General features: G+C 71.2%; 101 protein-coding genes, 3 tRNA genes and 1 pseudogene (1 of these 105 cut by a window edge). 61 read left to right on the top strand and 44 right to left on the bottom strand.

Translation table 11 applies throughout. From position 1 onward, the window contains the following. Positions 1-404, bottom strand: partial view of a GNAT family N-acetyltransferase gene (locus tag ACPT94_RS30180; RefSeq protein WP_425247278.1) — the 5' portion only. Its footprint begins 124 nt before the window's first position; only the first 404 of its 528 coding nucleotides appear in the window; its start codon is at positions 402-404; its stop codon lies off the left edge, out of view. A 266-nt stretch (positions 405-670) separates the two neighbouring features. Between ACPT94_RS30180 and ACPT94_RS30175 the strand changes: the two genes are divergently transcribed. The 3 genes from ACPT94_RS30175 to ACPT94_RS30165 all read left to right on the top strand — a co-directional run bounded on the left by ACPT94_RS30175 (position 671) and on the right by ACPT94_RS30165 (position 4,241). Continuing rightward, complete coding sequence (locus ACPT94_RS30175; protein ID WP_425247277.1) at positions 671-1,936, top strand: ParA family protein; 1,266 nt, start codon at positions 671-673, stop codon at positions 1,934-1,936. After that, a complete protein-coding gene (locus ACPT94_RS30170) occupies positions 1,933-3,066 on the top strand; it encodes a ParB/RepB/Spo0J family partition protein (RefSeq protein ID WP_425247276.1) in 1,134 nt (377 codons plus the stop codon). The genes ACPT94_RS30175 and ACPT94_RS30170 overlap by 4 nt, the downstream gene beginning before the upstream one ends. A 413-nt stretch (positions 3,067-3,479) precedes the next feature. Further along, complete coding sequence (locus ACPT94_RS30165; protein WP_360335566.1) at positions 3,480-4,241, top strand: DUF6008 family protein; 762 nt, start codon at positions 3,480-3,482, stop codon at positions 4,239-4,241. Here ACPT94_RS30165 and ACPT94_RS30160 read toward each other — a convergent pair. Beyond that, positions 4,175-5,914, bottom strand: coding sequence for a helix-turn-helix domain-containing protein (locus ACPT94_RS30160; protein WP_425247275.1), 1,740 nt, complete (start codon positions 5,912-5,914; stop codon positions 4,175-4,177). The genes ACPT94_RS30165 and ACPT94_RS30160 overlap by 67 nt on opposite strands. A gap of 454 nt (positions 5,915-6,368) precedes the next feature. Then, positions 6,369-7,322, bottom strand: coding sequence for a ScbA/BarX family gamma-butyrolactone biosynthesis protein (locus ACPT94_RS30155; RefSeq protein ID WP_360335398.1), 954 nt, complete (start codon positions 7,320-7,322; stop codon positions 6,369-6,371). 112 nt (positions 7,323-7,434) lie between these two features. Here ACPT94_RS30155 and ACPT94_RS30150 point away from each other — a divergent pair, with 112 nt between their 5' ends. Together ACPT94_RS30150 and ACPT94_RS30145 are read left to right on the top strand one after the other, a co-directional pair. After that, complete coding sequence (locus ACPT94_RS30150) at positions 7,435-8,061, top strand: ScbR family autoregulator-binding transcription factor (RefSeq protein WP_360335396.1); 627 nt, start codon at positions 7,435-7,437, stop codon at positions 8,059-8,061. Positions 8,062-8,072: 11 nt separating this feature from the next. Beyond that, entirely contained in the window at positions 8,073-9,038 is a 966-nt protein-coding gene (locus ACPT94_RS30145; protein WP_425247274.1) for an NAD-dependent epimerase/dehydratase family protein, read from the top strand. 7 nt (positions 9,039-9,045) lie between these two features. Here ACPT94_RS30145 and ACPT94_RS30140 read toward each other — a convergent pair whose 3' ends face one another. After that, the gene (locus ACPT94_RS30140) at positions 9,046-9,708 is read right to left on the bottom strand and encodes a TetR family transcriptional regulator (RefSeq protein ID WP_425247273.1); all 663 of its coding nucleotides are present in this window, start codon (positions 9,706-9,708) and stop codon (positions 9,046-9,048) included. 316 nt (positions 9,709-10,024) lie between these two features. Between ACPT94_RS30140 and ACPT94_RS30135 the strand changes: the two genes are divergently transcribed. From ACPT94_RS30135 to ACPT94_RS30090, 10 genes are all read left to right on the top strand, one after another. Beyond that, a complete protein-coding gene (locus ACPT94_RS30135) occupies positions 10,025-11,236 on the top strand; it encodes an IS701 family transposase (RefSeq protein WP_360335390.1) in 1,212 nt (403 codons plus the stop codon). An 83-nt stretch (positions 11,237-11,319) separates the two neighbouring features. Beyond that, complete coding sequence (locus tag ACPT94_RS30130) at positions 11,320-11,763, top strand: winged helix-turn-helix transcriptional regulator (protein ID WP_360335388.1); 444 nt, start codon at positions 11,320-11,322, stop codon at positions 11,761-11,763. Positions 11,764-11,867: 104 nt separating this feature from the next. Beyond that, positions 11,868-12,857, top strand: coding sequence for a DUF1702 family protein (locus ACPT94_RS30125; RefSeq protein WP_425247272.1), 990 nt, complete (start codon positions 11,868-11,870; stop codon positions 12,855-12,857). Between the two features lie 79 nt (positions 12,858-12,936). Continuing rightward, positions 12,937-13,923: a DUF1702 family protein gene (locus tag ACPT94_RS30120; protein ID WP_425247271.1), complete on the top strand. Its 987-nt coding sequence runs from the start codon at positions 12,937-12,939 to the stop codon at positions 13,921-13,923. 56 nt (positions 13,924-13,979) lie between these two features. Next, positions 13,980-15,830 carry a CRTAC1 family protein gene (locus ACPT94_RS30115; RefSeq protein WP_425247288.1) on the top strand — a complete coding sequence of 617 codons (1,851 nt, stop codon included), beginning with the start codon at positions 13,980-13,982 and terminating at the stop codon, positions 15,828-15,830. Positions 15,831-15,832: 2 nt separating this feature from the next. Continuing rightward, a complete protein-coding gene (locus ACPT94_RS30110; RefSeq protein ID WP_425247270.1) occupies positions 15,833-16,864 on the top strand; it encodes an enediyne biosynthesis protein in 1,032 nt (343 codons plus the stop codon). Further along, on the top strand, positions 16,861-22,776 hold the full coding sequence (locus tag ACPT94_RS30105) for a type I polyketide synthase (RefSeq protein ID WP_425247269.1): 5,916 nt from the start codon (positions 16,861-16,863) through the stop codon (positions 22,774-22,776). The genes ACPT94_RS30110 and ACPT94_RS30105 overlap by 4 nt, the downstream gene beginning before the upstream one ends. Before the next feature lie 2 nt (positions 22,777-22,778). Further along, positions 22,779-23,237 carry an acyl-CoA thioesterase gene (locus ACPT94_RS30100; RefSeq protein ID WP_360335379.1) on the top strand — a complete coding sequence of 153 codons (459 nt, stop codon included), beginning with the start codon at positions 22,779-22,781 and terminating at the stop codon, positions 23,235-23,237. Further along, entirely contained in the window at positions 23,234-23,773 is a 540-nt protein-coding gene (locus ACPT94_RS30095; protein WP_425247268.1) for a flavin reductase family protein, read from the top strand. The genes ACPT94_RS30100 and ACPT94_RS30095 overlap by 4 nt, the downstream gene beginning before the upstream one ends. A 1-nt stretch (position 23,774) precedes the next feature. Beyond that, positions 23,775-25,121 (top strand): cytochrome P450, encoded by a 1,347-nt coding sequence (locus ACPT94_RS30090; RefSeq protein ID WP_425247267.1) that lies wholly within the window; start codon positions 23,775-23,777, stop codon positions 25,119-25,121. A gap of 89 nt (positions 25,122-25,210) precedes the next feature. On the opposite strand, the gene ACPT94_RS30085 is transcribed toward ACPT94_RS30090, so the two are convergent. Both ACPT94_RS30085 and ACPT94_RS30080 read right to left on the bottom strand, forming a co-directional pair. Further along, positions 25,211-25,981, bottom strand: coding sequence for a helix-turn-helix domain-containing protein (locus ACPT94_RS30085; RefSeq protein ID WP_360335373.1), 771 nt, complete (start codon positions 25,979-25,981; stop codon positions 25,211-25,213). Positions 25,982-26,022: 41 nt separating this feature from the next. Then, the gene (locus ACPT94_RS30080) at positions 26,023-27,096 is read right to left on the bottom strand and encodes a ParB/RepB/Spo0J family partition protein (protein WP_425247266.1); all 1,074 of its coding nucleotides are present in this window, start codon (positions 27,094-27,096) and stop codon (positions 26,023-26,025) included. A 283-nt stretch (positions 27,097-27,379) separates the two neighbouring features. Here ACPT94_RS30080 and ACPT94_RS30075 point away from each other — a divergent pair, with 283 nt between their 5' ends. The 9 genes from ACPT94_RS30075 (at position 27,380) to aspS (ending at position 36,100) form a co-directional block, all read left to right on the top strand. Further along, on the top strand, positions 27,380-27,967 hold the full coding sequence (locus ACPT94_RS30075) for a DUF5987 family protein (protein WP_360335369.1): 588 nt from the start codon (positions 27,380-27,382) through the stop codon (positions 27,965-27,967). Beyond that, complete coding sequence (locus tag ACPT94_RS30070) at positions 27,964-29,637, top strand: FAD-dependent oxidoreductase (protein ID WP_360335368.1); 1,674 nt, start codon at positions 27,964-27,966, stop codon at positions 29,635-29,637. The genes ACPT94_RS30075 and ACPT94_RS30070 overlap by 4 nt, the downstream gene beginning before the upstream one ends. A 99-nt stretch (positions 29,638-29,736) precedes the next feature. Next, on the top strand, positions 29,737-30,783 hold the full coding sequence (locus ACPT94_RS30065) for a carboxymuconolactone decarboxylase family protein (RefSeq protein WP_360335366.1): 1,047 nt from the start codon (positions 29,737-29,739) through the stop codon (positions 30,781-30,783). Positions 30,784-30,919: 136 nt separating this feature from the next. Further along, complete coding sequence (locus ACPT94_RS30060) at positions 30,920-31,720, top strand: TIGR03084 family metal-binding protein (protein WP_360335364.1); 801 nt, start codon at positions 30,920-30,922, stop codon at positions 31,718-31,720. A gap of 72 nt (positions 31,721-31,792) precedes the next feature. Beyond that, the gene (locus ACPT94_RS30055; protein WP_360335362.1) at positions 31,793-32,680 is read left to right on the top strand and encodes a prephenate dehydrogenase/arogenate dehydrogenase family protein; all 888 of its coding nucleotides are present in this window, start codon (positions 31,793-31,795) and stop codon (positions 32,678-32,680) included. Positions 32,681-32,720: 40 nt separating this feature from the next. Next, positions 32,721-32,918 carry a DUF6059 family protein gene (locus ACPT94_RS30050; RefSeq protein ID WP_360335360.1) on the top strand — a complete coding sequence of 66 codons (198 nt, stop codon included), beginning with the start codon at positions 32,721-32,723 and terminating at the stop codon, positions 32,916-32,918. 241 nt (positions 32,919-33,159) lie between these two features. Next, positions 33,160-33,642 carry a DUF2267 domain-containing protein gene (locus ACPT94_RS30045; protein ID WP_360351655.1) on the top strand — a complete coding sequence of 161 codons (483 nt, stop codon included), beginning with the start codon at positions 33,160-33,162 and terminating at the stop codon, positions 33,640-33,642. A gap of 220 nt (positions 33,643-33,862) precedes the next feature. Next, positions 33,863-34,456 (top strand): VOC family protein, encoded by a 594-nt coding sequence (locus ACPT94_RS30040; RefSeq protein WP_425247265.1) that lies wholly within the window; start codon positions 33,863-33,865, stop codon positions 34,454-34,456. A 333-nt stretch (positions 34,457-34,789) separates the two neighbouring features. Continuing rightward, positions 34,790-36,100, top strand: a complete 1,311-nt coding sequence (aspS, locus tag ACPT94_RS30035; protein ID WP_425247264.1) for an aspartate--tRNA(Asn) ligase — start codon at positions 34,790-34,792, stop codon at positions 36,098-36,100. Positions 36,101-36,226: 126 nt separating this feature from the next. Here the strand turns inward: aspS and ACPT94_RS30030 are convergent, their stop codons facing one another. The 5 genes from ACPT94_RS30030 to ACPT94_RS30010 all read right to left on the bottom strand — a co-directional run bounded on the left by ACPT94_RS30030 (position 36,227) and on the right by ACPT94_RS30010 (position 38,754). Then, positions 36,227-36,544 (bottom strand): hypothetical protein, encoded by a 318-nt coding sequence (locus ACPT94_RS30030; protein WP_425247263.1) that lies wholly within the window; start codon positions 36,542-36,544, stop codon positions 36,227-36,229. Then, a complete protein-coding gene (locus ACPT94_RS30025; RefSeq protein WP_425247262.1) occupies positions 36,541-37,281 on the bottom strand; it encodes a DUF6879 family protein in 741 nt (246 codons plus the stop codon). The genes ACPT94_RS30030 and ACPT94_RS30025 overlap by 4 nt, the downstream gene beginning before the upstream one ends. Positions 37,282-37,327: 46 nt before the next feature. Then, complete coding sequence (locus ACPT94_RS30020) at positions 37,328-37,624, bottom strand: DUF6247 family protein (protein WP_425247261.1); 297 nt, start codon at positions 37,622-37,624, stop codon at positions 37,328-37,330. Between the two features lie 69 nt (positions 37,625-37,693). After that, positions 37,694-37,909, bottom strand: coding sequence for a DUF397 domain-containing protein (locus ACPT94_RS30015; RefSeq protein WP_425247260.1), 216 nt, complete (start codon positions 37,907-37,909; stop codon positions 37,694-37,696). Further along, entirely contained in the window at positions 37,906-38,754 is an 849-nt protein-coding gene (locus ACPT94_RS30010) for a helix-turn-helix domain-containing protein (RefSeq protein WP_425247259.1), read from the bottom strand. The genes ACPT94_RS30015 and ACPT94_RS30010 overlap by 4 nt, the downstream gene beginning before the upstream one ends. A gap of 215 nt (positions 38,755-38,969) precedes the next feature. Here ACPT94_RS30010 and ACPT94_RS30005 point away from each other — a divergent pair, with 215 nt between their 5' ends. Beyond that, the gene (locus tag ACPT94_RS30005; protein WP_425247258.1) at positions 38,970-39,605 is read left to right on the top strand and encodes an ATP-binding protein; all 636 of its coding nucleotides are present in this window, start codon (positions 38,970-38,972) and stop codon (positions 39,603-39,605) included. A 15-nt stretch (positions 39,606-39,620) separates the two neighbouring features. Here ACPT94_RS30005 and ACPT94_RS30000 read toward each other — a convergent pair whose 3' ends face one another. Beyond that, a complete protein-coding gene (locus tag ACPT94_RS30000) occupies positions 39,621-42,701 on the bottom strand; it encodes a DEAD/DEAH box helicase (protein ID WP_425247287.1) in 3,081 nt (1,026 codons plus the stop codon). 213 nt (positions 42,702-42,914) lie between these two features. Here ACPT94_RS30000 and ACPT94_RS29995 point away from each other — a divergent pair, with 213 nt between their 5' ends. Further along, positions 42,915-43,955 (top strand): YDG/SRA domain-containing protein, encoded by a 1,041-nt coding sequence (locus tag ACPT94_RS29995; RefSeq protein ID WP_425247257.1) that lies wholly within the window; start codon positions 42,915-42,917, stop codon positions 43,953-43,955. 286 nt (positions 43,956-44,241) lie between these two features. Here the strand turns inward: ACPT94_RS29995 and ACPT94_RS29990 are convergent, their stop codons facing one another. From ACPT94_RS29990 to ACPT94_RS29980, 3 genes are all read right to left on the bottom strand, one after another. After that, on the bottom strand, positions 44,242-44,661 hold the full coding sequence (locus ACPT94_RS29990) for a DUF3592 domain-containing protein (protein ID WP_425247256.1): 420 nt from the start codon (positions 44,659-44,661) through the stop codon (positions 44,242-44,244). Positions 44,662-44,709: 48 nt separating this feature from the next. Beyond that, a complete protein-coding gene (locus ACPT94_RS29985) occupies positions 44,710-45,735 on the bottom strand; it encodes a hypothetical protein (RefSeq protein ID WP_425247255.1) in 1,026 nt (341 codons plus the stop codon). Positions 45,736-45,953: 218 nt separating this feature from the next. After that, on the bottom strand, positions 45,954-47,426 hold the full coding sequence (locus ACPT94_RS29980) for a glycoside hydrolase (protein WP_360336959.1): 1,473 nt from the start codon (positions 47,424-47,426) through the stop codon (positions 45,954-45,956). 229 nt (positions 47,427-47,655) lie between these two features. Here ACPT94_RS29980 and ACPT94_RS29975 point away from each other — a divergent pair, with 229 nt between their 5' ends. The 4 genes from ACPT94_RS29975 (at position 47,656) to ACPT94_RS29960 (ending at position 50,964) form a co-directional block, all read left to right on the top strand. Beyond that, entirely contained in the window at positions 47,656-48,489 is an 834-nt protein-coding gene (locus tag ACPT94_RS29975) for a class E sortase (RefSeq protein WP_360336957.1), read from the top strand. 172 nt (positions 48,490-48,661) lie between these two features. Next, positions 48,662-48,973 carry a DUF6412 domain-containing protein gene (locus ACPT94_RS29970; protein ID WP_360336955.1) on the top strand — a complete coding sequence of 104 codons (312 nt, stop codon included), beginning with the start codon at positions 48,662-48,664 and terminating at the stop codon, positions 48,971-48,973. A gap of 150 nt (positions 48,974-49,123) precedes the next feature. Next, complete coding sequence (locus ACPT94_RS29965) at positions 49,124-49,852, top strand: YidC/Oxa1 family membrane protein insertase (protein WP_360336953.1); 729 nt, start codon at positions 49,124-49,126, stop codon at positions 49,850-49,852. Positions 49,853-50,106: 254 nt separating this feature from the next. Beyond that, the gene (locus tag ACPT94_RS29960; RefSeq protein WP_360336951.1) at positions 50,107-50,964 is read left to right on the top strand and encodes a fumarylacetoacetate hydrolase family protein; all 858 of its coding nucleotides are present in this window, start codon (positions 50,107-50,109) and stop codon (positions 50,962-50,964) included. 228 nt (positions 50,965-51,192) lie between these two features. Here ACPT94_RS29960 and ACPT94_RS29955 read toward each other — a convergent pair whose 3' ends face one another. Further along, positions 51,193-51,699, bottom strand: a complete 507-nt coding sequence (locus ACPT94_RS29955; RefSeq protein ID WP_425247254.1) for a heme-degrading domain-containing protein — start codon at positions 51,697-51,699, stop codon at positions 51,193-51,195. Continuing rightward, the gene (locus ACPT94_RS29950; RefSeq protein ID WP_360336947.1) at positions 51,696-52,781 is read right to left on the bottom strand and encodes a Gfo/Idh/MocA family protein; all 1,086 of its coding nucleotides are present in this window, start codon (positions 52,779-52,781) and stop codon (positions 51,696-51,698) included. The genes ACPT94_RS29955 and ACPT94_RS29950 overlap by 4 nt, the downstream gene beginning before the upstream one ends. A 56-nt stretch (positions 52,782-52,837) precedes the next feature. Between ACPT94_RS29950 and ACPT94_RS29945 the strand changes: the two genes are divergently transcribed. The 5 genes from ACPT94_RS29945 (at position 52,838) to ACPT94_RS29925 (ending at position 57,509) form a co-directional block, all read left to right on the top strand. Beyond that, on the top strand, positions 52,838-54,106 hold the full coding sequence (locus tag ACPT94_RS29945) for an ROK family transcriptional regulator (protein WP_425247253.1): 1,269 nt from the start codon (positions 52,838-52,840) through the stop codon (positions 54,104-54,106). Positions 54,107-54,290: 184 nt separating this feature from the next. Beyond that, entirely contained in the window at positions 54,291-55,259 is a 969-nt protein-coding gene (locus ACPT94_RS29940; protein ID WP_425247252.1) for an LAVTG motif-containing sortase-dependent surface protein, read from the top strand. A gap of 105 nt (positions 55,260-55,364) precedes the next feature. Continuing rightward, positions 55,365-56,144: an HAD-IIA family hydrolase gene (locus ACPT94_RS29935; protein ID WP_360336943.1), complete on the top strand. Its 780-nt coding sequence runs from the start codon at positions 55,365-55,367 to the stop codon at positions 56,142-56,144. Positions 56,145-56,280: 136 nt separating this feature from the next. After that, a complete protein-coding gene (locus tag ACPT94_RS29930) occupies positions 56,281-56,835 on the top strand; it encodes a hypothetical protein (RefSeq protein ID WP_360336941.1) in 555 nt (184 codons plus the stop codon). 2 nt (positions 56,836-56,837) lie between these two features. Then, entirely contained in the window at positions 56,838-57,509 is a 672-nt protein-coding gene (locus tag ACPT94_RS29925) for a class F sortase (protein ID WP_425247251.1), read from the top strand. 51 nt (positions 57,510-57,560) lie between these two features. On the opposite strand, the gene ACPT94_RS29920 is transcribed toward ACPT94_RS29925, so the two are convergent. Beyond that, positions 57,561-57,634, bottom strand: a tRNA-Lys gene (locus ACPT94_RS29920). 248 nt (positions 57,635-57,882) lie between these two features. Between ACPT94_RS29920 and ACPT94_RS29915 the strand changes: the two genes are divergently transcribed. The 4 genes from ACPT94_RS29915 (at position 57,883) to ACPT94_RS29900 (ending at position 62,171) form a co-directional block, all read left to right on the top strand. Beyond that, the gene (locus ACPT94_RS29915) at positions 57,883-58,992 is read left to right on the top strand and encodes an SPFH domain-containing protein (RefSeq protein ID WP_425247250.1); all 1,110 of its coding nucleotides are present in this window, start codon (positions 57,883-57,885) and stop codon (positions 58,990-58,992) included. Between the two features lie 208 nt (positions 58,993-59,200). Further along, positions 59,201-59,806 carry a lytic polysaccharide monooxygenase auxiliary activity family 9 protein gene (locus ACPT94_RS29910; RefSeq protein WP_360336935.1) on the top strand — a complete coding sequence of 202 codons (606 nt, stop codon included), beginning with the start codon at positions 59,201-59,203 and terminating at the stop codon, positions 59,804-59,806. Positions 59,807-60,049: 243 nt separating this feature from the next. Then, the gene (locus ACPT94_RS29905; RefSeq protein ID WP_425247249.1) at positions 60,050-60,511 is read left to right on the top strand and encodes a DUF3592 domain-containing protein; all 462 of its coding nucleotides are present in this window, start codon (positions 60,050-60,052) and stop codon (positions 60,509-60,511) included. 40 nt (positions 60,512-60,551) lie between these two features. After that, positions 60,552-62,171: an AMP-binding protein gene (locus ACPT94_RS29900; RefSeq protein ID WP_425247248.1), complete on the top strand. Its 1,620-nt coding sequence runs from the start codon at positions 60,552-60,554 to the stop codon at positions 62,169-62,171. Positions 62,172-62,275: 104 nt separating this feature from the next. Here ACPT94_RS29900 and ACPT94_RS29895 read toward each other — a convergent pair. The 7 genes from ACPT94_RS29895 to ACPT94_RS29865 all read right to left on the bottom strand — a co-directional run bounded on the left by ACPT94_RS29895 (position 62,276) and on the right by ACPT94_RS29865 (position 67,485). Continuing rightward, positions 62,276-62,352 (bottom strand) — tRNA-Lys (locus tag ACPT94_RS29895). Positions 62,353-62,473: 121 nt separating this feature from the next. Further along, on the bottom strand, positions 62,474-63,232 hold the full coding sequence (locus tag ACPT94_RS29890; protein ID WP_360336929.1) for an IclR family transcriptional regulator: 759 nt from the start codon (positions 63,230-63,232) through the stop codon (positions 62,474-62,476). A gap of 195 nt (positions 63,233-63,427) precedes the next feature. Continuing rightward, the gene (gene ehuA / locus ACPT94_RS29885; RefSeq protein ID WP_425247247.1) at positions 63,428-64,210 is read right to left on the bottom strand and encodes an ectoine/hydroxyectoine ABC transporter ATP-binding protein EhuA; all 783 of its coding nucleotides are present in this window, start codon (positions 64,208-64,210) and stop codon (positions 63,428-63,430) included. Beyond that, positions 64,200-64,850: an ectoine/hydroxyectoine ABC transporter permease subunit EhuD gene (gene ehuD / locus ACPT94_RS29880; protein WP_360336925.1), complete on the bottom strand. Its 651-nt coding sequence runs from the start codon at positions 64,848-64,850 to the stop codon at positions 64,200-64,202. The genes ehuA and ehuD overlap by 11 nt, the downstream gene beginning before the upstream one ends. Further along, positions 64,847-65,491 carry an ectoine/hydroxyectoine ABC transporter permease subunit EhuC gene (gene ehuC / locus ACPT94_RS29875; protein ID WP_360336923.1) on the bottom strand — a complete coding sequence of 215 codons (645 nt, stop codon included), beginning with the start codon at positions 65,489-65,491 and terminating at the stop codon, positions 64,847-64,849. The genes ehuD and ehuC overlap by 4 nt, the downstream gene beginning before the upstream one ends. Continuing rightward, the gene (gene ehuB, locus ACPT94_RS29870) at positions 65,488-66,402 is read right to left on the bottom strand and encodes an ectoine/hydroxyectoine ABC transporter substrate-binding protein EhuB (RefSeq protein ID WP_360336921.1); all 915 of its coding nucleotides are present in this window, start codon (positions 66,400-66,402) and stop codon (positions 65,488-65,490) included. The genes ehuC and ehuB overlap by 4 nt, the downstream gene beginning before the upstream one ends. A gap of 132 nt (positions 66,403-66,534) precedes the next feature. Continuing rightward, complete coding sequence (locus ACPT94_RS29865; RefSeq protein ID WP_360336919.1) at positions 66,535-67,485, bottom strand: D-2-hydroxyacid dehydrogenase; 951 nt, start codon at positions 67,483-67,485, stop codon at positions 66,535-66,537. A 200-nt stretch (positions 67,486-67,685) separates the two neighbouring features. Between ACPT94_RS29865 and ACPT94_RS29860 the strand changes: the two are divergent. The 3 genes and pseudogenes from ACPT94_RS29860 to ACPT94_RS29850 all read left to right on the top strand — a co-directional run. After that, positions 67,686-67,846, top strand: a pseudogene (locus ACPT94_RS29860) (maleate cis-trans isomerase family protein); the annotation flags it as partial. Next, positions 67,843-68,574, top strand: coding sequence for a maleate cis-trans isomerase family protein (locus tag ACPT94_RS29855; protein WP_360336917.1), 732 nt, complete (start codon positions 67,843-67,845; stop codon positions 68,572-68,574). The pseudogene ACPT94_RS29860 and the gene ACPT94_RS29855, both read left to right, overlap by 4 nt. Before the next feature lie 386 nt (positions 68,575-68,960). Next, complete coding sequence (locus tag ACPT94_RS29850; protein WP_360336999.1) at positions 68,961-70,034, top strand: LLM class flavin-dependent oxidoreductase; 1,074 nt, start codon at positions 68,961-68,963, stop codon at positions 70,032-70,034. A gap of 19 nt (positions 70,035-70,053) precedes the next feature. Here ACPT94_RS29850 and ACPT94_RS29845 read toward each other — a convergent pair whose 3' ends face one another. Continuing rightward, entirely contained in the window at positions 70,054-71,910 is a 1,857-nt protein-coding gene (locus tag ACPT94_RS29845) for a putative bifunctional diguanylate cyclase/phosphodiesterase (RefSeq protein ID WP_425247246.1), read from the bottom strand. Between the two features lie 286 nt (positions 71,911-72,196). Here ACPT94_RS29845 and ACPT94_RS29840 point away from each other — a divergent pair, with 286 nt between their 5' ends. Further along, positions 72,197-73,612: a M6 family metalloprotease domain-containing protein gene (locus tag ACPT94_RS29840; RefSeq protein ID WP_425247245.1), complete on the top strand. Its 1,416-nt coding sequence runs from the start codon at positions 72,197-72,199 to the stop codon at positions 73,610-73,612. On the opposite strand, the gene ACPT94_RS29835 is transcribed toward ACPT94_RS29840, so the two are convergent. The 7 genes from ACPT94_RS29835 to ACPT94_RS29805 form a co-directional block, all read right to left on the bottom strand. Further along, positions 73,578-73,651: transfer RNA gene (locus tag ACPT94_RS29835), tRNA-Lys, on the bottom strand. The genes ACPT94_RS29840 and ACPT94_RS29835 overlap by 35 nt on opposite strands. Continuing rightward, positions 73,642-74,250: a bifunctional DNA primase/polymerase gene (locus ACPT94_RS29830; protein WP_360336911.1), complete on the bottom strand. Its 609-nt coding sequence runs from the start codon at positions 74,248-74,250 to the stop codon at positions 73,642-73,644. The genes ACPT94_RS29835 and ACPT94_RS29830 overlap by 10 nt, the downstream gene beginning before the upstream one ends. A gap of 199 nt (positions 74,251-74,449) precedes the next feature. Next, entirely contained in the window at positions 74,450-74,818 is a 369-nt protein-coding gene (locus tag ACPT94_RS29825) for a hypothetical protein (protein WP_360336909.1), read from the bottom strand. Positions 74,819-75,192: 374 nt separating this feature from the next. Further along, positions 75,193-76,533 (bottom strand): AAA domain-containing protein, encoded by a 1,341-nt coding sequence (locus tag ACPT94_RS29820; protein WP_360336907.1) that lies wholly within the window; start codon positions 76,531-76,533, stop codon positions 75,193-75,195. Next, entirely contained in the window at positions 76,530-78,119 is a 1,590-nt protein-coding gene (locus ACPT94_RS29815) for a hypothetical protein (protein WP_425247244.1), read from the bottom strand. The genes ACPT94_RS29820 and ACPT94_RS29815 overlap by 4 nt, the downstream gene beginning before the upstream one ends. After that, positions 78,110-79,285, bottom strand: coding sequence for a hypothetical protein (locus ACPT94_RS29810; RefSeq protein ID WP_425247243.1), 1,176 nt, complete (start codon positions 79,283-79,285; stop codon positions 78,110-78,112). The genes ACPT94_RS29815 and ACPT94_RS29810 overlap by 10 nt, the downstream gene beginning before the upstream one ends. Then, complete coding sequence (locus ACPT94_RS29805; RefSeq protein ID WP_360336901.1) at positions 79,236-80,210, bottom strand: phosphatase PAP2 family protein; 975 nt, start codon at positions 80,208-80,210, stop codon at positions 79,236-79,238. Before ACPT94_RS29805 ends, ACPT94_RS29810 begins: the two co-directional genes overlap by 50 nt. Before the next feature lie 210 nt (positions 80,211-80,420). Between ACPT94_RS29805 and ACPT94_RS29800 the strand changes: the two genes are divergently transcribed. Beyond that, positions 80,421-81,017, top strand: a complete 597-nt coding sequence (locus ACPT94_RS29800) for a histidine phosphatase family protein (protein WP_360336899.1) — start codon at positions 80,421-80,423, stop codon at positions 81,015-81,017. 204 nt (positions 81,018-81,221) lie between these two features. Here the strand turns inward: ACPT94_RS29800 and ACPT94_RS29795 are convergent, their stop codons facing one another. Then, on the bottom strand, positions 81,222-82,634 hold the full coding sequence (locus ACPT94_RS29795) for an NsdA family TPR-like regulatory protein (RefSeq protein ID WP_360336897.1): 1,413 nt from the start codon (positions 82,632-82,634) through the stop codon (positions 81,222-81,224). Positions 82,635-82,903: 269 nt separating this feature from the next. Between ACPT94_RS29795 and ACPT94_RS29790 the strand changes: the two genes are divergently transcribed. Beyond that, positions 82,904-83,287, top strand: coding sequence for a hypothetical protein (locus ACPT94_RS29790; protein ID WP_360336895.1), 384 nt, complete (start codon positions 82,904-82,906; stop codon positions 83,285-83,287). 58 nt (positions 83,288-83,345) lie between these two features. Continuing rightward, positions 83,346-84,215: a spermidine synthase gene (locus tag ACPT94_RS29785; protein ID WP_360336893.1), complete on the top strand. Its 870-nt coding sequence runs from the start codon at positions 83,346-83,348 to the stop codon at positions 84,213-84,215. A 92-nt stretch (positions 84,216-84,307) separates the two neighbouring features. Here the strand turns inward: ACPT94_RS29785 and ACPT94_RS29780 are convergent, their stop codons facing one another. Continuing rightward, on the bottom strand, positions 84,308-84,832 hold the full coding sequence (locus tag ACPT94_RS29780; protein WP_360336891.1) for a hypothetical protein: 525 nt from the start codon (positions 84,830-84,832) through the stop codon (positions 84,308-84,310). A 122-nt stretch (positions 84,833-84,954) separates the two neighbouring features. Here ACPT94_RS29780 and ACPT94_RS29775 point away from each other — a divergent pair, with 122 nt between their 5' ends. Continuing rightward, positions 84,955-85,713: a response regulator transcription factor gene (locus ACPT94_RS29775; protein ID WP_425247242.1), complete on the top strand. Its 759-nt coding sequence runs from the start codon at positions 84,955-84,957 to the stop codon at positions 85,711-85,713. Next, positions 85,710-87,080, top strand: coding sequence for a sensor histidine kinase (locus ACPT94_RS29770; RefSeq protein WP_360336888.1), 1,371 nt, complete (start codon positions 85,710-85,712; stop codon positions 87,078-87,080). The genes ACPT94_RS29775 and ACPT94_RS29770 overlap by 4 nt, the downstream gene beginning before the upstream one ends. A 16-nt stretch (positions 87,081-87,096) precedes the next feature. Here the strand turns inward: ACPT94_RS29770 and ACPT94_RS29765 are convergent, their stop codons facing one another. Genes ACPT94_RS29765 through ACPT94_RS29750 form a run of 4 tightly spaced genes read right to left on the bottom strand, consistent with a single transcriptional unit; the run spans position 87,097 to position 91,982 of the window. Further along, a complete protein-coding gene (locus tag ACPT94_RS29765) occupies positions 87,097-87,597 on the bottom strand; it encodes a hypothetical protein (RefSeq protein WP_360336886.1) in 501 nt (166 codons plus the stop codon). A gap of 44 nt (positions 87,598-87,641) precedes the next feature. After that, on the bottom strand, positions 87,642-88,526 hold the full coding sequence (locus ACPT94_RS29760; protein WP_425247241.1) for a hypothetical protein: 885 nt from the start codon (positions 88,524-88,526) through the stop codon (positions 87,642-87,644). A 16-nt stretch (positions 88,527-88,542) separates the two neighbouring features. Then, positions 88,543-89,685, bottom strand: coding sequence for a hypothetical protein (locus ACPT94_RS29755; RefSeq protein ID WP_360336882.1), 1,143 nt, complete (start codon positions 89,683-89,685; stop codon positions 88,543-88,545). Further along, on the bottom strand, positions 89,685-91,982 hold the full coding sequence (locus ACPT94_RS29750; protein ID WP_360336880.1) for a hypothetical protein: 2,298 nt from the start codon (positions 91,980-91,982) through the stop codon (positions 89,685-89,687). The genes ACPT94_RS29755 and ACPT94_RS29750 overlap by 1 nt, the downstream gene beginning before the upstream one ends. A gap of 824 nt (positions 91,983-92,806) precedes the next feature. Here ACPT94_RS29750 and ACPT94_RS29745 point away from each other — a divergent pair. The 4 genes from ACPT94_RS29745 to ACPT94_RS29730 are packed head-to-tail and all read left to right on the top strand — an operon-like array spanning position 92,807 to position 98,095. Beyond that, the gene (locus tag ACPT94_RS29745; RefSeq protein ID WP_425247286.1) at positions 92,807-94,120 is read left to right on the top strand and encodes an ABC transporter substrate-binding protein; all 1,314 of its coding nucleotides are present in this window, start codon (positions 92,807-92,809) and stop codon (positions 94,118-94,120) included. Positions 94,121-94,140: 20 nt separating this feature from the next. Then, entirely contained in the window at positions 94,141-95,118 is a 978-nt protein-coding gene (locus tag ACPT94_RS29740) for a carbohydrate ABC transporter permease (RefSeq protein ID WP_425247240.1), read from the top strand. Next, the gene (locus ACPT94_RS29735; protein ID WP_360351259.1) at positions 95,115-95,999 is read left to right on the top strand and encodes a carbohydrate ABC transporter permease; all 885 of its coding nucleotides are present in this window, start codon (positions 95,115-95,117) and stop codon (positions 95,997-95,999) included. Before ACPT94_RS29740 ends, ACPT94_RS29735 begins: the two co-directional genes overlap by 4 nt. Positions 96,000-96,055: 56 nt before the next feature. Beyond that, a complete protein-coding gene (locus tag ACPT94_RS29730) occupies positions 96,056-98,095 on the top strand; it encodes a beta-galactosidase (protein WP_360351261.1) in 2,040 nt (679 codons plus the stop codon). Positions 98,096-98,183: 88 nt separating this feature from the next. On the opposite strand, the gene ACPT94_RS29725 is transcribed toward ACPT94_RS29730, so the two are convergent. Both ACPT94_RS29725 and ACPT94_RS29720 read right to left on the bottom strand, forming a co-directional pair. Further along, on the bottom strand, positions 98,184-99,041 hold the full coding sequence (locus tag ACPT94_RS29725) for an MBL fold metallo-hydrolase (RefSeq protein WP_425247239.1): 858 nt from the start codon (positions 99,039-99,041) through the stop codon (positions 98,184-98,186). A 119-nt stretch (positions 99,042-99,160) separates the two neighbouring features. Continuing rightward, positions 99,161-101,278: a SpoIIE family protein phosphatase gene (locus ACPT94_RS29720; RefSeq protein WP_425247238.1), complete on the bottom strand. Its 2,118-nt coding sequence runs from the start codon at positions 101,276-101,278 to the stop codon at positions 99,161-99,163. A 293-nt stretch (positions 101,279-101,571) separates the two neighbouring features. On the opposite strand from ACPT94_RS29720, the gene ACPT94_RS29715 reads away from it, so the two are divergent. Both ACPT94_RS29715 and ACPT94_RS29710 read left to right on the top strand, forming a co-directional pair. Next, positions 101,572-101,820 (top strand): DUF3072 domain-containing protein, encoded by a 249-nt coding sequence (locus ACPT94_RS29715; RefSeq protein ID WP_425247237.1) that lies wholly within the window; start codon positions 101,572-101,574, stop codon positions 101,818-101,820. A gap of 637 nt (positions 101,821-102,457) precedes the next feature. Beyond that, positions 102,458-103,642, top strand: coding sequence for a hypothetical protein (locus ACPT94_RS29710; RefSeq protein WP_360351272.1), 1,185 nt, complete (start codon positions 102,458-102,460; stop codon positions 103,640-103,642). Positions 103,643-103,722: 80 nt separating this feature from the next. On the opposite strand, the gene ACPT94_RS29705 is transcribed toward ACPT94_RS29710, so the two are convergent. After that, the gene (locus ACPT94_RS29705) at positions 103,723-104,409 is read right to left on the bottom strand and encodes a maleylpyruvate isomerase N-terminal domain-containing protein (RefSeq protein ID WP_360351274.1); all 687 of its coding nucleotides are present in this window, start codon (positions 104,407-104,409) and stop codon (positions 103,723-103,725) included. A gap of 217 nt (positions 104,410-104,626) precedes the next feature. On the opposite strand from ACPT94_RS29705, the gene ACPT94_RS29700 reads away from it, so the two are divergent. The 6 genes from ACPT94_RS29700 to tgmB all read left to right on the top strand — a co-directional run bounded on the left by ACPT94_RS29700 (position 104,627) and on the right by tgmB (position 110,240). Continuing rightward, on the top strand, positions 104,627-105,187 hold the full coding sequence (locus ACPT94_RS29700) for a (2Fe-2S)-binding protein (protein ID WP_360351277.1): 561 nt from the start codon (positions 104,627-104,629) through the stop codon (positions 105,185-105,187). Continuing rightward, entirely contained in the window at positions 105,184-106,179 is a 996-nt protein-coding gene (locus ACPT94_RS29695; protein ID WP_360351279.1) for an FAD binding domain-containing protein, read from the top strand. Before ACPT94_RS29700 ends, ACPT94_RS29695 begins: the two co-directional genes overlap by 4 nt. Continuing rightward, positions 106,176-108,278 (top strand): xanthine dehydrogenase family protein molybdopterin-binding subunit, encoded by a 2,103-nt coding sequence (locus tag ACPT94_RS29690; protein WP_360351282.1) that lies wholly within the window; start codon positions 106,176-106,178, stop codon positions 108,276-108,278. Before ACPT94_RS29695 ends, ACPT94_RS29690 begins: the two co-directional genes overlap by 4 nt. Before the next feature lie 247 nt (positions 108,279-108,525). After that, entirely contained in the window at positions 108,526-108,822 is a 297-nt protein-coding gene (locus ACPT94_RS29685) for a DUF1232 domain-containing protein (protein ID WP_360351285.1), read from the top strand. A 223-nt stretch (positions 108,823-109,045) separates the two neighbouring features. After that, positions 109,046-109,237: a putative ATP-grasp-modified RiPP gene (gene tgmA, locus ACPT94_RS29680; protein ID WP_189936157.1), complete on the top strand. Its 192-nt coding sequence runs from the start codon at positions 109,046-109,048 to the stop codon at positions 109,235-109,237. Between the two features lie 16 nt (positions 109,238-109,253). Then, positions 109,254-110,240, top strand: coding sequence for an ATP-grasp ribosomal peptide maturase (gene tgmB / locus ACPT94_RS29675; protein WP_360351288.1), 987 nt, complete (start codon positions 109,254-109,256; stop codon positions 110,238-110,240). 19 nt (positions 110,241-110,259) lie between these two features. On the opposite strand, the gene ACPT94_RS29670 is transcribed toward tgmB, so the two are convergent. Continuing rightward, positions 110,260-110,550 carry a DUF5133 domain-containing protein gene (locus ACPT94_RS29670; protein ID WP_360351290.1) on the bottom strand — a complete coding sequence of 97 codons (291 nt, stop codon included), beginning with the start codon at positions 110,548-110,550 and terminating at the stop codon, positions 110,260-110,262. A gap of 120 nt (positions 110,551-110,670) precedes the next feature. Continuing rightward, the gene (locus tag ACPT94_RS29665) at positions 110,671-112,440 is read right to left on the bottom strand and encodes an ABC transporter ATP-binding protein (protein WP_425247236.1); all 1,770 of its coding nucleotides are present in this window, start codon (positions 112,438-112,440) and stop codon (positions 110,671-110,673) included. A 554-nt stretch (positions 112,441-112,994) separates the two neighbouring features. On the opposite strand from ACPT94_RS29665, the gene ACPT94_RS29660 reads away from it, so the two are divergent. After that, positions 112,995-114,344 (top strand): PucR family transcriptional regulator (locus tag ACPT94_RS29660; protein ID WP_425247235.1); only part of this gene is annotated, 1,350 nt, incomplete at its 3' end.

The raw sequence follows: 114,344 nt of genomic DNA, 5'->3' as shown, positions 1-114,344 counted from the left end.
TTCAGACGCGCGTTGCCGGCCAGGCAGTCCAGACGCACGAACGTCCGCCCCGCCGCGGCAACGCGGCGCTCCGCAGCACGCAGTAGAAAACGCCCCGTCCCCGGCCTGGCGCTGCCGCGGTCCACCATCAGCCGATGTACATAGCCGGCCACCGGCGGCTGCGGTCCCCAGGCGTCCTCGTCCTCCCACCACAGTTCCCAGGCTCCGGCCACGCGGCCGTCGGCCTCGGCAAGCCAGACCTCACCATTCGCCATGGTCTTGCGGAAGTGGTCCTCGTCCAGCTGGCCGGGCTGCCACTGGCCGGTGATTCCCTGGGCGAGCATCCAGCGGGCAGCGTCGTCGCGCAGACGAACGAGCGTGGCGAGGTCGGCGTCGCCCGCGAGGCGGAAGTACAGATCCTTCACGTCGCGATCCTCGCACGGACCCGTACGAGCGCTCGACGCTGTCCCTCCCGGTCGAGCGCCGGCGTTGTCAGTTCTCATCGACATTTTTGAGCTGCCTGATCGCTGAGTGCTGTCCGACACCGTCGACGAACGTGGCCCGCTCTCACTCACAAACCACCAGAGTGATTACGCCGTAATCACTCTGGCCCTTGCCGGGTCCGTATCAAGTTGGTCTAGCTAACGCGCCGATACTGTGATTGATCATGGACGTTAGTATGGTGTCCTGCATGAGTTCGCCAGCCACTTCCAGCGACCGCGAGAAGGTCGTCTCCAAGCTGCCGGGATGGCTCCGGCAGAAGCTCAAAGTCAGAGCCGCCCAGCACGGCATCGAGATCCAGACCGCTGTGGAACAAGGCATCAGCGACTGGTGCAGCCTGGCCTCCGCCACCGCGGCCGTCGACACCGCCGGCGCCGACTCCTTCTCCACTTTCCTGCCTCCCGGCCAGTGGGAAGGATTCCGGCAGATCGCCAACGACCGGCGCGTCTCGCTCATCCAGGGCCTCGCGCAGTCCGTACAGCTGTGGCTCGACACCAACCCCGCCCCGGACATCGAGCGCCCCTCGATCACCCGCCGCATCATCGTCTGCAACCAGAAGGGCGGAGTCGGCAAGACCGCCATCACCGCCGGCCTCGGCGAGGCACTGGCCGAAGACTCCAACATCCTTCACCCCGTCCGCGTCGCCAAGGCCCTCACCAAGGCCCTGCGCGCGAGCGAGACCCAGACCGACGCGGTCGACCCGGCTGAGGACCCGCTCGACATCGAGAACCTGCCCGGACCCGGGCTGAGGGTGCTGCTCGTCGACTTCGACCCGCAGTGCCACCTCACCAACCAACTCGGCGCCGCCCCGCTGCCCATGAACGGTGACAGCCTCACCAACCACATGGCGGGCGACCCGAAGGGCGACCTGCGCGACCTCATCGTGTCCGTCGACGACGACACCTTCGACGGTCGCCTCCACCTCCTGCCGGCCTGCAACGACGCCTTCCTGCTCGACGTGCGACTGTCCGCCGTCCGGGCCCGCGAGGCCGCCCTCGAGCGGGCCCTCGCCCCGCTCGAAGCTGATTACGACGTAATCATCGTCGACTGCCCGCCCAGCCTCGGCCTCAGCATGGACGCCGCCGCCTACTACGGCCGCCGCCGCGACAGCGAAAAGCCCGGCCAGTCCGGGGCCCTGATCGTCGTCCAGGCCGAGGACAGCTCCGCCGACGCCTACGAACTGCTCACCACGCAGATCGACGACCTGCGGGGCGACCTCCAGGTCGACATCGACTACCTCGGCATCGTCGTCAACCTCTACGACTCCCGCCGCGGTTACATCGCCACCTCGTCACTCCAGGGATGGGTCGACATAAAGGATCCGCGAGTTGTCGGACTCATCGGAGACCTCAAGGAACAGAAGGAGGCTGTCCGCGTGAAGAAGCCCCTGCTGTCCTACGCACCCAAGTCGCAGCAGGCAGTCGGTATGCGCGCCCTCGCCAGGGAGGTCCTGTGAGCAAGGCCGAGCAACTCGGCGCCGGCCGCTTCGGTGGGGGAGTGCGCCCGGTCAGCGCACGCCGCCAGGCCGTCGCCGCTGCCACCGGTGTTCCGACAGAAGGGGTCGCCCCGCCCTCGGAACTCCCTGTCCACCGCGTCAGCCTCAACCCCGACAACCCGCGCTCCAAGCTGGGCGATCTCACCGACCTCGCAGGCAGCCTGAAAACCCACGGGCAGAAGCAGGCGATCACGGTCATGAACCGCGACGCCTACACCAAGGCCAACCCCGACCGGGAAGCCGACCTCGAACCAGACACCACCCACGTCGTCATCGACGGCAGTACCCGGCTGGCAGCCGCCCGAGAAGCCGGACTCGCCACGGTCAAGGTGATGGTCAGCGACGACCAAGGCGCAAGCTCCGAGGAACTCCTCGAATCCGCCCTCGTGGCCAACATCCACCGTCAGGACCTCGAGGAACTCGACGAAGCCCGTGCCCTCCAGCGGCTCCTGGCCATCCATGGCAGCCAACGAGCCCTTGCCAAGCGCCTCCACCGGTCCCAGGGATGGGTTTCACAGCGTCTCGCCCTGCTCAACCTCACTCCCGAACTCCAGGAGCGAGTCGGCGAGGAGCCCATCGACCTGCTGCGCGCAGTCGGTAACAAACCTGCCGACCAGCAGGTGGCCGCCCTGGAAGAGCTCAAGGCGGAACGGGCGCGCAAGGAGGAGCGGGTACAGCCCGCCGAGCGTCAGACGGCCCATCAGGCAGCCGAGGCGCAACCGGCCGGCGCCCCGAGTGGCCCGGACAGTGATTACGACGTAATCACCGACGCCACCGCAGGCGACCAGACCGTCTCGCCGACGCAGGTGGACCAGCGGGCTGATCACCGCGAGCCCGAACAGGCCGTGCCGGAGCCCCGCGTCAGCGGCGAGCGCCCCAGCAAAACCACGGCCGGCGAAGACCAGCTGCCGCGCACGCTGCCCTACGACGATCCGCTGTTCATCGCCATGCACCTGGAGCGGAAGATGGAGCAGCCCGCCTTCTTCGAACTGCTCCTGGCGCTGAACCGGATCGGCCAAGTACGCGATCCAGCGCAGTTCGCGAAGATCCTCGCGTCGGTCACCAGTGAACCGGGGACCAGGTCAACCTGACGCTCACGGTGATCCGCCACGGGCGGGCACCGCGCAGCGCTTTGGGGCCATGCCGCTGCTCGCGAGGAGAAGGCCGGCGCCCCGGCCGCGCTGGTGGCGACCGTCGTGGCCGCCGAACCGCAGGTCGGTCACCCATCTGGTCCAGCCGCACCCGCCCCGGCACCGGCATGTTCGCGTTGAACCGTCCTGTTGCTCGCGCGCTGACGCATGCGGCTCCCAGTTCGGACAGCACCTGTTCACACGGCGGGCGGGGAGCGTGATGGCCCTCGTGGAAATTCGTGGTCGAGGTCAGCACGGCTGAAGTGGTGTGTGCAAGACGTCAATTCCTACCGTTGTGCGGGTCTGACGAGCGGTGCCACATCAACCGATGCCACAGGAGGAACGACGTGGAACACACGCCCGGAATGCAAGGAATGCCCGGTATGGGCAACGCGGTGTCCACCGTGGACACCGCCGGGGCTGTCCTCTTCATCGGCTGGGCCGTCGCGATGTGGCTCGCTGTCGCGGTGCTCGCCTACGCGAACCGCGGAACGGTGCGGCCCTGGCTGTACAGGACGGCGGTGGGACTGATCGGACTGGGCGTCGTCGGGCAGATAGGCCACTTCCAGGAGCACGTCGCCCAGGCCGGCTACTGGATCGCCCATCCCTACTCCCCGGCCTGGATGACTCCCTGGGCCGACAGCCTTGCCCGGGGAATGGGGCAGATCGACATGACCAAGCCGTCGCTCGGCATGGAGATCCTGCACCTGACGGGGAACTTCATCTTCCTCGCCGGCCTGGTCGGCATCGTTCAGATCACCCGGCGGGTCGGCGGCGAGCTGAAGAGCCGCAAGTGGGCCAAGATGGGCGTGTGGATGCAGGGCATCCACGGCGTGGAACACGTCGTGCTGACCCTGTCCGTCGCTCTGGGAGCCAGCCGGGCCATCGGCCTGTCCACCTGGTTCGGGGCGGTCGAACCAGGCGCCGCTCTGGTGACCTACCGGATCTGGTGGCACTTCGTCTTCAACCTCGTCGGCACGGTCATCCTGTCCCTCTCCGTCTACCACCTGTGGCGGGAGAGGCGCAGCGTCAAGTCCGCCTACGGTACGCACGCCGGCCTCCCGGCTGCTCACGAGCCCGGCGGCGAGGCCGCGAAGGACTCCTCACGTGAGCCCGCACTGGTTGGTGGGGAGTAGCCAGGTGAGCTGTCCGTTTCGGTGGACAGCTCACCTTCCTGCAGACGGCATCGCCAGCACAGGCCGTGCGGAACGACCCGGCCACAGGTTCCGGCCCGGCCTCTGCAGGGGCTGATCACCACACGGCTCGTCGGAGCCGGTGTCTCCTGCGAAAAACGGCTGGTACATGGCTCGTCTCGGGGCAGGAGACTGTCAGGGTCATGGCCGGGTCGGCGGGGCGGAAGCAGCGGTGGATCCGGTTCGCTGTGGACGACGGACGGCGCGCAGCGCCGGGCCGCGGCCGCAGGCCGGTCACTGTCGCCGTGGACCTCACTCGCCGACCACTGCTGGGCCTGTGCCCGGCGCCGGTCCGTGATCGCTTCTCGGCAGGCTCGGCAGCGCGCACCCGTCGACCACAGAATCCCCGTCTCGCAGTCCGGGTCGGCGCAGCCCCAGCGGGGGAGGGCGACGCCCAGCAGCCACCGTCCGACATCACGGATGTCGGCGACGAACACGCCGGCCAGCCGCTGGGTGAGCCGGCTGCGCAGGCGGTCGACCCCGGCGCCCATGGCGAGCTGGTGCGAGATGTTCCGGCCGATACGCCGGAGCACGTAGGGCTTCAGCCCTTCCAGCAGGAAGCGTACGGGCTCCAGTACGGCGTGGAGCCGGGCGCTGAAGGTCAGTGGCGGACCGGTGTACGGACGGCCCTGGGGGCGGTCGGTTGCCCGACCGGTGCGCTCGAGGGCTGTCCTTTCGCTGTTCGCGTGCGGTGTCGGGGTGATCGAGTCGCCGCTTTCGCGCTCCACTACCGGTAGTTCGCCTACGGCGGGTGGGGAAAGACGCGGTCGGTTCTCGGGTCGGTCAGTACAGAGGTCTTCCTTATACGCGAGCGATGCCTCATGAACACGGGTACCCGATCGGTCATCAGGATCAGTACACGAGGCCGGCGCACTCGGCACGGGGATCGGCGGTGTGCGGCCGTCGTGCACCACGAAACGATGGCGGCCCCGCTCTCCGGCCCGGTGCTGAACGGTGATCCACCCTGACGCGGCCAGTTGTTCAATGACACGTCCGGCCGCTTCCGCGGTGATGGGCATGCCCGCACGACGTCCCGAGTGGTGTCGCAGGAGACCCGCGAGCACACCCACGGTCAGGGGGTGCCGCTGTGCGACGGCGTAGGCGATCGCCGCGAAGGCGCGCAGCAGGCGGGGGCGCAGGCATTCGCTGGCGACCACCGGAATCCAGATGAAGCGCTCCGTCGATTTCATGGGCCTGACCCGTCGCTGAGCGGTGGTACCGCAGCCGCCGGGCAGGGACCGCCGCCGGCTGTCCGGCAACTCCACGACGCCGTCCGGGCCGGGCGAGCGGAGCTCGGCGAGGCCTCGCTGCACGGTCGACGGTGACAGGCCGAGGTAAGACGCGAGGGTGGCGACGCTCGCGGTACACCCCTCGGGGCGTTGGGCCAGAGCCTTGACCTTGACGTAGACGCTGAGGGCCGCGTCCGAGTAGTGCGCGCCTTCCACCAGCCGCATGGGTACTTTCACCCGCTGGCGCACCCAGGGTTGCGCGGTGGGTACACCCGTGCGGGGGAGTGGAGCACGGTCGGATCCGGTGAGGGAAGGCAGTTGCCCAAGAGGGTTCCTGCCCGCGGCCGTGATCTGTAAGGGCTGGCAAATTTCGATGCCTTGCTTCATGATGAGGGCACGTCCTACATGGTGAGGCGTCAACTTGCGTTGGCAGATGTCAAGGCAGGTACGACGGCGGTTCCTGAGGTGTGGGACCCCTCCTTGGCCGGAGGGTTTGGTGAGGACGTCTCTTGGCTCTGGCTCCTGTCAGCGCCTCTGAGAGGCGCGTTCTCGCTCGCTGAGCCGGGCTTGGCTCAGCGGTGGTGGTACTGAAGTGCTGCTACTGAAGTGCTGCTACTGAAGTGCTGGTACCGAAGTCGCTGGTGCGGCTTCGCGGTTCGGGCAGAACCGGATCAACGCCCGTACGGGGTGGCACCCGTAACGGGCCGATGCCCGTCGAGTTGGCAGCTCGACGGGCGGTGTGACTCAGGCTGAACCCAGTGGTGGAACACTGGGTCCGGCCGCGGCAAGGTCCCTGCGCAAGCGAGGGACTTGCCGCGTTCCGCGTCTGTTTCGCCTGATTCTAGAGCGAGATCACGTCTGCCATTTCCGTCGTCGCCGTGAAGGCGAAGTCCTCCCCCTGCAGCGCGTTGACGCGGATCGTTCGACGCCCGCTCTGCGCCGGCGCGGTGTCGGCGACAGGCTCGGCCTCGATCCAGCACGGTTCGTCGAACTCGACGTAACGCTTGAAGGTGACGTCCATGGCCGCGGGCATCATGCCGCTCGAGGCCGGGTGCATGGCATGCCCCGCCTGTCGCACCGATTCCAGGAGCAGCATCCCCGGTACGTGGTCGACGGCGTGGTCGAACAGGACGGGATGACCGGTGTCCACGCGCAGCTGCCAGCGCCGCGCCTGCTCGGTCGGGGACAGCACGATGTCCTGCAGCCGGTGGCGGTTCACCTCGGTTCGCGCGACAGGCTGCGGCGGTTCGGGCGCGTTGGCGAACGCGGCGGCGATGCCGGCCCGCCCCGCGCGCAGGCGCTTGTAGACGGCGGGGGAGTGGCAGCCGAAGTGCGTGCTGACCACCGCGAGGAGCTCACCGCCGCGGACCACCTCGATGTGCATGGACATCGAGGCGGGCAGTGACCGGTAGAACCGTATGTCCGAGCACGTGACGTGGAGTTCCATCTCAGCCGGTTGGAACTTCACTTCCATGGCGTCGAAGTTGACCGCGTACTGGAAGCGGGACCAGCTCAACTGGTAGCCGAACGGCACGTCGTAGGCGGCGTGGGTGAGCAGGGGGAACGTTTGGCGCACGGTCTCGCAGAGCAGCAGTGGGTCGTGCAGTCCGTTCTCGCAGCCGTAGAAGCTGTGGCTGCGGGGCCACTGGGCGTCCACCTTGAACGAGTCGGGACGCACCTTCGTCCAGCCCGTGAGAAACACCTCCGCGAGGGCGGCTCGGTGCACGTACTCCTTGGCGACGGTCCTGGTCAGGGTCGTTCTACCGGCAGCAGAGCTCTCAGCCGTCACGAGCATGCCTATCCCCCCGGGGGCGTGCGTTGGTGGAAGCCCCCTGCCTACCGGCCGAAGGCGTTGGTCTGTAAAATAAGGGCGTTCGTTTTTTTTGTCGAGACTGATCGAGGCAGTGATGGGTGAGCCGAAGCAGGAACGGGCGGTGAAGACGCGGGAAGCGATCCTGCACGCGGCCGCAGAGATCTTCGACGAGTGCGGCTACAGCGGGGCCAGCATCAGCAAGATCATGGCTCGGGCGCAGGTCACGCAGGGTGGGATGTACTTCCACTTCAAGTCCAAGAAGGGCCTGGCGCAGGCCGTGCTGGCCCACCAGCAGGACTTCGTGCACTTCTCCAAGGAGACGGCGGGACTGCAGAAGCTGATCGACCTCAGCTTCTTCCTCGCCCACGAGCTGCAGACCAACGTGCTGTTCCGGGCCAGCGTCAGGCTCGCCGTCGAGCAGGGCGAGCTCGGGATGCGCGACGACACGGCCTACCAGGAGTGGGTGAACGAGTTCTACGGGCTGCTGTGCGAGGCCCGCGAGCAGGGTGATCTCCTGCCCGAGGTCGACGAACGCGAGTTCGCCAACGTTCTCGTGGGCGCCTACAGCGGTACGCAGATCTTCTCCAACGTCTCCAGTGGACGCGCCGACCTGCCCGCACGTCTGGTGTCGATGTGGCGCTACCTGCTGCCCGGCATCGCCACCCCGCAGGCGAGGGCCAGGCTCGGCCTGCCCACCGACGTGCAGCGGCTCGCGGCGTGAAACCGGTGCGTGTGGTGCTGACAGGCGCCACCGGTTTCATCGGCTCAGCAGTGCTGCGCGAACTCTTGAGGCAGCGCGGCGGATCCGGCACACGAGCGGGCCGTCGCCTGCGCATCCGCGTGGTGGGACGGCGTCCGCCGCAGACCGCCGACAGCACGGCCGCCGAGTGGGTCCGCGCCGACCTGGCGCGCCCCGAGACGCTGCACGGTGTCTGCCGGGGCGCCGACGTGCTCCTGCACATGGCCGCCGCGATCGGATCGGACGAGGCCGAGTGCGTGGCGATCAACCAGCACGGGACGGCCGCGCTGATGGAGGAGGCCGTCCGGGCCGGCACCGGACGCATCGTGCACCTGTCGACGTCCGCGGTCTACGGCCCCGGACCCCACCGGGGCATCGCGGTGGACGAGGTCACTCCGGCACCGTCCTCCGCCGTGAGCCGGACACGGCTGGCCGGCGAGGCGCACGCCCTGGCCGCGGGCGCGAGCGTGCTGCGCCCCGGACTGGTACTGGGGGCGGGGGACCGCTGGGTCGTACCGCTTCTCGCCGAGTGCCTGCGCGTCGTCCCCCATGTGTGGGACGGGGGGCGGGGCAGGGTGTCGGCCGTGGCCGTGGAGGATCTCGCGCGGCTCGTCACCCGGCTCGCCCTCGTCCCCCAGCAGACCGGCGGGCCCCGCGTCTGGCACGCCAGTCATCCCGAACCGGTGCGTGTCGGTGACCTGCTGGACACCCTGGCGCGCCATCAGGTGCTGCCACCGGTCTCCGCCGCGATCCCGTGGGCGGAGTGTCTGAGCATGCTGAGGGCGGCGGAAACCTTCGTCACCGAACGACAGTTCGCCCTCGTGGCCACCGACCACTGGTACGACAGCCGCGACGTCTGGGACGCGGCCGGCTGCCCCGCCGGACCCGGGCCCCTGGCGTCGCCGGAGGGCGCCGTGGAGTGGTACAGATCAGCGCTCGCGAAGCGGCCGGCAGCGTGACGCCACGTCACATCCGCTCGCGTTCCGGTTCGCCCAGCACGGTCAGTCGATCCCCGGTGTGACGCAGGACCTGGGGAGCGGGCCGGTCGGCCGACACTCCTGCCAGGGCCAGCTCCCAGACACGCCTGAGCCGTGCGACGGTGCTGCCGAACTCGGCCTCGGCTCCGATCCGGCTGCGGATGTATGCCTCGGCTCCGTTGGTCAGATGCTCGACCAGCGTCACCACATCGGCGGGCGGAGCGCTCTCCCGCAACTGTCCGGCGACGTAGGCCTGGTCGAGAAGCTCACGCACCATCGGCAGCCAGGCCTGTGACCAGGAGTCCGTGCCCGGGCGTTCCCGTCCCAGACGAATGGCGGAGCGAACCGAGGGCTCCTCCTCCATCAGCCGGGCGAGTTCGAGGGTCAGATCGACGACCTGGCACAGCACCGGCCGCGTTTCGGCGGCCCGGCCCTCGAGCGCGGCCAGGGTGACGGTGCGCCCTTCGAGCTGTACCGCGTCGGCCAGCTCCTGCTTGGTGGGGAAGTGAAAGGTCAACGCGCCTATGGAGATCCCCGCCACCTTGCTGATGCGCGCCAGGGTCGTGCCGTCGTAGCCGGCGCGGTCGAACTCGACCGACGCCGCCGTGATCACGGCCGCGCGCGTGCGCAGGGCCCTCTCCTGCTTCACCATGCTGCCTCCTGAAGAGAGCCTGCCGCCGTCAGGTGTGCGAGGGGCTCGTCCCGGCGCCGGCCGCGAACCGTCCCGGGGGCAGGGGCCGGGGCAGCACCCCAGCTGCAAGCCCTGCCGGCCGGCTCCCGGCAGGCGCCCGATCGCGGACGTGAGGGCTCTCGGGCGAGCGGCCCCGGGCAGGTGCCGCAGCGCGCCGATCCGGCCGACTTGGCGAAGTGCATACGGCAACTCCCCTGAGTCGTCAAAAAAAAGAGGGTGTTCGCTATTATTCTAGCGCGGTCAGCAGCCACAGGCCGAACCAGGGAGGGAACTTGCCATGACAGGACGAGCGTTGACGCACGCGGACTCCTCGGTCCCGGTCTTCACCGAGCGGATCTTCGAGTGCCTGCCGCGAGCGGATCAGCGGCGTTGGGCCCACGCCTACGTGCAGGGTCTGCTGACCACGCCCGGCAAGAAGACGGTCCGCCGGCTCGCCGCGACGGTCTCCAGCTCGCCCGCCACGTCCCAGTCACTGCACCAGTTCGTCAACGCCAGCCCCTGGGACTGGAACCCGGTCCGGGTGGAGCTGGGCAGGTGGGTGGGACAACAGACCGCTCCCATGGCCTGGGTGGTCGACCAAGCGGTGCTGCGCAAACGGGGAGAGCACTCCTGCGGAGTGCACCGTCGCTTCCTTCCCTCCACCGGGCGATCGGTCACCTGCCAGGTCGGCATCGGTGCCTTCCTCGCCTCCGCGCAGGCAGCCGTACCGGTCGACTGGCGTCTGCTGCTGCCGGGCTCCTGGGCCAAGGACCCCGAGCGCCGTCAGCGCGCCCGCATCCCGGCGGACGCCGGCCTGCGCACAGCCGAACAGCACGCTCTCGACCTGGTCGACTCCCTCGCCGGCAGCGCCGGCACGGCCCCGTTGCCGGTCGTGTGCCGCCTGGACCCGGCCGCCGGATTCGGCGTCCGGACCCTCCTGCACGGACTTGCCCTGCGCGGACGTGACTTCGTCGTCCCCGTACCCGGAAACCTGCAGGTGATGACCGGCCGGCACCTGCAGGTGCAGCGGCCCCACAACGGCGGGGACGGCTACGGCCTGGTCCTCACGGCGAGCAGCCTTCTCGGGGCCAACGGCGGCATGCCGGCCCGCACGGAGACGGTGGCTCCCCGGGACGGCAGAGGCCGGCACGTCACGGTCGTCTCCAGCTTCGTGCGTCTGCCCGGACAGGGCTCCCCCGGCGCCCAGGACCACCGCACCTACCGGCTGCTGGCGGTCCGCAGCGACGGCGAACGCCGTCCCGTCCAGCTCCTGCTGACCAGCCTCATCCACGCCCGCCTGGAGTCCGTGCTCGCGCTCGCACAGCTGCTGCCGCGGGCGGGCGAGGCCGTACGCGACATGAAGGACGACTTCGGCCTGCTCGACTTCGAAGGCCGCTCCTACCCCGGCTGGCACCACCACATGACACTCGTCTCCGCCGCCTACGCCTACAGCCGGTTCAACCAGCCCGCCGACGCGGCGGCAGAGCGCCACTTCCTGGCCGCGGCATGAACGCCGCACCCCCGGACCGTGACGGGACGTCACCGCAGACGCCTCAACCCTGTCGTCAACCCACCGAACACTAGTGTGGTCAAATGCTGAGATATACGTACGAAGGGCAGGACTGCAACCTCGCCCGGACACTGGAAGTGATCGGGGAGCGCTGGACGCTCCTGATCATCCGTACGGCACTGCTCGGCACCAGCCGTTTCGAGGGCTTCCTGGAAAACCTCGACATCGCCAGGAACGTGCTGGCCAACCGCCTGTCCCGGCTGGTGGAGCAGGGCGTCCTGGAGCGGGTCCCCTACCAGGACAAACCCGTTCGGCACGAGTATCGGCTCACCCCGGCGGGCAAGGACCTCACCTGCGCCGTCCTCGCCCTGATGCAGTGGGGCGACCGCAACCTGCCGCAGGAACTGGGACCGCCCCGGCGCGCCGACCACCTCGGATGCGAAAGTCCCGTCCACGTGGAGCTGCGCTGTCCGCAGTGCGGCCGGGCCGTTCACGACGAGGAGGTCCAGGTGCGCCGCATCCGCTGAACGAGGCGGAGCGCACAGCCGAAGATGCCCTGCGCCGACCGATGCGCCCACGATGGCTGCTGCCCGGCCGCCGGCGGAGCGGCTCGTAGGAGGAGGCACACACCATGCCCGTACTCGGAGCCCTGCGCAGGCTGGCCATGGCCCCGTCCCTGGAGGAAGTGAGCTTTTCCGGCCGCGGCTTCCCGGTGCAGACCGGCGAGCGCGCCCGGAAACTGGAAGCCGTACCCCAAGCCGTCGTCACGGGCTTCGAATGGGGCATCGAGGACCGCGACCTCGCCACCACGGAACGCCGTCTCGCTCTGGTCGACCCCGAACACCGGGGCTTCGCCTACGAGGGCGCCACGATGGCCTGCGCCATCCGGGATGCCATGGGCCCGCGTGGCCACCGCACCCGGGACCTGCTCACCGGCGGCGGCAAACCCCACATCTTCCTGAACTACATCGGCATCGGCTTCGCCATGGCCAAGCTGCCGCGCCCCCTGTGGCGCAAGCTCGTCCCCGACCTGACCGGACCCGAGTACTACCCGGCGATGAACTGGCTGTGCGTCGACGGCTACGGCTTCGACCGCGCCTACTTCGACACCGACACCTGGGTGACCCGGCAGCGCCTGGACACCCCGTACGACTGGGACGGCCACGCCTCCTACTGGCGCCACGCCTTCGACCAGGGCGTCGGGCGCGCCCTGTGGTTCATCCACGCAGGCCACGTCGGACACGTCTCCGCGGCGGTCCGCGCGTTCGCCGGCGACCGGCAGCCGGACCTGTGGAGCGGCGTCGGACTCGCGGCGACCTTCGCCGGCGGGAGCACTCCCGTCAATCTGGTCACGCTGTGCCAAGAGGCGCGCTCCGACCGAGGACACCTCGCCCAAGGGTCGGTCTTCGCGGCCAAGGCCCGCCACCACGCCGGGTTCGTCCCCGAGCACACCGCCACCACCCTCAAGGCGCTCACCGGACTGACCGCCGAGGCGGCCGCCCGCCTCGCCGACGACACCGCCCCGCTCGCGCTCCAGAGCGCCGGCGTGCCCATGTACGAGCTCTGGCGCAGAAATGTACGTGAACGCCTCTCTGCGGATTTGCTTGTTGAGCACGTATGAAGTAGACGCACCATCCACGACCCTGGCTCAATTTGATCCGATGGCGAATTCATGGATCTGAGAGGGGCGGGTTGCTGCCGTGGCCACTGGGTTTGGCGTTCTCCGGCGCCGGTTGTTCACACCTCCTGTTTCGGAAACGACCATGGAGGTGCGGGGATTTCACGTAAAGAACGCAGAAGCCAAAGCGCGGCTGGAGAGAATCGGTGAGGTGTTTCTCCGGGGCTACGCCTGCGCGATGGAGGCGGCCTCGGCGGCCGAGACCGAGGAGATGCTCGAAGCCGTCCCCCGGGACATGCGGGGGTTCGCCTACGAGGGCGCCGGCATGGGCGCGGTGGTCCACGACGCGCTTCCCGGCCACAACGGCCGCCTGGCCGGCCTGCTGGCCGGCCAGGGCCGGCACCACGACTACATGATCTACGTCGGAATCGGCTGGGCCATGGCGCGCCTGCCCAAGCCGCTGTGGCCCGACATCCGCGACACCGACCCCCTGCTGCGCTGGCTCGCCCTCGACGGATACGGCTTCCACCAGGCGTACTTCAAGACCGACGCCTACGTCCGCCACCCCGAGGTCCAGCACCCGTTCCACTGGCGCGGCGGTCACCCCCACTACACGGCGAACGCCATCGACCAGGGCATCGGCCGCGCGCTGTGGTTCGTCGGAGGAACCGACCCCGAGGTCGTCACCGACCTGATCCGCGCCTACCCCGAACACCGCCACGGTGACCTGTACGCGGGGGCCGGCCTCGCCTGCACCTACGCGGGTGCGGTGGACGAGGACGAGCTGCGGTGCTTCGTCGAAGGAGCCGGCGAGCACCGCTGGGCGCTCGCCCAGGGCTCCGCGTTCGCGGTCGAGGCGCGCATCAAGGCGGACACCGTCATCGAGCACACCCACCTCGCGGCCCGCGTCGTGTGCGGCACAACGGCCGAGCAGGCCTCGCGGGTGTGCCGTGACCTCAGGCCGGACCCGGCAGGCCAGGGGGCCTCTCCGGCCTACGAGACATGGCGGCGTGGCATCGCCGCGGAACTCGCTTCTCTTTCGCTGCTTCGGAAAGGTGCCGACCAGTGACGGTCACGAAGAAATGGGTGCGCAGGAATTCCCCGGGAATTGTCGCCCTCGCCCTGATGGTGGGGACTTTCTACGGGGTGCGGCTTCCCGAGTCGTCTGCGGCCGAGGTCGACAAACTGGCGAAGAACTTCGCATTCGAGCCCCTGTCCATCGCCATGCCGGCCGGGTTCGACAAACAGGAGGTCCGTAAGGTCAACAAGGCCTACAAGCACATCGAGGCATGGATTTCCTCGGTGGGTGCGGGCATCGCCCTCAACGACCTCGACCACGACGGACTGCCGAACGATCTGTGCGTCACCGACCCGCGCATCGACCAGGCGGTGGTCACCCCCGCACCGACGCGGCAGAAGGCCTACGAGCCGTTCGCGCTCAACCCCGCGCCGCTCGGCGTCAGCACGACCATGGCCCCGATGGGCTGCGTGCCCGGTGACTACAACGAGGACGGCTCGATGGACCTCCTCGTCTACTACTGGGGCCGCACCCCGGTCATCTACGTCAACAAGGGCCTCAAGGACCGGCCGCTGACCGCGGACTCCTTCCAGCCCACCGAGCTGCTGCCCGGAAAGCCCGGCAAGAAGTACACCGGGCCGCTGTGGAACTCCAACACCGCCGCCGTCGCCGACTTCGACGGTGACGGCCACGAGGACATCTACATCGGCAACTACTTCCCCGACAGCCCCGTCCTGGACCCCTCCAAGGACGGCGGCGTCACCATGAACGACTCCCTCTCGCACGCCCAGAACGGCGGCGGCGGCCACTTCTTCCGCTGGACGAAGGACGGCTACGAGAAGACCGACGACGCCATCCCGCAGGGCATCGACAAGGGCTGGTCGCTCGCCGTCTCGGCCACCGACCTCGACGGCGACCGACTGCCGGAGGTGTACCTCGCCCACGACTTCGGCACCTCGGCCCTGCTGCACAACGTCTCCCGCCCGGGCCGGATCGAGTTCCGCGAGGTCAAGGCCGAGCACACCGGCACCGTCCCCAAGTCCAAGGAACTCGGCCGCAGTTCGTTCAAGGGCATGGGCGTCGACTTCGGTGACCTGAACCACGACGGCCTGTTCGACATGTTCGTCAGCAACATCACGACGTCGTTCGGCATCCAGGAGTCCAACTTCGCCTTCGTCAACCAGGCCGACAGCAAAGCCGAACTGCGGGGCCGCTTCCTGGAGGGCGAAGCCCCCTACAAGGACGAGTCCTCCTCCCTCGGCCTCGCCTGGTCCGGCTGGGGCTGGGACGTGAAGATGGGCGACTTCGACAACGACGGCAACCTGGAGATCACCCAGGCCCTCGGCTTCGTCAAGGGCAAGAAGAACCGCTGGCCGCAGCTGCAGGAACTCGCCACCGCCAACGACGCCCTGGTCAAGAACCCCCAGTGGTGGCCCAACGTCGAGCACGGCGACGACCTGGCCGGCAGCCAGCGGATGCGTTTCTTCGCCAAGGACGACGAGAGCGGCAGGTACGCCAACCTGTCCCAGAAGCTCGGCATCGGTGAACCCGTCCCGACCCGCGGCATCGCCACCGCCGACGTCGACGGAGACGGTCGTCTCGACATGGCCGTCGCCCGGCAGTGGAACGAGCCGATCTTCTACCGCAACGTCAGCGAGAACGCCGGCTCCTCCCTCGAACTGACGCTGACGCACCCCGACGGCGCGCCCGTCGTCGGCGCCGAGGTCTGCGTCGAACTGCCCGACGGCACCATGCGCGTCGCCCGCCTCGACGGCGGCGGCGGCCACTCCGGCAAGCGCAGCACCGACGTGCACATCGGTCTGGGCAAGGGCGTTCAGGGCCCGCTGCCCGTCCTGCTGACCTGGCGCGACCGAGCCGGCGAGGTCCACGAGCAGAAGCTGCGGATCGAGCCCGGCCGGCACAGCCTCGAGCTCGGCACCCAGGCCAAGGAGAAGTGACCATGTCCGCAACCCAGAACGCCACCCCGCGCCACACCCTGAAGGTCGTCACCGCGCTGCGACGATTCGCGATCTCGATCTCCGTGCTCAACATCTTCGGCTACACGGTGCTCGGCTTCGAGCAGCCCTGGACCTGGCCGTTCATCGCCCTGGCCACCGCCTACACGCTGGAGATCGCCCTGGAGGCGATCGGCGCCCGCGCCGAGGGCCGCACCCCCCGTTACCGGGGCAACGGCTTCAAGGGACTCGTGGAGTTCCTGCTGCCGGCCCACATCACCGCGCTCGCGGTGAACATGCTCTCCTACGTCAACGACGTCGTCTCCGTCATGATCTTCGGCGTCATCGTCGCCGTCGGCGCGAAGTGGGTGCTCAGAGCCCCGGTCAAGGGCCGCATGCGGCACATCATGAACCCGTCGAACTTCGGCATCGCCGTCATCCTGCTGCTCTTCCCCTGGGCCTCCATCGCGCCGCCGTACCACTTCACCGAGTACCTCGACGGCGGCTTCGACTGGCTCGTCCCGGCCATCATCATCACCCTCGGCACGATGCTCAACGCCAAGCTCACCGAGCGCATGTGGCTCATCCTCGCCTGGGTCGGCGGCTACGCCCTCCAGGCCGTCGTGCGCGGTCTGCTGTTCGGCACCTCCATCCCGGCGGCCCTGGCGATGATGACCGGCGTGGCGTTCGTGCTCTTCACCAACTACATGATCACGGACCCCGGCACGACCCCGTCCTCCAAGTGGGGCCAGATCGCCTTCGGCGGCGGAGTCGCCACCATGTACGGCGTCCTGACCGCCATGAGCGTGGCCTACGGCCTCTTCTTCGCCACCGCCCTCGTCTGCGCCATCCGGGGCACTTTCCTGTGGATCGCGGACATCGTGGCCAAGAAGCGCGCCGAGGAGGCCCTGGCGCTGGCCGCGGTCGAACAGGCCGTGGACCGCGACGCCGCACCGGCGTGCGACTGCCCGGCCGGAGCCTGCGCCTGCCCGCCCGCACCCGAGGCCGAGACGCAGAAGGTTCCGGTGGCCGCATGACCAGAATCGCCATCGTCGGGATAGCGTGCCGCTATCCCGACGCCACTTCCCCCGGCGAACTGTGGGACAACGCCGTCGCCGGGCGGCGCGCCTTCCGCCGCCTGCCCGACGTCCGGATGAACCTGGACGACTACTGGCACGCCGACCCGGCGAACCCCGACACCTTCTACGCGCGCAACGCCGCCGTCATCGAGGGCTACGAGTTCGACCGGATCGCCCACCGGATCGCGGGCAGCACCTTCCGCTCGACGGACCTGACGCACTGGCTCGCCCTCGACACCGCCGGACGGGCCCTGGCCGACGCCGGCTTCCCGGGCGGCGAGGGCCTGCCGCGTGAGCGCACCGGCGTGGTGGTGGGCAACACCCTCACCGGCGAGTTCTCCCGCGCCAACGTCATGCGGCTGCGCTGGCCCTACGTACGCAGGGTGATGGCCGCGGCCCTCGCCGGACAGGACGGCTGGGACGACTCGCGCATCGCGGACTTCCTCGCCGACGTCGAGACCGCGTACAAGGAGCCGTTCCCCGCCCTCGACGAGGACTCGCTCGCCGGCGGTCTCGCCAACACCATCGCGGGCCGCATCTGCAACCACTTCGACCTCAACGGCGGCGGGTACACCGTCGACGGCGCGTGCTCCTCCTCCCTGCTGTCGGTCACCACCGTCGGCACCGCGCTGCTGTCCGGCGACATCGACGTCGGCGTCGCCGGCGGAGTGGACCTGTCGATCGACCCGTTCGAGATCATCGGCTTCGCCAAGACGGGCGCGCTCGCCAAGGGCGAGATGAGGCTCTACGACCGTGGCTCCAACGGCTTCTGGCCGGGCGAGGGCTGCGGAATGATCGTCATGATGCGCGAGGAGGACGCCCTCGCGGCGGGCCACCGCGTCTACGCCACCATCGCGGGCTGGGGCGTCTCCTCCGACGGCCAGGGCGGCATCACCCGCCCCGAGGTCAGCGGCTACCGGCTGGCCCTGCGACGCGCCTACGAACGAGCCGGCTTCGGCATCGAGACGGTCCGGCTGTTCGAGGGCCACGGCACCGGAACCGCCGTCGGTGACGCCACCGAACTGACCGCGCTCACCGAGGAACGCGCCGCCGCCGACGCGGACGCGCCCAAGGCCGCCATCACCTCCATCAAGGGCATGATCGGCCACACCAAGGCCGCCGCCGGCGTCGCGGGCCTCATCAAGGCCGCCCTGGCCATCGACAACCACACCCTTCCGCCGTCGATCGGCACCGTCGATCCGCACGAACTGCTCACCGACGAGCGGGCCAACCTCAGGGCGCTGCGCAAGGCGGAACCCTGGCCCGAGGACGCGCCGCGCCGCGCGGGCATCACCGCCATGGGCTTCGGCGGCATCAACACCCACGTCGTCCTCGACGAACCCGCCACCCGGCGCCGGCCGCCGGTGAGCCGGCCCATCGCGCCGGCCGGCTCCCCGCAGGACTGCGAACTGCTCGTCCTCGACGCCGATTCGCCGCGGAACCTACGCGTGCGGATCACCGAGGTCGCCGACTTCGTCGCCCGCGTGTCCTACGGCCAGGTCGCGGACCTGGCCGCCACCCTCCAGCGCGAACTGCGGGGCAGGTCGCACCGCGCAGCGGTCGTCGTATCCTCCCCGCAGGACGCCGAGCGGCGCCTGCGGCACCTGGCCGGCCTGCTGGAGGACGGCGAGAGCGCGCACACCGCCGCGGACTCGCGCAGCTTCCTGGGCAAGGTCACCGGACCGGGCCGGATCGGGTTCCTCTTCCCGGGACAGGGCTCGGGCAAGGGCACCGGCGGAGGCGCGCTGCGCCGCCGCTTCGCCCAGGCCGCCGACGTCTTCGACCGGGCGGCCCTGCCGACCACCGGCGACATGGTCGCCACCGACGTCGCCCAGCCGCGCATCACCACCGGATCCGCCGCCGGCCTGCGTGTCCTCGACGCACTGCGCCTGGAGGCGACCGTGGCCGTCGGCCACAGCCTCGGTGAGCTCTCGGCCCTGCACTGGGCGGGGGCCCTCGACGAGCAGACGCTGCTGGAGGCGGCGCGCGTGAGGGGCAGGGCCATGGCCCAGCACAGCGCCTCGGGCACGATGGCGTCCCTGCACGTCTCTCCCGAGCGGGCGCAGGAGCTCATCGCCGGCCTCGACGTGGTGATCGCCGGATACAACGGCCCCGAGCAGACCGTGATCGCCGGTCCCGTCGAGGCGATCCAGGCGGTCGAGCGCATGGCCGGCGCGGCCGAAGTGGGCTGCACCCGGCTCTCCGTCTCCCACGCCTTCCACTCGCCCCTGGTGGCCCCGGCGGCCGAGTCGTTCGGCACATGGCTCGCCGACGCGCGCCTCGGACAGGTCCACGGCAGGGTCGTCTCCACCGTCACCGGTGCCGAACTGGACCGGGACACCGACCTGCCCGCGCTGCTGAGCCGTCAGATCACCGCACCCGTTCGCTTCACCCAGGCGGTACGCGAAGCGGCCCGGCACGCCGACCTGTTCGTCGAGGTCGGCCCGGGGCGGGTGCTCAGCGGCCTCGCGCAGGCGGCCACGGGTGTGCCGGCCGTCGCGCTGGACACCGACGACGAGTCGGTGCGCGGCATCCTGCAGGTCGCGGGCGCCGCGTTCGTCGCCGGAGCTCCCCTCGCGCTCGAACGCCTCTTCAGGGACCGGCTGATCCGGCCGCTGACGGTCGGACAGGAGTTCTCCTTCTTCGCCAGCCCCTGCGAGCAGGCGCCCCGTGCCACCGCGCCCGCCGCCCCCGCACCGCGCCCGGCGGCCCCGGCCGGCCACGTCGCGGCACCGGTGCGGAACTCCCTCTCCGTCCCCGCGCCGGCGGTCACCGTCGCCGACGAGCGGTCCGCCCCCTTGGAGGAGGGGTCCTCGGCCGCCGCCGAGCAGACGGCACCGACCGAGGAGGACCGGGAGCCGGCCCTGGAAGTGCTGCGAGCCCTGGTCGCGCAGCGGGCCGAACTCCCGGCCGAACTCGTGGACCCGGACAGCCGGCTCCTGGACGACCTGCACCTCAGCTCCATCACCGTCGGCCAGATCGTCAACCAGGCGGCGGCCCGCCTCGGGATCGCCCCGACCCAGCTGTCGACCAACTTCGCCACCGCCAGCCTCTGCGAACTCGCCGAGGCCCTCGACACCCTGGTCAGCACCGGGGTCGCGACGGTCGACAGCTCGGCCGTCCCCACGGTGGCGGGCGCCGCTCCCTGGGCGCGGCCGTTCGCCGTCGAGCTGGACGAGGTGGCGTTGCCCCGGGCCGGCACCGCGGAGGACCCCGGTGCGTGGGACCTGTTCGGCACCGCCGACCAGAGGTTCTGCCAGGACCTGAAGACGGCGCTGGAGAACGCCGGCACCGGGGGCGGCGTCCTCGTGGTTCTGCCCCGCGGTTGCGCCCGGCAGGACCTGGACGGCGTTCTCGCCGCAGCCAAGGGCGCCCTGGCGGGGGACCGGACGCGGCGGTTCGTCCTGGTGCAGGACGGCCGCGGCGCGGCGGGCCTGGCCAAGACGCTGCACCAGGAGGCTCCGCATCTGCGCACCACGATCGTCCACACCCCACTGACCCCGGACGCGGTGGCGCACGTCGTGGCCGAGGTACGGGCGACCAGCCGGTTCACCGAGGTCCACTACGACGAGAAGGGGGTGCGGCGGGTACCGACCCTGCGGGCCCTTCCCGTCGAGCAGCAGTCCACCGACTTCCCGCTGGACGCCACGGACGTGCTGCTGGTGACCGGTGGCGGCAAGGGGATCTCCGCCGAATGCGCCCTGGCCGTCGCCCTGCGCACCGGGGCGAAACTGGCCGTGCTCGGCCGGTCGGACCCCGCCGCCGACACCGAACTCGCAGCGAACCTCCAGCGGATGGCCGACAGCGGTGTCACCGTGCACTACGCGCGGGCCGACGTCACCGTCCCCGAGCAGACCGCGGCGGCCGTCGCCGAGCTGGAGAAGACGCTGGGCAAGGTCACCGGCGTCCTGCACGGAGCGGGGCGCAACGAGCCGGCCGCCCTGGCCGAGCTGGACGCGGAGGACTTCCGCCGCACCTTCGCCCCCAAGGTCGACGGCCTGCGCACCGTGCTCGACGCCGTGGGGGCCGGCAGCCTGAAGCTGCTGGTCTCCTTCGGCAGCATCATCGGCCGGGCCGGGCTGCGCGGCGAAGCCCACTACGCCACCGCCAACGAATGGCTGGCGGACCTCACCGAGGACGTCGCCCGCACCCACCCGCAGCTCCGCGCCCGGTGCCTGGAGTGGTCGGTGTGGTCCGGGGTCGGCATGGGCGAGAAGCTCTCCGTCGTCGAATCGCTCTCCCGCGAGGGCATCACCCCCGTCTCACCCGACCAGGGAGTGGAGATCCTGCTGCGCCTGATCTCCGACCCGGACGCGCCCGTCGTCACCGTGATCAGCGGCCGCACCGAGGGCATCGAGACCGTTCGCCGCGACCTGCCGCCGCTGCCGCTGCTGAGGTTCACCAGCAACCCGCTCGTGCGCTACCACGGTGTCGAACTGGTCACCGAGGTGGAACTGAACGCGGGAACCGACCCCTACCTGGCCGACCATCGCCTCGACGGCAATCTGCTGCTGCCCGCCGTCATGGGGATGGAAGCGATGGTGCAGGTCGCGAGCGCGGCGACCGGCTGGAGCGGCACACCGGTCATCGAGCAAGCGAGGTTCCTGCGGCCCATCGTGGTGCCGCCGGACGGCAGCACCCGGATCCGCATCGCCGCCACCGTCACCGGCCGCGACACCGTCGACGTCACCGTGCACGCCGAGGACACCGGCTTCGTGGCCGAGCACTTCCGGGCCCGGCTCGTCTTCTCCCGAGGCCAGGCCCCGGACGGACCGCCCGTCCAGGTGCCCGACGGCATCTCGGCGGTCCCGCTCGACCCGGCCACCGACCTGTACGGCGGGCTGCTGTTCCAGGGCGCACGTTTCCAGCGGCTGCGCCGCTTCCACCGGGCCGCCGCCCGCCACGTCGACGCCGACGTCGACGTACGGCGGATCCCCGAAGGCTGGTTCGCCGGCTTCCTGCCGGGGCAGCTGCTGCTGGCCGACCCGGGCATGCGCGACGCCCTCATGCACGGCAACCAGGTCTGCGTGCCCGACGCCACGCTGCTGCCCTCCGGCGTGGAGCGGATCCATCCGCTCGGCTCCGGCGACCACGTGCCGGAGAAGCTGAGGTACACGGCCGTCGAACGCAGCCGTGACGGCGACACGTACGTCTACGACATCGCCGTGCGCGACGAGGACGGCACCGTCGTCGAGCGCTGGGACGGACTGACCCTGCACGCCGTACGCAAGACCGACGGGTCCGGTCCCTGGGTCGCCCCCCTGCTGGGCCCCTACCTGGAGCGCACCCTGGAGGACGTCCTGGACACCCGCATCGCGGTCGCCGTCGAGCCGCACGGCGGACAGCCCGCCGGATCGGTGACGCAGCGCCGTGGCTTCACCGAGGACGCGGCGGCCCGTGCGCTGGGCACACCGGTGACGGTCAGCCACCGCCCCGACGGCCGCCCGGAACTCGAAACGGACCGGCACCTGTCGATGTCCGCGGCCCACGGGCTCGGGGTGACCCTGAGCGCCGTCTCCCGCGCCGAGGTCGCCTGCGACATCGAAGCGGTCAGCATGCGCTCGGACACCGAATGGCGGGGACTGCTCGGCGAGCACACCCCCGTGGCGCAGCTGGTCGCCAAGGAGACGGGCGAGGCGCCCGACACCGCCGCCACGCGGGTGTGGAGCGCCGTCGAGTGCCTGCAGAAGGCCGGGATCATGGCGGGGGCACCGCTGACCGTGCTGCCCCGGCGCAAGGAGGCGTGGGTGGAGTTCGCCGCCGGCGGCATCCGCATCGCCACCTTCGTCACCGCGCTGCGCGACGCCCTGGAGCCCGCGGTCTTCGCCTTCCTCGTGCACGACACGGACCGAACCGAAGGGCGGCCCTAGACATGGCGGAAGACTACTTCGAGTACCGGCACACCGTCGGTTTCGAGGAGACCAACCTCGTAGGCAACGTCTACTACGTCAACTACCTCCGGTGGCAGGGACGCTGCCGGGAGCTGTTCCTGCAGCGCAAGGCGCCGGAAGTGCTGGCCGAGGTGCAGGACGACCTCAAACTGTTCACCCTGAAAGTGGACTGCGAGTTCTTCGCCGAGATCACCGCCTTCGACGAGCTGTCCATTCGGATGCGCCTGTCCGAACTCGGCCAGACACAGCTGGAGTTCACCTTCGAGTACGTCAAGGTCACCGACGGCGCCGACGTCCTGGTGGCCCGCGGCCGCCAGCGGATCGCCTGCATGCGCGGACCGAACACCAACACGGTGCCCTCGCTCATCCCCGAGGCCCTGGTCCGCGCGCTGGAGCCGTACTCCGTGCGATCCACCTCCCTGACGGGACGGACCGCATGAGCACCCTGACCGCCGCGCCGCCGTCGCCCGCCCCGGCGGGCGACGTCACGCGGCTGCGGCGGGCCTTCGGGTCGTTCGCCACCGGGGTCACGGTGGTCACGGCCGGCGGCGCCTCCCCGCGGGGCATGACCGCCAACTCCTTCACCTCCGTCTCCCTCGACCCGGCGCTCGTCCTGCTCTGCGTCGGAAGGGACGCGGGCATGTACCGCAGCCTCGCCGAGGCCGGCACCTTCGCGGTGTCGGTGCTGGCCGCCGGCCAGGAGGACGTGGCCCGGTACTTCGCCAGCAGCTCGCGGCCCGCCGGCGCCCGGCAGTTCGACGCCGTCGACTGGCTGCCGGGCCGCAGCGGCGACGCTCCGCTGATCGCGGGGGCGGCGGCCCATTTCGAATGCGAGAAGTGGCGTACGTACGACGGTGGTGACCATGCGGTCTTCCTGGGCCGCGTACTCGCCCTCGACGAGGCGCCGGAGCACGAGCCGCTGGTCTTCCACCGGGGCCGCTTCCGGCAGTTCGCCGACCGCGCACCGGAGGTGTGACATGAACGTGCATCCACCCGGCCCCCCGGTGTGGGCCCTGCCCGGTCTGCTGCGCAAACTGGCGGTCGACCGGCTCGGCATGATGCGAGACGCGGCCGAGTTGTCCGACGCGGTGCGTGTCTCCATGGGACCGAAGAAGATGTACATCTTCAACCGGCCCGACTACGCCAAGCACGTGCTGGCCGACAACGCCGCCAACTACCACAAGGGCATCGGCCTGGTGGAGTCCCGCAAGGTCCTCGGGGACGGGCTGCTCACCAGCGAGGGCGAGCTGTGGCGCGCCCAACGCGCCAACGTCCAGCCCGCGTTCAAGCCCCGGCGCATCACCGAGCAGGCGTCGGCCGTGGCCCAGGAGGCCGCAGCGCTGGTCGATCTGCTGGGCGCCCGCGCCGGACAGGGGCCCGTCGACGTGCTCACGCAGGTCACCGGACTGACCCTCGGGGTACTGGGCCGCAGCCTCATGGACACGGCCCTGGACGGGCACGGCGGCATCGCCCACGCCTTCGAGGCAGTCCAGGACCAGGCGATGTTCGACATGGTGACGCAGGGACTGGTGCCGACCTGGGCGCCGTTCGGCACCCAGCGGCGGTTCCGCAGAGCCCGCAGGGAACTGACCCGGATCGTCGACGAGCTGGTGGCCGAACGCAGCGCCCGGCTGGACGACACCCGACCCGCCGACGACGCGTTCGCCCGGATGATCCTGGCGGCGCGGCGGCACGACGATCCCGCCGTCGGCCGCCGGCGTCTGCGGGAGGAACTCGTCACCCTGCTCCTGGCCGGGCACGAGACGACGGCCAGCACACTGGGCTGGACGTTGTTCCTGCTCGCACGCCACCCGCACGTCCGCGACCTGCTGCGCGAGGAGGCCCGCGCCGTCCTCGCCGACGGCCGCCTCCCGGACGCCGACGACCTGCACAAACTGACGTACACCACCCAGGTCGTACAGGAGGCCATGCGTCTGTACCCGCCGGTGTGGATCCTGCCGCGCATCGCGCAGCAGACCGACGAGGTGGGCGGCTTCACGGTCCCCGCCAAGGCCGACGTGCTGGTCTGCCCCTACACCCTGCACCGCCACCCCGACCTGTGGGAGGACCCCGAACGGTTCGACCCGGGACGCTTCGACCCGCCGCGGGCCGCCAACCGCCCCCGCTACGCCTACATCCCCTTCGGCGCCGGACCCCGGTTCTGCATCGGCAGCGGCCTCGGGATGATGGAGGCCGTCTTCGTCACCGCGCTGGTCACCCGGGACCTCGACCTGGACGTCGTACCGGGACACCAGGGCGTGCCGGAGCCGATGATGTCGCTGCGGATGCGGGGTGGGCTGCCGATGACGGTCAGCCGGGCATGACGCCGGGCGGGATGCGACGCACCGGCAAAGGGGGCGGGCCGCGGTGAAGACCGCGGCCCGCCCCCTTTGCCGGTGGGACACCCTCACCGTCAGCCGACGGCGTGTTCCATCGCGTTGGCGCGCAGGTCGAGCAGAGCCATCAGCACCGGCGGGTCCAACGCGCCGACCGGGCGCAGCACGATCTCGGCGGGCAACAGCAGCGTGTCGGCGTGCGCGGTGACCGGTCCGTAGCGGCCGACGGAGACGGTGTCCTCGTCGCCCGTGCCCGAGGGAAGGTCCTCACTGCCGTAGGGCACCGAGTGGACGAGCACGTACCAGGTGCCCGCCGGGATGTCGCGCAGCTCGAAGGGGCCGGGTCCGTCCAGGACCGCGCAGCGCACCGGCTGTCCCTGGGGCACCGGCGTGGGGAAGAGGCCGACGAAGCAGTGGCCGGGGGAGCGGCCGTCGGACAGAGTGACGTGTCCGCGCAGGGCGCCGCTCGGACAGTCGTCGTCGAGGTCCGCACCGGCCTCGATGGCGGAGGTGAATCCGCCGAGTTCTCTGAATACGCTCGGAGAAACACCCACACAGGCCTTGAAGCGAGAACTGAACGTTCCCACGCTGCTGTATCCGACCTGGCTGCTTATATCGGCGACGCTGAATGTGGTGTCGACCAGGAGGCGTTTCGCCTCCTGCAGCCGGAGCGCGGAGAGAAAACGCCCGGGTGAGGTTCCCGTCACGTCCCGGAAAACCCGGGTGAAGTGGAACTTGCTGAACATCGCGATACGTGCCATGTCGTCGATGGTGAGATCCTGGCCCAGATTGGCCTGCATATCGTCGATCACTCGGTGGACTGCGCGCTCGATGGTGGTGGAGGTCACCGTTTCTCCCTGTCGTCGAGAATGGCGATGCCAAAGGCCCGTCAGTTCCGGGTCGCCGGCGCGGTCCGAACGGCGCCGGTGGGCCCCATGTCGGTCAGCCGGCGACTGGCCAGGTCCTCGGCGAACCTGCGCCAGGTGTCCGAGCACTGCAGCGCCAGGTCGGCCACGGTGGCCGTGCAGTGCGGGGGTACGGCGCCCGCCTGGTGCCGCCATGCCTCGTCCACCACGAAGTGGGTGTGCAGCCATCGCAGGAAGTGGCGGCCCGACTCGGACTGGCGCAGCGACGGGTCGCCGGCGAGTTTGCGCAATGTCTCCAGGGGCGTGCGGCTGCGTCCGCCGCCGGCGGGCGGCCTGCCGCCCGGTCGCGCGGCAACCGGCGCCGAGGACTCCGGGCCCGTGGGGGCGGGGGAGGCGCCGGCTTCCGTCGCCTGCTTCCCCGCCGCGCCGCCGCGGCGCCGGTTCGGCACCGGAGCCTCACCGCGCTCCAGGCGCTTGCGCACGTCGTGGGCGGTGCCCAGGGAAAGACCGCTCTGCTCGGCGACGGCCCGCAGTGGCAGGCCCGGGTGGCTGGCCATGAGCTGCGCGGCATGGATGCGTTCCAGGGTGCGGTCCAGCGGATGGTCCCTGCCGTCGCTGCCCATGCGTGTGTTCGACTGCTGAGCCTCCACGGTTGAACTGCGCCGCACGGCCGCGACGGTCTTGGGGTCCAGGCCGGTGTGCATACCGATGGCCCGGTCCGAGAGGTCCGCGTGGGAGCGCAGGATGCGCTCGGCGGCGGCCTTGCGGTCCGAGACCGAGAGCGGCAGGCCGTGAGCGATGTTCGCGGACACCGAACGCAGGAACGCGTCCTTCTCCGGTCCGTCGAAATAGTGCACCTCGACGGAGTCCTGCCCCTTCAGGGCGGCGGCGGCCACCCGGTGGGAACCGTCGACGATCCGCATGGTCGACCGGTGGACGAGTATCGGCGGCAGTGAGGTGAGGACGTCGGCGAGACGCTGCACATGGGCCGGGTCGACGCCGTTCAGGCGCGGGGAATCGGCCGGAAGCAGCTCTTCGATGCGGACCCGTTGGGTGAAGCTCGTCGGCAGAGCCAGACGCTTGTCCGCGCCTTCCAACTTGACACCCCCCTGAACCGGTACGAGTTGTTCCGGTGTGCCTCTTCATTACCGGGCCGAGGCCGGTGGCGCACGGAAGAGGAATACGTCGGCAAGAACACTAAGCGATCGACCGGTTTTTTTGTTCGACTGCACCGGCGACGCTTCGACTCTGCCTAGTCCTTTCATGCAACCCACCGTTCGGCGAACGCCCGGGGGGTTGGTTGTTTGAAAAGACTTGGCAGCTCTACGTTTCTGACGGCACCCCAGGCCAATCCCCACCAACCGAGACCGGGAGGACGCTTTGCAGGCATCGGCAAGAATTCCCGAGCGCAGGGTCGAAACCTCAGACGAGGCGACCCTCACCCTCGAGGCCTATGCGGACACCATCGTTCCCGGAGAGAAGCGCCGACCCGGCGACCGCGCGATAGCCGGGGTCGGCACCGGAGGCGGAGCGGTCGCCGCCGGCGCCCTGGACCTCCTGCGGTGGGACGCCACCGGCATCGCCGACGGCCTGGAGGAGCTGGCCGCTCTCGTCAACGACCACGCCAGGATCCATGCCGCCGAGGCCGGACTGCGCCTGGACGACACGGTGCCGCCCTTCGTGGCCCTCGACTACGACGACCGGGTGCGCCTGATCCAGAAGCTGACCACCCCGGGCCATCCGGAGAAGGACTTCTGGGTCCTGCTCTCCCTCTTCTGCAACATGGCCTTCGACTCCGCCGCCCACCTGCACACCGCGCAGGCCATCGCGGAAGGCCACCCCGGCCTCGCGGCGATGGGCATCACCGCGCCCGACGCCGACGGCCTGTGGCGGTTCAAGGACTTCGGCTACGGCCGCCCGCTGGCAGACCTCCACCCCGACACCACCACGACCGGGAGCCCGGCATGAGCAACGCGATCGAGAAGACCGACGTCCTGGTCATCGGCAGCGGCTTCGGCGGCGCCATCGCCGCCTACCACCTCGCCGCCGGCGGTGCGAAGGTCACCGTCCTGGAGCGCGGTCCGTGGCTGCGCAGCACCGACTTCGAGCACGACTACAAGCTGGGCTCCTCCTACACGCGGGTCTTCGACTTCGTGGTCGGCGACGGCATGAGCGTGCTGGGCGGCAACTGCGTCGGCGGCGGCAGCGTCGTCTACTTCGCGGCCATGCCGCGCGCCCCCCGTTTCGTCTTCGACCGCCAGGGCAGCATCGGCCGCCGCATGTGGCCCGCGTCCGTCAGCCGCGCCACCCTCGACCCCTGGTACGACCGGATCGAGGAGTCGCTCTCGGTGAGCAGACAGGAGTGGAAGGACGTCAGCTACGCCGGAGGGCTGTGGGCGGCGGCCTGCCACCACGCCGGACGCACCGCCAACCCGCTCGCCGTGGCCATCGACAACTCCAGGTGCACCAACTGCAACTTCATGATGGCCGGCTGCCGGTTCGAGGCGAAGCAGTCGCTCACCGTCAACTACCTGCCGGCCGCGATCGCCCACGGGGCGCAGATCCGTCCCCTGCACGAGGTGCAGCACCTGACGCGGACCGCGCAGGGCGACTACCGGGTCCACTACAACGTCGTCCACGACGAGGACTACCGGCTGCAGAACGGCTCCGGCGTGATCGAGGCCAAGATCGTCGTGATGGCGGCCGGCGCCGCGGCCACGCCCGTCATCCTCCAGCGCAGCGAGGCCCACCTCGGGTCGATGCCGCACGCGGTCGGCCGCTACTTCTCCGGCAACGGCGAACGGCTCAACACGGCCGTCCTCAACGAGGACAAGGTCGCCGAGATCCTCGGCCTGTCCCGCGGCGACAGCCCGCTGCCCTACGGCGCCAACGCGATCGGCAGAGGGCCGACCGTGGCCAGCTGGGACAAGCTGGACGGCTCGCTGCCCGAGTACTCCCGCTACTCGCTGGAGCAGCTGTACTTCCCGCCGGGTCTGGGCACCATCCTCGCCCAGGTTCCCGACGCCACCGGGCCGACCTGGTTCGGCAGGGAGAAGAAGGAGATCCTCAAGAACTGGAAGTCCTGGCTGACCATCTTCTCCATGACCGAGGACGACAACGAGGGAGTCTTCGGACCGCCGCCGGCGACCGGCAACGCGCACCGCATCTCCCAGCAGATGCTCGGCCGCGGCACGCTCTCCTACCGGCCCACGAAGAACACCTGGCACGGCTGGAACCAGTCCGACGCCGACGTGAAGGAGATCCTGGAGAAGGACGGCCTCGCCAAGGTGATGCCGTGGACCAACGATCTGGTCGGCGCCTACACCGTGCACCCCCTCGCCTCCTGCCGGATGGGCGACGACCCGCACACCTCGGCTCTGGACGACACCAACGAACTGCGTGGCCACTCCGGCATCTTCGTCACCGACGCGTCCGCGGTCCCCGGGGCGCTCACCGTCAACCCGGCGATGACCATCGCCGCGCTCGCCGAGCGCGCGGTCCCGCACATCGTGGCGGCCGCCCAGCGCAGGGGAGTGGCGGTCACCTACGGAGCACCGGCCCCGACGGGCTACAAGAGCGGCCGCGACGCCGTCCTGCCGTTGCTGCGCAGCGGGGCCAGGCAACCGGCCGGCGTATGACCGACGGCGCTCCTCGCCGGCCAGTCAGTTGCTTCACAGGACTTTCCCTTCCCCGGTGGGTTGCTTCACGCAACCGGCCCGTGACCCCAGGAGGCAGCGGTGCGACCGCTCGTGAGAACCATGCTGAGGGGCTCCCTCGGACAGATCCGGCACGTCACCGCCGTCCCACGCCACGAGGCGAGCGGCCTGGTGGCCGACGTCTACGGCCAGGCCGACCGCGAGTTCGGGCTCGTCGCGCCCCCGCTGGCGCTGCACTCCCCGGCTCCCGAGGTGCTCGCCGCATGCTGGCTCCTGCTGCGCGAGACCCTCCTCGTCGAGGGCCGGGCCGGCCGAGCGGCCAAGGAGGCCGTCGCAACCGGCGTGTCCCAGGCCAACGACTGCACGTACTGCGTGGAGGTCCACCAGGCCAAGCTGCGGACCCTGGCCGACCCGGACACCGGCGGCCTGGCGGCACTCACCGACTGGGCCCGCACCCTCACCGCCGCACACGGCCCGCAGCGGCCGGCGCCCTTCGCCGCCGGTCACACCCCGGAACTGCTCGGCACCGCCGTCACCTTCCACTACCTCAACCGGATGGTCCGGCTGTTCCTGCCCGATTCGCCCGTCCCCGGCGCGGCGCCCAGAGCCGGGCGCGGACCGGCGCTGCGGATGGTCGCCCGGGCCATGCGCCCGGACACCGGCGTCAGGGTCACCGCCGGAGCCGCCCTCGGCCTGCTCCCCGCCGCACCGCTGCCCGCCGCGCTCGCCTGGGCCGGCCCCGACCCGGCCGTCTCCGGCGCCCTGGCCCGCGCCGTCGCCTGTGTCGACGCCGCCGCCGAGCGCTGGGTCCCCGAGCCCGTGCGCGACCTGCTGCACGCCGAGCTCGCCGTCAGCGACGGCACCCCGCCCGGTGCGAGCCGGGCCTGGATCGAACCCCTCATCGCCCCGCTCGCTCCCGAACAGCGCTCCGCCGCCCGGCTGTCCCTGCTCGTCGCGCTCTCCCCGCACCAGATCACCGACGGGGACGTGACCGCGTTCCGCGCGGACCGGCCCGGCGACCGCGAACTCGTCGAACTCGCCGCATGGGCGTCCCTCACCGCCGCCGTGCGTGCCGCCGGCCGCTTCGCCCTCCCCGGCCCCCGCTCCACCGCACCCACCGCCGGCTGACCGCCGCGCGCCCTCCTCGAGAACCGCCCGCTCGACCAGCCTGCGCGTCCGACCCACGTGACCGACCTGCTCAGCCACCTCACGCAAGCGACCACCGCGACCGACCCGCGACCCGACCCGGCCAAGGAGACACGACATGAGCACCCTGAACGACGTTCTGAAGGACCTGGCGACCGACATCGAGGAGACCGCCCGCCTCGTCGAGGCCCTCGACGAGGCCGCGTGGAACACGCCGACCCCCGCGCCCGGCTGGAGCATCGCCGACCAGATCGCCCACCTGACCTTCATCTTCCACCTGGCCGGCACGGCCGCCTCCGACCCCGAGGCCTTCGCGAAGATCGCCGCCGGTGCCGCCCACGACTTCGACGGGGCCGTCGACGCCGCGCTGCGCCGGTTCAACCAGTTCCCGCCGGACCAGTTGCTGGCCCGCTTCCGTGCGTCGGGCAGGGCCTCCGTCGACGCGCTCGCCGCCGTCCCGGACGGCGACGTGGTGCCGTGGCTGGTCAACCCGCTGCCGCCCGCCGTGCTCGCCTCCGCGGGAATCATGGAGGTCTTCGGTCACGGGCAGGACATCGCCGACGCGCTCGGCGTGCGCCGCGAGGCGACCGGGCGCCTGCGCCACCTGGTCTTCTTCGCCTTCCTCACCCGGGACTTCGGCTACCTCTCGCGCGGTCTGACGCCGCCCGCCCAGCCGTTCCGCATCGAGGTGACCGCACCGACGGGTGAGATCTGGGCCTTCGGCCCCGAGGACGCCGCCGACAGGATCACCGGCCCGGCCGAGGACTTCTGCCTCCTGGTCACCCGCCGTCGGCACCGCGCCGACCTGGCCCTGACCGCCGTGGGAGAAGAGGCCGAGCGCTGGCTCGACATCGCCCAGGCGTTCCGCGGCCCGGCCGGCGAGGGCCGCAAGCCGGGCCAGTTCGCCCACCGCCACTGAGCCAGACGGCTGCCACCGCCCAGCGTCCCCTTCCCCCCAACCCGTCTCGCCCGCAGCCGCCGAGGAGTTGTCATGGCACCCGCCTTCCTGCGCACCGCAGTCGTCATCGGCTGCGGCGTGACGGGCACCTCGATCGCCCTGGCCCTCACCGGCGCCGGTGTCGAGGTGGCCCTCGTCGACCAGGACCCGCACGCGGCCGCGGAGGCGCAGCGGCTCGGCGCGGGCACCCCCTGGACCCCCACCCGTCCGCCCGCCGACATCGTCGTCGTCGCCACGCCGCCCTCCGCCGTCGTCGACGTCCTGCACGCCGCCCAGGCCAGGGGCCTGGGCCACGTGTACACCGACACCGCCGGAACGAAGGACATCGTCGCCGCCGAGGCGGAACTGCGCGGATGCGACCTCAAGGGCTACGTCCCCGGTCATCCGCTGCCGGCCCGCGGCGCGAGGGGCCGGTCCGCCGCCCGGTTCGCCGGCCGGCCCTGGATCCTGTGCCCCTACGAGACCACCCCCCGGTGGGCGCTGGCGACGGCCGCCGAACTCGTCGCCCTGTGCGGCGCGGTCCGCCGCGACATGACCCCGCACGCGCACGACCGGGCGATGGCCGCCGTCAGCCACCTGCCGTACGTGGTGGCGGCCGTCCTCGCCGGCGGGCTCCTCGACCTCGAGCCCGAGCTGCTGCCGCTCGCCGGAGACGAGCTGGCCGCCGCCGTACGGGCTGTCGGCGCCGGTCCCCAGGCCGGCAGCGACCTGCTGGCGCACAACGCGGGCCCGGTCGCCGACCAGCTCGACAGGACGGCCGGCGCGCTGGCCGCCGCCGCACGGATGCTCCACCGAGGAGAGGACACCGTGCCCGTCGAACTCGCCCTGCTGCTGGAGCTGGGGGAGCGGGGACGTGCCGCTGTGGAGGCCGCGGACGAGCACCGCACGGCCGAGGATGCCCGCCCCGGCGACCGGATGTGACGGTCGCTGCGACCTGATGCCGAACGAAGGATGCCCGACCGTGCCGCACCCTGCCTTCCTGCGCCCCGCCTACGAAGCTCTGTCCGCCTTCGGCTGGCTGCTCATCGGTGTGCCCGCTCCGTTGCGCGACATCCCGCCGCCCCTGACCGGCCCCGCCCCCCTGCACCCCGAACGTCTGTGCCCCGAGCGCCCGCTGACAGCGGTCGAGCACGCCCTCGACCGGCAGCTGGCGGGCTGAGCGCCCCGCCCGGCCCCACCGCGGCGCCCCGCGGCCCCCCCGGGGGGGGGCCGGGGGCCCCGGGGGGGGCCGGGCGCCCCCCCCCCCCCGGGCGGCGGGGGGGGGGGGGGGGGACCGCCCGGGCCGGCGCCCGCCCGCCGCCGGGCCCCCCCCCCCCCCGCCCCCCCTTGTCCGCCCGTCCGCCGCCCAGGCGCACCGGACGCGACCGGACCCCACCGCACCTTGAGGAGGAGCCCGAAGGATGACGACGACCGCGACGACGACCACCCCCCACCCGGCCAGGACCGTGATCCCCGGCCCGCGGCGGAGGCGGGCGCCCCATGACGACGGCTGGACCGAACTGATCACGTCGGTGCGGGAGGCGGGCCAGTACCCGACCACCGCGGAGGCCGAACGCGTCACCCGCATCGTCCTGTCCGCGCTCGGTGGCCATGTCACCGGCGACGAGCGCGTGGCCCTGGCCCGCGCGCTCCCGAGGGAGGCGGCCGAACTGATCGCGTCCCAGATCCCGGCGACCCGCCCCCAGTCGGCACCGGAGTTCGTCGACACGGTCGCCGCCCGCATCGAGGGCGCCACCTCCGCCACGGCACGCTGGGACGTCAGCTCGGTCCTGAGCGTCCTGCCGAAGCTGACCGGCGAGGACCTCGTCGACCGCATTCTGACCCAGCTTCCGCCGGGGTACGCCCTGTTGTTCGGCAGGGCGGAACTGACCCCGCGCACCTGACCCGCCGATACGGCCGCCACCCCGCCGCCGTACGGCAATCCGCCGGCGGCGGTGGGGGAGGGGAGAGGCTGCCGGGGTCCGTCCGTCTGCCGAACGCACAGGGAAGGCAGCCGACTTGGCCGGGGAGAGCCAGGGGGGAGCGAGTTCACCGCGTCCGACTGACGTTGACAGCGGCGGCGACAATGAGCAGACGGCGGATTCGACGGGTTGGGGGAACCGGATGCTGACCGGGATCGTGATCGACGCGTCGGACGTCGCGCGCATGGACCGCTTCTGGCTGGACGCGACGCGGGGCCGGACGGGCGGCCTGCGGCTGCGGTTCGTGCCGGCCGCGAAGCCGAAGGCGGCGCACAAGAACCGACTCCACCTCGATCTGGCCGGAGGGCCGCGCTGGGAGGCCGAGGTGGCGCGCCTGCTCACACTCGGTGCGACGCGGGTCGACATCGGCCAGGGGGACGTCCCGTGGGACGTGCTGGCCGATCCGGAGGGCAACGAGTTCTGCGTGCTGCGTCCCGGGCACCCCGGCGTGCTCGCCGACTCCGGCCTCGTCGCGATCTGCCTCGACGTCGCCGAGGAGGACCGCGACGCGCAGTGGGCCTTCTGGCAGTCCCACGCCGACTGGCAGGCGGTCGAGTCCCACCACTGGGGCGTCCGGCTGCGCCGGACGCCCACCAGCACGGTCTCACTGGTGATGGGGCCGCCTGCGGCGCCGAAGGCGGGGCGGAACAGGCTGCGCCTGGAGGTCACCCGTCGCGACGGGCAACCCGGCGAGTTCCTCGACGCCGGCGGCAACGAGTTCCACGTCACCTGCTGACCTCTGGATGCCCCCGCCCCATCTCGATTGCGACCGCCGACGCACCCTCCGTAACCTGTGGGCAACGCGTCGACGGAGACGAGTAGCCACGGATCACGCGAGCCGAGAGAGCCGCCGGAAGCTGGGAAGGCGGTCTCGCGTCCCGAGGTGAAGACCCTCCTGAGCGCGGGGAGGAACGGCCCCGCCCGGTGGCCCCATGCCCCGCCGGCCGGCCCCCGTCACCGGGCCCGAACGAGGCCGCCGCTCGGTGGCGGCGAAAGTGCGGTGGTACCGCGAGTCGCCCTTCTCGCCCGCACTCCCAAGGGATCATGACGATGTCCTTGGAGGACCTCAATGATCCACAGCCGCGTACGCGTCTCCGACCTGCGAGAACACGTCGGCCGTACCGTTTCCGTCCGCGGATGGGTCAACACCCTCCGCCTGCAGAGCAAGATGCAGTTCGTCGTCGTGCGGGACAACACCGGCATGGTCCAGGTGACCCACAGGCGCGACGCCGGGCCGCTGGAGGCTCAGCTCCAAGCCCTCACTCCCGAGTCCGCCGTCCGGATCACCGGCCGTGTCGTCGACGCCGCCCAGGTCAAGCTCGGCGGCCTCGAGATCGTCCCGGAGACGGTCGAGATCCTGAACCTGGCCGCCACGCCGCTGCCGATCGACGAGCACACCGGCGTGGAGCAGCGGATGGACTGGCGCTTCCTCGACGTGCGCCGCCGTCCCGCCGCCCAGCTGATGTTCGCCGTGCAGACCACCCTGGAACAGAGCTTGCGCGAGTACGCCTACGCGCAGGGCGCCACCGAGATGCACACCCCCAAGCTCATGGGCACCGCCTCGGAGTCCGGCGCGGAGGTCTTCAAGCTCGGCTACTTCGACCGCAGCGCCTATCTGGCGCAGTCGCCGCAGTTCTTCAAGCAGATGGCGATCGCGGCCGGCATCGACAAGGTCTTCGAGATCGGGCCGGTCTTCCGCGCCGAGCCGTCGTTCACCTCCCGGCACGCCACCGAGTTCACGGGCGTCGACGTGGAGCTGGCCTGGATCGACGGCGTCGAGGACGTGATGGCGTTCGAGGAGCGGATGCTCGCCCACGCGATCGCCCAGGTCGCCGAAGTCCACGGCGAGGCGATCGCCGAACACTTCGGCGTCCAGGTCACCGTCCCCACGACGCCCTTCCCCCGCATCACCATGGCGGAGGCGCACGAGATCCTCCGCAAGGGCGGCTGGGACCCCGCCGGGGTCAAGGAAGACCTGGACCCGGAGGGCGAGCGGAGCATCTCGGCCCACATCAGGGAAGCCACCGGGCACGAGTTCGTGTTCGTCACGCACTACCCGGTCGGCATCCGGCCCTTCTACCACATGCGGCCGGCCGACGACCCGAGCGTGACCCTGAGCTTCGACCTGCTGTGGAAGGGCCTGGAGGTCACCACCGGCGCGCAGCGCGAGCACCGCTACGGCGTGCTGCTGCACCAGGCCGCCGAGAAGGGCCTGCGCCCCGAGCCCATGCAGGACTACCTGAACGCCTTCCGGTACGGCTGCCCACCGCACGGCGGCCTCGGCATGGGCCTCGGCCGCGTCCTGATGGTCATGCTCGGCCTGGACTCGATCCGTGAGGCCACCTTCCTGTTCCGCGGCCCCAACCGGCTCACGCCGTAGCCGGTCGCAGGCCGCGTCCCACGACACGAGCGAGCACCTCGGGTCGTGGGCCACGGCCTCAGCAGCGGCCGTCGCTCGCGCTCGCGGTGCGAGTCGTACGAACCGTCGGCGCCTGGGTCTTCCGGTTCACCGATACCGAGGGCATCGAACGCGAAGTCCGCCCCGGCAACGCCCCAAGCGCATCTCCACCGCCCCGGAGCGTGTCGAGATCACGTACGACCGGGACCATCCGGAACGCACGGCCGCCACCCTCCCAGCCACACCTGGGTTCTCCGAACGATGGGCGAGCGCCTGGTCGATGACCCGGTCGGCGACGCAGCGTTCCAGGCCGTACTCGTCGGCGCAGAAGGCCGCGAGCGTGTCGAACTCGGCGTCGGTGACGAGGGAGCGGCCGGTGCGCGTCTCGGCGGCGATGACGGTCATCGGACGCCCCACCGTGCTCACACGGTGGAACGTACCTGCCTGGCGAACTCTTCGGTACGGACCGCATGGTGCCAGGCAGCGTCCCGGGCTTGGCAGGCGGCGAGGACTTCGGCCGGGTCCTCAGTGACGTACACGCCCAGGGTGGTGTCATCGTCGTCGAAGGCGAAGCGGGCCATGACCGTGGAGTCGAAGAGCCAGAAGTCGTAGTCGGGCAAGCGCAAATGCTGCGCCTGGGCGCGGGTCAGGTTGCGAATGTCCTCGCCTGCGGCGACGTTGCTGGGGGCGCTGGCAAGGAGGAATGCCTGTCCCTGAGTGGGCGGTTCGTCGACCACTCGGACGCGCTCGAACCGCTTGCCCTGCGCCGTCTGCGCCCGGACGTTCTCACGCCAGGTGTTGTCCGGGTCGCCGGCAATGTCCTCGCCGACGAGGAACCGGGCCCACTTGGGACTGTTGCGGTCGGAGGCGTAACCGCGGCGCGTCTCCAAGCGCCATGCGGTGTGCTTGAAATCGTGGAAGAGCTCGGAGATCGAGGCGAACGGCTGGAGTTGCGGGGCGTCGCCCCTGGGCGCGTAACGGGTCAGCAGACTGCGCGGAACCCGCACGAACGTCTCCGACTCCTTGACGTCCCGCAACTCGGTGAGGTGCTCCGGGTCGCTCTCGCGCTCTCCCTGGACGAGGATCTCGTCCGTGCCTTCGATCTCGTACAGAGTGGGGCAGTCGCCGTCGTCACTGGTCGTGCCGAGGAACCTGAGCGTCACGTCACCCTCCATCTGCGCTGATTGGAGATCCAGGATGCGGCGCCGGTCACCGGTCCTTGTTCTCCTGCTTCAGCCGGGCCGTGAGGTCGATGCCTTCCTGCACTGCGATGTCGAATTCAGGGTCCTGGTAGAGGCGGATTCTGCCCCGGTAATCGACGATCACCGCAGCGACCGCGTTCAGGTCCGTCTCCGTCGATGTTTCCAGCGCATGCTGAAGATCTGCTTCGAAGGACTCCCGGTCGCCGGGGAAGCCGTGCCCGGACCGCAGAGCCGCTCGAATGTCGCCAATGGTCCTCAACGACAACGGCGCAGGAACGGGCGTTTCCTCGTGCTGTGCGCTCACGATCTGCTCCTTGATCCTCTGTCCTACGGGCAGTGTCCTACAGATCCCGCAGCCAGGATGCATCTTCCCTCAGCGCGCCGGATGCCCCTGCGCCAAGGCCGTCACGAAGGAACGCCAAGCCCTGCTTCCCACGGCCACCACCGGCCCTCCCGACACCTTGGAATCGCGCACGACCGCGCCTTCCTCCATCAGCCCGCACTCGACGCACTCCCCGCCGGCACCGTTGCTGTAGGAAGACGTGAACCACACCAGGCGGCTGGAACTGCTGGGCTCTGCAATGCTCACTTTGCGTATTCCTTCAAGATCGTTTCGATCAGATGGGCCGAACGCTGAGGGCTCAGGGCCGCGGCCCGAAGACCGTCGAACGCCCGGGTGTACTCACGAACGTGATGCTCGCCCTCCAGGTAGACAGCATCGGTAATGCCGTCCCGGTATACGAGGTCAGGATCCTCAGGGGCCGGAAAACCCAGCATGGTGAAGGAACCCGTGGCCGGATAGGTGCCCGAGTCGAAAGGAAGAACCTGGAGGGTCACACTCGGCAACCGGGCGGCGTCCAGGATGCGTTCCATCTGCTCCCGCATCAGCGCACGGTCTCCGATGACGTTGCGCAGAGAGCCTTCGTTCACGATGAACCAGGCTTCGGGACCATCGGGTCGGCTCAGCATGTCCTGGCGCTCCATGCGCACCCGTACGGCCCTGTCGATGTCCTCGGCGGACATGTGCGAACCGGTCCTGTGGAGCTCCGAGGCGTAAGCGTGGGTCTGCATGAGGCCGGGAATCAGTTCGCACTGGTACTGGCGGAAGGTGGACGCGTCCTGTTCCAGGCCGATGTAGATGTTGAACCACTCCGGAACGCCTGAGCCGTGGACCTGCCACCAGCCCCGCACCTTGGCTTGCCGGGCCAGCGACTTGAGGAACTCTCGCAGTTCCTCAGTGGTGCCGTAGAACCGGCACAGCGCATCGATGTCCGATGGTTGGACCCGTCCGCTGCCCGTTTCCATGCGGTTGACCTTGGAGCCGCTCCAGTCCAGGGCTGCGCCGACCTGGGCGCACGTGAGCGCGCTCTGCTCGCGGAGCTTTTTCAGCTCGATCGACAGACGACGTCGGCGTGCCGTTGGTGACCCGGCCATATCAACCCCGTTTCCGGTAGCGGGCGTTCAGTCTCGCGCCAAGAGGTGTGCTTGCCAATCACTCGGAAGTGGGAATCCCGCCGTGCACATTGCATGAGGGGATGCGTGCACAGCACCCTGATGGCAATGCAACTCATCGTGAGTGCCCGTGACGCTGCGTGGCGCATGGGGTGCGTTGTAACCGAGAGGGGTTCTTCGTGGGACGGGAAGCGTGCATGTCGCGCAAGCCTTGGGACCTTGCCTTCACGGCTGAGCCGACTGAGGTGGCCGCCTTGCGCCGGGTCATGCGGCTGCACTTGGGCATCTGGGGGCTGCACCAAATCGCCGACGAAGCCCAACTGTGCGTGAGCGAGTTGGTCTCCAACGTCATCACGCACGTAGGTCCCGGAACCCCGGCCACGCTCGCGGTCTCTATGAATGGCACGTATCTGCGCATTGAGGTCCACGACCCCGACACCCATGCCCTCCCCACGCTTGTTGCCGTGGACGCTGAGTCAGAGGGCGGACGCGGCATGGCCCTGGTGGACGCCCTGGCCGACCGTTGGGGTGTTCAGCTCGGTGCCGACCGGAAGGTGACCTGGTGTGAGTTGGCAACAGCGCTCACCTCACCGACCGGCCACATCGGAAGCCCCGGTGTGATGCGGGCGGAGAGGTTGCTCGGCCTCTACGCGGCGACGAAACCGCCTAGCGGTACAAGCTCGGGCAGCCTGAGCACGGCCCTTGCCGAGGAAGCCGTGATCGATGCCATTACAGACTTCCTGCACTGGCTTCGAGCCCATGGCTGCGATGTGGACGAGGTTCTCGACCGTGCTCAGATGCACTTCGAGGCCGAAGCCAACACGTCTACCTAGACAGCCCCGGGGCTCTCATCCGCTCGTGATTGAGGCGTACGAGCTCACATCGGCGGGAAGCTCGTGGTGCAGATCCCAGGTGATCGCCATGGGCTTGCTGCCGGTGTGCCCCGCGTACGTGGCCGGTCCCAGCAGCATCCACGGCTCGGCCTTGCCGATGCTGTTGCGCTTGTAGCGACGCAGGAACAGGAGAACATGGCTCCCCTGCTGGGCGTGCTGCTGATAGCGCAGGCCGGTTACCGAGTTTTCCGGAGTGGTGCTCTGGGACTCCCAGTGAAAGCGAGTCGAGCTGATCGCGTAGTCCTTGTAGCGGACCGTAGGGGAGAAGTCCCGCTCGCTCTTCTCCAGGGTGATGAGAAGGGCGTCGGTCTTAAGCTCCTCCACCCAGCGCACCCCCTGCCCAAAGTCTCTGGGCATCTGGCCGCCCAGCCGTGCCACTCCAAGGGCAGAGAGGATCTCGGAGCGGTTGTAGGCGCTGTGGACTTTCAAGGGGATGTGGGAGAGTGGGCCTTCCAGCGGGAGAGGGAAGTGATCAGCCTCTTCGAGAGCGTACGACAGGACCTGCTGAAGCTCGTCACGGAATGCCGGCTGGGCGCGCAACGACTCGAGGCCCTGTTGGTAGCTGGAGAAACCACCGGCGTTGTCCCACAGGTTGAAGAAGAGCATACGGGCGTACGCCTGCTCCCCAGGGTTCAAAGAGTCGTAGCCAGGGGCGTCATCTGCGAGCAGGCGGAGATACGCCTGGACCCGCTCTCGGTCGTCGACGTGCAGGAAAGCGTGAACGCGTTTGAGGAGTTCTGCTTCGCCTGACGGAGCCTCTTCCCGGAGGAATCCCGCCTTACGCAGGATCTTGGTCCAAGAGTTATCGCTCTTGTAGAGCTCCTGGATGTCGCGTCGGCTCTCATGTAGGTAGTCAGCCAGTCGCGGAGTGCTGTAGGCCTTGGCTTCCTTGGCCAGTGTGGTGATGGTGGCCTTGAGCTGGGTGCGGATGTTGTCCAAGACGAGATCCTTGGACTTGCCCTCCAGGATGATCTGGCAGCCGGAGGGCAACTGCGGGAAGTCGCGCTCAATGCTGTCGATCAGGCGGTTGCGCGAGAGGTTGGTCAGCGCCCGGAACTGCTCCTCAAAGCGGAACTCCGCCCGATGCTGCCCGATGAAGTCGAGCACAGTCAGGACAGGCTTGTTCGGCGTACGGCGCAGCCCGCGCCCGAGCTGCTGGAGGAAGACGGTCGCGCTGTTCGTGGGGCGCAGGAGCAGCAGTGTGTCGACGTCCGGGATGTCCAGTCCCTCGTTGAACAGGTCGACCGAGAAGATCACCTGGATGCGACCTGCCTTTAGGTCATCGAGCGTCTCCTCGCGCACCTCGGGGCGCGAGTCGCTGTCGAGAGCCGCTGCCTGGAACCCGGCCCGGCGGAAGCACTCGGCCATGAAGTGTGCATGCGCCTTGGTCACACAGAATCCGAGCGCCCGCATCGCCGCGGGCTGGGAAATTTTGTCCTCGACCTGCTTGATGACGATCCGGGCCCGGGCCTCGTCACCCGTGAAGAGACTCCCGAGCTGATCACGGTCGTACGTGCCCGATCGCCAGTTGAGACGAGTCAGATCCGTACCGTCCGGAACCCCGAAGTAGTGGAAGGGGCACAGCAGATCGTTTTCGAGCGCCTCCCAGAGCCGCAGCTCGGCGGCGATACGGCCGTTGAAGAACTCGTCCTGCACGTTGAGCCCGTCCATCCGCTCAGGGGTGGCGGTGAGACCAAGCAATTCGGCTGGCTTGAAGTGGTCGATGACCCGTCTGTACGTCTCCGCGGTGGCGTGGTGGAACTCATCGATGACGATGACATCGAAGTGCTCGGGATCGAGCTGCTCCAGCCGCTGAAGGTTGAGCGACTGGACGCTGGCGAAGACGTGCGTCCAGTCCCGAGGCTCTTTGCCGCTGTGGAGGAGCTCACCGAAGGAGGCGTTGTCGAGCACCTCTCGGTAGGTCCGCAGGGACTGGTTGAGGATCTCCTTACGGTGAGCGACGAAGAGCAGGCGCGGAAGCTGCCCACCGCGCGTATCACGCATGTTGCGGTAGTCCAGGGCGGCCATGACCGTCTTCCCCGTACCAGTCGCCGCGACGAGAAGATTCCGGCTGCGGCCACGAACTTCCCGCTCGACATGGAGACGCTCCAACATGTCCCTCTGGTGTGGGAGAGGATGCACCGCAAGACCAGAGAGGTTGATCTTGAGTTCTCCTCCCGCACCCGTGCCGCCGGCCTGAGCCAGAGCCTCGGTGAGCCGCTCGCCGTCACGGTCCGGGTCGTACGCCTCGAACGCCGTGTCGGCCCAGTAGGCGTCAAAGGTTGCCTCGAACTTGTCGAGCACTCTGGGCGTGGCAACGGAAGACAGCCGTACGTTCCATTCCAAGCCATCAAGCAACGCGGCCTTCGACAGGTTAGAGCTGCCAACGTACGCCGTATCGAAGCCGGTGTTGCGGCGGAACAGCCAGGCTTTGGCGTGCAGACGCGTCGACCTGATCTCGTAGTTGACCTTCACTTGAGCGCCGAACTCGCGCACCAGTCTGTCCAGGGCATGGCGGTCGGTGGCGCCGATGTAGGTGGTCGTGATGACCCGGATGGGTACGTCGCGTTCCTTGGCCGCGCGGAGTGAGTCCTCAAGGACCCTTATGCCGTACCACTTCACGAACGCGCAGAGCAGGTCGATGTGGTCTGCGGTAGCCAGTTCCGCTCGCAACTCTGCACCCAAGCTGGGGTCGTCGGGGGCGTTGGTGATCAAGGCTGTCTCGGAGAGAGGAGTGAGGGGTCTGATGGCGTAGACGCCAGGCGCCTCTTGCTCGGCCAGGGCCAAGAGTTGCCGAGGACCGTCGGCGATCGCGGTCACTGCGTCGTCCGCGTCAGGATCTGGCGCGTTGGTGATCAGCGACTGCATGATCTGGTTGGCAGCGGCGACCTGCTTGTCATGGGGCAGCTGACTCAACCGTCGCCCAACCGCCTCGCCGATGTAGCGGGCGAGGACATGCGGCGAAGATTCCGCGCTGACCTCCGCGTGGATGGGCTTCCATCCGGCTGCGTTCAGCCGATCGATCTGTGCCTGCATGCCTTCGGTGATGAGCTCTTCGTACACACCCGCTACAGGTTGTGACAGATCTCCTGACTGCACCACCGTCGCTCCCCCGATCCTTCGTTGAGCCACGACCAGTTCTAACAGCAGCCACTGACAAGGCGGAGGGAGGGGCTCGGGTTCGGCGCTGACTGGTCAGCATAAGAATCTGACGTGACATAAGCGATCATCTTCGATCAGTATGGTGTGATGGGCGAGCGAGTGATCGGTCACATAGACGGCGTCTTACCTGGTGATGTCTTCCCTGGACGAGTCGAAGTCAGGGACGCCAAGCTGCACAGCGACAACATGCGGGGGATCTCGCGCCTGAAGGACGAGGACGGCGTGTACGTCGCCGACGCCATCGTGCTCAACGGTGGGTATGTGGACGACGAGGATGGCTGGACCTGGGTTCGGTACACAGGTGCATCCCCTGACAAGGAGAAGGCTAAAGACGGTAAGTCGCTACTGCGGAGTCAGTCTTGGGACTACCGGGACAACGCAGCGCTTGCGCTCAGCTACGAGCGCGGCTACCACGTCCGGATTATCCGGGGCCATAAGGGCGACGAGCGGTACTCTCCGGGCAAGGGCTACAGGTATGACGGCCTGTACGAGATCACGGCCATTCGTACTGCGATATCCAAGTCGCCAGCCCCCGACGGCTCGCCTATCGAGATCTGTCAGTTTGATCTGGAGCGCCTTCCTGCTCCAGAGCAGGAACTGACCGCTGCTGAGCGCAGGATCGCCGAGGTACTGGGACAGCAGGAGGTGTTGCTGGACCCAGAGGCGGAAGCTGTGGACGGCGACCATGACGATGACGACTCGTCTGAGCACGCCGAATCGGAGAAACTCCCGACGACGCGTGTCACCCGCGTCCAACGCATCGTGCGTGACCCCGCCACCGTACGGCGTATCAAGGCGCTCTACGACCACGAGTGCCAGATGTGCGGCTTGCGCTTGGTCGGCCCAGATGAGAAGCCCTACAGCGAAGGCGCGCACATCAAGCCCTTGGGTAAGCCCCACAAGGGGCCTGACGTGGAGCGCAATATCCTCTGCCTTTGCCCCAATTGTCACGTTCGATTGGACATCGGGGCCGTGGTCATCGCGGAGGATTGGTCCATCGTGGTGCGGGCGGGAATGTTCGGCGACGGGCTGCGGGCGAAGCTCAAGACGCACCGGAAGCACAAGGTGCATGAGGAGTATGTCCGCTATCACAGGGAGTTATGGGGTGGGGTCAGTGGCCTCAGCTAGCCCGTCAGTGCAGCTGTGAAGCCCGTCATGACTTGGACAAGTCGGCAGCAGAATGAGACTGCGTGGGCGGCTTCCGGGATGCCAATAATGCAGCGATGCTTGCGGCAATGGTCTTGGCAGGCTCGTGCTCCCAGAAGCGGCGGAACAGCACCAGACACGTGAGCATTCTGCCGGCGCGCTGGAGGTGTTGCCTCGGGGTCGCAGAGTGCGCCGCCACTTAGTCCGGTCGTCGGCTGTGCTGCGGGGCGGGGGTGACCGGGCGCCGTCTGGTCTGGCGAGGCCCCTCTCACACCAGGCTCCACACCGCCAACCCCACCCCGAACAAGCACACCCCCACCCCACACACCAGGTACGTATAAGGACTGAACGACGCCTGCGTCCGCACCACAACCACCCGGCGAGGATCCGCGGGGTCGTACCGCACCACCACCTCGTGTCCCACCCGAAGCACATGCCGGTCGGCGTTGAGAGGGGCTCGTCGGTAGGTCTGTTCGTGGGGGCCCGCCCGGTAGCGGACCTGGGCGGGGTGCATCACATCCCCCTCGCGGCGCGGGCCCCGGGCGACCTCACCCTCTGTACGCGTACCCCGGACGCCGAGCCGCCGTAGGCCTTCGCGTCCCCGGAGGGCGTTCAGGGTGACGCGGAGGCCGTAGGCGAGCCATCCTGCGGCGAAGAGCAAGGCGAACGTCAGCCATGGCTGGGTCACCTTGGCCTGCCTGGCCTGCCTGGCCTGCCTACGGCGGAGCGGTCCGCCTTACAGGTGGTGTGTGTTCCCGTGGCACCCCTCATACGCACGCCCCGTCCCGCACCAGCAATCAGCCCCCCTCTGCGGTGGCCAGGCCACCGCTCGTCCCCGTGCCGCGAGCGTCGTCGCGTACTGCGGCAGCAGGTCGGTGTCCCCCGGTGAAGTCCCCTCCGAGGCGGCGAAGGCCTCGTACGACGGCACGGTCGCTGTGACGATGCCCAGGTTCGGGGTGCCGGAAGCGGCCAGCTCCCGCAGTGCGCCCTCTATCCCGGAGAGGTGTTCCTCGTGGGAGGGGTACTCCTCCGCGAGCGACGGATAGGCGGTCACCAGCTCCGCCAGTTCCCCCGCCGGCCAGTGCAGTACGGCCACCGGGAAGGGGCGGGACAGGGCCTCTCGGTACGCGCCCAGCTCGGCCCGCAGGCGCCAGATCTCGGCCTCCAGCTCCAGAGGGTTGTCGGAGCCGAGGGACCAGACCCGTTTCGGGTCGTGGAGCTCGTCCAGGGAGACCGGCGACGAGTGGAGGGTGTCCGCCAGCATGTCCCACTCGTCGTGGGCCGCGCCCAGCATGCGCCGTACCCGGTGGCGGCCGAACAGCAGCGGGTGCGTGGAGTACGGGGGCTCCGCCACGTCCGTCAGCAGCAGCCTCACCCCCTCCGTGAACGTCTCCTGCGCCGCCTCCAGCTCGTCGTGGGTCTCCAACGCCTCTGCGACGATCACCCAGGGGGCCGGGTCACGGGGGGCGGTCGTGCGGATGCCCTCGATGATGGCTCTGGCCTCCGCCTCGTGGCCGTACTCCCAGAGGTTGGACGCCTTGAGGGCCCGTACCAGGTGAGGGTTCTCCAGGCCGTCCGGGGAAGAGGACAGCAGGCGGTCGTAGAGCGCGGTCGCGGCGGGGCGGTCGCCGGACAGTTCCAGGTGGGCCGCGGCCTGCAGCAGCAGGGCCTCGGCGTCCTCGGGATACAGGCCGGCGGTCCGCTCCAGGCGTGCCGCTTCGGCGGTGTGGTCGACGTTCTCGGCAGGCGTGTCGGGGCGCATGCACGACACCGTACTGCCCGCCGATGACAAAGGAGAGGTATCTGCAGGCCAGGCGCCGGATCCGGGCCAGGCGCCCGATCGGGGTCAGGTGCCGATCCGGGCCAGGTGCCCGATCCGGGCCGGGCGCTCGGCACCCGGCCCCCGGGCGTCCGGCCCCTCTAAATCGCCACCCAGATCGCCACCCAGATCGCCACCTAAATCGCCACCTCGATCGTCACCTAGATCGTCACCCCGTCGATCTGCAGCGTCTGCACCGCCTTCGCCGCGAACGGCACCGACACCGACTTCCCGCTCAGGAACCGGTCCGAGTACGCCTTGTACTTGTCCCCGCCCGTGGTCACCGTGTTCCACCGCGGGACCAGACCGCCCGAGCCGCCCGTCACCGTCGTGAAGCGGGAGAGGTCGAAGGTCAGGGTCTGGGCCGAGGTGGAGGTGTTCAGGGCCACGATGACCAGGCGCTTCGCGGTCGCGTCGTAGCCTGCGACCGCGTAGCTCACGCCGGTGTCGAGGATCCTCATCCCGGGGCGGATGTGGCGGCTGAACTGCGCCATCACATAGAGCTTCGTCTCGACAGCGCCGGGCTGCAGGGTGTTCTCGTCGTACTTGATCATCCCCCAGCCTGCCGTCGGGTCCATGACCTGCCAGTAGACCCAGGCCGTGGGGTGCAGCCAGCGGAAGTCGTAGAGCAGGTTGAAGGCCATGGTGTAGCCGCTGCCGTCGCTGTCGCCCGTCTCCGAGTTCCACAGCTTCTTGCCGGACGTCGTCACCACGTCCGTGTAGAGCAGGTCCCGGCGGCCGCCCGAGCCCTGGTAGCCGTGCACGTTCACCTGGTTGACCAGGGCCTTCGTCGAGGAGTTGAACGACGCCCAGGTCGAACGAGCGGTGTCGTAGTTCGTCTCGTCGGAGGCCGAGATGCGGACGCCCGTCAGGCCGCGCTTGTCCAGCTCGCTGCGCATGTAGGGGAGTACGGCCGCCTGGACCGCCGGGTCCATGTGGCAGCCCTCCTGCGTTCCGGTGGCCGTCCACCAGGTCGAGGCCGGCTCGTTGAAGGGGTCGACCGTCGAGAAGTTCACGCCCCAGTTGTTCTTGGCGTACAGGGCTACGGCCGCCAGGTGGGAGGCGTGCTGGCGGTAGTTCCAGGACTGGAGGTTGTTGCCGCCGCCGGAGGCGCCCGAGGGGTTGTGGTTCAGGCACATCCACCACATGGGGGAGTTGGCGAACAGCTCGGTCGTCGCGCCCCGCTGGGTCGCCTTCTGCAGCATCGCGCGCTGGTTGGCGTCCGCCGTCCAGTCCCAGGCCGAGGAGGTGGGGTCCTCGTTGTTCCAGTCCTGCCAGTAGCCCTCGATCTGCTTGAAGGCGGGGATGTTCGGCGACGCGACCATCGTCTCGCCGCCCACACTGTTCCAGCTGCTCGCGCCGAGGTTGTAGCGGGCGATGTTGAGGCCCAGGCCGGGGAGGGCCGTGCCGTTGTAGGTCACCGAGTTGGTGGTGAAGAAGAGGTCGGCGAAGTCGTTCCGGTTGCCGAAGACGTTGGCCCACCAGGCGAGGGAGGTGCCCCAGCCCTCCCACGTGCCGTACGACGTCGACGGGTTGACGGCGATCGTGGCGTCGGCGTGGGCCGTGCCCGTCGCCATCGCGCTCCCGAGGAGCGCGCCGCCGGTGGCCGCCAGCAGGGTTCTGCGTCGGATCATGACTTCTCCGCTTCGCTCGACTCAGACCGGGCGCGAACGTCCCGACCGGCCCGTTCCGCCGGTCGTCCCAACCGGCTCATCGGGTGCGACACGAAGCATCGGGTGTCGTGAGTGGTGTTGTCGAGAGTTCCGACAGCCCTTTCTCAAACCTCTGGAGGAAGTGCCGAGGGGAGCAGGCGTGCGTGTGCGGGGCTGGAGACCTCGTGCCGCTCCGCTTATGGTGCCCCGCGTGCGGACACCCCTCGTACAGCACAGCACCCGGCGGCGGCGCGCCCGGTACCGGCGGGTGCTCTGGAGCGGCGCCGAACTCCTCGTCACCGCCGGGGTGTTGGTCCTTCTCTTCGTCGCGCATCAACTGTGGTGGACCAACCAGGAGGCGAAGGAGGGGGCCGAGCGGAGGGTGGAGGCGCTGGAGCGGGAGTGGGAGACCGGCGGCGCCGACGACGTCATCGGCGACGGCGGCTCCCGATCCGACTCCGGCTCTGACTCCGACTCCGGCTCAGATTCCGATTCCGATTCCGACGCCGGTTCCGGCAGCGGTCGTACCGCCGCGCGGTCCGGCGGCAGCCCGGACCACTTCTCGTCCGGTGCCGCCCCTCGGCCCTCCCAGGCCTACGCCGTCCTCCGCATCCCCAGCCTCGGCCTGCGCGTCCCCGTCGCCGAGGGCACCAGCAAGCAGCAGGTGCTCAACAAGGGGTACGCCGGCCACTACAGCCACACCCAACAGCCGGGCCAGGCGGGCAACTTCGCCCTCGCCGGGCACCGCAACACGCACGGCGAGCCGTTCCGGTACCTCAACCACCTCAAGAAGGGCGACAAGATCGAGGTGGCGACCAGGAACGCGACCTACACGTACACGGTCGACGTGATCCTGCCGCGCACCTCACCCCGCGACGCGGGCGTCATCCAGCCCGTGCCGCGTTCCCTCACCAGGCCCTCCTACGGCTACGACACCCCCGGCCGCTACCTCACCCTCACCACCTGCACGCCCGAGTACACCTCGCGCTACCGCCTGGTGGTGTGGGGGAAGCTGACCGCCACGGAGCCGCGGTCACGCGGGTAGGGCGGGCTGCCGCGCGGCGCCTCACCGACGTACGGCACGCCGACCGCGGCACCGGACTCGGCCCGTACGGCGAATGCCCCGCCTGCGGAACTCTTGTACGCCTGCGGAACTCTCGTACCGGTCCGGACGTCCTCATGAGGGACAGGGACCAAGGGAAGGGGGAGTGCTCGTGATGCGCGACTGGGTCACCGCCCTGCGTCCGTCCGCCGTCCTCCTCTTCTTCCTCCTCGACTTCGCCCTCTTCGACACCGGCGGCCTCTCCGCCACCGTCGCGCTCGCCGCGACCGCCGCCGCCGGTGCCGCGCTCGCCGTCTGCTGCCTGGTCGCCGCGCGCTGCGTGCCGGCCGTGCCGCCCACGCGGGTGCGTACGGCCATACGCGACCGGGACCGTCGTACGGCCTTCCTGCCCCAGCGCGACCCCGACGCCTCCGGCCGGCCACGGCCCAGGGCACCCGGGCACGCCCTGCCGACGGCCGTCGCGTAGGGCACATCACCCAGGGCATCCCTCAAAACACATCACCCAGGGCATCCCTCAGGGCACATCACCCCAGGTTCACCGTGCTCCCGCGCGCGTCGTCATGCCGCCAGTCATCACTTCCCCGGCACGACGAGACCCCCGGAGGGCTCCTCACCCATGTCCGTCTTCGTCCACCTCGTCGAGTGGTTCGCCGACCTGCTCGAACCCCTCTTCCACGCCTCCGCGGCCGCCGCCGCGATCATCCTGTTCACCGCGCTCGTACGACTCCTCGTCCACCCCCTGTCCCGGGCCGCCGCGCGCGGGCAGAAGGCCCGGGCCGCGCTCCAGCCGCGCATCGCCGAACTGCGCAGGAAGCACGCGCGGAACCCGGAGCGGCTCCAGCAGGCGGTGCTGGAGCTGCACACGAAGGAACAGGTGTCCCCGCTGTCGGGCTGCCTGCCCAGCCTGCTCCAGCTCCCCGCGTTCTTCCTCCTCTACTACGTCTTCTCGCACTCCACGATCGGCGGCGAGACGAACGCGCTGCTCACCCACCGGCTGTTCGACGCGCCCCTCGGCGACAGCTGGACGGACGCCCTCGCGGACGGCGGGATGTTCGGCGGGGCGGGGCTGGTCTACCTCGGGCTGTTCGTGGTCGTCACGGCCGTCGCCACCTTCGGCTACCGCCTCTCGAAGCGGATGACGGCCACGAACCCGGCGATGGCCGCCGCCGCGGACGACCTGCCCGGGGCCGGAGCCGCCGGCGCCGTCAACGCCGTCACCAAGGTCATGCCGTTCATGTCTTTCTTCACGCTGGTGACGGTGGCCGTGGTGCCGTTGGCCGCCGCGCTGTACGTCGTCACCAGCACGGCGTGGAGCGCTGTCGAGCGGGCGGTCCTGTACCGGTGACGATCCGGGGCGCCCGGTCCAGTGGCGGCCTGGTGGCGGTCCGATGACGGACCAGTGGCGGCCCAATGAGGGGCCTGACGACGGCCCGGTGGCGGTCCGGCGTGCCCCGGGTGAAGGTCCAGTACGTGAACCGGGTATTGCGGAGTGGACGCCCAGCTCGGAGGATCGACCAGTCATCCGATGGCTGCACCAGGTCCGCATCGTGGTTGCACCCGTCGGCGGGCGCCGCTCCGCCATCGAGGGAGATTGTGATCATGAAGCTGCTGCGAGTCGGTCCGGCGGGCGCGGAGCGCCCCGCGCTGCTCGAGGCCGACGAAAGCCTGCGGGACCTGTCGGGTGTCGTGGACGACATCGACGGCGCGCTGCTCGCCGACGACGCGGCGCTCGGCCGGATCCGGGCCGCCGTCGACTCCGGCGAGCTGCCCTTCCTGGACCCGGCCGGGCTGCGCATCGGGCCGCCGCTGGGCCGTATCGGCAAGATCGTGTGCATCGGGCTGAACTACCACGACCACGCCCGGGAGACCGGGGCCGAGCCGCCCGCCGAGCCGGTGATCTTCTTCAAGGCCGCGGACACCGTCGTCGGGCCGCACGACACGGTGCTCGTCCCCCGTGGGTCCACCAAGACCGACTGGGAGGTGGAACTCGCGGTCGTCATCGGGCGTACGGCCCGCTACCTGGAGTCGGCCGAGGAGGGGCTCGCCCATGTCGCCGGCTACGCGGTGGCGCACGACGTGTCCGAGCGGGAGTTCCAGATCGAGCGGGGCGGGACCTGGGACAAGGGGAAGAACTGCGAGACCTTCAACCCGCTGGGGCCCTGGCTGGTGACGGCCGACGAGGTGCCGGATCCGCAGCGGCTCTCGCTGAGGCTGTGGGTCAACGGTGAGCTGAAGCAGGACGGGACGACGGCCGAGCAGATCTTCCCCGTGGGGGAAGTCGTGCGGTACGTCAGCCAGTTCATGACCCTTTACCCCGGTGACGTCATCAACACCGGGACGCCGGCGGGGGTGGCGCTGGGCGCGCCCGAGCCGAAGCCGTTCCTGCGGGCCGGGGATGTGGTCGAGCTGGAGATTTCGGGGCTGGGCAGGCAGCGGCAGGAGTTCAAGGACGCGTAGCGCTCCGCTGGGGAGGCGGGGAACTGCGGTGGTTCGTGGCTGCGGGCGGTGTGTGGCTGGTCGCTCCCCCACTCTCGGCTTCTCCCCCACTCTCGGCTTCGCTCGAGCATGGGGGACCCCCATGAGCGGGGGGACCCCCATGAGCGGGGGGACCCCCATGAGCGGGGGGACCCCCATCGCGGCGGAGCCGCACATCGGCACGGCCCCGCGCCCCTTAAGGGGCGCGTTTCAGCCCAAGTGCTTTTCCAGGAACTCCTCCAGAGCCTCCACCACGAACCTGTGGTCCTCCAGTTGCGGCAGGCCCGACACCGTCACCGCCCCGATCACGCCGACCCCCTCGACGTTGATCGGGAAGGAGCCGCCGTGCGCCGCGTACTCGTCCGGGTCCAGACGGGAGGAGTCCTCGAACGTCGTGCCCTTGGCGCGGTGGCGGGCGCCGACCAGGTAGGACGAGGCGCTGTAGCGCTCCACCACCCGGCGTTTGCGGGCGATCCAGGCGTCGTTGTCGGGGGTGGAGCCGGGCAGGGCGGCGTGGAAGAGCTGCTGGCCGGCGCGGTGGATGTCGATGGCGACCGGCGCCTGGCGCTCGCGGGCCAGCTCCACCAGGAGGGAGCCGAGCGCCCACGCGTCGTCGTGGGTGAACCGGCCGAAGACCAGCCGCCGTTCCTGGGCCTGGAGCTCCTCCAGGGTCGGGGTGATCTCCGGGGTGAACTTCGGGGTGATCTCGTGGGTCACAGCGTCACCGCCACTCCGTCTCGTGCCGAACGGCGGGCCGCCTCCAGTACGTCGAGGGCGGCGGCCGCCTCCAGTGCGGTCACCGGGTTGGGACCGCCGTCGGTCAGTGCCTTGGCCACCGCAGCGTAGTAGGCGGGATAGTCGCCGGGCAGGGTCCGTACGGGGCGTCCGCCGCCGGTCACCGGGGACTCTCCCCCAGAGGGGGGACCCCCAGCACCGACGCGGCCCCAGAGCTCCTCCGGTTCGGTGCCCCAGTCGGGACCCGGGCGCAGGCCCTCGCGCAGGGCGGCCTCCTGCGGGTCCAGGCCGTACTTCACATAGCCCGCCCGCGAGCCCAGCACCCGGAAACGGGGGCCGAGCTGGGCGGTCGTCGCGGAGACGTACAGGTGGGAGCGGACGCCGTTCGCGTGCGTGAGCGCGATGAAGGTGTCGTCGTCCGTCTCCGCGCCGGGGCGGCGGACGTCCGACTCGGCGTAGACCTGCGTGACGGGACCGAAGAGGACCAGCGCCTGGTCGACGACATGGCTGCCGAGGTCGTACAGCAGACCTCCGATCTCTGCCGGGTCGCCGGACTCCCGCCAGCCGCCCTTCAGCTGCGGGCGCCAGCGCTCGAAGCGGGACTCGAAGCGGTACACGTCGCCGAGTTCGCCGTCGGTGAGCAGCCGGCGGAGAGTCAGGAAGTCGTTGTCCCAGCGGCGGTTCTGGAAGACGGAGAGGAGCAGGCCGCGCTCCTCCGCGAGGGCGGCCAGCTCGCGCGCCTCGGCCGCGGTGCCCGCGATCGGCTTGTCGACGACGACCGGGAGGCCGGCCTTCAGGGCGTCCGTGGCCAGCGGGACGTGTGTCTTGTTCGGCGACGCTATGACGATCAGGTCCAGGTCGCCGGCCCGGTCGAGGAGTTCGTCGGGGGTGGCCGTGACGCGTACCTCGGCGAACTCGGCGCGAGCCTGCTCCTGCCGCTCCGGGTTCGAGGTGACCACCGTGTCCAGGGCGAGGCCCTCGGTGGCGGCGATCAGCGGGGCGTGGAAGACGGAGCCCGCGAGACCGTAGCCGACGAGGCCCACGCGGAGGGGAGTGCCAGTCATGAGATCTACTTTCGCAACGCTGTTGCCAAAGTGCAAGAGCGGAGGACAATAGAGGTGTGAACAGGACGAACGGCGGTACGGCAGGCAGGGCGAACGGCGGCGCGGCGGGCGTCGCCACAGGGGTGAACCTGCTCGCTCTGCGCAGTCACAACACCGCGCTCGTGCTCGACCTCCTGCGCACGGCCGGCCCGCAGGGCATCAGCCGGCTGGAGCTCGCCGAGCGCGCCGGGCTCACCCCGCAGGCCGTCAGCAAGATCACCGCGCGACTGCGGGAGGACGGATTCGCGGCCGAGGCGGGCCGCCGCGCTTCCACCGGCGGCAAACCGCGCACGGTCCTGCGGCTCGTCCCCGAGGCCGGACACGCGGTCGGCGTCCACCTCGACCGCGACGAACTCCTCGTGGTGCTCACCGAGCTCGACGGGCGGGTGGTGGGGGAGAGGTCGGTGTGGCTGGACCTGGGGGCGGGGGCGGAGGCCGTCGTGGGGACGGTGGTCCGGGAGGTCGACGCGCTGGTGGGTGAGGTGTTGAAGGGGGGCGCGGGGGTTGCCGGCGATGCGCTTGCTGCCACTGCCACTGCCACTGCCACCGCCACTGCCAGTCCGACTGTCACTGCCGGTGCTACTGCCGGTGCCGGTGGTGTCGGTGGCGCCGGCAGTGCTCCCACCCTCCTCGGCGTCGGGGTCGCCCTCCCCGGTCCCCTCGACCACATCCACGGCATCCTGCACCGCGTCACCGGCTTCCCCGAGTGGGACGGCTACCCCTTGCGGGACACGCTCGCGCGTCGCCTCGGGGTGCCGGTCGTCGTCGACAAGGACACCAACGCCGCCGCTCTCGGCCTCGCGGTCCGCGGCGAGCGCGGCTCCTTCGCCTACCTCCATCTCGGTACGGGGCTCGGTGCCGGGCTGGTGATCGGCGGGAGCGTGCACCGGGGCGCCCGGACCGGCGCAGGGGAGTTCGGCCACCAGGTGGTCCAGCTCGACGGGCCGCCCTGCTCCTGCGGCAACCGCGGCTGTGTCGAGGCGCTCTGCCTCGCGGCCATCAACCGCGGCGACGTGCCCGAGGCGGCCCGCGTCCTCGGTATCGCCGCCGCCAACCTGGCCGGCCTCCTGGACATCGACCTGCTCCTGCTGGGCGGCCGCACCATCACGTCGACTCCGGCCCCGTTCGTCCACGGAGTCACCACGGTCCTCCTCGAACACGCCCGCCGCGAGGGCGCCCAGGAGGCCGCGGTGCCGGTACGCCTGGCCACGGGGGGCACGCGTGTCGTGGCGGAGGGCGCGGCCCAGCTGCTGCTGGGGCCGGTGTTCGGAAGGGCGGACGGCTGAGGGGGCCGCGCCCGCGACCCCCGATTCCCGGCCGCGCCTCTTCTCCCCCACCCCTTCTCCGCCCGACCTCTCGGCTTCTCCGGCTCTCCGCCCCTCCCTCCTCTCCGCCGAACGAGCGCATTCGCACGGTCGTACGGGGTGGCAGCCGCTGTTCGACCGCCCTCTCCGGCAGGCTCACGTGTTCATGCGACTGTGCAAGCCTGTCTCCCTCTGCCTCGCCGCAGCAGCCGCCCTCATCCCGGCGTCGGCGCCGGTGCCGGCGTACGCGGAAGCCGGTCCGAGTTGTGCCGGGCCGGACACCGGCGACTTTCCGCTGACCACCCGTCTCCACGGCGGGCCCGCCTCCTACCGGGCCGGCGGCGGATTCGGCACCTGGTACCTCGACCTCACCAACACCACCGACCGCGCCTGCGACGGAGTTCACCCGGTCGTCGTCCTCGTCGACGCCCAGCGCGCCCTGCAGCCGTCCCAGCCCCAGCTGGAGTTCTACGCCGACGGCCAACCCCACCCCGTCCGCTTCGAGACGACCGACGAGGACGAACTCGTCGGCACCCTCACCGACAGCGACCAGTCCACCGGGTCCGGCGAGCCCCAGGTGTCCGTCACCCCCTTCCTCGGCTTCACCGTCCCGCCGGGCAGGACCGTCACCGTCAAGCTGCGCCTCGCCCTGACCTCGGACGCCGTGCCCAACGAGGTCACCGCCAACGCGGCCGTCGTCCAGCGGCAGGGCGAGGACGGGGAGTGGATCGGGCAGTCCAACGACTACCGCTTCACCGTCGAGTCCGAGACCCGCCCCACGACGCCGGAGCCCAAGGCGTCGGCCCCGGACCCCGCCGCGGACTCGGACTCCGCCTCCCCCTCCGCAGCGGCCTCGGCCCCTGCTTCCGCCTCCACCACCGCTTCCGCCTCCGCCTCGACGTCCGCCCCGGCCTCGGACTCCGCCTCCACCTCGGCTTCCGCGCCCACCTCGGACTCGGACTCGGACTCAGCCTCGGACTCGGACTCCGCCCCGCCCACCGGCCTCCCCGCCCTCGCCCTGCAGGCGGAGGAACTCGCCCGCACCGGTCTGACCTCCCCGGTCGGCGCCGTCGCCACGGCCGTCTGTCTCCTCGCCGCGGGCATCGCCCTGGTGCTGGCGCGTCGTCGCCGCTGACCGAGGACCTGAAGCAAGCGGAATCCGGCCATTCCCCATGATCGGGCCTGTGATTAGGCTGGGGCGGACGCAGCACCGCCTCGCGTACGGCAGGAGATCCCGCACATGGCAGACCGCAAGCCCATCGAGTCGTGGCTCACCGACATGGACGGTGTGCTCATCCACGAGGGCGTTCCGATCCCCGGCGCCGACTCCTTCCTGAAGAAGCTGCGCGAGTCGGGCAAGCCGTTCCTCGTCCTCACCAACAACTCGATATACACCCCGCGTGACCTGCACGCCCGTCTGCGCCGCATGGGCCTGGACGTGCCGATCGAGAACATCTGGACCTCGGCGCTGGCCACCGCCAAGTTCCTGGACGACCAGCGGCCGAACGGCTCGGCGTACGTCATCGGCGAGGCCGGCCTGACCACCGCGCTGCACGACATCGGCTACATCCTCACCGACCACGAGCCGGACTACGTCGTCCTGGGGGAGACCCGTACGTACTCCTTCGAGGCCATGACCAAGGCGGTCCGGCTGATCAACGACGGCGCCCGGTTCATCTGCACCAACCCGGACGAGACCGGCCCCTCCACCGAGGGCCCGCTGCCCGCGACCGGCGCCGTCGCCGCCCTGATCACCAAGGCGACCGGCAAGAAGCCGTACTTCGCGGGCAAGCCGAACCCGCTGATGATGCGCACCGGGCTCAACACGCTCGGCGCCCACTCCGAGACCAGCGCGATGATCGGCGACCGCATGGACACCGACGTGCTGGCCGGCATGGAGGCCGGGATGCAGACGTTCCTGGTGCTGACCGGTCTGACCCGGCCCGAGCAGGTCGAGGACTTCCCGTACCGTCCGTCGAAGGTCGTCGACTCGATCGCGGATCTCGTGGACCGCGTCTGACCGGACCTCGGCATCGGACCTCGGCGCGTCCGAAACCCCGTGCCCGGGGAAAGTGACCCGTTCGGAGTAGCGGGCCCCTTGTGGGGATGCGGGCCGTGGCCGCCGGGGGGAGCCTCCAGATAGCTGGAGGTTCACGATGAGTTCATTGAGAGCAACTCTCTGTGCGGGTGCCGTGGCGGTCGTCGCCGCCCTCTCCGCGACGGCGTCCGCGGCATACGCGGCGGACGCCGGCAGTGGGGGAGGCGAGGTCTCGGTGACCCCGTCGACGCCCTGGCCGGGCGCCGAGGTCTCGCTGAGGGTGCGCGGCTGTTCCGGGAAGACGGCCACGGCCGTGTCGCAGGCGTTCGTCTCGGACGCCCGGCTCACCGGCACGGACGGCACCCTGGCCGGCGAGACCCGGGTCCGTTCGTCCCTCCGCCCCGGTTCCTACGGCGTGACGATCACCTGTGCCGACTTCCGGGTCAGGGGCACGATCAGGGTCGTCGCGGGCTCGGCGAGCCCCTCCGCGTACTCCTCCCCGGTCGCGCCCGTCCGTGCGGGCGGCGGTGGCGCCGCCCCGCTCGCCACCGCGGACGAGGCCCACGTGGACGCCCCCGGCACGGCCCACGCCATCACCGGGCTGGTCCTGGCGGGCGTCGCCGCCGTCGTCGTAGCGCTCCGGACGGTGCGCCGGGGCCGCGGGACGGACTGACCATGTCCGACCGGGAACGCTCCTCCGGGCGCCTCCTGACCGGCGTGGCCTGGGCGGTGCTGCTGCTCGGGCTGTGGCTGTGGGGGCGCGAGGTGACCGACGTACGGCCCGGGCTGTCCGCGCCGACCACGGGTGACATGGCCGCCGTGGGCAGGCCCGGGGACGCGCAACTGCCACCCGCCGCCGAGCCGTTGCGGGCCGCGCTGCCGCAGCGCATCGACATCCCCGAGCTGGGCGTGCAGGCGCCGGTCGTGGCCCGCGGCCTGGACGCGCAGGGCGCGATCGACCCGCCGCCCTACGACCAGGCAGGCGTCGTCGGCTGGTACGCGGCCGGCGCGAAACCCGGCGCCGCCGGTACCGCGCTGATGGTCGGGCACGTCGACACCGAGACCCGGCCCGCCGTCTTCTACAAGCTGAGCACGCTCGAGGCCGGCGAGACGATCCGCGTCGTCCGTGACGACGGCAAGCTCGCCGAGTTCACCGTCGACGACGTCGAGGTGGTCCGGCGCGACCGCTTCGACGCCCGCCAGGCCTACGGCCCCCGCGCCTCGGGCCGCGCCGAGCTGCGGCTGATCACCTGCGGCGGCACCTTCGACCGGGTGAGCCGCAGCTACACGGCGAACGTGATCGTGTCGGCGTATCTGACCGGGACGCGATCCGGGACCGGGCGGTGAGACACGGGCATGCAGAAAGCCCCTCGCTTGCGCGAGGGGCTTTCTCGTCTGTGCGCCGCCAGGGACTCGAACCCCGGACCCGCTGATTAAGAGTCAGCTGCTCTAACCAACTGAGCTAGCGGCGCCTGCTGACGTCGTTAACTCTACATGACGTCCGGGGGTGCCCCCGACCACCGTCCGGCCGGGCGGCCCCGCCCTCCGGTCCTTCCGTGGGCCCGCGTCCATCGTTCGGACCAACAGCGTGCGCGAGTGGCGGGACACCCGGGAAATACTGCACATGCGGACAGTCGCGGACATCGGGGCGGACAGGGGCGGGGCAGGTCAACGGGGGACTGTCATGGCGTATCTGGCGCGCGGAGGCTGGAGGCAGGCAGTGAACACGACCACTTCACAGACGCCCGAGCCCGAGGGGCCCTCGCGGCCCGCCCGGCTGATCCACAACGAGGGGACCACCGAGATCCCCCTGCACCTGCTGTTCCGCGACGAGCCGCAGCCGCCGTCGGTGCCGCTCGGGCCCGCCGTGGTCGGGAGCCGGGCGGGCACCGGCGAGCAGCCGCGCCTCCGGCGGCCCGGGCCGGCGAAGCCCCGCCCGGTCGCGGAGGTCGACCCCGAGCTCGTGGAGCGGCCGGCCCGGGTGCTGCCCGGCGTGGTGGGGGTGGTCGCCGGGGTGTGCGGGGCGGCGGGTTGTGTGGCCACCTCGTGGTGGGCCGGGGTCCTGCCGAGGCTCGCGATGGAGGCGCTGCGGCTGCCCGAGCACGCCGGCACCGGACTCGGTCCGGCGCAGTGGGCGGCGTACGCGGGGGCGGGTGCGCTGGGGCTGTTCGGCTTCGGCGGGCTCGCCCGTGGCCGGACCGGCAGAGCGTGGGTGCTCGACCTGTTCGGCCGCTACCGGGGGACGGTCCGGCGCACCGGCCTGCTGTGGGTGAACCCGCTGCTGCTGCGCCGCCGGGTCGACGTACGGCTGCGGCACTGGCGCAGTGAGCCGATGCCCGCCGCCGACGGCAACGGGGTCGCGCTGCGGGTGGTGGCGCTGGTGGTGTGGCGGGTGCGGGACACCGCGCGGGCCACGCTCGGCGTCGAGGACCACGAGACCTATCTGCACGAGTGCGTCGAGGCGGCCCTCGCCCGGTTCCCGGTGGAGACGCCGGGCTCGGGCCGGGGGTCGGTCGAGGCGGCCGGGGAGGCGCTGACCCGGCGGGTGGCGCGGGACGCGGGCGCGGTCGGCCTGGAGGTGTACTCGGTGCAGCCGGTCCGGGTCGAGTACGCCCCCGAGGTCGCCGCCGCGATGAACCGCCGCCGGATCGCCGCGCTCGACGCCCAGCACCGGGCGTCCGTGCTCACCTCGGTCGTCGACTCGGTGGAGGACACGGTGACCCGGCTGACCATGCGTGGGCTCGTGGAGCTGGACGACGGTGAGCGCAAGGCGCTGGTGAAGGACCTGACGGTGGCGTTCTGCGCGGGGCGCGGCGAACAGACGCCGTAAGGCCGCCCCCGCCGTAACGCCACCCTCGCCGTAACGCCACCCCCCGTTGTAAGCCGCCCCCCGGCCGTAAGGCCCCCGCCGTAAAAGCCGTCCCCGATTGGTATGGACATGTTCAACGGGCGGCAATAATCTCAGACTTGGTCTAGACCTGCACGCACAGCTCCCTGCACGGCTCACCGAACTCCCCACGTTCTCCAGGAGCGGCAGCATGCGCAAAAAGACCAAGTGGTACGCCGCCGCGCTCGGGCTCACCACGGCAGGAGCCTTCGTGCTCACCGCCGGAGGCGCGAGCGGCCACGGCTACACCGACCTCCCCGTCAGCCGGCAGAAGCTCTGCCAGAACGGCACCGTCACGGGCTGCGGCGACATCCAGTGGGAGCCGCAGAGCGTCGAGGGCCCCAAGGGCTTCCCGGCGGCCGGACCCGCAGACGGGCAGATCTGCTCCGCCGGTCACAGCCGGTTCGGCCAGCTCGACTCGCCCACCAGGCCGGGCGGTGGCGCCTGGCCGACGACCAGGGTGACGGGCGGCCAGAACTACACGTTCCGCTGGCAGTTCACCGCCATGCACGCCACCACCGACTTCCGGTACTACGTCACCAAGCAGGGCTGGAACCAGAACCACGCCCTCGCCCGCTCGGACCTCAACCTCACCCCGTTCTTCACGGTCCCGTACAACGGCCAGCGTCCGCCCGCCACGCTCTCCCACACCGGACGCCTGCCGTCCGGCCTGAGCGGTCACCACGTCATCCTCGCGGTGTGGACGATCGCCGACACCGGCAACGCGTTCTACGCCTGCTCGGACGTCTCCTTCTGATCGTCCGTGGGCAGCAGTCGCGTGCACCGCGCAAGGCCGTCGGCCGTGCGGTGGTGCACGCGGCTCCCCCACGGAGACGGGGCGGGGGGGGCGACCCGGGTGCCGTGAGCGGTCCCGCGGGCGGCGGACGGGGCCCGTGCCGTGCGCAGTTCTGAGCTTCCCTTGAGACGACCCCGCCGATCAGGCGGGTACGTTCCCTCCACACCGGCCGCGCGGGCCGGCACACATCACCGGGGGAACACCATGGAAGTCCTCTTCCTCGCCGTGCCGTCGATCATGATCGCCGGTCTTCTCCTCGCCGCGTTCACGGTGGTCCAACGCTCCCGGAGCGTCACCCGGGCCTGGGGCAGCGGGCTCACGGCGGAGGCGCGCTGCCTGCGGTCGTACACGACGACCAGCGGCGGCGGGGACCACCGGGTGTCCACGACCCTGCACCACGTCTACGAGTTCACCACCCGCGACGGCCGTGCCGTCCGCTTCGAGGAGGCGAACGGCCCCGGGACGACCGTCGAGGGTGACATCGTCACCGTGCACTACACCGCGGACCGCCCCGACCGGGCCACGGCCCGCCGCCCGGCCCGCGGCAGGCTCTTCGTGGAGTCGGGTTTCCTGCTGCTCTTCATCGGCGTGGGTCTCGCCTTCTGTGTCGTCTTCATGGTCACCTCGCACCTCGTCTTCACGGAGACCGAGCCCTTCATGCCGTAGCCATCCACATCTGACGGTTCGTCAACTACCGTGCGCGCCCATGGAGTCCTCGCACGGCACCGTCGCCGAACTCGTCCACGCCCGGTGGGGTGACCACCGGCCGGGGCTGTGGTGGGAGGACGACGTCCTCACCCATCACCAGGTCGCGGCCGGCGCCGCCGCCCGGGCGGCGCTGCTCACCGACCTCCTGCCGCCGGGCGCGCCCCCGCACCTCGGCGTCCTGCTGGACAACACCCCGGAGTTCCCGCTGTGGCTGGCCGCCGCCGCGCTCGCGGGGGCGGCGGTCGCCGGGATCAACCCCACCCGGCGCGGCCCGGAACTGGCCCGCGACATCCTGCACACCGAGTGCCGGATCCTCGTCACCGAACCCGCTCAGCTGCCCCTCCTGCGGGGCCTCGACCTGCCCGGGGTGCGCCTGCTGACCACCGGCACGCGGGAGTACGACGACCTCCTCGCCCCCTACGCCGACGCCCGCCCCGACCCCTCCCGCGCCGCCCCCTCCGACCGCCTCCTCCTCTACTTCACCTCCGGTTCCACCGGCGCCCCCAAGGCCGCGATCTGCTCCCAGGGCCGCCTGGCCGCCGCCGGCCGCTCCCTGGCCGGGCAGTTCGGTGTCACCCCGGACGATGTGCACTACGTCTGCATGCCGATGTTCCACGGCAACGCGGTGATCGCCGACTGGGCCCCCGCTCTGGCCGCCGGCGCGGGCGTGGCGCTGCGGCGTCGTTTCTCGGCGTCCGGCTTCCTGACGGACGTACGGCGCTACCGGGCGACGTACTTCACGTACGTGGGCCGGGCCATCCAGTACGTCCTGGCCACCGAGCCGGGCTCGCACGACCGGGACCACCGGCTGCGGCTCGGCTTCGGCACCGAGGCGGGGGTGGTGGACGCGGCGGCGTTCGAGCGGCGGTTCGGGGTGCGGCTGGTGGAGGGGTACGGGTCCTCGGAGGGCGGGGCGGCCGTGCAGTGGTCGCCGGGAACTCCGGCGGGCGCCGTCGGCCGGGCGGGACCCGGCCTCGTCGTCCTGGACCAGCAAACGCGCGCCGAGTGCCCACCCGCGCTCTTCGACGCGGCCGGCCGGCTGCTGAACGGGGACGAGGCGATCGGGGAACTGGTCAATCGCGCGCCGAACCCCTTCGAGGGCTACTGGCGCAACCCGGAGGCGGAGGCCGAGCGGCGCAGAGACGGCGGGTACTGGACCGGTGACCTCTTCTACCGGGACGCCGACGGCTACCTCTACTTCGCGGGCCGCACCGACGACCGCCTCCGCGTCGACGGCGAGAACCTGGCCGCCGCGATGATCGAGAACATCCTCGCCCGGTACGAGGGAGCCGACGCCGTCGCCGTGTACGCGGTGCCGGACCCGGTGACCGGGGACCAGGTGATGGCGGCGATCGCCGGCGACTTCGAGCCGGGATCCTTCGGGGAGTTCCTGCTGGCCCAGCCGGACCTGGGGACGAAGATGGCGCCCCGGTTCGTGCGGGTGGTGGAGCGGATGCCGGTCACGGCCACGAACAAGATCCACCGGGCGTTGCTGAGGAGGGAGGGGGTCCGGTGCGCCGACCCGGTGTGGTGGCGGCCGCCCGGGGAGCGGACGTACCGGAGGCTGACCGGCAGGGACGCCGAAGGGCTCCTCGTGTCCACGAGAGGCCCTGTCTGAGGGGGTGTGGGTGACAGAAGCCCCCACATGCGCGGTGAAGCCGCGCGGACGCGACGATGGCGGCTTGCGTTCGCGTTTTCCGCGAACACAAGCCGCCATCGACATGGTGCGCCGCCAGGGACTCGAACCCCGGACCCGCTGATTAAGAGTCAGCTGCTCTAACCAACTGAGCTAGCGGCGCATGACTCTCGCCCTCCGCCTCTCGGCGGCCGGCGACGAGGAAAATACTACCTGGTCCGCGAGGGTGCTCCGGACCACCGGCCGGAGGCCGGCCGGTGTGATCCGCGCCGCGCGGACATGGCTCAGATCGCCAGCGACAGCAGCACCGGCGCCGCGTTCCTGTTCAGGGTGTCGGCGGCCTGGCGCAGTCGGTGGGCGTCCTGGACGGGCAGGGAGAGCGCCAGGCAGCCCGCCGTGGCGCCGGCGGTGATCGGGACGGCCGCGCAGACCGTGCCGACGGCGTACTCCTGGAGGTCGAGGTGGGGCATCGTGGGCGGCTGGGACTCCAGGCGGGAGAGCAGCAGCTTGTCGCTGGTGATGGTGCGCGAGGTGAGGCGGGCCATCTTGTGCCGGGAGAGGTGGTCGCGCCGGCCGTTGTGGTCGAGCTGGCCCAGCAGGCTCTTGCCGAGCGCGGTGGCGTGGGCGGAGTAACGGAAGTCGACCCACTCGTGGACCGCGGGGGTGGCCGGGCCGTCGGCGTACTGGGTGATGGTGACCTCGCCGTCGACGTACCGGCTGATGTAGACGGCGGCGCCGACGGAGTCGCGCAGTCGGTTCAGGGTGTGCTGGAGCTTGTCGCGCAGGGCCTGCTCGCGTTGGTGCGCGGAGCCCAGGCGGCTCAGGGCGTCCCCCGTGACGTACGCCCCGTCGGTGATCTGCTCGACGTATCCCTCGCGGCGCAGCATCCGCAGGAGCGGGGTCAGTCGCTCCGTGCCGAAGCCGGTCTGGCGGGCGAGTTCGGCGTCGGTGACGCCGGTGGTGTGCCGGGCCACTGTCTCCAGGACGCGCAGGGCGTCCTGGGCCGAGTGGTGCGGAGTGGTCGGCTCGTGCTTCAGCGCCACGGTTTTCCCCCTGCGCTCGCTCATTGGGCCGTAATCCGGGCAGCGAATCTCCTCCACGATACGGGCAGGCGGCTGGTAGTGAGCGCTTGTTGACGAGATTGCGTCTCCCTCAACTGCGGCATTGACCCGGAGGCATATGCCAGCGACATGACCCGCCGCCGGGACCTGCTGTGATCGTACGATCACGCCGGGTAGTCACAGCACGGCGCCGAGAAATTCCCGCGTCCGCTCCTGCTCGGGGGAGCTGAAGATCTTCTCCGGCGGGCCGGACTCGATCACCCGGCCGGAGTCGAACATCAGGACCTGGTCCGAGATGTCGCGGGCGAAGTTCATCTCGTGGGTCACGCAGAGCATCGTGATGTCGGTGCTGCGGGCGATGTCCCGCAGGACGTCGAGGACGCCCGCGACCAGCTCGGGGTCGAGCGCCGAGGTCACCTCGTCGAGGAGGAGGACCTGCGGCCGCATCGCCAGCGCCCGGGCGATCGCCACGCGCTGCTGCTGGCCGCCGGAGAGCTTCGACGGCCTGGCGTCGCACTTGTCGGCGAGGCCCACCATGTCCAGCAGCTCGCGCGCCCGCTCCTCCGCCTCGTCCTTGGACAGCCCGAGCACGCTGACCGGCGCCTCGGTGACGTTTCTCAGGACGCTCATGTTCGGGAACAGGTTGAACTGCTGGAACACCATCCCGATCTTCTTGCGGACCTCGCGGACCTGCTTCTCGGGCGCCGGGAAGAGCCGCTGCCCGTCCACGGTGATCGTGCCCTCGTCGGGCTTGGTCAGGGTCATCAGCAGCCGCAGGATCGTGGTCTTGCCGGAGCCGGAGGGACCGATGAGGGTGACGTGCTTGCCCGGCTCCACGCAGAAGTCCAGGTGGTCGAGGACGGTGTTGTCCCCGAACCGCTTGGTGACCTGCTCCAGGCGTATCAGCTCGGTGTTCTCGGAGACGGTGTCGACAGGGGTCTTGCTGGTCTCAACGGACAAGGCGTCGCTCCAGGGTGCGCAGAAGGAGGGAGGCGAGGTAGGAGATGACGATGAAGGCCACGCCGATCACCGTGACGGGCTCGGTGAACTGGAAGTGCTCCTGGGAGAAGAGCCGCGCCCGGCCCAGCAGGTCCAGGACGGTGATCGTCATCAGCATCGGCGTGTCCTTGAGCATCGCGATGACGTAGTTGCCGAGCGCCGGCACGACCCGGCGGACCGCCTGCGGCAGGATCACCGCACGCCAGGTCCGGGACCTCGACAGGTTCAGCGCGGTCGCCGCCTCCCACTGGCCGGGGGGCACCGCGTCGATACCGGCCCGGTAGACCTGCATCGTGTACGTCGAGTAGTGCAGGCCGATCGCGAGGACGCCGGTGGTCATCGCGGAGAGGGTCAGGCCCCACTCGGGCAGCACGTAGAAGAGGAAGAACAGTTGCACCAGCAGCGGGGTGTCACGGACGAACTCCGTGACGATCCCGACCGGCCACTGCACCCACCGGGTGGGCACCCGCATCAGCAGCGCCCACACCAGCCCCAGCGTGAAGGAGATCAGCGAGCCGAGGGCCAGCGCCTGCAGGGTGACCCACAGTCCGTCCCAGAAGAGCGGCATGAAGTCGCCGACGGCACTCCAGTCCCAGGTCATCGGACACCTGCCTTCAGGTGGCGTTCGAGTCCTCGCATCACCCGCGTGAGCAGGAACGCGATCACGAAGTAGATGAGGAGGACGTACGTGTAGATCTCCGCGCTCTCCTGGAGCGCCAGGCGCACCAGGTTGCCGCTGAAGGCGAGGTCGCCCATGCCCATGACCGACACCAGCGCGGTGCCCTTCAGCAGTTCGATCAGCAGGTTGGAGAACGGCGGGATCATCTCCGGCACCGCCTGCGGCAGCAGGATCTTGCGCATCCGCTGGGCGGGCGTGAAGCCGAGCGCGACCCCGCCCTCCTTCTGCGCGGGGTCGACGGCGTTCAGGGCGCCGCGCACGATCTCCGCACCGTACGCGCCGTAGGTCAGGCCGAGGGCGAGCGTGCCCGCCCACATCGGCACCAGCTGCCAGCCGAAGGCGAGCGGCAGCACGAAGAACACCCAGAAGATCATGACGAGGGCCGAGGTCCCGCGGAACACCTCGGTGTAGAAGCCCGCGAGGAAACGGACGATCCACAGCCGGTGGGTGCGCGCGATGCCCACGGCGAAGGAGACGGCCGCCGCCAGCAGGGCGCTGAGCACGAGGAGCTGGACGGTGGTCCAGATCCCCTTGAGGACGAGTTCCCAGAGTCCCGAGGTCATCCGCCGCAGAGCTCCTTCGCCGTGAGATCGGTCATCTCGGCCTTGGTGAACCCGAAGGGCTTCAGGATCCGGAACAGCTCGCCGCTCTTCTTCAGCTCGCGCAGCTCGACGTTGAAGGCGTCCCGCAGCTTCGTCTCGGTCGGCCGGAACGCGAACCCGCCCCCGTCCACATGCGGTTTGCCGTCGACGAGCGGGGCGAACGGCTTGGTCGACTCGGTCCTGGCGGACTTCTTCACCACTTCCCGGGTGGTGAGCGCGGTGCCGGCGAACACGTCGACCCGCCCCGCCTCGACGGCGTTCAGCCCGGCGACCTGGTCCGGGACGATGAGGATGTCGCTCTCCTTGTACCCCGCCTCGACGGCGTACTGGATCTCGGCATACCCGGTTCCGGTCGCGAACCGCGCCTTTTTCTTCACCACGTCCTGGTAATTGTGAAGATCCTTGGGATTTCCCTTGCGGACGATGAAGGAGTCCAGCATCTGGTAGTCGGGATCGGCGAATATCACCTGCTCGCAGCGCTCGGGATTGATGTACATCCCGGCGGCCACGACGTCGAACTGCTGGGAATTCAGCCCGGGAATGAGCGACCCGAACTCGGTGGGCACGGGCTGCACCTTGTCGACCCCGAGCCGCCGGAATATCACTTTTGCCAACTCAGGTGCCTCACCCGTGAGTCGGCCGTCCTTGTCGATGTATCCGAACGGAATCTCACCCGCGATCCCGAGCCGTACGACACCCTGCGCGCGCAGCCGTTCGAGCAGGTCACCGCCGGGTTCGGTGGAGGCCGTGGCCACCCGGCTGCAGCCCGTCGCGCCCAGCGCGCCGAGCGCCGCCACCCCCGCGAGCAGCGACCGGCGTGTGGGCCTAGCTATTCGTTCGTCGTGTCTGCCGTGCCTGTTCGGTCGAGCCATGGCGGCGCAGCTACCCGGGACCACGCGAGTTATGCGCCGCGATTCGGAACGCCCTGCCGTCGATTCAGTGAAACTTGAGGGGCTGTCGTGATGCCTCGGTATCGACCTCTCGCCGACTGATTGAGGCTCACGTCAGTGACCGGGCACGTATCCGCGCTGTTTGTCGACCACGTTCTTCAGCGGCCGGCCCGCCGCCCAGCGCTCGAACAACTCCACGAACTGCGCGCCGAGTTCGTCCCGCCAGCCGACCGTGTCCCCGCTCATGTGCGGGGACACCAGCAGCCCCGGGACCTGCCACAACGGGCTCTCCGGGGCGAGGGGTTCGGTCGCGAAGACGTCCAGCGCGGCGCCCGCGATCCACCGCTTCCGCAGTGCCTGGACGAGCGCCTCCTCCACGACGAGCTGCCCCCGGCCGACGTTGACGAAGCAGGCGGAGGGCTGCATCACACCGAAGCGGCGGGTGTCGAACATGCCGTGGGTCTGCTCGGTGAGCGGGGCCGCCGCGATCACCCAGTCGGCGCGGGCGAGGAGACGGTCCAGGTCCTGGGGTCCGTGGATGCCGGTGCGCGGGACACGGCCGACGACCGCCGTGGTCACACCGAGCGCCTTCAGCGTGCGGGCGACGGCCCGGCCGATCGGCCCCGAGCCGACGACCACGGCGTGCGTCCCGGCCACCCGCCGGCTCTCCCGGTGCCGCCACTCGCGGCGCCCCTGGAGCTCCCAGGTGCGCGGCAGGTCCTTCGCCATCGCCAGGACCAGTGCGGCGACGTACTCGGCGATCGGCTCGTCGAAGATCCCGCGCGCGTTCGTCACCACCGTGTCCGACGCGGCCAGCTCCGGGCACATCAGATGGTCGACGCCCGCGCTCGCCGTGTGCACCCAGCCCGGTCGCGGCCCCTCGCCCGGCCAGGCGTCCCGCACGGCGTACGAGGTGAAGTCCCACACCAGCAGCACGTCCGCCTCCGGCAGGCGCGCGGCGAGAGAGGCCTCGTCGGTGTGCACCACCCGGACCCGCCCGGTGAGCCGGCCGAGCCGGGGGAGGGGATCGGCGTCCAGGACGAGGAGGGTGGGGACGTCGGTCATCCGGTGCCCCTTCCTCGGGCGTGACGAGCGTGACCAAGGGCCCGGCGCCGGGCCCGGCGTGCGTGACCAAGGGCCTGACGTGCGGGGATGGAACACATTCGCACCCGAACCCACGGCCGTCAACACGGCCGTCCGGGCGGTCGGTTGCCGCGTCCCGTCTCCCGCCCGGACCTCGGGGCCCGCCCGGCGACTCACGCCGAGAGCTGTACATACCGGTCATCTCGGCCAACCAGGTGACGACGGGCGCGGCACTGCTCCGAATGGGTACCCGGACCGTGGGGCCGTACCAGGCTCTGCTGGACGAGGGGGCGCGGCAGTGGCCCCCGTACTGCCCGAAGAACAGCAGGAAGGCTGGACATGACCGCACTCGGACTCCTCTACCCGGGCCACTCGGCCGAGGACGACTACCCCCGTATCGAGCAGCTCCTGGGCAGTGACATCCGGGTGGACCTGGTCCACACGGACATCGGCGAGGACGCGCACCGCGTCGACGTGCTGCGGCAGATGGGCGCGCCCGAGCGGCTCGCGGCGGGCGTCGAGCAACTGCGGCTGTCCGGCGCGGAGGCGATCGTGTGGGCCTGCACCAGCGGCGGCTTCGTGCACGGCTGGGAGGGCGCACAGGAGCAGGTGCGCGCCCTGGCCCGCGCCGCCGGGATGCCGGCCTCCTCGACCTCCTTCGCCTTCGTGCACGCGGCCCAGGAGATCGGCGCGGGCCGGGTCGCGGTCGGCGCGACCTACCCGGACGACGTGGCGGGCCTGTTCACGGAGTTCCTGCGGGCCGGCGGCCTGGAGGTGACCGGCGTCCACAGCTCCGGGACCGGCTCGGCGGCGGAGGTCGGCGCCTGGGGCGAGGCCGAGGTCTTCGCGCTGGCCCGCGGCGCCGACGACCCCGGCGCGGAGGCGGTCCTGCTGCCCGACACCTCCCTCCACACGGTCGCCCACCTGCCCGCCCTGGAGAAGGAGCTCGGCAAGCCGGTCCTCACCGCCAACCAGGTCACCGTCTGGGAGGCGCTGCGCCTGGCGGACCGGCGGGTGAACGCGCCCGGCCTGGGGGCGCTGTTCACACGGGAGCCGATCGTGCAGGTGTGAGCGACCTCGGGGGAGCGGCCACGCGGGAAGCGGCTGGGGAAGCGACGCCGGGGGTGTGACACCGAAAGCGCCACCTGGGGGAAGCGGCACCGAGGGAAGCGCCACCTGAGGAAGCGGCACCGAGGGCAGCGGGGAAGCGCCACCTGGGCCAGCGGCACTCAGGGCAGCGGCCTCCCGGGGACGCGGCGGCCTCCCGGGGGAATAAGCGGAGACACTCTCCTGTTAGCGGTGCGAGGACAGCGCGCGCTCGAGATCAGGAGGAACCTGTGGCGGCGGACGAGACGGCGGCAGGCGGGAAGACGGTGGACGAGAAGGCGGCGGACGAGACGGCCGCAGGCGGGAAGACGCCAGCCGGGACGTCGACGGGTGAGACGTCGGCCGACGAGATCCGAGGCGTGGCGCACGGCACCGCCCCCGTCCCCCTCTCCGTCCTGGACCTGGTCACCGTCGGTTCCGGCCGCACCGCCACCGACGCCCTGCGCACCAGCGTCGACCTCGCCCGGCTCACCGAGGCCCGCGGCTTCCACCGCTACTGGGTCGCCGAGCACCACTCCATGCCGGGCGTCGCCTCCTCCTCGCCCGCGGTGATCCTCGCCCACCTCGCCGCCCACACCGACCGCATCCGGCTCGGCTCGGGCGGCGTCATGCTGCCCAACCACGCCCCGCTGGTGATCGCCGAGCAGTTCGGCACCCTGGAGGCCCTCGCCCCGGGCCGCGTCGACCTCGGTCTGGGCCGCGCCCCCGGCACCGACGGCGCCACCGCGGCCGCCCTGCGCCGCACCGACCGGCTGAACGAGGGCGCCGACGACTTCCCCGAGCAGCTCGCCGAGCTGACCCGCTTCCTGGACGACGACTTCCCAGACGGCCACCCCTACCGCCGGATCCACGCGGTCCCCGGCCCCGTCCAGGCCACGTCCCCGGGCGGTGTGCAGTCCCGGCACCGCCCGCCGATCTGGCTGCTGGGCTCCTCCGGCTTCAGCGCCCGCCTGGCGGCCCTGCTCGGCCTGCCGTTCGCCTTCGCGCACCACTTCTCCGCGCAGAACACGATCCCGGCGCTCGATCTGTACCGGGAGCACTTCCGCCCGTCCGAGGTCCTCGACGAGCCGTACGCCCTCATCGGCGTCTCCGTGCTCGCCGCCGACGACGAGCGCGAGGCCCGCCGCCAGGTCCTCGCCACCGGCCTGAACATGGTCCGCCTGCGCACCGGCCGCCCCGGTCTGTTCCCCTCCCCCGAGGAGACGGAGGCGTACGAACTCAGCCCGCTGGAGAGGGAGTTCGTCGACTCCTGGACCGCGAACATCATCCACGGCACGGCGGACGAGGTCCGCTCCGGCCTCGACGACCTCCACAAGCGCACCGGCGCCGATGAGTTGATGCTCACCAGCCACGCCCACCGCGGCGAACTGCGCCTGCGCTCCTACGAACTCGTCGCGGACGCCTACGGGTTGCCGGCGGCCTAGGGAAACGGGTACGGACGGCCTACGGGTTGCGGACGGCGTACGCCGCCGACTCCAGCAGCTCGGAGATGCGGTCCGGCGCCACCGGGCGGGAGTACAGCCATCCTTGCCCGGTGTCGCAGCCGATGCTCCTCAGCCGGCTGGCCTGCGCGGACGTCTCCACGCACTCGGCGGTGACGGTCAGCCCCAGCCGGTGCGCGAGGTCGATCATCGCCTCGACGACGACCTGGTCCGCCGGGTTCGGGGGCGCCCCGGCGCCCTCGTACTGGAAACCGCGCACGAACGATCCGTCCAGCTTCAGTACCGACACCGGCAGCCGGCTCAGATACGCGAGGTTGGAGTAGCCGGTGCCGAAGTCGTCGATGGCGATGTTCACGCCCATGTCGCTGAGCGCCTGCAACGCCTGCAGCGGACGTCCGGCGGAACCCATCACCGCGGACTCGGTCAGCTCCAACTGGAGCAGCTGCGGGGGGAGTCCGGTCTCCGCGAGGATCTCCGCCACGTCCGCCACCAGGTCGGAGTCCCACACCTGACGCACCGCAACGTTCACGCTCACGAACAGCGGCGGCTCCTCGGGATGCTCCACCTGCCAGCTGCGGGCCTGCCGGCAGGCGGTGGCCAGCACCCAGCGGCCGAGCGGCACGATCGAGCCGTCCTCCTCGGCCAGTGCGACGAACCGATTCGGCGGCAGCAGACCGAAGTTGGGGTGATCCCAGCGCACCAGCGCCTCCACACCCCGCAGCCGCCCGTCCGCCATCCCCACCAACGGCTGGTACTCCAGCCGGAACTCACCGCGCTCGATGGCGGGCCGCAGCGTCGAGGCCAGCGCCTGACGGGTCATCAGGTGGGCGTTGCGCTCCGGGTCGAACAGTGTCCAGCGGTCCTTGCCGTCCACCTTCGCCCAGTACAGCGTGGTGTCGGCGGCCTGCATCAGCCCGGTCGCGGTGGTCCCGGCCGCGTGCCGCTCGACGACCCCGATCGACGCGGAGACGTTCAGCCGATGCCCCGCGAGGTCGAACGGCGCCTGCAGCGCCTTGAGTGCGGACTCGGCGAGGTCCGCGAGCTGCTCGGTGCCGGTGGAGTCCTCCACCAGCAGCGCGAACTCGTCACCGCCGAGCCGCGCCACCAGCGGCACGCTGGGACGGGGCCGCCCCGCCTCCTTCGCGCACTCCGTCAGCCGCTCGGCCACGGCGGCCAGCAGCCGGTCGCCGACCCGGTGACCGAGGGTGTCGTTGACCGCCTTGAACCCGTCGATGTCCAGGTAGCACAGCCCGATCCGGCCAGTCCCGCCCTGCTCGTACGACTCCGCCTCCAGCGCCGCCGACACCCGCTCGAAGAACAGGGTCCGGTTGGGCAGCCGGGTCACCGGGTCGTGCATCTGCAGGTGGCGCAGCCGGGCCTGGAGGTCCCGGTGGGCGCTGATGTCGGCGACGGACAGCAGGACGCCGGACGGGTCGCCGTCGAGGAGTGCCACGGTGACCTGCGCCCACAGTGAGTGACCGTCGGGCTGTTTCAGTCGCCGTGTGCAGCGCAGGCCGGCCTGCCGGCCGCGGAGGACCTCGCGGTAGTCGTGCCAGGTGCGGGCGTCGGAGGCCAGGTCCAGCAGATCGGCGGCCACCTGCCCGATCAGCCCCTCCGCGCCGCCGCCGAGCAGTGTGCCGAGCGCCTCGTTGGCGTCGGTGACCAGACCCTCGCGGTCGACGACCGCCATGGCGAGGGGAGCGGTCGCGAAGACGGCACGGTAGGCCGAAGAGGTCGCTGGTCCGCTGTCGGTGCCTTCCGGCGCATCCCTACGAGGAGATGCCTGAATGTCACTCTCCGTGACGGCGGACCGGTCGAGGTCTGCCGCGGGCGTCGACCCTTCGGACGTTCCGCTCACCGCTCGCTCCCGCAGTGCACTCGATCTCTGTCCGCGCAGCAAAGTGTGCCGATCATAGAGGTTGGCTCCGGACTTGTGCAGCCACTGCACAGTGTCCCGGAACACCCCACCCTTCTGACAGATCGTTTCTGCCCGCAACTGGACCGGTTCTGCCGGCGGCAGAGCACTTGTGACGTTCCGTGAGTATTCCGGGGGTGTCGGCGTTGATGCCCGCTTTCCGCCCCTCTCACTCATCTGGTGCAGGAAAACGGGGCGTAGTACGACAAACCGACACAGGCTGGGTGCGGTGTCCCGTGAACCGTTCCCGGAGGTCTCCGTGCCGCGACAGCCCCCGCGCGCCCGACTGCGCAGCACCGCGGCCGTGTTCACCACCCTCTCGGCGCTCGCCGCGACCTCTCTGATCACCGGCCCCTCGGCCGCCGAACCCTTCTTCTCCGTGCCCTGCGCCCTGAAGCGCACCGCTGCCCACCACTCCGAGGGCCTGGACACCTGGAACGCCGCCTACCCACGCCCGGCCCGCACCCTCGACGCGGTGATGATCTTCCTGTCGTTCCCGGACTGGACCCCCCTGAGCTCCCCCGACGACATCGCCGCCGACCACTTCCCGGCCACCAGCGACTTCTTCCATCGGGCCTCCTACGGCAGATTCACCCTGCGCGCGCACCCGCTGCGGCAGTGGATCCGCATGCCGAAGCCGTCCACCGCGTACGCCATACGGCGCGACTGGAGCGTCGAGCAGCGCACCGCCTACCTGCGCGACGCGCTCACGGCCGCCGACCGGCAGGTCGACTTCTCCCGCTACGACATCGTCTACTTCGTCGCCGACCCGGACGCCCCCGGCGTGGACTCCGACGCCACCAAGGTCGTCAACCTGGACCAGCCGCTGCGGGCGGACGACACGGACATCCGCCGGATCGTCACCGTCTTCGAGCGGCACCCGCCCGACCGGCTCGTCCTCGCCCACGAGACGGGGCATGTCTTCGACCTGCCCGACCTCTACCACCGCCCGGTGGACGGCAAGGGCGACTGGGACACCTATGTCGGCGACTGGGACCTCATGGGCAGCCAGTTCGGACTGGCGCCGGATCTGTTCGCCTGGCACAAGTGGAAGCTGGGCTGGCTGGGAACCCACCAGGTGGCGTGCGTGTCCGCCCGTAAGGCGTCGCGGCTGACCCTGGAACCGCTCGGCGCCGGCCCGGACGTGCCGGGGGCGGGCGCCTCCGGTTCCCCGGCCTTCGGGCTCGGCAACGGCACCAAGCTCGCCGTCGTCCGCACCGGCACCGACAGTGCCGTCGCCTTCGAGGCCCGCGGCCCGCTCGGCAACGACCGTTCCGCCTGCCGCTCCGGCATCCTCGTCTACCGCGTCCACAGCGGTGAGGCGTCCGGCCGCGGCCCCGTCGAGGTGATCGACGCCCACCCCGACACCGAGGACTGCTGGGAGAACTCCGTCTACCCACCCCTGGCGGACGCGCCGGTCGCCCTCGGCGAGAGATTCACGGTGCCGGGGGAGGACGTACGCGTGGAGGTGGACGGCAGGACGCCGACGGGGTCGTGGACGGTGAAGATCACGCCGGGGTCACCCCCGGGGCGGGGGGCGCGGGGGCGCGGACCCGCGGCGGGGGGCTTGCGTTCGCGTTTTCCGCGAACACAAGCCGCCATCGACATCGTGCGCCGCCAGGGACTCGAACCCCGGACCCGCTGATTAAGAGTCAGCTGCTCTAACCAACTGAGCTAGCGGCGCCTGCTGACGTCGTAGACCTTAGCACCCTGGTCGGCGGGGTGAGAAATCGATATCCGCACAGCTGCGCGGGCGGCCCGGACGGCGGCCCAGAGCAGGATCTCGGGGCCCGGCAGCCACGGGTGGCGGGTGTCCGGGGCGACCATCCAGCGGGTGGAGGCGTCCTTCGTGGAGGTGAGCGGGGGCGGCACGGTCACCGCGTCACCAGTGCCGTGGCACAGCAGCGGCGGGACACCGCACGTACGGCCGTCCGGGCGACCGTCGGCGCTCCACTCCTCCCACGCCAGCAGCGAGGGCAGCCGCTGGGCCGTGCCCGGTGCGGCGAACAGCAGCGTCCGCCCGCGGAACGCGGCCACCGGCCCGGAGCCCGGCCCCTCGCCCCACAGCCGGTCCAGCATCAGCCGCCCGAACATCGCGGGGGCGCTCACGACGTCGAAGACGGAACCGCAGGGCAGGACGACCGGGGCGTGCGGCTGGTCCTCCCAGAGGGCGAGCGTGCTCCGCGGGTACGTCGCGGCGGAGGCCAGCCAGGCGGCACCGTCCGCGGTGACCCCGGCGGCGTCGGCGGGCTCGGTGAGTTGGGCGTCCCATGCGCTGCTCATACCATCCAGATCTACCGGGCGTGAGCGGCTGATTCCCCAGAGTTGCCGGAAATCGGGACACGGGCGACCCGGAACGGGTATCTTGCCCGCCCGGCATATGCCATGGGGTCACGCCGGGTGGTCCGGGCCGCCGACGTGGTCCGGGTCGCCCGGGTGGTACTGCGCCGAGAGCCGTCCGCCGCGCACGGGTTCGCCGTGCCTACACGGGGTCGACGTGCCCCCGCCCCTCGACATCGCCCCGCATCAGGTCGCGGCCGAACTCGACCATCTTCTTCGCGTAGTCCTCGGTCCACTCCGCGCGCTGTGCGATGTCGGCCGCCGTCAGCCGGTCGAAGCGGCGCGGGTCGGCGAGCTGGGCCGCCGCCATGGCCTGGAACTCCATCGCCCGGTCGGCCGCCGCCTGGAAGGCCTGCGTCAGCTCCGTGGCACGCGCCAGCAGCGCCTGGGGGTCGTCGATCGACTCCAGGTCGAAGAAGTGCTCCGGATCACCGGCCGCCTCCGCGGGCTCGAAGAGCAGGGGCGCGGGGCGTAGCCGCGGTTCGTTCCGACGCGGCGTGGGCTCCGCCATGTCTTCTCCTCCTCGTACGGTCGGGATGGCACCACTGGGGAGCGGACCACCTTCCATTGTCCTCCGGGCACGCAAGAGGGCCCGGAACCCGAAGTCTCAAGGCTTCCGGCGCCCGCGATGTTCCCGGCAGCCACCCACGACGCGCCGACACCGCGCGAACCGTGCCGCTCCGGCTCGGCCGAGTGGGTGTCGTGGGGTCGGTCAGGGGTGTTGGGTGATCCGGTGTTTCGTCAGGTGTGCCAGGACGGCGTGGTTGGCCTCCCAGCCGTCCGGGCTGTTGTCGTCGGCCGCCTCCGGCGGCGTGCCGGACTCCGTCCGGCGGGGGCGGGAGCCGGTGCGGCGCCGGCTCGGCCGAGTGGGTGTCGTGGGGTCGGTCAGGGGTGTTGGGTGATCCGGTGTTTCGTCAGGTGTGCCAGGACGGCGTGGTTGGCCTCCCAGCCGTCCGGGAACTTCACGACCGTTCCCAGCTGTACCGGCTCGGTCGACGGATAGTCGTCCAGGAGTTCGCCCACCCCCGCCCGGCACACCACGATGCACGCGTGCCGGTGGCGGGACGCGAGGACGCAGAGGCGGCCCGTTTCCAGGTGGAAGGCGGTGGCGTCGGGGCGGCCGGAGAGGGGGTGGAGGATCACCGTGACGTCGTACTCCCGGCCCTGGAGCCGGTTGGCCGTGTCCACGGTGACGTCCGTGACGCCCAGCTCGGCGAGCGCCGCGCGGACGGCCGCCGCCTGGTCGCGGTGTGCCGTGCCGACGGCGATCCGGTCGGCGGTCAGGGCGGTGGGGGCGGGGGAGCGTTCGGAGGTGGCGGCGCCGCCTCGGTCCAGCAGGCGGCGGACGACCGTCGCGACCGCCCGTACCGCCTCCGGGTCCGTGCGCGGCGTGTGCCGGGCGGGCAGCTCCAGCAGGCCCCAGCCGGACTCCGCCGCCTCGTCGATCACCCGGTCCGGCGCGGAGCCGTCCGAGGGAACGGCGAAGGCCAGACGCCGGTCGCCGTGGTCCGTGCCGCTGCGGAAGGGGGTGTACGGGTAGAAGGCGTCCGAGACCAGGGGCGCCGCCGACGCCGGGAGGCGCCAGGACACCGGCAGCCGGTGCTGCGGCAGGTCCGGGTTGTGCGCCAGCAGCGTCGTCACCGCCGAGGCCGACGGGTCGTACGACAGGCCCGCCCACTGCTCACTGCCCACGATCGCGAACGGGTCCAGCTGCCCCGGGTCGCCCACGAACAGCGCCCGCTCGAACAGCCCGGCCACCGCGAGCAGGCCGTCCGAGCGCATCTGGTACGCCTCGTCCACGATCGCGTGCCGCCACGGCTCGTCGACCTTCACATGCGCCCACTTCGCCGCCGTGGAGATCACCACGGGCAGACCGGTGAGGTCTCCCGCCTTCGCCGACTTCCGTACGTTCGGCAGGTCGTCCAGCGCCTTGTCGTAGGCGTCGGTGTCGCTGCTGTGCAGACGGCCCACCGGCAGCTCGGGGCTCTTCTCGGCGAGGCGCAGGACAAGATCGTCGACCTGGGCGTTGGTCTGCGCGACCACCATCAACGGCCGCCCGGCGTCCGCCAGTTCCAGTGCCGCGCGGACGACGAGCGTGGACTTGCCGGCGCCCGGAGGGGAGTCGACGACCACACCGCGCGCGCCGCCGTGCAGCGTGTCGTGGAGGATCGCGTCGGTGGCGCGGGCGGCGGCGGTACCGGCGTCGAAGACGGTCTCGGTGGTCACAGGGAGTCCTCCTCGGTGACGGGGTCGGCGGCTTCCAGGACCGGCTCGCCGGGCGGACCGCCGTGCGTCCACGGTGTCTCCTCCGGGTCGGGCAGCTTCGCGCCGCCGCGCTGCTCGTGCTCGAAGAGCGTGAAGCACACCCGGTCGCCCTTCTCGGGCACCGACCCCTCATCCGGCTCCTTGCCGCGGCCCATCTTGTCGACGATCCGCAGCACCAGGACGCCCTCGTCCTCCTGACCGACGAACTCCGCCGCCTGCGGCTTGCCGCCCAGCGACCGGAACACCTTCGCCCGCTCCCCGAGATGCGGCCGGTCCTCCGTACGGACCGTGACCAGCGGGCGCGGACTCGGCCGTTTGCCCTCGCTGTACGCCATGACGACGTCGACGACCTCGCCCGCGAACGCCTCCCCGGTCAGCCGCCGGCCCGCCATCACCAGCGGGTCGTCGAGGGCCTCCTGCGCCTCCAGACGGGCCTGCTCGCGCTCGCGCGTGGCCAGCTTGTTGGCGGCGGTGACCGCGTCGTCGCGGCGCGGCTGCGGCGGCTCGCCCGCCACGACCCGGTCGCGGTGACCGGTGAACGACCAGCGGTCGCGCGTCCACCGCTCTTCGACGTGCGCCCCTTCGGGCAGCGTCCGCAGCAGGTCGATGCCCTCCCACACCCTCCGCCAGGTGGGCAGCGTCCGGCTGCGGACCAGCTCGCGGATCTCCCGCTCGGCCGCGGTCAGCTCGCCGAGCCGGTCGTCGGCCTGCAGTCCGTCCTCGGCGGCGGCCAGGGCGGTGCGCGCACGGTCGTAGCGCTCGATGGCCGGGGCGAGCAGCTTGTTGTCGAACGCCGGGTCGGTCGCCGGACCGGCCGGCGGGCACAGCAGCTGGCCCTCGTCGTCGCGCGCGAGCTCGGCCTGGAGCGCGGCCTCGGCGCCCGTGCTGCCCTCGGGCGGGTCGATCCAGGCGAGCAGCGCCCCCAGGTGCTGGTCCTCCAGGCTGGACTGCCCGGTCGCCCAGTGCCGGCCCAGTACCTCCGTGAGCGCCAGCAGCAGCGAGGACCCGGGCACCCGGGCCCGCTCCCCGAAGTGCGTCAGCCACCGCCCGAGCAACGGCACGCGCGGGGGCGCGGGATACGGCGTCTCCGGGTCCTGCTCCGCCGTACGCCGAAAGCGCATCGAGCGGCCCAGCAGGCGGACGAGGTCGACGCCCGCGCGGCTGGGGACGACCAGCTGGGGCGCGTCGGCGCACAGCTCGACCTCGACCTTGACGCGTTTGCCGGTCTGCGGGTCGGTCTCGTTGCGCTCGGCGGCCTCGACGGCGTCGGCGTAGGAGTCGATGTACGGCAGGACGATGTCGGCCAGCTCCGCCAGGAACGCGAACCTCAGGTCGCGGTCGCGCGGCTGCGGGACGACCAGCAGGCGGGGCGTGTCCCGGTCGGTGCCGACCAGCGCGCCCAGCGGGGCGCCGGCCTCACCGGCGGTGGTCAGCGGCACGAACACCAGCGGCCGTTCGGACAGGTGCCGGTGCCGGACGGTGGCGGCGGGCTGGGCGCGGCCGGTGGTGACGGCTTCGAGGCGGGCGAGGGTGGCGATCAGTGACACATCGCCCCCAGGGCCTCGCCCCGCAGCTGAGCCGCTCTGCGCAGGGCCGCGACCGCCGGATCGTCCGGGTCCCCGGCCTCCCCGCGCGCGGCGGCCAGCACGTCCTCGACCGTCGTCAGCCCGCCCAGCTCGGCGCGGACCGGGCGGCCCAGGGTGGTGACGGCGCCGGCCGCGCGGGAGCGGGCGCGGCAGTGGAAGGCCAGCTCGCACGCGGCCAGGCACTCCGGCGTGTACGCCGCCGAGACCGACTCGACGGCCGCCGTGAGCTGCTCGGCGGGCAGCTCGGGGGAGAAGCACGTGCCCTCCGGGAGGGCGTCGGCGATGTCCTGGATGCGGGTGAGCCGGGCCAGCTGGCGGCTGGTGACCGCGCGCTGCTTGCGGACGTCCACGGCGGAGGCGGTGGGCAGGTTGGAGAAGTCCTTGGGGCAGACCAGGAGCACGCGGTGGCGCACACGCGGGGCCGGGGCGTTTTCCTGAGCGGTCCACCTCGGGGGCGCCTCGGTCCCCTCCGGTTCCGTGCCGAGACGGCCGGCGACCTCCTCCAGCGCCAGCACGTACACCGCGGCCTGCCGGGCGGCCGCGCCGACCTTCGCCGGGTCCGCCGAGCCGTCCAGCATCGGGAACGACTTGATCTCCACGACCGTCCAGCTGCCGTCCGGGTGCACCACCACCGCGTCCGGCTCCAGGAAGGCGGGGGAGCCGGCGACGTCCAGCGCGAGCATCGGGTGGTCGAGCACCGTCCAGGTGCCGGAGGCCTCGGTGGCCTCGCGCAGCGCCAGCGCCGTCCGCGCCGTACGGCCCTCGGGGCCGATCGCCGACAGGTCGGGGACGCTCGCCCCGGCGGGCGGTACGGCGCGCGGGTCCAGCCTCTCGTGGACCAGACGCAGCAGCTCCGCGCCGCCGTCCGCCTTCACCTTCGCCTCGAACGCGTTGCCGCGCGTCAGGGCGAACTGCGACTGCCCGAAGGCCGAGGGCGAGCCCAGCGCGCTCGCCAGCGCCGCCTTGTCCACCCCGGCGCCGTCGAGGATCGCGCGCCGTCGGCAGCCCGGGTTCGCGGCGAGCGCCGCGAGGGCCCGGGCGTCCAGCGCCTTGGCGGGTACGTCGGGACCGCGCAGGTCAGCGAGCCGCTGCCGGAGCGCCGTCCCCCGCGTCCGAGGGGGAGGCACCCGGCTCGGCTCCGGGCCCGAACCGTGACTCGCGCTGCCGTGGAATTCGCTCACCCGTGGAAGTCTGGCATCCGCCACTGACAATCGGGGCGCCAGCGCCCCCGGAGGCCGTCGAGGCCAGAGGGACACGCGCCGCGGCGACCGGGCCGCGGGCCGCGAACCAGGCGCGGACCCCGTCCGCCCGCCGCATGACCAGCGGCGCCAGCAGCAGGCCCACGCCCATCACGGCCGCGCCCGCGGCCGCGTCGAGGAAGTAGTGGTTCGCGGTGCCCATCACGACGATCACCGTCACCAGGGGGTAGACGACGGCCGCCACCTTCGCCGTGGGCGTGCGGCCGTGGCGCCACAGCATCACCCCGCACCACAGCGCCCAGCCCACGTGCAGACTCGGCATGGCGGCGTACTGGTTGGTCATGCCGCCCATCCCCCGCGGCGCACTGGCCTCGCCGCCCCACCAGCCGTACGAGCTGTACTGGGCCATCGTGTCCACGAAGCCGTGTTCCGCCGACAGCAGCCGGGGCGGGCAGGTGGGCAGCAGGGTGAAGCCGATCAGGCCTATGAAGGTCGACGTCATCAGCCAGGTGCGGGCCGCCCGGTAGTGGACGGCACGCGAGCGGAACAGCCAGACCAGGATCACCGGCGTCACCACATAGTGCAGCGACGCGTACCAGAAGTCCGCCGGGACGCCGATCCACGCCTCGGACCGGAAGAGGCGGTTCAGCGGGTGCTCCGCGTTGATGTGCAGGAACTTCTCGATCCGCAGGATCGCCAGACCGTGGTCGACGGCCGTACTGACGTCCCCGCGCGCGAGCAGCCGGCCCGCCGAGTAGCACGCGTACACCAGAAGGATCAGCGGCAGTTCGGTCCACCAGCGCAGTCGGCTCGTCGGCGCCGCCTCGGTACCCGGTGTCTCGGTCTGCGGCATCCGATCGCCTCCCCCTTCTTGTCGCTGCGGCGCGGTGGCACGGAGGTGCCACTTTACGGCGTGCGTACGCGCCCGTTCCGAACGCCCCCGGCCCTCAAAGACGCTGAGATCGCCCGCCGGGTTGCCCCTGTTCAGGGTGAGCGATGATGGAGGGGTTCCGCCTCTGATTTGTCCCTGGGTTCCCCCAGGGTTTCCCCGGAAAGGTCCCCCATGGCACCGCGCATCCTGCTGGCCCGCCACGGACAGACGGAGTGGTCGCTGTCCGGCAAGCACACCGGCAGGACCGACGTGCCCCTGCTGGAGGAGGGCCGCCGCGGCGCCAAGCTGCTCGGCGAGCGGCTGCACCGGGCGCCGTTCGACGGCCTCCCGGACGTCGAGATACGCGTCAGCCCGCTGGCACGCGCGCGTGAGACGTGCGAGATCGCCGGCTTCGGCGAGCGGGCCACCACGTGGGACACGCTCATGGAGTGGGACTACGGCGCGTACGAGGGCCTGACCCCCGTCGACATCCAGGCCCGGCGGCCGGGCTGGCTCATCTGGCGTGACGGGGTGCCCGGCGGCGAGAGCCTGGCCGAGGTCACCGCGCGCGCGGACGAAGTCGTCGCCTGGGCACGCGCCGAGGACCGGGACGTCCTCGTCTTCGCCCACGGGCACATCCTCCGGTCGATCGGCGCGAGGTGGCTGGGGCTGCCGCTGGACTTCGCGGCACGCATCCGGCTCAACCCGACGTCGCTGTCGGTCCTGGGCTGGGCCTACGGGGAGCCGGCGATCGAGAGCTGGAACGACCTGGGGCACTTGGCGGGCTGACGAACCCTTGCCGGGTTGCCGCAGGCGGGTGCGTCCGTCCGCCCGCGCTCGCGGGGCGCCGGCTTCTGCGGACCGCGGCCGCCCTGTCGCACGACTGCCCGCGGCCAGGGCGGGGCGGCGTCGACGCGTGCCGTCTCGACGGGCGCCGTTCCTGTGGGACGGGAGCCGCCCTGCGGGGAGGTGCCCGCAGCCAGGCGGGCCTCTTCACACGGCTCTCGGTTGTGATGCGTGCCTCTCCAGGAAGTCCGACACCCCGGAAGCCCGCCGGTGAGGGAGCAGCACCCTCGCCGTGCCCGCCAGCATCGTCTGGATCCTCGACGACTGGACCTGACCGAGCAGATCCAGCACCCGCATCCCCGCCGCCGCGGCCTCGTCGGGGCGACCGCCGCGGGCGAGGTCGTCCGCCAGTTCGGCGGTGTACAGCGCGATGTTGCGGGTGAAGTGGGGGTCCTGGAGGTGCGCCGCGCGCCGTGCGTGCCGGGCCGCGCGCGGCCAGTCGCCCAGGGTGGACCAGCACTGGGCCTCCAGCCCCTCCAGCTCGGCCTCGCCGTAGAAGCTCATCCACTCGGGGTCGGCGTCGCAGGGGCCCCGTCCGTAGAGGGCCTGGGCGCGTGCGAGGGCCTGTTCGGTGCCGGTGCGGTCGGCGAGGCCGGCCCAGCCGCCCGCCTCGCGCAGCGCGAGCAGCGACATCAGCCGGGGCGAGCCGAGGGGGCGCGCGACACGCTGGGCCGCCTGCGCCGCGCGCACCGCCTCGCGCGGCCGGCCCGCGTCGCGCGCGAGGAACGCCGTGTTGCAGAACGCGTGCGCCTCCAGCGCCTCGTCCCCGGCCGTCCGCGCCGTCGCGAGGGCCTCCGCGTAGTGCGAGCGCGCGTCGTCGAACCGGCCGGAGTCGTGTGCCAGCCAGCCCACCGAGATGGCGAGCTCACCGGCGCCCGAGTGGAGCCGGTCGGCGGTCGCCTGCCGGGTCGCGCCGGCGTCCAGCAGCGCGTACGCGGCGCGCAGCGGGGCCGCCGCGCGCCGGTAGAGACCGTCCGCGCCGTGCCGGTCGTCCAGCAGCCGGATCCTGCGGACCGCTTCTTCGAGGGCGCTCGCGTCGCCCGCCCCGGCGCGGCGCACGGAACGTTCCGCCGCCGATGCGTCCAGGGCGAACCCGAAGGGGCCCAGCGAGGCGGCGGCCACCGTGGCGCCCCCGCCGGTCATGAATGCGCGACGCAGCACGTCGCTCTCCTCGTGGTTGTGGTGCGTGTCGTACGGGTCCTGCGTGTCATACGGCTCGTCCGCCCCGCGGGCCTCATCGGCACCCGGCGCGTCACCCACGGCGCGCGCCCCCCGTCCGCGTACGGACGAGCGGGGCGCGAACCCCAGATCGGTGAGCGTGCGGCCGGGGAACATATGCAGGAACACCCGCTCGTACGCGTAGTTGGGGCAGCGGATCTCTCCTGCCTCGACCCGGCCGATGTAGCGCGCGTCACAGCTGACCCGCTCACCGATCTCGCGCGCGGCCCGCCGTACCAGTGCGGCGAACTCGGCCGGCGAGCGCTGTCCGCGCAGCTGCCGGAAGGCGAGATTGGGCCGTGGTGGCCGGTTGGGCCGGGGTGGGGTCACCGTTGACGCCATGGCCGGGTCCTCTCGTGCGAACCGTCGAACCATGCCGGATTCCGGGTGGGTCAACCGATGCGTCCCGATGTGCTCACCCTGGTGTCCAGCGGGCAAGAACGTACCTGCTGTGGTCGGTTCGCCACGCTGTGTTTGGCTACAAACCGGATATCTCATCCACGATCTGCCATGAACTGCCATCCTTTGCGGCGCACTTCCGCCGTAGCCGTTGACGGTGTGACGCGTTGAACGCCGTGGACTGAAGCGGGCTGCGCGGTGTGGAGGCCGGGATGGAGACCAGCCAGAGCAACGATCCCTGTATGTCGTCGGTGGCGGCATGCGACCTCGTCACGGTGCCGACCCGGCAGGGTCTGGAGGCGGTCGACATCCTGCGCCGCGGTGACGCGGACGCGGTGGGGCCCGTCCTGCACGACGGAGGTGACACGCTCGGCTTCCTCGTGCCACCGGGAACCGCCGCCGCCTGGGACGTTCCCGGAAGTACCTGCACGGAGACCAACGGACACGGGCTGCGACTGAACCCCGAGCCGCCGGACGAGGGCGCGGACTGGCTGGTGCCGCCCGGTGAGGCGGACCTCGCGACGGATCCCGCCGTCCTGCGGCGGGCGTTGGGAGAGGCGGCGCGGACCATCGAGGCGGCGGACAACTGCCACTGAGGTGCTCCGGGCCCGGCTGAGCGCGCGGAGCGCCCTCACCGCCTGCGAAAATGCCTCCATGGCAAGGTCCAGGAACTCCCGGCGCGAGCGTGACGCCGACGCCGCCGTCGTCGAGCCCGTCGACGGCGGGCTCGCGCAGCTCGTGCCCGACCGCGACCGGACGCGGGCCTGGACGCTCCTCATCGACGGTGCGCCCCAGTCGCACGTCGACCTCGACGACCCGGCGTTCCTCTCCTTCGAGTACCAGCGGCGGCTCGGACACGTCATCGACCTCGCCGCCCCGCCCGGCAAGCCCCTGCACGTCGTGCACCTCGGCGGCGGCGCCTTCACCCTCGCCCGGTACGTCGCCGCCACCCGCCCCCGCTCCACCCAGCAGGTCGTCGAGCGTGACGTGCGCCTCGTCCAACTCGTGCGCCGGGAGCTGCCGTTGGACCCGGGTGCCCGCACAAGGGTCAGGTCCGTCGACGCCCGGGAGGGGCTCGCCAAGGTGCCCGACGGGTGGGCCGACCTCGTCATCGCCGACGTGTTCAGCGGCGCCCGGACGCCCGCGCACCTGACCTCGACCGAGTTCCTCGACGAGGTCCGCAGGGCCCTGAAACCCGGTGGGCTCTACGCCGCCAACCTCGCCGACGGCCCGCCGCTCGCCCACCTGCGCGGCCAGATCGCCACCGCCGCCGCCCGCTTCCCCGAACTCGCCCTGGTCGCCGACCCGACCGTGCTGCGCGGCAAACGGTTCGGCAACGCGGTCCTCGTCGCCTCCGACCTGCCCCTGCCGGTCGCCGAGCTGACCCGCAGAGCCGCCTCCGACCCGCACCCCGGCCGGGTCGAACACGGCAAGCCGCTCACCGACTTCACCGGCGGGGCCGTACCGGTCGTGGACGCGTCGGCGGTGGCGTCACCGGCACCGCCGCCGTCGGCGTTCCGATAGATCACCCGCCGTCGGTGTTCCGATAGGGCACCCGCCGACGGTGTTCGGATGAACCACCCACCGTCGGTGTTCCGACGGACCATGACCAGCCGTCAGAACACCTCGACGCGCGGCGGTCCGTCGTGCCACGTGCAGAACACCGACACCCGGTCCGCGCCCGAGGCGAACTCCACCCGGATCCATGACTCCGTCTTCCACACCTGCATCGACCAGTCGGCACCCGGCGTCGCCGAGACGAGCGTCGCGGAGGTCTTCCCGAGGTCGAACACGACCCGCCCGCCGTCGGTGTCGTAGCTCCTGACCTCGCCGGAGGGGCTCGGGGGAGCGGTCGTCGCCGTCTTCGAGGGGGCGGGGGAGGGCGAGCGGGGCTTCCGGCTCGGCTGCGGGGACGACCTGTCCGAGGGGCTCGCGGAAGAAACGGAAGGAGTGGGGCGGCTGGTGGCCGACGTCACCGGCTTCGACTCCTGCGTCGTCGCGTCGCCCGCGGTCAGCGGCAGCGCGCGCGGCGGGTCGTAGGCCGTGCCCGCCATGACCGTGTGGACACCCCACCACGACAGCGTGACCGCCGCGCCCGTGGCGAGCGACCACGCCAGTACGTGTACGAGTCCTCTGCGCATCGCGGGCCATCTTGCCCCACACGCCTCACGGGTGTCGCACGGATGCCCCACCGGTTGTCCACAGGAGGCGAGTTGTCCACAGGCCCGAATTCGTCTCGCCCGCATGGCGTACGGTGCGGCGCATGGCAAGTGTGCTCGTGGTCGAGGACGACCAGTTCGTGCGCTCGGCGCTCATCCGGCACCTGACCGACGCCTCGCACACCGTGCGCAGCGTCGGGACGGCACTGGAGGCGCTGCGCGAGGTCGCCCATTTCCGCTTCGACCTGGTCATCCTGGACCTCGGACTGCCCGACCTGGACGGCTCCGAGGCCCTGAAGATGCTGCGCGGCATCACGGACGTGCCCGTCATCATCGCCACCGCCCGCGACGACGAGACGGAGATCGTCCGCCTGCTGAACGCCGGGGCGGACGACTACCTGACCAAGCCCTTCTCGGTGGAGCACCTCTCGGCCCGTATGGCGGCCGTCCTGCGCCGCGCCCGCTCCGGCGCAGGAGACACCGCGCCGTCCACCGTCCTGCGGGTCGGTGGCCTGACCGTCGACCCGCTGCGCCGCCAGGCCGAGCTGGACGGCGCCCGCCTCGACCTCACCCGCCGCGAGTTCGACCTGCTCGCCTTCCTCGCCGGCCGCCCCGGAGTCGTCGTCCCGCGCCGGGAACTGCTCGCCGAGGTCTGGCAGCAGTCCTACGGCGACGACCAGACCATCGACGTCCATCTGTCCTGGCTGCGCCGCAAGTTGGGCGAGACGGCGGCCCGCCCGCGCTATCTGCACACCCTGCGGGGTGTCGGTGTGAAGCTGGAGCCGCCCGCCATGGAGCCTCCCACCACGGAGCCGCACGCCATGGAGTCCCCCGGCCCTCCCGGAGCGGAGCCGCCGCGATGAGGTGGGCACTGGTCAAGGTCTGTCTGGCGGTCACCACCATGGTCGTGGTCGCCTTCGCGGTTCCGCTCGGGCTGGTCATCAAGGAGATGGCCCGCGACCGCGCCTTCTCCAACGCCGAGCGGGAGGCCGCCGTCGTGGTCCCCGCGCTGTCCATCACCACCGACCGCGAGCAGCTGGAGCGGGTCATCGCCTCCGCCGGCTCCGACGACGGGATGGCCGTCCACCTCCCCGCGAGCGACGACCGGGCCGCCGTCGACCTCGGCCGGCGGCGCGCCGCCGACACCGACATCGCGGCCGTCCGCGAACTGGGCCGCGCCTCCACCGCCGAGGTGCCCGGCGGCTCCGTCCTGCTCCAGCCCGTCGCCCTGAGCATCGGGACCGTGGTCATCGAGGTGTACGTCCCCGAGTCCGAGGTCAGCAACGGCGTCGGCACCGCCTGGGCGGTGCTCGCCGCGGTCGGCGTCGCCCTCGTCGTCGGCTCGGTCGCCGTCGCCGACCGGCTGGGCGTACGGATGGTGCAGCCCGCCCAGCGGCTCGTCGAGGGCGCGCACGAACTGGGGGAGGGGAAACTGGGCGCGCGCGTGCCGGAGGAGGGGCCGAACGAACTGCGGCTCGCGGCAGTCGCGTTCAACTCCATGGCCGACCAGGTGGTCCAACTCCTCGCGAACGAAAGAGAGCTGGCCGCCGATCTCTCGCACCGGCTGCGTACGCCCCTGACCGTGCTGCGGCTCAACGCGGCCTCTCTCGGCGACTCCCCGGCCGCCGAGCAGACCCGGGCGGCGGTCGCCCAGTTGGAGCGCGAGGTCGACGCCATCATCCGCACCGCGCGTGAGGCCAAGCCGCAGACGGCGGCCGCCGGACCGGGCGCCGGATGCGACGCGGCGGAGGTCGTACGGGAGCGGATGGCGTTCTGGGCGGCGCTCGCGGAGGACGAGGGCCGCAAGGTGCGGGTGGCCGGCGTCGACCGGCCGGTGCGCATACCCGTGGCCCGCGCCGACCTCGCGGCCGCACTCGACGCCCTCCTCGGCAACGTCTTCCGGCACACCCCCGAGGGCACCGCCTTCGCGGTCGACGTGCACAACGCCGACGACGCGGTGATCGTGCTCGTCTCGGACGCGGGCCCCGGCATATCCGACCCCGAGGCCGCGATGGCCCGCGGCCGGGGTTCCGGAAACACCGGGTCCACCGGGCTCGGCCTGGACATCGTGCGCCGCCTCGCCGAGTCGACCGGCGGGGACGTACGCATCGGGTCGTCGGTGCTCGGCGGCACCGAGGTGCGGATATGGATCCAACTGAGCGGACACGCGCCGACGCGGAGGGGGCACCGGGGGGCGGTACGGCGGCGGAGGCGGGCGGGGGTGGGGTGAGGGCGGGACGGTACTCCTAAGCGGACGTCCGACCGGAACGGATCTCGGTCATGTGCGCGACGGACTTGATCATGTGGTAGCCGATGTTGCTGATCCGGACGCTGCCGCAGGTGCCGCCGATGACGAGCGACTGCCACTCCTGCTCCGGCTCGGTTTCGGACACCTCGAAGACCTTGTTCCCGTCCAGCGCCATCGCGAAGTCCACGTCCTCGACCCCGTCCAGAGTGAAGCTGGGCATGAGGTCCTTGACCACGCCCACGCCGACCCTGCTCAGGCGAGAGGGGGAGTGGCGCTGGATGGCAGTACGCAGGCGCGGGCCGACCTTGTCCATGTAGGGCAGCCCTTCGACCCATCTGACGACCAGTCGTGCCCTCAGCCGTGCGAGAACAGGTTGCCGGGTCGCCGGATAGGTGGAACGGAACTCGCAGCGGAACTCCAGAAGCCGGTTCTCCTCGATCCAGCGCTCCTGGTACATCGGTCGGCTGAAGAAGACGAGTTCGCGGTCCGGCAGGCGCACTCTGATTTCCCGGTCATCAAGGCCTCTGCTGAACTTGCCCGGTGTCAGAAAGGCGCCTCCCAGATCCAGAGGACCCCGGCCAGGGCCAGCAGAAGCACCAAGGCGGCCAGCGATGCCAGGGACATCGGCGTCCGCCATCCGGCTTTTGGGCGGGCTCCCGCAGGGCCTGGAGGTACCGGCGCAGCCGGTGGCCCCGGTGGGGCCTTCAGCGTCGGGAGCTTCCGCAGCGGCATGGCCGGGTCACCGACCTGGCCGCCCTCCACGAGGACCGCGAGCCGTCCGGGGAACAGGTCGGCCACGTCCGCCGCCTCGGAGACGAGGTTGAGCAGATGTGCCTGGCTCTCCTCCTCCCCGGACAGCAGCTCGGACAGCCGGTTCAGGAAGGCTGCCACGGCCCCCGGGGCGTCCCGCCCGGCGATCCACCGGTCGAGCCCGTGCTCGGGCGCGGACTCGTACGGTACGGGCTCCACACCGGCCAGTGCCGCGCGGATCGTCGCGGTCAGCTCTTCACGGTCCGCCGTGAGTTCTGACAGCGGGGCGGCCAGCAACCGGTCCACCTCCGGGGCGGGGCAGAGGCTGTCGAAGAGGGCGGAGAGCGCCTTGGGCTCGTCGCGGTGGCTGTCGAGGTCGGCCAGCCATCGTGAGGCCAGAGCCAGCACCAGCGCGCGGTCCTCGGCAGTGGTGCCGTCGTGGGCGCCCTCCAGAACCAGGGTGTAGAAGATCAGGGTGCCCACCGAGTCGGTGCGTACCGAGGGGACACCGCTCACCAGTACGCGCCACTGGTCGTGGCCCGCCACGGAGAGGAAACAGGGCCGCTCGGTGGCGGTCACGTCGGAGTACGCGTCCCACCAACGGCTGACGGGCCTGGAGTTGAGGAAGTCGTAGTCGAGTGGCCGGGGCGCACCTCGGGTACGCAGATGGATCCGCACGGAGAGTCCTTTCGGCTCAGCTCAGGTGCTGCAGGCGGGCACTGCCGGCCCGTTCGGCCAGGGTCGCGAGAACGTCGAAGAGGGACCGGGTGGTCTGTTCGGCGGCGCGGTAGCGTGCCTCGTCGCCGTCGGCGACCTCGATCCGGCGCTTCCGCTCACCGTTGACCTTGAGCCACAGGTCCCGGAAGAAGCCCTCTTCCGCTTCGGCGTGCCTGCGGGAGAAATCAGCGGTCACCCTGCGCACGGCGGCAGTGCGCTGACTCTGCAGCCGGGCCGCCTCGACGAGTTGTCTGCAGAGCAGGCTGACCAGGTCGTCCAGGCCCTTGCGCTTGATGGTGCCGGGAGGCCGTACGCGGTACTTGGGCACCAGCATGACCCCGCCCGGGGCGTTGGCGTGCGGCGTCCACCTGGCCGAGACCAGCTCGACACAGCCGAAGGTGTCGATCGGCAGGTAACGGACCGAGGCGTGCGGGGCGGCCTCCCTGATCGTCTCCAGCACCTCGCTGAACTGCTCGCACAGCTGCTGCCGCAACTGCGCGGAGTGGTCCTGGAGGCTACCGCTGTCCGACAGGTACGTCTCACACTTGACCGGGCAGAAGATCACCATCGCGGGTTCGCCGGGCCGTTCGCGGCGGTTCTTCGCCCACCGCTGCACCACCTGCTCGATCTGTGACACGGAGAGGTGCGCGGTCAGCAGATGCGCGTGACTGTCGCCGGCGTCCATGAGGAGTACCGAGTCGACCGGCAGGATCAGCACGGAACTGTCCGAGAGGAACGTCTCGCACTCGTTCCACTTCTGCTCGTTCTGGGCGCTGTCGCCTCCCTTCTCCAGCCATGCGCCCGGGTAGTCGAGGATGTCGAACCGAATGGGCAGATCCTGCCCCCGGGGCTCCAGCAGGAGCCGGAAGTACGAGGGATCGGGCGTGCTCGGTACCACGCCCGGCTCGAACGTCCTGGCCTTCAGCGCACCGGTCACCATGTTGTGTGTGGCGGTGATCCGATTCAGGGTCGGCCGGTCGGCTGTCAGCCCGACGGTGGTCTCGCGGTTCAGCAGTTGCTGGCCCTCCTTCAGCAGACTGGCGATCAAGGTGCTCTTGCCCACCCGGCTCGGCGCCAGCAGGCCGATCTTGTACTCGAAAACCGGGCCCTGGGCGTCCATCACAGCGCCTCCCCTTCCTGCTCGGTGATGGCGGCGATCTCCTTGGTCACCCTGACGACCCGGGCGAAGCGACTGTTGGCCTCGTCGATGCCGCGGAACTCCTCCGGCCACAGGTCGTTGCGGTAGCTGCGGACGAAGCGGCGGAACTCCTGCGCCGAGGTGCCGGACCGGATCAGGGTGTCCTCGAACTGCTCCAGCAGCGCGTGTATCACGGCCGCCGGCACGGCCGCCTCCCGCAGCAGCGACTTCTGGATCCGGAACGCCGCCTGCTCGGCGAGGCCGTTGAAGATGCCGTACAGCTCCTTGGCGCCCTCCTCCGTCAGCGGCACCGCCACGTGCTGCATCTCCTCGCCGGTGTCGGGGTGCGTGACCTGCAGATTCAGCGGGGCGAGGTCGGGGCGCACCCGGGGGTGGAGCAGGGTGCGGTACTCCAGCCGTACGTCGAGGAGGTGGTGCACGGCCGCCGCCAGGCCGGGGCAGGGCTGCGGGGATTCCTCGAACAGCTCCGCGAGGCGGCCCAGGACCGCCCGTCCGGAGGGCCGTCCGGAGGGCTCCTCGCTGGCGGCCTGCTCGGCCTGCTCGGCCTGCTCGGAGAGCAGCGCGCCGCACTCGGCGGCGACGGCAGCCGCCGCACGGTCCCACGCGTCGGTGATCCGCTCGGTGAAGAAGTCGTCGAGTGCCGCGAAACGCCGGCTGATCTCGACCCGGATCCGGTTGAACTCGGGTCCGGCGAAGTCCGCCGGGTGCCCCTCGGTGATCATGCGGGTCAGCGCCAGCTCCTGCCAGGCCTGCGCGCCGCGCCCGAAACCGTCGTCGATCCAGTCCAGTACGCCCTGGTAGGCGGTCTCGACCGCCTGGACGAAACCCGTGTCGGCGGAGCCGTCCGCCTCCGCCGCGAGCTCGGCGACCAGCACACGCAGCCGCTTGGCGACACCGCTGCGCAACTGGTCGGCCTTGGCGTCGTTGACCTCCTCCGGCACTCCCGCGCGCCGCCCCACCTGGTCCAGCACCCGCCGTACGTCGGTGAGGTGCAGCCGGATCCGGTCGCGTACGGCGGCGGCGCGGCCGCGGGTGCCGGAGAGCACCTCGGCGTCCATCACCGGCAGTCCGTCGGCCAGCCTCGTCAGCAGCGGGGTCAGGACCGCACGGCCGACCTGCTCGGGATCGCGTACGTCGGCCTCGAGGACAGTGAAGAAACGATCGGTTTCCCCGTCGTTGAGGCCGTGCAGCAGCTGCCCCCGGAGCGCCTCGGCAAGGTGCGGTTTGCCGGGGTCGACGTTGTGCACCACGTAGGTGAACTCCCCGGTGCTGCGCACATACCCGCGCACCCGGTCCAGCAGCGCCATGCCGGCGGTGTCGGTCTCGTCGATGAACGAGGAGGTGTCGGAGGAGCGCTTGACCACCAGCACCGCGTCGACCTCGTTGCGCAGTCCGTCCACGTGCCGCTGCTCGGCGTCGGCGGTGACCTCGCCCAGCCCCGGCAGGTCGACGATGCCGATCCGGGCCACGTGCTCGTGCGGGAAGGGGCACTCGATCCGGGCCTCGCGCACCGCGGCGTAGCGGCGCGGCACCCCACCGGGGCCGGCGGCCTCCACCTCCTCGCTGGTCGGGTAGGCGACGTAGGGGCGGATCTCCTCCAGCGGTACGGACTTCACACCGCCGGTCAGCAGGTGCTCGTACGAGGGCAGCGCGCTCTGCAGGTCGCGCAGCCGGGCGAACAGCATGCGGCGACGGGTCTCCTCCGCCGACTTCGGGTAGCTCCAGGCGGCGAACTCCGTCAGGGAACGCGGCGGCGCGGTCAGTGCGAGGGCGGTGTGCAGCGGGGCGATCACCTCGGCGAGGAAGCTCTCCGGGCTGTGCATCTCCAGCTCGGCCCGGCGCACCGCGGGCGCATGGAAGATCCGGCTCCGCACGGCGGTGACCGGAATGCCGTCACCGGTCGGGATCTGCTGGTCGTCCAGGCCGGAGATCGACTGGAGCAGGGTGCTCTTGCCCATGCGGGCGGCCCCGCTCACCCCCAGGTTGACGGTGGTCCGGGTGAACCGGGAGGCGATCGTCCGGAAGGAGTCGGCGGCCTCGGCGACACCGGCCCGCATCTCCGGAAGCTGAGGGATCGTCAGGGAGGCGGCGAGTTCCGGATCGAGGGTGGTGTGGACGCGGAGGTCGGTGAGGGCGGTGTCCAGCTCGTCCAGCCGTTCGCCGAGGGTCTTCCACCGCGCGCTCTCACGTTCCACCGCCGGCAGCTGACGCAGGCGTGCTTCGAGCAGGGCGTCGATAGCTCTGGAAATGTCTGACATGTTCCCCCCAGCATGCAGTGCCGGTTCCGCACCCCTCCGGACCGGTTCGGGAGACCGCTCCCGATATGGCAGGCAACGTAGTGGGCGGAGTCGTTGGCCGTCCCGGGTTCGTGAAATTTCGCGGGGGCGCGTGGAAGCGGGGGCCGGCGAACCGCCGGGCGGGCCCACCGAACCCCGGGCGGGCCCTCCGAACCCCCGGGCGGGCCCTCCGAACCCCCGGGCGGGGCCTCCGGCCCGTCGGGCGCGGGCCTCCGGCCCCGCGGGCGGGCCTCCGACCCATCAGGGGGCGGAGTCGACGTCACCCGAACCGACAGCCCTGTCTCCACGGCCTTCGCTCTCTGCGTCGGCGGACACGCCGGGGCGGCGTCCGGGGAGCTGAGGCGACCGCGTCGGTGTGAATGACGTCACCTCCGGGTCTTCGTGGCGGAGGGCTCCCATTAACTCGTCGCATTCGTGAAGGTTGAGGGGTTAGGTTTGGCCGTCAAACGTAGTCCGCGAGCCATTGCATGCAGCGGAAGGTGACGTCGAGAACTGTGCGGATGCAATGCGCAGTTCGGGTCGTCCGGGCCCACAGGCCTCCGCGAGGTGTGCGCCCCGCCTCGGTGATCGCCCCACGAGTCACATCCGTCTCAGCGGCGAAGGCCGCCGGCGGGGCGCGCGAGGGCGTGTCGATTACGTTTCGACAAATCGGGCCGTCGGCTCTTGACGCATGACAGGACGTGCGGCTGTTATTGCGCCAACATGTTCGGTCAAGTTGATTTCTGGTCGATTGAGATCAGTTTTCAGCCAGAACCATGGCCGGACCCTGTCACCTGGAGCCGTTCATGCACGACCTCTCCCCCTCCGGTCTCTCCCGCCTCACCCCCAGCCGCCGCACCCTGCTGCGCGGCATAGGCGGCGCCGCCGTCCTCGGCGCCGGCGTCCCGCTGCTGAGCGCCTGCGGCGGCAGCGGATCGGCCGCCGACTCCAAGACCGTCACCGTCGGCTCCAACGCCTCCGACGCGGTGCCGAAGAAGGCGTTCGCCGAGATCTACGCGGCGTTCCAGAAGCAGTCCGGGATCACGGTCGACGTGAACACCAAGGACCACAACACGTTCCAGGAGCAGATCAACTCCTACCTGCAGGGCACCCCGGACGACGTGTTCAACTGGTTCGCGGGCTACCGGATGCAGTTCTTCGCGGCCAAGGGCCTGGCCACGCCGATCGACGACGTGTGGGCGAAGGTCGGGGACAATTTCCCCGACGCGATGAAGAAGCTCAGCAAGGGCGCGGACGGCAAGTACTACTTCGTGCCGCTGTACACGTACCCGTGGGCGCTGTTCTACCGCAAGAGCGTCTTCCAGCAGCACGGCTACACCGTCCCCACCACCTGGGACCAGCTCGTCGCGCTGTGCAAGCAGATGAAGAAGGACGGCCTGACGCCGATCGCCTTCGGTGACAAGGACGCCTGGCCGGCGATGGGCACCTTCGACCAGATCAACTTCCGTCTGAACGGCTACGACTTCCATGTCGAGCTGATGGCGGGCAAGGCCTCCTGGACCGACGCCAAGGTCAAGGCCGCCTTCGACCACTGGGCCGAGCTGCTGCCCTACCACCAGGAGGGCTCCCTGGGCCGTACCTGGCAGGACGCCGCGCAGACGCTGGTGTCGAAGAAGGCCGGCATGTATCTCCTCGGCTCCTTCGTGGCGCAGCAGTTCACCAACAAGGCCGACCTGGACGACCTGGACTTCTTCGCCTTCCCGGAGATCAACCCGCAGTTCGGCCAGGACACCGTCGAGGCGCCCACCGACGGCTTCATGGTCTCCAAGGCCCCGAAGAACAAGGAGGGCGTCACCAAGCTCCTGGAGTTCCTGGGCACCCCCGAGGCCGAGTCGATCTACCTCAAGGCCGACTCCAGCGTCGTGGCCGCCTCCAGCAAGGCCGACACCTCGTCGTACACGGCCCTGCAGAAGAAGGCGTACGAAATGATCAGCGGGGCCAAGAGCCTCACGCAGTTCATGGACCGCGACAGCCGGCCGGACTTCACCTCGACGGTGATGCAGCCCGCGCTGCAGAAGTTCGTCCGCGACCCCAAGGGGATCGACAGCCTCCTCACCTCGATCGAGCGTCAGAAGAAGACGATCTTCGCCTCTTCCTGAGCGGCGGCCCGATCAACAACATGAGCACCGAAATCACCACGAAGTCCCCGGAGGCGGCCGTCGAGCCGCCCCGGGGCGCGTCCTCGAAGAAGCGGGTTCCGCAGGGCCACCGGCGCCTGCTGACCCGCCGAGACCGGTTCACGCTCGGCCTGATGGCCGGCGTGCCCACGGTCCTGCACGTGACCCTGGTCTGGGTCACGGCCCTCGCCTCCATCGCCCTGGCCTTCACCACCTGGGACGGCATCGGCTTCGACTCGATCAAGTGGGTCGGGCTGGACAACTTCAAGGAGTTGTTCACCAACAACCCGCAGTTCTGGCCCGCGGTCCAGCACAACGTGATCTGGTTCGTCGTGCTGATCCTGATCCCGACGCCCCTCGGCCTGTTCCTGGCCGTGCAGCTGGACAAGAACATCCGGTTCAGCCGCGTCTACCAGACGGCCTTCTTCCTCCCGGTCGTGGTGTCGCTGGCGGTCACCGGATTCGTCTGGCAGCTGGTCTACAACCCCGACACCGGTCTGATCAACAGCATCATCGGGGCCAACAAGCCCGGCCACTACATCGACTGGATCGGCGACCCGCACCTGAACCTGTGGGCCGTCCTGGTCGCCGCCTGCTGGCGCCACACCGGCTACATGATGATCCTCTACCTGGCCGGCCTCAAGGGCGTCGACCCGTCGCTGCGCGAGGCCTCCTCCCTCGACGGCGCCAACGAGTGGCAGACGTTCAAGAACGTCATCTTCCCGACCCTGCGCCCGACCAACACCGTCGTCCTGGTCGTCACCATCATCGAGGCGCTGCGCGCCTTCGACCTGGTCTTCGTCTTCAACAAGGGCGCCCAGGGCACCGAACTGCTCTCGATCCTGGTCACCAACAACATCATCGGCGAGTCCAGCCGCATCGGATACGGCTCCGCGATCGCCGTGGTCCTGCTGGTGATCTCCCTCGCCGTGATCATCCCGTACCTGATCTCGACCTTCCGGAAGGAGCGGAGCGCATGAGCACCACCCTGCACTTGAAGGAGCGCACGCCCGTGCGCCCCGCCCGGATCCTGCTGCACACGTTCCTCGTCGTGACGGCCCTGGCCTGGCTCGCCCCGCTGCTGTGGGCCCTGTTCGCGGCCCTGCGCCCGTACTCCGAGACCAGCACCAAGGGCTACGTCTCCTGGCCCGACAAGCTGAGCTTCGACAACTTCACGAACGCGTTCGAGCAGTCGGACATGCTGCACTACTTCGGGAACACGCTGCTCATCGCGGTCCCGGCGGTGCTCGTCACCCTGTTCCTGTCGTCGTGCGTGGCGTTCTACGTCAGCCGCTTCGACTTCCGGATCAACCTCTTCCTGCTGCTGGTCTTCACCGCGGGCAACCTGCTCCCGCAGCAGGTCATCATCACCCCGCTGTACCGCATGTACCTGCTGATCGACCTGCCCGGCATCACGATGAGCGGCAAGCTGTACGACTCCGCGCTCGGCCTGGTGTTGATCCACGTGGCCTTCCAGTCCGGGTTCTGCGCCTTCGTGCTGAGCAACTACATGCGCTCCCTGCCGCACGAGCTGACCGAGGCCGCCCTCGTCGACGGCGCCTCCGTGTGGCGCCTGTACTGGCAGATCGTGCTGCCCCTGTGCAAGCCGGCGATGGCGGCCCTGGCCACCCTGCTGTCCATCTGGATCTACAACGACTTCTTCTGGGCGATCGTACTGATCTCCACCGGCGAGAACATGCCGATCACGTCGGCGCTGAACAACCTCTCCGGCCAGTACTTCACCGACCCCAACCTGGTCGCAGCAGGCGCCCTCCTCACCGCGATCCCGACGCTGATCGTGTACTTCGCGCTCCAGCGCCAGTTCGTCAGCGGCCTCACCCTCGGCGCCAACAAGGGCTGAACAAAGGTCCCGTACGCCCCTTGTACGTGTCGCAGTACGTATCGAAAGTGACCCCAGTGACACATCCGAAACCCCCCGTCGCCCCGGCCACGCCCGCGCTCCGCGTGCCCGGTATCGCCTACGGCGGTGACTACAACCCCGAGCAGTGGCCCGAGGAGGTGTGGGCCGAGGACATGCGCCTGATGCGCGAGGCCGGGGTGACCATGGTCAGCGTCGGCATCTTCTCGTGGGCGCTGCTGGAGCCCGCCGAGGGCGAGTACGACTTCTCCCGCATGGACCGGTTGCTGGACCTGCTGCACGAGAACGGCATCGCCGCCGACCTGGCCACCCCGACCGCCGCGCCGCCCGCCTGGTTCTTCCGGGCCCACCCGGAGGCGCTGCCCGTCGACCGCGACGGCCGCACGCTCTCGTACGGCAGCCGCCAGACGTTCTGCCCGTCGAGCCCGGCCTATCGCACCGCCGCCCTGCGCATCACCCGCGCCCTGGCCGAGCGCTACGCCGACCACCCGGCGGTCGCCATGTGGCACATCCACAACGAGTACGGCTGCCACAACGCGGCCTGCTACTGCGGCACCAGCGCCGCCGCCTTCCGCACCTGGCTGCGCCATCGGTACGACGACGACCTGAAGGCCCTCAACCACGCCTGGGGTACCACCTTCTGGAGCCAGTGGTACTACGACTGGGACGAGATCCTGCCGCCGCGTGCCACCGGCGCCGACCCCAATCCGGCTCAGCGACTGGACTGGCGCCGCTTCTGTTCCGACGAGCTGTTGTCGCTGTACACGGCGGAACGGGACGCGCTGCGGGCAAAGGCCCCGTCCATCCCCGCCACCACCAACTTCATGGTGAACTTCAGCATCGACGCGCTGGACTACTGGCGCTGGGCGCCCGAGTTGGACATCGTCTCCAACGACCACTACCTGCGGTCCACCGACCCGGAATCCGAAGTCGACGTCGCGCTCAGCGGCGACCTGGTGCGCTCCATGGCCGGCGGCCCCTGGTTGCTGATGGAGCACTCGACCGGCGCGGTGAACTGGCAACCCGTCAACCGGGCCAAGGCGCCGGGCGAGATGCGCCGCAACGCCCTCGCCCACGTCGCCCACGGCGCCGACGGCATCGCCTTCTTCCAGTGGCGGGCGGCCAAGGCGGGCGCCGAACAGTGGCACTCGGCGATGCTGCCGCACGCCGGCACCGACAGTCAGATCTGGCGTGACGTGGTCCAACTGGGCACGGATCTCCAGGCCCTGGCCGAAGTGCGGGGAAGCACTCCGACCGCCCAGGTCGCGGTGGTGTGGGACTGGAACGCCCGCTGGGCCCTGGAACTTCCCTGCCAGCCCAGCGGCGAGCTGCGCTTCCAGGACCTCGTCCGGGACTGGTACCGGCCCCTGTGGCAGGCCGGCGTGGCCGTGGACTTCGTACGCCCCGACGCCGACCTGTCGTCGTACCGCCTGGTCCTCGTCCCCAGTCTCTATCTGGTCGACGACACGGGCGCGGCCAACCTGACGAGCTTCGCCGAGCGCGGCGGCACGTTGGCGGTGGGTTTCCACAGCGGCGCCGTCGACGAGAACTGCCACGTCCGGCTCGGCGGCTACCCGGGCGCCTTCCGGGACGTCCTCGGCGTGCGCACCGACGAACTCTTCCCGCTGCTGCCCGGCGAGACGCTCCACCTCACCGGGGCGGTCCCCGCGGGTGCCACCGCCACCCTGTGGTCCGAGCGCGTCCGGCTGGCGGGAGCCGAGCAGGTCGCCTCCTACGCGGACGGACCGCTGACAGGCGTACCGGCCGTCACCCGGCACACCGCCGGTGACGGGACCGCCTGGTATCTGGCGACTCGCCCCGACCCCGCGACTCTCGCCGCGCTGCTGGCCCGCGTCTGCGACGATGCCGGCGTCCAGCCGGTCCTCGCCACCCCGCTGCACGGCATCGAAGCCGTCCGCCGCAGTGGCGCCGACGCCGACTACCTGTTCCTGATCGACCACGGCGGGGACGGTGCCCAGGTCCCCGCCGAAGGCGTCGAACTCCTCACCGGCAAGCCCGTCAACGGTTCGGTCACCGTTCCCGCAGGGGGTGTCGCGGTCGTGCGCGAGGAGCGCTGACCGACAGCGAGAAGGAACGACTGTGATGCCGCTGACCAGGCCGTCCGGTGGGCGGCATCACACGCTCGGTTCCAGCGGGCCGGCCTGCTCAGGAGACCGTCGGGACCGCCCCGGGTGCGGCGGTCAGACGGGCCCGCTGACCGTGACCGCAGTGGACGATCCGGTCGCCGAGCCCCATCCTGTCGGCCTCGGCGAGGAACGCGGTCAGCGGCGACCGCATCACCGTGTAGTCGCCGTAGTGCACGGGCAGCAACAGCCTGGGACCCAGACGCCGGGCCAGTTCCGCTCCCTGCGCGCCGTCCATGGTGACCACGAAGCCGCCCGGAAGCCGGGTGCCGCCCAGGTGGAGCACGGCCAGATCGGCGGCGGGGAAGTGCCTGGTGATCTCGTCGAGACCGTCGTACACCAGCGTGTCGCCCGAGATGTACAGCCGCACCCGGACCGGTCCCCCGGCGGGACCGAACTCCAGCATGCTTCCCATCACCGGCGGCAGCAGCGCGCGCAGCACCGCATGGCCGGCGTGTCGGCCCGGCAGGGCCGTGACCCTGACCCGCGCCCCGCCGTGCCGGAGAGTGAACGCCTGCCAGGTGCGCAGCCCCGCGGTGCGGCGGAAGCCGTGGACGACCCTGAGCCGGCGGGCCGCGTGCGGTGTGGTCAGGACCGGCACCGTGTGGTCCAGGCGCCGGCGCGCCCGGCGGTCCCAGTGGTCCCCGTGCAGATGGGACAGCACGATCCCGTCGAGGCGGGGAAGCTCGTCCACGTCGACGGCCGGCTCCGTCAGACGCCGGCTGAGCAGCCCGTACCCGAGGTAGGCGTACTGCCCACGGTGCAGGAAGTTCGGATCCGTGAGCAGGGTGAGCGGGCCGTAGGACAGCAGAACGGTCGCGTTACCGATGAAATGGACATCGATCGCGTCGTCGGCGAGGTTGTCCGTGCTCCGAGGCATGATGCTCACCTCCGCAGGCGGAGTACCCGTGACCGGCCGGAACACTCCGGGCCGCGGCCGCCCCGCCTCCCCCTTTCCACAGCGGAACGGGTGTCCCGCATCGCCGAGTCTCCCTGGTGTCAACGGCCCGCTCCGTGGTGCAGCACCAGGAGGGCGATGTCGTCGGTGCGCTGCACGGAGCGGGCGTTCCTCAGCAAGTGGTCGATCAGCAGGTCCAGATCCCGGTCGTCGGCGTCGGCGAGATGGCCGGCGAGGTGGGTGATGGAGTCGTCGAGGTCCACGCCCGGCGTCTCTATGAGGCCGTCGGTGTAGAAGGCGAGCATCAGCCCCGGGGTGAGCGGGATCTCGGTCAGGGGATAGACGGCGTCGGGGTCGATGCCGAGGAGCGGTCCGGGCGGGACGACGACGGGCCGGGTGTCGCCGTCGGGCAGGCGCAGGAGCGGTGGCGGGTGGCCGGCGTTGGCCAGGGTCGCGCGTCGGCGGGCGAAGTCGAGGTGGGCGTAGAGGCAACTGGTGAACAGGTCGGGGCCGAGGTCGGTGAGGAGCCGGTTGGTTCTGGAGAGGACCTGGTCGGGGGCTGTCCCGAGGGTCGCGTGGGCGTGGACACCGGTGCGCACCTGACCCATCAGGGCGGCGGCGGCGACGTTGTGGCCCTGGACGTCGCCGATGACGGCAGCGGCCGCGGTGCCGCCGAGCCGGATCAGGTCGTAGAAGTCTCCGCCGATGTCCATGCCCCGGGTGGCGGGCAGGTAGCGGGCGGCGACCCGCAGGCCGGTCACGGCCGGAAGGGTGCGGGGCAGCAGCGCCTGCTGGAGGCCCTGGGCGAGCTCCTGTTTGGTGTCGTACAGGCGGGCGCGGTCGAGGGCCTGGGCGACGAGCCCGGCGAGCGACGTCATGACGGCGCGTTCCTCGGCGGGGAACTCGTGGGGGCTGTCGTAGGACAGGACGCAGATGCCGACGGGCCGGCCGGAGATGATCAACGGCAGGAAGGCCCAGGCCTGCTTCCCACTGACCTGGGGGGCCTCGGGGTAGACGCGCCGCATCTCCTCCGGGTCGGAGAAGAAGGCGGGAATGCCGCTGCTGAGGGCCCGCCCGGCCGGGGTGAAGGCGGTGTCGAGGGGCAGGCCGTCGAGACGGGCGACGGTGTGCGAGGTGTAGCCGCGATAGCCCGTGATCCTGAGCCGGCCGGCGTCGGCGGTGGACAGGACGAGGCCCTGGGCGCCGAAGGCGGGCATGATCTGGTCGGCGACCAGGTCGATGACGTCCTGGACGCCCACGACCTCGGTCAGCGCGGCGGCCAGGTGCGTGAGCTGGTACAGCTGTCCCGCGCTGGCCGGTGTGGCGGCGCTCGTGGACCGGCGGGGCGCGGGTGAGGGCGGGGAAGCGGCGCCGCTGGGGACGATACGGACACTGATGCCGCTGGCGTCCGGGTAGAGATGAAGGTCCAGCCACCGGTCCGGTGGACGGCAGACGGTGAAGGAAACGGGCTCGCGGCTGATCACCGCGGCGCGGTAGCGGTCCTCGTAGACGGGGTCGTCGAGCCAGCGCAGGGACTGCCACGGCAGTGTGCCCAGCAGCTGACCGGCCTCTCGGCCCAGCAGGTCGCAGGCGCCGGAGCTGACGTAGACGAAGCGTCCCTCCAGGTCCAGGGCACAGCTTCCGCCCGGCAGGCGCTCGGCGAAGTCGGCGGCGGCCATCGCCGGGCTCGCGAACCGGCGGTCCCCTCCGGTGGAGACGACGCGGGGCCGGTCGCCGCAGGCCGGGAACCAACCGTGCTCGACGGCTTCCTCCAGCACCCTGGCCAGACGCCGGCAACTGGACGCGATGTGTCCCCGCTCCCGTCCGGTCATGTACGGCGGACGGGTGGCCGGCCACATCAGCAGCAGCGCCCCCCACCGCCGGACGCCGGTGACCGGCGCGGCGACCAACGCCAGCGGGTAGGGAAGCACCATCGCGGTGCGCGGATAGGAGCGGGCCATCTCCTCCTGGCTGGCCACCCACACCAGGCGGTCCTCACGGACGGCGTCGGCCACCGGTGCCGGAGCGGCGAGCGGCACCCTCTCCCAGGGTGCGCCGAACTCGGCCGGCACCCCGCACAGCAGTTCCAGACACAACAGCTGCTCGTCCGGTGCGAGCACGTACAGAGCACCGACGGACGCGCCGGTCCGGCGCACCGTCTCGGCCAACGCGGCATCCAGTTCATCGGCATCCGTGGCCGGATCACCCGTGCCGGTCACGAGGCACCTCCAGCATCGCGACTGCGCGCGCCCGGGCGGCCGTGGGCGGCCATCTGCTCCCCTCGGGGCACGGCATACCCACGCCGGACGTGCCCGAGCTCACCCATAGGGGGACGTTACGCCTGCGGGGAGCGGTCGGCACGCCGCCGGGGAAGTGGCGGGAGGCGGACGGTGTTCTCCGCCGCCAACAGCGGGTGGCCGACGGTGCTCGAGCCGGGGCGCCCACGGACCCGGGAGTCGCCGCGTGGGGACGGCGGTGGGGACGGCCGTGGAGTCGGGGGTAGTCGGACGGCATGAGTGAAGCGAATCCGGCCAAGGACGTGGAGGACTGGGCGACCGGGGACGAACCGGCCACCGGTCCGCAGCTGAGTTACCTGCGCACCCTGGCCCGTGAGGCGGGCGAGGAGGTCCCGCAGGACCTCACGAAGGCAGAGGCCTCGCGGTTGATCGACCGCTTGCAGCGGGCTTCGCCCCGCACGGGCGGGACGGGATCACCGGACGCCGGGCCGGCCGACGGCGACGGCGGCGACGGCGACGGGTGACCGCGGTGGTATTGCGGTGCGGCGCGACCTGAAGTCGTCGGACATGGAGGGGGGAGCCCATCAGGCCTTCGGCCGTCCGCCGTTTGCCACGGCGGCCGCCGGCCACCACGCGGCTTCACATCCGGCCCCGGTAACCCCTCCGAGCACGGGAACAGGGCCCGCCCCGACGCGGATGGTGGGCGGGCCCTGTCCGCCCGGTCGATTCTCGGGGCCGTGCGCGGACGGGGCCATGGGTGCGTGGGGGTGACCTTGGTGAACGGGGCACACCCCGCGCGCGTCGATCACACCTCGCGCGTGAAGACGCGCCGGGCCTCCTCCCGGGGCGGCTCGGTGCCGGCGAGTCTCCGGACGGACTCCTCACGGACTCCTCGCCGCCCTCCGTACGGGTGGGACCGGCGATGACGGAGTTGTCACCGTGCGGCACGTCCTTCGAGGGCCGGCTTCATCGGCCCGCTCCCCCGGGTGCGGCGGTCTGCGCTGGTCGTGCCCCCGGGCGCCCCGATCCGCGCGCGTGACGCGGGCCGCGATGGGGAAGGCGCACCGCGACCCGGTATGCGCCGACCCCGCTTGATCACCCACTCGCCGTGACGACGATACTGGCAGACACCCGTCGTCCCCCGCTCTCACGAATGGACTCATGCTCACCTCCCCGACCGTCCCGCCCACGACTCCCTCGACCGTGTGGCTGGCTCGTGGCCGCCACACCGGGCCCACCGCGCCGGACGTGCTGCGCAAGAACCTCTCGTCCCTCAAGGGCGACGCGACGATCCAGGACTTCCTGGAGGTTCCCGATGCCGACACCGCCGAGGGGGAACTCACCTTCGAGGCACGGTGGCTCGTGCCCGACGACGTGACCGTGCGTGCCCGGCTGACGCTCGCGGAGTGGTCGGGGCGCGGGCAGGAGTGGACGCTGGTCGCGGAGGCGGAGCGGCCGTGGGATCTGCGCTGGCCGTCGCCCGCCGCGATGTTCTGGCCGTGGGAGGCGGACGCCCCGTGGGGCCACGAGACGGTGACCGGGCAGCGGTACCTCGACGTCAACCCGCTCCCGGCGGACGACAAGGAGCTGCGCCGCACCCTGCGCAACGCCCTGCGGGACACCTGGACCGTGCACGTCGTGGTGCACGAGGCGATGACGCCGGACGAGCGGGGCCGCCGGTCGCTGGTCCCGCTCCTGGCGCCTGGGCTGCACCACCGGGTGGTGGAGCACCGCGCGGCACCGCACCAGTTGCGCACCGTGAACTGGGCGCTGCGGGACTTCGACGTGGAGGTGCCGCGCGGCGGCGCCCTGGTGCTGCCGGGCGCGCCCGCCCCGGAGGCGTACGACGCGGGCGACTTCTCGGTGCGCAGTGTGTTCCTGGACGGCACGCACCCCACCGAGGTGCTGGACGCGGTGACGCGGTTCGCCGCCCTGCCCAAGCCGCTCCCGGAGGGCGGCGAGGCCGCGCTGACCGCGCTGCGGGAGCAGTGGCAGCTGCTCACCCTGGAGGAGGAACTCGCCCGCGAACGCCAACTGGTGGCGATGTACGCCGAGGCGCTGGAGGCGATGACCCAGTCCCGGGACCTCTACCGGGAGGCCGCCGAGCAGGCCCACGAGGCGCTGGCGGCCTACCGGGAGGCGGCCGAGAACGGCGGCGAGCGCCCGCAGCCGCAGGCCAGGACGGGCGGCTCCCCCTTCCAGCAGCTGGGCCGGACCCTGGAACGGCTCAGGGAGACGGCGAAGAACCTGCGCCCGGCGCCCACGCCGTCGACGCCGGCCCCGGCGGCGGACGCCTCACCGGAGCGGGACGCCTCCGAGGAGGGCCCTGGGGCGACCGAACGGTAGCCGGAGCCGGACGTTGCCGTCCGCGCGGCTGCAGCGGTCCGTACGTCGGCGGAACCACGTCGGCGGAACCGGTTTCCGCGTCAGCAGAACAGCGGCAGCCGATCGGCGTCCGCCCCGAGCGCGTGCCGTTCCTCCGGGGTGAGCGGCGCCCGCCCGGTGGCCGCGCGCGCGTAGTGCTCGTCGCTCCAGTCCACGGGCACCGGCCGGCCGAGCAGACCGTCCAGCGTCTCCCGTACGGCGGTGAGACCGGCGGGCGAGGGGCGGGGTGCGTCGGGCAGGTCCCGGACGAGGTCGAGGTGGTGGACGACGGCCTCGACGGAGAGGGTCGTGATCAGGTCGCCCGCCGTGAGGACGTGGCCCTGGGTGGCGACCGGGCGTTCCAGGTCGGCCGCGGCCGCCGCCGTGACGGCCGCCGCCGTGGTCTCCAGGTACAGGCCGCGCAGCTGATCGAAGTCGAGGAACATGCTCGCGTTCACCCGGGCCCAGCGCCGGCCGTTCGCCGCGCCGACGCGGTCGGGCGCCCAGTCCTGCCAGTAGGTGACGGCGTCGCGGTCGGGCGGAGCCGAGGCGGGCGTGTGCAGGGCCACCAGGGCGCGCTGGGCGTCCGTGAGGTGGTGGAACAGCAGGTCGCGCACCGCCCATCCGGTGCAGGCGGTGGGCAGCCAGGACTCCTCCTCGCCCAGGGACTTCACGACCGCGGCGAGCGTCCCGTAGGTCTCGCGGAGCACCAGGACCTGGTGCGCTTCGGGCACTTGGGCATCAGTCATGACGGCAGCCTAGGAAGACGGGCGCGCCGGAGCCTCGGCGTTTTCGCCGCCGCGTCGGCGTGCGGCCGGCCCCGCCGGAAGGACGCGGTGACACGGCGCCACGGACCGTCACCGACCGTCGCCGCCTCGGTTTTCCCCGTCCCGGGACGTGTCGTGCGGCGCGGGCTGGATACGCGGTCCCCACGGCACCACGGATCTTCCCGGAAGGGTCCACGACATGGGCAGCGAGCTCGGCCCCGCGGGCGGCACCGCCGCACCGCCTCCCCACCGCTCCGGCATCACCCTGCGCGTCAACGGCAAGCCGCAGACCCTCACCGTCGACCACCGGCGGGTCCTCCTGGACGTCCTGCGGGAGGATCTCGACCTCACCGGCGCCAAGAAGGGCTGCGACCACGGACAGTGCGGCGCGTGCACGGTCCTGGTCGACGGGCGGCGCGTCAACAGCTGTCTGCTGCTGGCGGTGGCCCTGGACGGCTGCGACGTCACGACCGTCGAGGGCCTGTCGAGCGACGGCGAGGAACCGCACCCGCTGCAGCGGGCCTTCCTGGAGCACGACGCCTTCCAGTGCGGGTACTGCACTCCGGGCCAGATCTGCTCGGCGGTCGGGGCGATCGCCGAGGCGGAGGCGGGTCATCCCTCGCGCGTCACCGACGCCCGGGCGCCCTCCGGTCCCGTTCCGCTGAGCCGGGAGGAGATCCGGGAGCGGCTCAGCGGGAACCTGTGCCGGTGCGGCGCGTACCCCCGTATCGTCGACGCGGTCGAGGACGTGAGCCGGTGAGGTCCTTCGCCTACGTACGGGCCGGCAGCCTCGCCGAGGCGGCCGACGCCTATGCCTCCCACCCCGGCGCCCGCTATCTGGGCGGCGGCACCAACCTCGTCGACCTGATGAAGCTCGGCGTCGAGCAGCCGGCCGCCCTCATCGACGTCACCCGGCTGCCGCTGGACCAGGTGACGGAACTGCCGGACGGTTCGCTGCGGGTCGGCGCCCTGGTGCGCAACAGCGATCTCGCGGCGCATCCGCAGGTCCGCGACCGCTACCCCGCCCTGTCGCAGGCGCTGCTCGCGGGCGCCTCCGGCCAGTTGCGCAACGCCGCCACCACCGGCGGGAACCTGCTCCAGCGCACCCGCTGCCCCTCTTTCCAGGACGTCTCCAAACCCTGCAACAAGCGCGAGCCGGGCAGCGGCTGCGGCGCGCGGGACGGCGTCCACCGCGACCATGCGGTCCTCGGGTACTCGGAGCGGTGCATCGCGACCCACCCGTCCGACATGGCCGTGGCCCTCGCCGCGCTGGACGCGCAGATCGAGCTGTACGGCCTCGCCGGGGTGCGCCGGGTGCACGCCGCCGACTTCCACCGGCTGCCCGGGGAGCAGCCGGAGCAGGACACCGTCGTCGAACCGGGCGAGTTGGTCACCGGCGTACTGCTGCCGACCTCGACGGCCGGGCTGCCGTCGGCGTACCGCAAGGCCCGCGACCGGGCCTCGTACGCCTTCGCGCTGGCCTCCGTCGCCGTGGTGCTGGAGGTGGCGGACGGTGTCGTCCGGCACGCGGGGATCGCGTTCGGGGCGCTGGCGCACCGGCCGTGGCGGGCCCGGCGGGCCGAGGAGGCGCTCGTGGGCGCGGCGCCGACGGCGGCGGCGTTCGAACGGGCCGTCGACCTCGAACTGTCTTCGGCCCGGCCGCTGCGCGACAACGCCTACAAGGTGCCCCTCGCCCGCAACCTCGCTCTCGACGTCCTGACACGACTCGCGCGGTCCGGGGAGGAATCATGACGGCCCCTGTCGTGGGCGCTCCCGCCGAGCGCCGGGAAGGCCGGGACAAGGTCACCGGCACCGCCCGTTACGCCGCCGAATTCCCCTCCTCCGGGGGGCTGTTCGCCCGTCCGGTGCCGGCGACGGTGGCGCGCGGCCGGGTGACGGGCGTGGACGTCTCGGACGCGCTGCGGCTGCCCGGTGTCGTCACCGTCCTCACCCACGAGAACGCGCCGCGGCTCGCCGAGCCGGACGACCCCACCCTCGCCGTTCTCCAGGGCCCCGGGGTTCCGCACCGTGGCTGGTTCGTCGCGCTGGTGGTGGCCGACAGTCCGGAGGCGGCCCGGGCCGGCGCCGCCGCCCTGCACGTCTCGTACGCCGAGGAACCCCATGACGTGACGCTGTCCGCGACGCATCCGCAGGCGTACGTCCCCGAGGAGGCCAACGGCGGGTATCCGGCCGTCCGGGAGCGCGGTGAACCGGAGGCCGCTTTCGCGGACGCCGCGGTCCGGGTCGACGTCGGCTACCGGGTGCCGCCCCTGCACAACCACCCCATGGAGCCGCACGCCAGTACCGCGCACTGGGACGGGGACCGGCTGACGGTGCACACCTCCAGTCAGGGCACCACGACCGTACGGGCCGTGCTCGCAGGGATGTTCGCCCTGGAGGAGGAGCGGATCTCGGTGGTCGCCGAGCATGTGGGCGGCGGCTTCGGGTCCAAGGGCACGCCCCGGCCGGACGTCGTCCTCGCGGTGATGGCCACCCGGCACACCGGGCGTCCGGTCACGGTCGCCCTGCCCCGCCGTTTCCTGCCCTCGGCCGTCGGGCACCGGGCGCCCACCCTGCACCGGCTCCGCCTCGGCGCGGACGCCGACGGCCGGCTGACGTCCCTCGTCCACGAGGTCACCACGCACACCTCCCGGGTGAAGGAGTTCGTGGAGCAGGCGGCGACACCGGCGCGCGTCATGTACGCGGCCCCGCACAGCCGCACGCTGCACCGCGTGGTGCGGCTCGACGTGCCCACGCCGTCCTGGATGCGGGCGCCCGGGGAGGCGCCGGGCATGTACGGCCTGGAGTCGGCCATGGACGAACTCGCCGAGGCACTGGGCATGGACCCGGTCGAACTGCGCATCCGCAACGAGCCGGAGACCGAACCCGACAGCGGCAGGCCGTTCAGCAGCCGGGGCCTGGTCGCGTGCCTGCGGGAGGGGGCGCGCCGGTTCGGGTGGGCGGAGCGCGATCCGCGCCCGCGCTCCCGTGCCGAAGGCCCGTTGCTGATCGGGACGGGGGTGGCCGCCGCCACCTACCCGGTGCTGGTGTGGCCGTCGACCGCCGCGGCGCACGCCCTGCCCGACGGGACCTTCCTGGTCGAGACCAACGCCACCGACATCGGCACGGGCGCCCGTACGGTGCTCGCGCAGATCGCGGCCGACGCGCTCGGCGCTCCCCTGGAGCGGATCCGCATCCGGGTGGGCAGCAGCGACCTGCCGTCGGCGCCGCTGGCCGGCGGCTCCTCGGGCACGGCCTCCTGGGGCTGGCCGGTCCACGAGGCCTGTACGCGGCTGGCGGAGCGTCTGACCGGCCTCCCCGGACCGGTGCCGGAACAGGGCCTGGTCGTCCACGCTGACACCTCCGGCACGGCCGACGCCGACAGCCCCTACGCGCGGCACGCGTTCGGGGCGCACTTCGCGGAGGTGGCCGTGGACACGGTGACCGGGGAGGTGCGGGTGCGGCGGATGCTGGGGGTGTACGCGGCGGGGCGCATCCTCAACGCCCGTACGGCACGCTCCCAGTTCGTCGGCGGCATGACCATGGGCCTGGGCATGGCCCTCACCGAGGGCAGCACGATGGACGCGGCCTTCGGCGACTTCACCGAGTCCGACCTGGCGTCCTACCACGTGCCCGCCCACGCGGACGTGCCGGACATCGAGGCGCACTGGGTCGAGGAGGACGACCCGCACCTCAACCCGCTGGGCGGCAAGGGCATCGGCGAGATCGGCATCGTGGGCACGGCGGCCGCCGTCGGCAACGCCGTCCACCACGCCACCGGCGTCCGCCTTCGCGAACTGCCCCTCACCCCGGACCGGGTGCTGACGGGACTGCTGGAAGCGGGCCACTGAACCGAGGACCGCGGACCGAAGGCCGCGGTCGGCACGGCGGCTCCGCCCCGCGGCGCGCGACGTGACGTTGATCACTCCCCGTGTGCACTCGGCCCTCGGAGCAGGCAGCCCGCCGTCCGCGGGCAAGTCCACCCGGCCGGTGCGATATTTCCGCCGGAAAGGGGGAATTCGGAATTCGAAAACGGGGAATTCGACAATCGGGGGAACCACTGGACGCCGCGCGACGGACCGCGCACAGGGAGGGCCCGTGGATGCGACCACCACGCTCGTCGTCGTCGCGGTGGTAGTGGCGGCGGCGCTGTTCGCCGTGGCCGCCGCCGTGCTGGTACGGCTGGTCCGGGCCCGGCGGGGCCTACGGCGGGCGGGTCTGCCGACCGGCCCACGCTGGGTGTTCTGGGGCGCGGTCGCGTACTTCGTCCTCCCCACCGACCTGCTGCCCGACCCTGTCTATCTCGACGACATCGGTGTCCTGCTCCTCGCCCTGCGCTCCCTGCGCCGCACGCCCGAACGCACCGAAACCGACCGTCAACTGACCGCCCGGTAACGAGTTTTCGCCTCTTCCGAGGCACATCGCCCCTGCTCAGCTCCCTGCGCCGCTCCCCAAACCCGTGTTGATCACGGAGAGTAAGGAAACCAACCACCCGTTCGATTCGTATAAGTGACTGAAGGTCCGAGTGACGGACAGAAAGTCGCACCAACGCAGCGGGCCCAAGTGACGTCGCACAGCGGCACCGCTTGATCGACGCAGTACCGACGAGGGAGAGACGATGCAACCGTTTGCGCTCAACTACGCACGCCCGGCAGCGGAGTTGGAGTTCGCCACTCCGTACGCCTATGACCCAGGACTGCAGTTGAACGTGCTCGGCGACGGCCGGATCGCCGCTCGTGACCACGCGCTGCTGAGAGAACTCGGGACGACCACCTCCACGGCGGGCTCCAAGACGCACTTCGACGACTGAGCCCGGGCAACAACCGATGACCGTGCTCATCCTGACCAGCCAGGAGGACGTCACCGCGGACATGGTGGTCGTCCACCTGAACGCCTCCGGCGTCCCCGTCGTGCGGCTCGATCCCGCCGACCTCACCGGCACCGTCGCGCTCTCCGCGGAGTACGTGCACGGCGCCTTCCGGGGCCATCTGTCGTCCGCCGGACGGCTGGTGAGCCTCGACTCGCTGCGGTCCGTCTGGGTCCGCCGGCCCGGTACGGCGGCGGCCCGGGCACCCGAACCGTCCGCGTGGCTCACGGAGGAAGCCTCGCAGGCCCTGTACGGGATGCTCCGCGGCAGCGGGGCGCGCTGGATGAACCATCCGGACGCGGCCCGGCGGGCCCGGCACAAGCCCTGGCAGCTGCGACTGGCCCAGTCCAGCGGGCTGCCCGTACCGGCCACGCTCATCACGACGTTCCCGCAGGCGGCGCGGGACTTCGCGGAGCGCTACCCGGACCTGGTGGTCAAGCCGGTGTCCGGGGCGCATCCGCAGGACCCGCCGCGTGCGGTGCCCACCACCCGGGTCCCGCCCGGCGCCGACTTCGCCGCCGTCGCCTACGGCCCGACCCTGCTGCAACGGCGTGTCGCCAAGCGGGCGGACATCCGGCTGACGGCGGTGGGCGACCGGCTGCTGGCCGCCCGCAAGACGACGGCGCCGGACGCGGACCCCGACGTGGTGGACGTGCGTTTCGCACCCTCCACCACGCCGTGGCACCCGGTCGACGTTCCGCCGCGTCTCGCGGACGCCGTACGGACGTATCTACGGGAGGCCGAACTGGCGTACGGCGCTTTCGACTTCGCGGAGGACGCCGACGGGACGTGGTGGTTCCTGGAGTGCAACCAGTCGGGGCAGTTCGGCTTCGTCGAGGTGGACACCGGCCAGCCGATCTCCCGGACCATCGCGGAGTGGCTGGCCGGATCCGGCCCCCAGCACCCTTCCCGGCACGCGGACTGCTGCGGTTCGGCGGCTCCCTGAGCCGGGCCGGGGAGGGCTCTCAAACCGCCAGGTACAGTCCGCTCTCCCCGTCCCTCTCTCCGTCCCTGTCCCCGTCCTTGTCCTGCCTCGGCACCCGAGCCGTCGGCGGCCGCACGGCGGCGGCGAGCAGGGCGTCCGCCGCGGCGACCGCCTCGCGGACGTCGGAGGTGCCCATCAGCACGCACAGGGTGTACGTGACGTCCTCCAGCTCGCGTGCCGCCTGAGGTCTCTCCTGCTCCGCCTGGGCGATCTTCAGTGACGCGTAGCGGGTCAGCAGCGTCCTGACGGCCTTCGGGTCCGGAACGATCACGGGCGCTCCTCTCTCCAGATGTGGTGCGCAGCGTGTGCCCGAACCCGGGCGATTCATGCGCCATTGAGGCTCATGTCACTCTCCCAGGGCACGGTTTTCGCCACTTGGCCCTGGGATCCGTCAGGCGACCTGTCCGCCGTGCAGAGCCGTGTACGCGCCGCCACGGCGCAGGAGCTCCTCATGGGTGCCGGTCTCCAGGATGCGGCCCTCCCCCATCACGACGATCCGGTCGGCGCCGCGCACGGTGGACAGGCGGTGCGCCACGACGAACGTGGTGCGATTCCGCAGCAGGCGGGCGAGGGCCTGCTGGACGAGCGCCTCGGACCGGGTGTCGAGCGCGGAGGTGGCCTCGTCCAGGATCAGCACCTTGGGGTCCCTGATCAGGGCGCGGGCGATGGCCAGCCGCTGCTTCTGCCCGCCCGACAGCCGGGCCCCGCGCTCACCCACCAGCGTGTCCAGGCCCTGGGGCAACCGGTCCACGAACTCCAGCGCGTTGGCGTCGCGCAGCGCCGCGCGGACCGCCTCCTCGTCGGCCTCGTCCTCCATGCCGTAGGCGACGTTCTCGCGGACGGTGCCGTCGAAGAGAATCGACTCCTGCGGGACGACCGACACGAAGCGCCGGTAGGTGCGCAGGTCGAGGGTGTTCATGTCGGTGCCGTCGAGCAGCAGGCGGCCCGAGGTCGGCCGGATGAAGCCGATGACGAGGTTGAGGGCGGTGGACTTGCCCGCGCCGGAGGCTCCCACGAGCGCGATGGTCTCGCCCGGGGCGACGGACAGCGTGAAGTCGCGCACCGCCGGCCGACCGCTGTCGTACGCGAATCCGACCTGTTGGAAAGTCACCGCTCCGCGCACCGCGGCGAGTTCGGCCTTGCCCTCGTTGTCCTCCAGCTCGGGCGCCTGGAGCACCTCACCGACCGAGCGGACCGACTCCAGGCCCTTGGTGATGACCGGGGCGAGGCCGATGAGCGTGGTGGTGGAGTTGGTGAGGGTCGTCAGGAAGGCGCTGAGCATGACGACGTCGCCCGGGGTGACGCCCCAGACGCCGTAGTACGAGACGAGCGCCGCAGCGGCCAGGACGAGCACGCCGACGACGTTGAGGACGACCCAGGCGATCGATCCGAAGCGGCCGTTGACGAGGTCGAGGCGCATCCCGGAGGTCAGCAGCCGGTGCAGGGTGCGGTCCATACGGCGCAGCGCCTTGCCCTCCAGGCCGTGGGCCCGGGTGACCGGGATCAGGCGGGTCATCTCCGTCACGCGTGAGGAGAGGGCCTCGACCTCGTGGCGGAAGTGCTCGTTGTGGGCGCGCAACCGGGCCCTGAGGCGGGCCACGACGAACGCGGCGGCGGGCACCACGACGAGGAAGACGGGTACGAACTCCGGGGTGCGCACGGCGATGATGACCAGGCCGCCGGTGAGGACGGTGAGCGCGCCGAGCCCGTTCTCGGCGGTCTGCTGCACCATCTGCTCCACGGCCTCGACGTCCCGCACCACCTTGGCCTGCAGCACGCCGGCGCTGACCCGTGAGTGGTAGCCGATGGACAGTTGCTGCATGCGCGTGCACAGCGCGGAGCGCAGGGCGGTGCCCATGCGGCGCACACTGCCGTACAGGAGACGGACGTAGAGCACGTGCAGGGGGTAGTTGACGAGCAGGATGAACAGGATGACGCCGGTGCTCGTCCAGAGGCGGCCGATCGGCTGGTGCTGGACGACGGTGTCGATGATGGACGCGGTGATCAGCGGCAGCAGCCAGATGGGGCTGTGCTTGACGGTGAAGACGACGACCGCGCCGGCCAGCCGGTACCGGTCGGCGCGGAAGAGGTAGGCGAGCGTACGGACCGGGTGCTCTCCCCGGTAGCGATGGTCGAGCGGTCTGTCGAGCGACGACGCCATCGGCGGTGGTCCTCCTGAATGCCGGTCGAAGAGGCTGGTGCGGAGCCTTGTGCGGGATCCCGAACCCCACCCACCCGGGGGTGAGCCTCGCGACGCCGGTCAGGCCGGCCCAGCCCGTCTGCCGGTTCCCGACGGGCACCGGTCAGGGGCAACCGGCCCGTCCGGCCCGCTCGATGAGCGCCGCCCAGGGCGTTTCCGCCCGTACGCCGGCACACGATGAGCACCGGTCAGGGCAGTTCAGCCCGTCTGGGGCACCCCCTCCGGGGGAGTTCGCGGACGAGGCCCGTTCAGGGCCGAGGCGGGGTGCGGGGCGGCGGCCCCGCGTGGGGGGGGCAGGGGTGGAGCCCCTGGCGGAGTCGAAGGGGTGGAGCCCCTGGCGGACGGGTGGACGCGTTCCAGCCTGGCCCGGCCGTCGGCGGAGGTCCAATGGAATTAAGGGGACGCATTCAGCAGTGCGGGCGCTGAATCCCGGCTCGGGGTGCGGCGCGGCCGGACCCTATCCTCGTGCCGACCACGCGGCCGGCGTGGCGCGCCGACAGCGGGAGGGCAGGCCGGTGAACGAGCAGCCCCCGCCCCCGGCCGACGCCCCGGCCGCGACTCTGCGGTCCCTGCTGGCCTTCGAGGACGGCAACGCGCTGCGGCTGCTGTGCGCGCCCGCCACGGAGGACGCCGTCGTACGGCGGATCGCCGTCGGCCTGGACGATCTGACACCCGGTCCCGAGGACACCCTGGTGCTGGCCGTGGGGGCCGCGGCGGACGCCGGCACCGTGCGGGATGCCGCCCGGCGCGGCGCGTGCGCCGTGGTGCTGGGCGAGGCGGACGCGGCCGGTGCGGAGCCGGTGGCGGCGGCCCGGGAGACGGGCGTCGCCCTGCTGGTCCGCGCCGAGGGCACCGACTGGGCGGAGGCGGCGGCCCTGCTCAGGTCGGCCCTGGCTTACGTGTCCGCGGGTGACGCGGACGCCGCCGACGCGTTGCGCGGCCCCGAGGCGATCCCGTCCCTCGCCGCCCTGGCCGCCCGTGTCGCCGCGTACGTGAAGGGGTCGATCACCATCGAGGACACGCAGTGGCGTGTCCTGGCCCACTCCGCGACCGGCCCGGACGCCGACCCGCTGCGCCGGGCCGTCATCCTCGGCGGCCGGGTGCCCGACTGGCGGGTCGCGGAGCTGCGCCGCAGTGGTCTTCTGCACGCGCTGTGGACTTCGAGGGACGTTCTGCACCGGCCCGCCGACGGCGACACGCCCGAGCGGCTGGTCGTCGCCGTCCGCAGCGGGCAGGAGGTCCTCGGTTCGATCTGGGCCGCCGCGGACGGCGCCGCCCTGGCCCCGGACGCCGCTCGCTCCCTGCGCACGGCCGCCGGCCTGGCCGCCCCGCTCCTGGTGCGGGAGCGGCTGCGCGAGAGCGGTACGGCGCACCGCCGGGAGGCCGCGCTGCGGGGTCTGCTGCACGGGCTCGGGGACCGTCGCACGCACGCCTGGTCGCTGGGCCTGTCCCCGGACGCGCCCTGCGCGGTCGTCGTGGCCGAGCGGGACGCCGGCCGGCGGACGGACGACCGGGCCCTGGACGTCCTCGTGCTGGAGCTGGCGGCCCGCCGCCCCGGCACCGGCGTCCTGCGGGACGGCGACCGGCTCGCGCTGCTGCTCACCGGTGACGGCGCGGCCGCGGACCACGAGGCCGCCGTCCTGGCCGTCGTACGGGAGCTGGACGCGGTGGTCTCGTCGCTGCCGGACTGTGCCGCGGTGTGGCTGGGTGTGGGTCCGGTCGTGGCGCCGGAGCGGGCGACGGAGTCGCACGAGCGGGCCGTGCTGGTCGTCCGGGCGCTGCGGGAGCGGGAGGCGGGGGGCCCCGGGGGGGGGGGGGCCGCCCCCCCCCGGGGGGGGGGCCGCCCCCCCGGGGGGGGCCCCCCC

It is taken from the genome of Streptomyces aurantiaciflavus (assembly GCF_049808595.1).
GTDB lineage: Bacteria > Actinomycetota > Actinomycetes > Streptomycetales > Streptomycetaceae > Streptomyces.
The sequence above is the reverse complement of the archived record's forward strand: the minus strand, read 5'-3'. Positions and strand labels throughout refer to the sequence as shown.

Excerpts from the sequence above, each read along its gene's own strand:
- ACPT94_RS29940 (WP_425247252.1), top strand. The coding sequence starts at position 54,291 with ATGCGACTGTGCAAGCCTGTCTCCCTCTGCCTCGCCGCAGCAGCCGCC.
- ACPT94_RS30140 (WP_425247273.1), bottom strand. The coding sequence starts at position 9,708 with ATGGTGAAGCAGGAGAGGGCCCTGCGCACGCGCGCGGCCGTGATCACG.
- ACPT94_RS29930 (WP_360336941.1), top strand. The coding sequence starts at position 56,281 with ATGAGTTCATTGAGAGCAACTCTCTGTGCGGGTGCCGTGGCGGTCGTC.
- ACPT94_RS29710 (WP_360351272.1), top strand. The coding sequence starts at position 102,458 with ATGCTCACCTCCCCGACCGTCCCGCCCACGACTCCCTCGACCGTGTGG.
- ACPT94_RS29995 (WP_425247257.1), top strand. The coding sequence starts at position 42,915 with ATGGGCGAGCGAGTGATCGGTCACATAGACGGCGTCTTACCTGGTGAT.
- ACPT94_RS30160 (WP_425247275.1), bottom strand. The coding sequence starts at position 5,914 with ATGAAGCAAGGCATCGAAATTTGCCAGCCCTTACAGATCACGGCCGCG.
- ACPT94_RS30060 (WP_360335364.1), top strand. The coding sequence starts at position 30,920 with ATGAGCACCCTGAACGACGTTCTGAAGGACCTGGCGACCGACATCGAG.
- ACPT94_RS29735 (WP_360351259.1), top strand. The coding sequence starts at position 95,115 with ATGAGCACCACCCTGCACTTGAAGGAGCGCACGCCCGTGCGCCCCGCC.
- ACPT94_RS29790 (WP_360336895.1), top strand. The coding sequence starts at position 82,904 with ATGGAGACCAGCCAGAGCAACGATCCCTGTATGTCGTCGGTGGCGGCA.
- ACPT94_RS30165 (WP_360335566.1), top strand. The coding sequence starts at position 3,480 with ATGCCCGGTATGGGCAACGCGGTGTCCACCGTGGACACCGCCGGGGCT.
- ACPT94_RS29805 (WP_360336901.1), bottom strand. The coding sequence starts at position 80,210 with ATGCCGCAGACCGAGACACCGGGTACCGAGGCGGCGCCGACGAGCCGA.
- ACPT94_RS29785 (WP_360336893.1), top strand. The coding sequence starts at position 83,346 with ATGGCAAGGTCCAGGAACTCCCGGCGCGAGCGTGACGCCGACGCCGCC.
- ACPT94_RS29770 (WP_360336888.1), top strand. The coding sequence starts at position 85,710 with ATGAGGTGGGCACTGGTCAAGGTCTGTCTGGCGGTCACCACCATGGTC.
- ACPT94_RS29745 (WP_425247286.1), top strand. The coding sequence starts at position 92,807 with ATGCACGACCTCTCCCCCTCCGGTCTCTCCCGCCTCACCCCCAGCCGC.
- ACPT94_RS29755 (WP_360336882.1), bottom strand. The coding sequence starts at position 89,685 with ATGGACGCCCAGGGCCCGGTTTTCGAGTACAAGATCGGCCTGCTGGCG.
- ACPT94_RS29830 (WP_360336911.1), bottom strand. The coding sequence starts at position 74,250 with ATGAGCAGCGCATGGGACGCCCAACTCACCGAGCCCGCCGACGCCGCC.
- ACPT94_RS29825 (WP_360336909.1), bottom strand. The coding sequence starts at position 74,818 with ATGGCGGAGCCCACGCCGCGTCGGAACGAACCGCGGCTACGCCCCGCG.
- ACPT94_RS29800 (WP_360336899.1), top strand. The coding sequence starts at position 80,421 with ATGGCACCGCGCATCCTGCTGGCCCGCCACGGACAGACGGAGTGGTCG.
- ACPT94_RS29980 (WP_360336959.1), bottom strand. The coding sequence starts at position 47,426 with ATGATCCGACGCAGAACCCTGCTGGCGGCCACCGGCGGCGCGCTCCTC.
- ACPT94_RS30090 (WP_425247267.1), top strand. The coding sequence starts at position 23,775 with ATGAACGTGCATCCACCCGGCCCCCCGGTGTGGGCCCTGCCCGGTCTG.
- ACPT94_RS30000 (WP_425247287.1), bottom strand. The coding sequence starts at position 42,701 with ATGCAGGCACAGATCGATCGGCTGAACGCAGCCGGATGGAAGCCCATC.
- ACPT94_RS30110 (WP_425247270.1), top strand. The coding sequence starts at position 15,833 with ATGTCCGCAACCCAGAACGCCACCCCGCGCCACACCCTGAAGGTCGTC.
- ACPT94_RS30010 (WP_425247259.1), bottom strand. The coding sequence starts at position 38,754 with ATGGCCGGGTCACCAACGGCACGCCGACGTCGTCTGTCGATCGAGCTG.
- ehuB (WP_360336921.1), bottom strand. The coding sequence starts at position 66,402 with ATGGCTCGACCGAACAGGCACGGCAGACACGACGAACGAATAGCTAGG.
- tgmA (WP_189936157.1), top strand. The coding sequence starts at position 109,046 with ATGCAACCGTTTGCGCTCAACTACGCACGCCCGGCAGCGGAGTTGGAG.
- ACPT94_RS30155 (WP_360335398.1), bottom strand. The coding sequence starts at position 7,322 with ATGCTCGTGACGGCTGAGAGCTCTGCTGCCGGTAGAACGACCCTGACC.
- ACPT94_RS30045 (WP_360351655.1), top strand. The coding sequence starts at position 33,160 with ATGACGACGACCGCGACGACGACCACCCCCCACCCGGCCAGGACCGTG.
- ACPT94_RS29950 (WP_360336947.1), bottom strand. The coding sequence starts at position 52,781 with ATGACTGGCACTCCCCTCCGCGTGGGCCTCGTCGGCTACGGTCTCGCG.
- ACPT94_RS30105 (WP_425247269.1), top strand. The coding sequence starts at position 16,861 with ATGACCAGAATCGCCATCGTCGGGATAGCGTGCCGCTATCCCGACGCC.
- ACPT94_RS30095 (WP_425247268.1), top strand. The coding sequence starts at position 23,234 with ATGAGCACCCTGACCGCCGCGCCGCCGTCGCCCGCCCCGGCGGGCGAC.
- ACPT94_RS29725 (WP_425247239.1), bottom strand. The coding sequence starts at position 99,041 with ATGCCTCGGAGCACGGACAACCTCGCCGACGACGCGATCGATGTCCAT.
- ACPT94_RS29715 (WP_425247237.1), top strand. The coding sequence starts at position 101,572 with ATGAGTGAAGCGAATCCGGCCAAGGACGTGGAGGACTGGGCGACCGGG.
- ACPT94_RS29865 (WP_360336919.1), bottom strand. The coding sequence starts at position 67,485 with ATGACCGACGTCCCCACCCTCCTCGTCCTGGACGCCGATCCCCTCCCC.
- ACPT94_RS29855 (WP_360336917.1), top strand. The coding sequence starts at position 67,843 with ATGACCGCACTCGGACTCCTCTACCCGGGCCACTCGGCCGAGGACGAC.
- ACPT94_RS29700 (WP_360351277.1), top strand. The coding sequence starts at position 104,627 with ATGGGCAGCGAGCTCGGCCCCGCGGGCGGCACCGCCGCACCGCCTCCC.
- ACPT94_RS29665 (WP_425247236.1), bottom strand. The coding sequence starts at position 112,440 with ATGGCGTCGTCGCTCGACAGACCGCTCGACCATCGCTACCGGGGAGAG.
- ACPT94_RS30100 (WP_360335379.1), top strand. The coding sequence starts at position 22,779 with ATGGCGGAAGACTACTTCGAGTACCGGCACACCGTCGGTTTCGAGGAG.
- ACPT94_RS29970 (WP_360336955.1), top strand. The coding sequence starts at position 48,662 with ATGCGCGACTGGGTCACCGCCCTGCGTCCGTCCGCCGTCCTCCTCTTC.
- ACPT94_RS29905 (WP_425247249.1), top strand. The coding sequence starts at position 60,050 with ATGGAAGTCCTCTTCCTCGCCGTGCCGTCGATCATGATCGCCGGTCTT.
- ACPT94_RS29900 (WP_425247248.1), top strand. The coding sequence starts at position 60,552 with ATGGAGTCCTCGCACGGCACCGTCGCCGAACTCGTCCACGCCCGGTGG.
- ACPT94_RS30115 (WP_425247288.1), top strand. The coding sequence starts at position 13,980 with ATGGTGGGGACTTTCTACGGGGTGCGGCTTCCCGAGTCGTCTGCGGCC.
- ACPT94_RS30125 (WP_425247272.1), top strand. The coding sequence starts at position 11,868 with ATGCCCGTACTCGGAGCCCTGCGCAGGCTGGCCATGGCCCCGTCCCTG.
- ACPT94_RS30150 (WP_360335396.1), top strand. The coding sequence starts at position 7,435 with ATGGGTGAGCCGAAGCAGGAACGGGCGGTGAAGACGCGGGAAGCGATC.
- ACPT94_RS29960 (WP_360336951.1), top strand. The coding sequence starts at position 50,107 with ATGAAGCTGCTGCGAGTCGGTCCGGCGGGCGCGGAGCGCCCCGCGCTG.
- ACPT94_RS30070 (WP_360335368.1), top strand. The coding sequence starts at position 27,964 with ATGAGCAACGCGATCGAGAAGACCGACGTCCTGGTCATCGGCAGCGGC.
- ACPT94_RS29925 (WP_425247251.1), top strand. The coding sequence starts at position 56,838 with ATGTCCGACCGGGAACGCTCCTCCGGGCGCCTCCTGACCGGCGTGGCC.
- tgmB (WP_360351288.1), top strand. The coding sequence starts at position 109,254 with ATGACCGTGCTCATCCTGACCAGCCAGGAGGACGTCACCGCGGACATG.
- ACPT94_RS30040 (WP_425247265.1), top strand. The coding sequence starts at position 33,863 with ATGCTGACCGGGATCGTGATCGACGCGTCGGACGTCGCGCGCATGGAC.
- ACPT94_RS29910 (WP_360336935.1), top strand. The coding sequence starts at position 59,201 with ATGCGCAAAAAGACCAAGTGGTACGCCGCCGCGCTCGGGCTCACCACG.
- ehuC (WP_360336923.1), bottom strand. The coding sequence starts at position 65,491 with ATGACCTCGGGACTCTGGGAACTCGTCCTCAAGGGGATCTGGACCACC.
- ACPT94_RS29750 (WP_360336880.1), bottom strand. The coding sequence starts at position 91,982 with ATGTCAGACATTTCCAGAGCTATCGACGCCCTGCTCGAAGCACGCCTG.
- ACPT94_RS29965 (WP_360336953.1), top strand. The coding sequence starts at position 49,124 with ATGTCCGTCTTCGTCCACCTCGTCGAGTGGTTCGCCGACCTGCTCGAA.
- ACPT94_RS29935 (WP_360336943.1), top strand. The coding sequence starts at position 55,365 with ATGGCAGACCGCAAGCCCATCGAGTCGTGGCTCACCGACATGGACGGT.
- ACPT94_RS30005 (WP_425247258.1), top strand. The coding sequence starts at position 38,970 with ATGTCGCGCAAGCCTTGGGACCTTGCCTTCACGGCTGAGCCGACTGAG.
- ACPT94_RS30055 (WP_360335362.1), top strand. The coding sequence starts at position 31,793 with ATGGCACCCGCCTTCCTGCGCACCGCAGTCGTCATCGGCTGCGGCGTG.
- ACPT94_RS30175 (WP_425247277.1), top strand. The coding sequence starts at position 671 with ATGAGTTCGCCAGCCACTTCCAGCGACCGCGAGAAGGTCGTCTCCAAG.
- aspS (WP_425247264.1), top strand. The coding sequence starts at position 34,790 with ATGATCCACAGCCGCGTACGCGTCTCCGACCTGCGAGAACACGTCGGC.
- ACPT94_RS29775 (WP_425247242.1), top strand. The coding sequence starts at position 84,955 with ATGGCAAGTGTGCTCGTGGTCGAGGACGACCAGTTCGTGCGCTCGGCG.
- ACPT94_RS29985 (WP_425247255.1), bottom strand. The coding sequence starts at position 45,735 with ATGCGCCCCGACACGCCTGCCGAGAACGTCGACCACACCGCCGAAGCG.
- ehuD (WP_360336925.1), bottom strand. The coding sequence starts at position 64,850 with ATGACCTGGGACTGGAGTGCCGTCGGCGACTTCATGCCGCTCTTCTGG.
- ACPT94_RS29740 (WP_425247240.1), top strand. The coding sequence starts at position 94,141 with ATGAGCACCGAAATCACCACGAAGTCCCCGGAGGCGGCCGTCGAGCCG.
- ACPT94_RS29795 (WP_360336897.1), bottom strand. The coding sequence starts at position 82,634 with ATGGCGTCAACGGTGACCCCACCCCGGCCCAACCGGCCACCACGGCCC.
- ACPT94_RS30130 (WP_360335388.1), top strand. The coding sequence starts at position 11,320 with ATGCTGAGATATACGTACGAAGGGCAGGACTGCAACCTCGCCCGGACA.
- ACPT94_RS29780 (WP_360336891.1), bottom strand. The coding sequence starts at position 84,832 with ATGCGCAGAGGACTCGTACACGTACTGGCGTGGTCGCTCGCCACGGGC.
- ACPT94_RS30135 (WP_360335390.1), top strand. The coding sequence starts at position 10,025 with ATGACAGGACGAGCGTTGACGCACGCGGACTCCTCGGTCCCGGTCTTC.
- ACPT94_RS29705 (WP_360351274.1), bottom strand. The coding sequence starts at position 104,409 with ATGACTGATGCCCAAGTGCCCGAAGCGCACCAGGTCCTGGTGCTCCGC.
- ACPT94_RS29690 (WP_360351282.1), top strand. The coding sequence starts at position 106,176 with ATGACGGCCCCTGTCGTGGGCGCTCCCGCCGAGCGCCGGGAAGGCCGG.